Annotated in this window: 76 protein-coding genes and 2 pseudogenes (1 of these 78 cut by a window edge); 44 read left to right on the top strand and 34 right to left on the bottom strand. The window is 59.8% G+C overall.

Annotated elements, in window-relative coordinates:
- Nucleotides 1-180: 180 nt before the first annotated feature.
- Together FHW68_RS16655 and FHW68_RS16650 are read right to left on the bottom strand one after the other, a co-directional pair.
- Nucleotides 181-1,674: a CoA-acylating methylmalonate-semialdehyde dehydrogenase gene (locus FHW68_RS16655; protein WP_183681440.1), complete on the bottom strand. Its 1,494-nt coding sequence runs from the start codon at nt 1,672-1,674 to the stop codon at nt 181-183.
- 63 nt (nt 1,675-1,737) lie between these two features.
- Entirely contained in the window at nt 1,738-3,087 is a 1,350-nt protein-coding gene (locus FHW68_RS16650; protein ID WP_095632335.1) for an aspartate aminotransferase family protein, read from the bottom strand.
- A 139-nt stretch (nt 3,088-3,226) separates the two neighbouring features.
- Here FHW68_RS16650 and FHW68_RS16645 point away from each other — a divergent pair, with 139 nt between their 5' ends.
- The 6 genes from FHW68_RS16645 (at nt 3,227) to FHW68_RS16620 (ending at nt 9,813) form a co-directional block, all read left to right on the top strand.
- Complete coding sequence (locus FHW68_RS16645; RefSeq protein ID WP_095632334.1) at nt 3,227-4,147, top strand: LysR family transcriptional regulator; 921 nt, start codon at nt 3,227-3,229, stop codon at nt 4,145-4,147.
- A gap of 211 nt (nt 4,148-4,358) precedes the next feature.
- The gene (locus FHW68_RS16640) at nt 4,359-5,009 is read left to right on the top strand and encodes a TetR/AcrR family transcriptional regulator (protein ID WP_095632333.1); all 651 of its coding nucleotides are present in this window, start codon (nt 4,359-4,361) and stop codon (nt 5,007-5,009) included.
- Nucleotides 5,010-5,016: 7 nt separating this feature from the next.
- A complete protein-coding gene (locus FHW68_RS16635) occupies nt 5,017-5,598 on the top strand; it encodes a YigZ family protein (protein WP_095632332.1) in 582 nt (193 codons plus the stop codon).
- A 606-nt stretch (nt 5,599-6,204) separates the two neighbouring features.
- Nucleotides 6,205-7,761, top strand: a complete 1,557-nt coding sequence (locus tag FHW68_RS16630) for an ABC transporter ATP-binding protein (RefSeq protein ID WP_183681437.1) — start codon at nt 6,205-6,207, stop codon at nt 7,759-7,761.
- Nucleotides 7,762-7,780: 19 nt separating this feature from the next.
- Complete coding sequence (locus FHW68_RS16625) at nt 7,781-8,887, top strand: ABC transporter permease (RefSeq protein WP_183681434.1); 1,107 nt, start codon at nt 7,781-7,783, stop codon at nt 8,885-8,887.
- Nucleotides 8,887-9,813 carry an ABC transporter permease gene (locus FHW68_RS16620; RefSeq protein ID WP_183681431.1) on the top strand — a complete coding sequence of 309 codons (927 nt, stop codon included), beginning with the start codon at nt 8,887-8,889 and terminating at the stop codon, nt 9,811-9,813. Before FHW68_RS16625 ends, FHW68_RS16620 begins: the two co-directional genes overlap by 1 nt.
- A 74-nt stretch (nt 9,814-9,887) precedes the next feature.
- Here the strand turns inward: FHW68_RS16620 and FHW68_RS16615 are convergent, their stop codons facing one another.
- Nucleotides 9,888-10,319 (bottom strand): hypothetical protein, encoded by a 432-nt coding sequence (locus FHW68_RS16615; RefSeq protein WP_183681428.1) that lies wholly within the window; start codon nt 10,317-10,319, stop codon nt 9,888-9,890.
- 82 nt (nt 10,320-10,401) lie between these two features.
- Between FHW68_RS16615 and FHW68_RS16610 the strand changes: the two genes are divergently transcribed.
- The 6 genes from FHW68_RS16610 to FHW68_RS16585 all read left to right on the top strand — a co-directional run bounded on the left by FHW68_RS16610 (nt 10,402) and on the right by FHW68_RS16585 (nt 16,706).
- Entirely contained in the window at nt 10,402-10,752 is a 351-nt protein-coding gene (locus tag FHW68_RS16610) for a MerR family transcriptional regulator (RefSeq protein WP_183681425.1), read from the top strand.
- Nucleotides 10,753-10,777: 25 nt separating this feature from the next.
- Nucleotides 10,778-11,464 carry an SDR family oxidoreductase gene (locus tag FHW68_RS16605; protein WP_183681422.1) on the top strand — a complete coding sequence of 229 codons (687 nt, stop codon included), beginning with the start codon at nt 10,778-10,780 and terminating at the stop codon, nt 11,462-11,464.
- A gap of 303 nt (nt 11,465-11,767) precedes the next feature.
- A complete protein-coding gene (locus tag FHW68_RS16600) occupies nt 11,768-13,126 on the top strand; it encodes an 8-oxoguanine deaminase (RefSeq protein WP_183681419.1) in 1,359 nt (452 codons plus the stop codon).
- 340 nt (nt 13,127-13,466) lie between these two features.
- Nucleotides 13,467-14,549 carry a BMP family ABC transporter substrate-binding protein gene (locus FHW68_RS16595; protein ID WP_183681416.1) on the top strand — a complete coding sequence of 361 codons (1,083 nt, stop codon included), beginning with the start codon at nt 13,467-13,469 and terminating at the stop codon, nt 14,547-14,549.
- A 155-nt stretch (nt 14,550-14,704) separates the two neighbouring features.
- A complete protein-coding gene (locus FHW68_RS16590; RefSeq protein ID WP_183681413.1) occupies nt 14,705-15,670 on the top strand; it encodes a 2-oxoglutarate and iron-dependent oxygenase domain-containing protein in 966 nt (321 codons plus the stop codon).
- Nucleotides 15,671-15,752: 82 nt separating this feature from the next.
- Nucleotides 15,753-16,706 carry an adenosine deaminase gene (locus FHW68_RS16585; protein WP_183681410.1) on the top strand — a complete coding sequence of 318 codons (954 nt, stop codon included), beginning with the start codon at nt 15,753-15,755 and terminating at the stop codon, nt 16,704-16,706.
- Between the two features lie 115 nt (nt 16,707-16,821).
- On the opposite strand, the gene FHW68_RS16580 is transcribed toward FHW68_RS16585, so the two are convergent.
- From FHW68_RS16580 to FHW68_RS16570, 3 genes are all read right to left on the bottom strand, one after another.
- Nucleotides 16,822-18,204 (bottom strand): MFS transporter, encoded by a 1,383-nt coding sequence (locus FHW68_RS16580; protein ID WP_183681408.1) that lies wholly within the window; start codon nt 18,202-18,204, stop codon nt 16,822-16,824.
- Between the two features lie 134 nt (nt 18,205-18,338).
- Nucleotides 18,339-19,073, bottom strand: a complete 735-nt coding sequence (locus tag FHW68_RS16575; RefSeq protein ID WP_183681406.1) for a helix-turn-helix transcriptional regulator — start codon at nt 19,071-19,073, stop codon at nt 18,339-18,341.
- Nucleotides 19,074-19,389: 316 nt separating this feature from the next.
- Complete coding sequence (locus FHW68_RS16570) at nt 19,390-20,319, bottom strand: LysR family transcriptional regulator (protein WP_183681402.1); 930 nt, start codon at nt 20,317-20,319, stop codon at nt 19,390-19,392.
- Between the two features lie 117 nt (nt 20,320-20,436).
- Between FHW68_RS16570 and FHW68_RS16565 the strand changes: the two genes are divergently transcribed.
- Together FHW68_RS16565 and FHW68_RS16560 are read left to right on the top strand one after the other, a co-directional pair.
- The gene (locus FHW68_RS16565; protein ID WP_183681399.1) at nt 20,437-21,450 is read left to right on the top strand and encodes a zinc-binding alcohol dehydrogenase family protein; all 1,014 of its coding nucleotides are present in this window, start codon (nt 20,437-20,439) and stop codon (nt 21,448-21,450) included.
- Between the two features lie 168 nt (nt 21,451-21,618).
- A complete protein-coding gene (locus tag FHW68_RS16560; protein WP_168185126.1) occupies nt 21,619-21,789 on the top strand; it encodes a hypothetical protein in 171 nt (56 codons plus the stop codon).
- A gap of 8 nt (nt 21,790-21,797) precedes the next feature.
- Here the strand turns inward: FHW68_RS16560 and FHW68_RS16555 are convergent, their stop codons facing one another.
- Nucleotides 21,798-22,994, bottom strand: a complete 1,197-nt coding sequence (locus FHW68_RS16555) for a multidrug effflux MFS transporter (protein WP_183681396.1) — start codon at nt 22,992-22,994, stop codon at nt 21,798-21,800.
- Between the two features lie 110 nt (nt 22,995-23,104).
- Nucleotides 23,105-23,302: a heavy-metal-associated domain-containing protein gene (locus tag FHW68_RS16550; protein WP_008069687.1), complete on the bottom strand. Its 198-nt coding sequence runs from the start codon at nt 23,300-23,302 to the stop codon at nt 23,105-23,107.
- A 159-nt stretch (nt 23,303-23,461) separates the two neighbouring features.
- Between FHW68_RS16550 and FHW68_RS16545 the strand changes: the two genes are divergently transcribed.
- The 3 genes from FHW68_RS16545 to cueR all read left to right on the top strand — a co-directional run bounded on the left by FHW68_RS16545 (nt 23,462) and on the right by cueR (nt 26,819).
- The gene (locus FHW68_RS16545) at nt 23,462-23,845 is read left to right on the top strand and encodes a hypothetical protein (RefSeq protein ID WP_183681393.1); all 384 of its coding nucleotides are present in this window, start codon (nt 23,462-23,464) and stop codon (nt 23,843-23,845) included.
- A 170-nt stretch (nt 23,846-24,015) separates the two neighbouring features.
- A complete protein-coding gene (locus FHW68_RS16540; RefSeq protein ID WP_183681390.1) occupies nt 24,016-26,409 on the top strand; it encodes a heavy metal translocating P-type ATPase in 2,394 nt (797 codons plus the stop codon).
- Complete coding sequence (gene cueR / locus FHW68_RS16535) at nt 26,406-26,819, top strand: Cu(I)-responsive transcriptional regulator (protein WP_183681388.1); 414 nt, start codon at nt 26,406-26,408, stop codon at nt 26,817-26,819. Before FHW68_RS16540 ends, cueR begins: the two co-directional genes overlap by 4 nt.
- A 168-nt stretch (nt 26,820-26,987) precedes the next feature.
- On the opposite strand, the gene FHW68_RS16530 is transcribed toward cueR, so the two are convergent.
- Nucleotides 26,988-27,881 (bottom strand): PA4780 family RIO1-like protein kinase, encoded by an 894-nt coding sequence (locus FHW68_RS16530; RefSeq protein ID WP_007907116.1) that lies wholly within the window; start codon nt 27,879-27,881, stop codon nt 26,988-26,990.
- 444 nt (nt 27,882-28,325) lie between these two features.
- Here FHW68_RS16530 and FHW68_RS27550 point away from each other — a divergent pair.
- Nucleotides 28,326-29,414, top strand: a pseudogene (locus FHW68_RS27550) (cache domain-containing protein); the annotation flags it as partial.
- Nucleotides 29,415-29,504: 90 nt separating this feature from the next.
- Nucleotides 29,505-30,272 carry a methyl-accepting chemotaxis protein gene (locus FHW68_RS27545; protein WP_371916224.1) on the top strand — a complete coding sequence of 256 codons (768 nt, stop codon included), beginning with the start codon at nt 29,505-29,507 and terminating at the stop codon, nt 30,270-30,272.
- Nucleotides 30,273-30,442: 170 nt separating this feature from the next.
- On the opposite strand, the pseudogene FHW68_RS16520 reads toward FHW68_RS27545, so the two are convergent.
- A pseudogene (locus tag FHW68_RS16520) lies at nt 30,443-30,615 on the bottom strand (helix-turn-helix domain-containing protein); the annotation flags it as partial.
- 100 nt (nt 30,616-30,715) lie between these two features.
- Nucleotides 30,716-31,993 carry an acetyl-CoA C-acetyltransferase gene (locus tag FHW68_RS16515; RefSeq protein ID WP_183681382.1) on the bottom strand — a complete coding sequence of 426 codons (1,278 nt, stop codon included), beginning with the start codon at nt 31,991-31,993 and terminating at the stop codon, nt 30,716-30,718.
- A 179-nt stretch (nt 31,994-32,172) separates the two neighbouring features.
- Between FHW68_RS16515 and FHW68_RS16510 the strand changes: the two genes are divergently transcribed.
- The gene (locus FHW68_RS16510; protein WP_183681378.1) at nt 32,173-33,525 is read left to right on the top strand and encodes a 3-oxoacyl-ACP reductase; all 1,353 of its coding nucleotides are present in this window, start codon (nt 32,173-32,175) and stop codon (nt 33,523-33,525) included.
- 2 nt (nt 33,526-33,527) lie between these two features.
- Nucleotides 33,528-34,382: a MaoC/PaaZ C-terminal domain-containing protein gene (locus FHW68_RS16505; RefSeq protein ID WP_183681376.1), complete on the top strand. Its 855-nt coding sequence runs from the start codon at nt 33,528-33,530 to the stop codon at nt 34,380-34,382.
- A gap of 93 nt (nt 34,383-34,475) precedes the next feature.
- Here the strand turns inward: FHW68_RS16505 and FHW68_RS16500 are convergent, their stop codons facing one another.
- Together FHW68_RS16500 and FHW68_RS16495 are read right to left on the bottom strand one after the other, a co-directional pair.
- Nucleotides 34,476-34,886, bottom strand: a complete 411-nt coding sequence (locus FHW68_RS16500; protein WP_095634123.1) for a response regulator — start codon at nt 34,884-34,886, stop codon at nt 34,476-34,478.
- 69 nt (nt 34,887-34,955) lie between these two features.
- Nucleotides 34,956-35,180: a Flp family type IVb pilin gene (locus FHW68_RS16495; protein WP_095634122.1), complete on the bottom strand. Its 225-nt coding sequence runs from the start codon at nt 35,178-35,180 to the stop codon at nt 34,956-34,958.
- Between the two features lie 325 nt (nt 35,181-35,505).
- Between FHW68_RS16495 and cpaB the strand changes: the two genes are divergently transcribed.
- The 5 genes from cpaB to FHW68_RS16470 all read left to right on the top strand — a co-directional run bounded on the left by cpaB (nt 35,506) and on the right by FHW68_RS16470 (nt 40,790).
- Nucleotides 35,506-36,435 (top strand): Flp pilus assembly protein CpaB, encoded by a 930-nt coding sequence (gene cpaB / locus FHW68_RS16490; protein WP_183681373.1) that lies wholly within the window; start codon nt 35,506-35,508, stop codon nt 36,433-36,435.
- A gap of 89 nt (nt 36,436-36,524) precedes the next feature.
- On the top strand, nt 36,525-37,730 hold the full coding sequence (locus tag FHW68_RS16485) for a pilus assembly protein (protein ID WP_183681370.1): 1,206 nt from the start codon (nt 36,525-36,527) through the stop codon (nt 37,728-37,730).
- Nucleotides 37,727-39,007, top strand: a complete 1,281-nt coding sequence (locus FHW68_RS16480; protein ID WP_183681367.1) for a CpaF family protein — start codon at nt 37,727-37,729, stop codon at nt 39,005-39,007. The genes FHW68_RS16485 and FHW68_RS16480 overlap by 4 nt, the downstream gene beginning before the upstream one ends.
- Before the next feature lie 11 nt (nt 39,008-39,018).
- Nucleotides 39,019-39,903, top strand: a complete 885-nt coding sequence (locus tag FHW68_RS16475; RefSeq protein ID WP_183681363.1) for a type II secretion system F family protein — start codon at nt 39,019-39,021, stop codon at nt 39,901-39,903.
- Entirely contained in the window at nt 39,900-40,790 is an 891-nt protein-coding gene (locus FHW68_RS16470; protein ID WP_183681360.1) for a type II secretion system F family protein, read from the top strand. The genes FHW68_RS16475 and FHW68_RS16470 overlap by 4 nt, the downstream gene beginning before the upstream one ends.
- 149 nt (nt 40,791-40,939) lie before the next feature.
- Here FHW68_RS16470 and FHW68_RS16465 read toward each other — a convergent pair whose 3' ends face one another.
- From FHW68_RS16465 to FHW68_RS16455, 3 genes are all read right to left on the bottom strand, one after another.
- Entirely contained in the window at nt 40,940-41,317 is a 378-nt protein-coding gene (locus FHW68_RS16465) for a DUF6124 family protein (protein WP_183681357.1), read from the bottom strand.
- 758 nt (nt 41,318-42,075) lie between these two features.
- Nucleotides 42,076-42,864, bottom strand: coding sequence for a response regulator transcription factor (locus tag FHW68_RS16460; RefSeq protein WP_095634115.1), 789 nt, complete (start codon nt 42,862-42,864; stop codon nt 42,076-42,078).
- 112 nt (nt 42,865-42,976) lie between these two features.
- On the bottom strand, nt 42,977-43,447 hold the full coding sequence (locus FHW68_RS16455) for a prepilin peptidase (RefSeq protein WP_183681354.1): 471 nt from the start codon (nt 43,445-43,447) through the stop codon (nt 42,977-42,979).
- 75 nt (nt 43,448-43,522) lie between these two features.
- Between FHW68_RS16455 and FHW68_RS16450 the strand changes: the two genes are divergently transcribed.
- The gene (locus tag FHW68_RS16450; RefSeq protein WP_183681351.1) at nt 43,523-43,963 is read left to right on the top strand and encodes a TadE/TadG family type IV pilus assembly protein; all 441 of its coding nucleotides are present in this window, start codon (nt 43,523-43,525) and stop codon (nt 43,961-43,963) included.
- On the top strand, nt 43,960-46,737 hold the full coding sequence (locus FHW68_RS16445) for an ATP-binding protein (RefSeq protein ID WP_183681348.1): 2,778 nt from the start codon (nt 43,960-43,962) through the stop codon (nt 46,735-46,737). Before FHW68_RS16450 ends, FHW68_RS16445 begins: the two co-directional genes overlap by 4 nt.
- On the opposite strand, the gene FHW68_RS16440 is transcribed toward FHW68_RS16445, so the two are convergent.
- From FHW68_RS16440 to FHW68_RS16420, 5 genes are all read right to left on the bottom strand, one after another.
- Nucleotides 46,707-48,689 (bottom strand): pilus assembly protein TadG-related protein, encoded by a 1,983-nt coding sequence (locus FHW68_RS16440; RefSeq protein WP_183681345.1) that lies wholly within the window; start codon nt 48,687-48,689, stop codon nt 46,707-46,709. The genes FHW68_RS16445 and FHW68_RS16440 overlap by 31 nt on opposite strands.
- Before the next feature lie 275 nt (nt 48,690-48,964).
- Entirely contained in the window at nt 48,965-49,522 is a 558-nt protein-coding gene (locus tag FHW68_RS16435) for a DUF4136 domain-containing protein (RefSeq protein ID WP_183681342.1), read from the bottom strand.
- A 54-nt stretch (nt 49,523-49,576) separates the two neighbouring features.
- On the bottom strand, nt 49,577-50,203 hold the full coding sequence (locus FHW68_RS16430; protein ID WP_095634109.1) for a DUF4136 domain-containing protein: 627 nt from the start codon (nt 50,201-50,203) through the stop codon (nt 49,577-49,579).
- Nucleotides 50,204-50,215: 12 nt separating this feature from the next.
- Nucleotides 50,216-50,965, bottom strand: coding sequence for a methyltransferase domain-containing protein (locus tag FHW68_RS16425; protein ID WP_183681339.1), 750 nt, complete (start codon nt 50,963-50,965; stop codon nt 50,216-50,218).
- Complete coding sequence (locus FHW68_RS16420; RefSeq protein WP_095634107.1) at nt 50,965-51,267, bottom strand: MazG-like family protein; 303 nt, start codon at nt 51,265-51,267, stop codon at nt 50,965-50,967. The genes FHW68_RS16425 and FHW68_RS16420 overlap by 1 nt, the downstream gene beginning before the upstream one ends.
- Before the next feature lie 292 nt (nt 51,268-51,559).
- On the opposite strand from FHW68_RS16420, the gene FHW68_RS16415 reads away from it, so the two are divergent.
- Both FHW68_RS16415 and FHW68_RS16410 read left to right on the top strand, forming a co-directional pair.
- Complete coding sequence (locus tag FHW68_RS16415) at nt 51,560-51,853, top strand: hypothetical protein (protein WP_095634106.1); 294 nt, start codon at nt 51,560-51,562, stop codon at nt 51,851-51,853.
- A 182-nt stretch (nt 51,854-52,035) separates the two neighbouring features.
- Nucleotides 52,036-53,376 (top strand): MATE family efflux transporter, encoded by a 1,341-nt coding sequence (locus FHW68_RS16410; RefSeq protein ID WP_095634105.1) that lies wholly within the window; start codon nt 52,036-52,038, stop codon nt 53,374-53,376.
- A 19-nt stretch (nt 53,377-53,395) separates the two neighbouring features.
- Here the strand turns inward: FHW68_RS16410 and FHW68_RS16405 are convergent, their stop codons facing one another.
- The 10 genes from FHW68_RS16405 to FHW68_RS16360 all read right to left on the bottom strand — a co-directional run bounded on the left by FHW68_RS16405 (nt 53,396) and on the right by FHW68_RS16360 (nt 63,186).
- The gene (locus tag FHW68_RS16405; RefSeq protein WP_183681336.1) at nt 53,396-54,193 is read right to left on the bottom strand and encodes a DUF4123 domain-containing protein; all 798 of its coding nucleotides are present in this window, start codon (nt 54,191-54,193) and stop codon (nt 53,396-53,398) included.
- Entirely contained in the window at nt 54,190-55,518 is a 1,329-nt protein-coding gene (locus FHW68_RS16400; protein WP_183681333.1) for a type VI secretion system Vgr family protein, read from the bottom strand. The genes FHW68_RS16405 and FHW68_RS16400 overlap by 4 nt, the downstream gene beginning before the upstream one ends.
- Before the next feature lie 233 nt (nt 55,519-55,751).
- Nucleotides 55,752-57,665, bottom strand: coding sequence for an arginine decarboxylase (speA, locus tag FHW68_RS16395; RefSeq protein WP_095634102.1), 1,914 nt, complete (start codon nt 57,663-57,665; stop codon nt 55,752-55,754).
- 223 nt (nt 57,666-57,888) lie between these two features.
- A complete protein-coding gene (locus tag FHW68_RS16390) occupies nt 57,889-58,260 on the bottom strand; it encodes a translation initiation factor Sui1 (protein WP_063341676.1) in 372 nt (123 codons plus the stop codon).
- 307 nt (nt 58,261-58,567) lie between these two features.
- Nucleotides 58,568-59,137 carry an NUDIX hydrolase gene (locus FHW68_RS16385; protein WP_095634101.1) on the bottom strand — a complete coding sequence of 190 codons (570 nt, stop codon included), beginning with the start codon at nt 59,135-59,137 and terminating at the stop codon, nt 58,568-58,570.
- 3 nt (nt 59,138-59,140) lie between these two features.
- The gene (locus FHW68_RS16380) at nt 59,141-60,208 is read right to left on the bottom strand and encodes a DUF2333 family protein (protein WP_095634100.1); all 1,068 of its coding nucleotides are present in this window, start codon (nt 60,206-60,208) and stop codon (nt 59,141-59,143) included.
- 152 nt (nt 60,209-60,360) lie between these two features.
- Nucleotides 60,361-60,837, bottom strand: a complete 477-nt coding sequence (locus FHW68_RS16375; protein ID WP_183681331.1) for a hypothetical protein — start codon at nt 60,835-60,837, stop codon at nt 60,361-60,363.
- A complete protein-coding gene (locus FHW68_RS16370) occupies nt 60,834-61,340 on the bottom strand; it encodes an Hcp family type VI secretion system effector (protein ID WP_095634098.1) in 507 nt (168 codons plus the stop codon). The genes FHW68_RS16375 and FHW68_RS16370 overlap by 4 nt, the downstream gene beginning before the upstream one ends.
- Nucleotides 61,319-62,038: a hypothetical protein gene (locus FHW68_RS16365; protein ID WP_183681328.1), complete on the bottom strand. Its 720-nt coding sequence runs from the start codon at nt 62,036-62,038 to the stop codon at nt 61,319-61,321. Before FHW68_RS16365 ends, FHW68_RS16370 begins: the two co-directional genes overlap by 22 nt.
- Nucleotides 62,035-63,186 (bottom strand): DUF2515 family protein, encoded by a 1,152-nt coding sequence (locus FHW68_RS16360; protein ID WP_183681325.1) that lies wholly within the window; start codon nt 63,184-63,186, stop codon nt 62,035-62,037. Before FHW68_RS16360 ends, FHW68_RS16365 begins: the two co-directional genes overlap by 4 nt.
- A 326-nt stretch (nt 63,187-63,512) precedes the next feature.
- Here FHW68_RS16360 and gcbA point away from each other — a divergent pair, with 326 nt between their 5' ends.
- From gcbA to FHW68_RS16295, 13 genes are all read left to right on the top strand, one after another.
- Complete coding sequence (gene gcbA / locus FHW68_RS16355) at nt 63,513-65,177, top strand: diguanylate cyclase GcbA (RefSeq protein WP_183681322.1); 1,665 nt, start codon at nt 63,513-63,515, stop codon at nt 65,175-65,177.
- A gap of 48 nt (nt 65,178-65,225) precedes the next feature.
- Entirely contained in the window at nt 65,226-67,175 is a 1,950-nt protein-coding gene (locus FHW68_RS16350; protein WP_409258755.1) for a methyl-accepting chemotaxis protein, read from the top strand.
- A 188-nt stretch (nt 67,176-67,363) separates the two neighbouring features.
- Nucleotides 67,364-69,103, top strand: coding sequence for a protein-disulfide reductase DsbD (locus FHW68_RS16345; RefSeq protein ID WP_183681318.1), 1,740 nt, complete (start codon nt 67,364-67,366; stop codon nt 69,101-69,103).
- A 132-nt stretch (nt 69,104-69,235) separates the two neighbouring features.
- The gene (aroQ, locus tag FHW68_RS16340) at nt 69,236-69,688 is read left to right on the top strand and encodes a type II 3-dehydroquinate dehydratase (protein WP_095634092.1); all 453 of its coding nucleotides are present in this window, start codon (nt 69,236-69,238) and stop codon (nt 69,686-69,688) included.
- 49 nt (nt 69,689-69,737) lie between these two features.
- Nucleotides 69,738-70,211, top strand: coding sequence for an acetyl-CoA carboxylase biotin carboxyl carrier protein (gene accB, locus FHW68_RS16335; protein ID WP_095634091.1), 474 nt, complete (start codon nt 69,738-69,740; stop codon nt 70,209-70,211).
- 17 nt (nt 70,212-70,228) lie between these two features.
- A complete protein-coding gene (gene accC / locus FHW68_RS16330; RefSeq protein WP_095634090.1) occupies nt 70,229-71,587 on the top strand; it encodes an acetyl-CoA carboxylase biotin carboxylase subunit in 1,359 nt (452 codons plus the stop codon).
- 257 nt (nt 71,588-71,844) lie between these two features.
- Nucleotides 71,845-72,723, top strand: coding sequence for a 50S ribosomal protein L11 methyltransferase (prmA, locus tag FHW68_RS16325; protein WP_095634089.1), 879 nt, complete (start codon nt 71,845-71,847; stop codon nt 72,721-72,723).
- A 30-nt stretch (nt 72,724-72,753) separates the two neighbouring features.
- A complete protein-coding gene (locus tag FHW68_RS16320; RefSeq protein WP_183681314.1) occupies nt 72,754-73,974 on the top strand; it encodes a DUF3426 domain-containing protein in 1,221 nt (406 codons plus the stop codon).
- A gap of 183 nt (nt 73,975-74,157) precedes the next feature.
- Complete coding sequence (gene dusB, locus FHW68_RS16315) at nt 74,158-75,168, top strand: tRNA dihydrouridine synthase DusB (RefSeq protein WP_095634087.1); 1,011 nt, start codon at nt 74,158-74,160, stop codon at nt 75,166-75,168.
- Nucleotides 75,165-75,485, top strand: a complete 321-nt coding sequence (gene fis / locus FHW68_RS16310; RefSeq protein WP_007907419.1) for a DNA-binding transcriptional regulator Fis — start codon at nt 75,165-75,167, stop codon at nt 75,483-75,485. Before dusB ends, fis begins: the two co-directional genes overlap by 4 nt.
- A gap of 82 nt (nt 75,486-75,567) precedes the next feature.
- A complete protein-coding gene (gene purH / locus FHW68_RS16305) occupies nt 75,568-77,175 on the top strand; it encodes a bifunctional phosphoribosylaminoimidazolecarboxamide formyltransferase/IMP cyclohydrolase (protein ID WP_183681312.1) in 1,608 nt (535 codons plus the stop codon).
- Nucleotides 77,176-77,347: 172 nt separating this feature from the next.
- On the top strand, nt 77,348-78,643 hold the full coding sequence (gene purD, locus FHW68_RS16300; RefSeq protein ID WP_123500880.1) for a phosphoribosylamine--glycine ligase: 1,296 nt from the start codon (nt 77,348-77,350) through the stop codon (nt 78,641-78,643).
- A gap of 99 nt (nt 78,644-78,742) precedes the next feature.
- A complete protein-coding gene (locus tag FHW68_RS16295; RefSeq protein WP_183681308.1) occupies nt 78,743-81,517 on the top strand; it encodes a hybrid sensor histidine kinase/response regulator in 2,775 nt (924 codons plus the stop codon).
- A 10-nt stretch (nt 81,518-81,527) separates the two neighbouring features.
- On the opposite strand, the gene FHW68_RS16290 is transcribed toward FHW68_RS16295, so the two are convergent.
- Both FHW68_RS16290 and FHW68_RS16285 read right to left on the bottom strand, forming a co-directional pair.
- Nucleotides 81,528-82,217 (bottom strand): hypothetical protein, encoded by a 690-nt coding sequence (locus FHW68_RS16290; RefSeq protein WP_183681305.1) that lies wholly within the window; start codon nt 82,215-82,217, stop codon nt 81,528-81,530.
- A gap of 59 nt (nt 82,218-82,276) precedes the next feature.
- Nucleotides 82,277-83,062: a hypothetical protein gene (locus FHW68_RS16285; RefSeq protein WP_183681303.1), complete on the bottom strand. Its 786-nt coding sequence runs from the start codon at nt 83,060-83,062 to the stop codon at nt 82,277-82,279.
- Between the two features lie 232 nt (nt 83,063-83,294).
- On the opposite strand from FHW68_RS16285, the gene FHW68_RS16280 reads away from it, so the two are divergent.
- Nucleotides 83,295-83,906, top strand: a complete 612-nt coding sequence (locus FHW68_RS16280; RefSeq protein WP_183681300.1) for a MarC family protein — start codon at nt 83,295-83,297, stop codon at nt 83,904-83,906.
- A gap of 63 nt (nt 83,907-83,969) precedes the next feature.
- Here the strand turns inward: FHW68_RS16280 and FHW68_RS16275 are convergent, their stop codons facing one another.
- On the bottom strand, nt 83,970-84,133 hold the 3' portion of the coding sequence (locus FHW68_RS16275) for a TcdA/TcdB pore-forming domain-containing protein (RefSeq protein ID WP_260296620.1). 6,832 nt of this gene lie beyond the right edge of the window; the window shows 164 of its 6,996 coding nt (coding positions 6,833-6,996); the start codon falls outside the window, past its right edge; the stop codon is at nt 83,970-83,972.

The raw sequence follows: 84,133 nt of genomic DNA, 5'->3' as shown, positions 1-84,133 counted from the left end.
AAAACCGCGTAACTCATTGTTTACCAAGGAGTTTTCCGTTTCGACTGCGCCGGAAGTGGGGCGAATTATAGGCCTTCAAAATCTGCCGTCAACCCAAATCTTCACATTTCTGTCATATAGGCCAAAAAAGCCCGTAAACAAGAAGGCCGACCTCAAGAGGTCGGCCTTCTGCCCTTCTACTTACAAGCTAGGGAATGCGAATTGCGAAGCCTCATGGCTCGCCCGTTGCGGCCAACGCTGGGTAATCGCCTTGCGACGGGTATAGAACCGCACGCCATCCGGACCATACGCATGCAGATCGCCAAACAGCGAACGCTTCCAGCCGCCAAAGCTGTGATAAGCCACTGGCACCGGCAATGGCACGTTGACGCCAACCATACCCACTTCAATCTCATCGCAGAACAACCGCGCTGCTTCCCCATCACGCGTGAAGATACAGGTGCCGTTGCCATACTCGTGATCGTTGATCAGTTGCATTGCCTCTTCCAGGCTATTGACCCGGACGACGCACAGCACCGGTCCGAAGATCTCTTCTTTATAGATGCGCATTTCTGGCGTGACGTTATCGAACAGGCAGCCGCCCAGGAAGAACCCTCCCTCATGACCGGCAACGCCCAGGCCACGACCATCCACCACCAAGGTCGCCCCTGCTGATACACCGTCTTCTATATAGCCAGTGACTTTATCGCGAGCCTGTCCAGAAACCAGCGGCCCCATATCCAGACCGCAAGTGGTACCCGCACCGATTTTCAGCGCCTTGATCTGCGGCACCAGTTTGGCCACCAACGCATCCGCCACTTGATCGCCAACGCAAACGGCTACCGAAATCGCCATGCAGCGCTCACCGCACGACCCGTACGCCGCGCCCATCAGTGCGCTGACGGCGTTATCCAGATCCGCATCCGGCATCAATACCGCGTGGTTCTTCGCCCCGCCCAGCGCCTGGACGCGTTTGCCGCGCCTGGTGCCTTCGGCGTAAATGTATTCGGCAATCGGCGTCGAACCGACGAAACTCAGTGCTTTGACTTCCGGCGCTTCAATCAAGGCATCCACCGCAGCCTTGTCGCCATGCACCACACTCAGCACGCCTTTCGGCAGGCCGGCTTCCAACAGCAGCTGAGCAATCAATAACGTCGAGCTTGGATCGCGCTCGGAAGGCTTGAGAATAAAGCAGTTGCCGCAGACGATCGCCAGCGGGTACATCCACAGCGGCACCATGGCCGGGAAGTTGAACGGAGTAATACCGGCCACCACGCCCAATGGCTGGAAATCCGACCAAGCATCAATGTTCGGCCCAACGTTACGGCTGTACTCGCCCTTGAGAATTTCCGGTGCAGCACAGGCGAACTCGACGTTCTCGATCCCGCGCTTCAATTCACCCGCTGCATCTTCCAGCGTCTTGCCATGCTCTTCACTGATCAGTTGTGCAATGCGAGCTTCATTCTGTTCCAGCAATTGTTTGAAGCGGAACATCACCTGAGCGCGCTTGGCCGCCGGAGTGTTACGCCAGGCCGGGAACGCAGCTTTGGCCGCGTCGATGGCTTTTTGAATGGTTTCACGGCTGGCCAATGACAGCTTGTGGATCGCCTGACCGGTGGACGGGTTGAACACGTCGGCCGTACGACCGTCTTCGGTCACCAGTTCGCCATTGATCAAATGCGGGATAAGGCTCATGCAGGGCTCCTGAAAGTTGTCCACAGGCGCCCGCAGAAGGACGCCACTATAGAGAGAGAAAAATCAGTCGATTTTGTTCAGCACTTCGCCGACGGCGTCGAACAAGCGATCGAGGTCTTGCGGCTTGCTGTTGAAGGTTGGGCCGAACTGCAGGGTGTCGCCGCCGAAGCGCACGTAGAACCCGGCTTTCCACAAGGCCATGCCGGCCTCGAACGGCCGCACGATGGCATCACCGTCGCGAGGCGCAATCTGGATGGCGCCAGCCAACCCGTAGTTACGAATGTCGATGACGTTCTTGCTGCCCTTCAAACCGTGCAGGGCATTTTCGAAATGCGGTGCCACTTCCGCCACGCTCTGCACCAGGTTTTCCTTTTGCAGCAGGTCGAGTGCCGCCAGGCCCGCGGCGCAAGCCACCGGATGGGCGGAATAGGTGTAGCCGTGGGGGAATTCCACCGCGTACTCAGGCGTCGCCTGATTCATGAAGGTTTGGTAGATCTCGGAGCTGGCAATCACCGCGCCCATCGGGATCGCGCCGTTGGTGACTTGTTTGGCAATGCACATCAGGTCCGGCGTCACGCCAAAGCTGTCGGCGCCGAACATCGAACCGGTACGACCGAAACCGGTGATCACTTCATCAAACACCAACAGGATGTTGTGCTGATCGCAGATTTCGCGAAGACGCTTGAGGTAACCCTGCGGCGGAACCAGAACGCCAGCGGAACCGGCCATTGGTTCGACGAATACCGCTGCTATGTTCGATGCATCATGCAGTTCGATCAGCTTGAGCAGTTCATCGGCCAGGGCGATGCCACCTTGCTCCGGCATCCCACGGGAAAACGCATTGCTCGCCAGCAACGTGTGCGGCAGATGATCGACGTCCATCATCGCCTGACCGAACAGTTTGCGGTTGCCGTTCACGCCGCCAAGGCTGGTGCCGGCGATGTTCACGCCGTGATAGCCACGAGCGCGACCGATCATTTTGGTTTTGGTGGCCTGGCCTTTCAGGCGCCAGTAAGCACGCACCATTTTCACCGCCGTGTCTGCACACTCGGAACCCGAGTCGGTGAAGAACACGTGATTCAGATTGCCCGGGGTCAGGTCGGTGATTTTCTCAGCCAACTGGAACGACAGCGGGTGACCGTACTGGAAGCCTGGCGAGTAATCGAGCGTGCCCAACTGCCTGGCTACCGCGTCCTGGATTTCCTTGCGGGTGTGCCCGGCGCCGCAAGTCCACAGACCAGAGAGCGAATCGTAGACCTTGCGGCCCTTGTCATCTGTCAGCCAACTGCCCTCGGCAGCCACGATCAGTCGCGGGTCGCGCTGGAAATTGCGGTTCGCGGTGTAGGGCATCCAGTGAGCATCGAGCTTAAGCTGGCTGGCCAGGGAAGTCGGGGCGTTTTCAGGCACGTTCATGGGCAAAACCTCGCAGAGCAATAAGCGGCGTGAAGATGAAAAGCGTTCTTGCAGCTAAATTGCCACGGGGATAAAGTCGGTGAAATCCAACTTTTCTAACCTTCAGTCAGTCAACTACTAAACTTTGAGTAAATAAGGCATGAGCAGCCGGCGTCCCGATCCACTGGCGCAAGTCAGTGACTTTGATATCCGCCTGTTGCGGATTTTTCGCAGCGTCGTGGAATGCGGCGGCTTCTCTGCGGCGGAATCGGTGCTGGGTATCGGTCGCTCGGCAATCAGCCAGCAAATGAGCGATCTGGAACAGCGCCTCGGCTTGCGTCTGTGCCAACGCGGGCGCGCCGGTTTTTCCCTGACCGAAGAGGGCCGCGAGGTTTACCAATCGGCGTTGCAGCTATTAAGTGCGCTGGAAAGTTTCCGCACCGAGGTCAATGGCCTGCACCAGCATTTGCGCGGTGAATTGACCATCGGCCTGACCGACAACCTGGTCACCCTGCCCCACATGCGCATTACCCATGCCTTGGCACAATTGAAGGAACGCGGCCCGGACGTTCAGATCCAGATCCGCATGATCGCGCCCAATGAAGTCGAACAAGGCGTGCTCGACGGGCGCTTGCATGTCGGCGTAGTGCCGCAAGCCAGTGCACTGTCGGGGCTGGAATATCAGCCGCTCTACAGCGAACGTTCGCTGCTGTATTGCGCAGTCGGCCATCCATTGTTCTACGTCGACGACAAACAACTGGACGATGAGCGTCTCAATAGCCAGGACGCCATTGCCCCAACCTTCCGTTTGCCCGCCGAGATTCAGGCCCATTACCAGGCGCTTAATTGCACCGCCAGTGCGTCGGATCGCGAAGGCATGGCATTTCTGATTCTGACCGGGCGCTACATCGGTTACCTGCCGGATCATTACGCCAGCCTCTGGGTGCAACAAGGCCGTTTGCGTGCGCTGAAACCCATGGCACGTTTTTATGACCTGAGCCTGGCATCGGTCACACGCAAGGGACGTCGGCCCCATCTCGTGCTGGAAAGCTTCCTTGAGAGCCTGGCCGCAACGCGCTGAACAACTGAAGATTCTTGTGGGAGCCGAGCTTGCTCGCGATGGCTGCTTAACATTCAGCATCGATGGTGACTGACCTGGCGCCATCGCGAGCAAGCTCGGCTCCCACAGGGATTGCAGTGGTCAAGGTTTTATCGTGTCGGGACTTGTCTGCGACCTGCGGGTGCGCTATCAACGCATCTGGTTGCACCCATCTACCTGTTCGGAAGTGCCTATGACCTTTGAAGTCCCAGCCCACGGCGCAAAACCCGCCAGCCGCATTCGTCAGAAGAACGAAGAGACCATCATCAAAGCCGCCGAAGACGAATTCGCCCGTCACGGATTCAAAGGCACCAGCATGAACACCATCGCGCAGAAGGCCCGGTTGCCCAAAGCGAACCTGCATTACTACTTCACCAACAAACTGGGGTTGTATGTGGCGGTGCTGAGCAACATCCTTGAACTCTGGGACAGCACTTTCAATACCCTCACGGTCGAGGATGATCCGGCCGAAGCGTTGACGCGCTACATTCGCGCAAAAATGGAGTTCTCCCGGCGCCAGCCACAAGCTTCGAGGGTCTTCGCCATGGAGGTCATCAGCGGCGGTGAATGCCTGAGCGAGCATTTCAACCAGGACTACCGCACCTGGTTTCAGGGCCGGGCCGCAGTGTTTCAAACCTGGATCGACGCCGGCAAAATGGACCCGATCGACCCGGTGCATTTGATCTTCCTGCTGTGGGGCAGTACCCAGCATTACGCCGACTTTGCCACGCAGATCTGCCGTGTCACCGGGCGCAGCAAGTTGACCAAGCAAGACATGGACGATGCCGGCAACAACCTGATCCGCATCATTCTCAAAGGCTGCGGCCTGACGCCTCCTATCTAAGATTTCTATGCCTTTTACCCTCAGCGGTTTTTGCCAATACCGCGAAGAGATTCGCAAAAGCCGCTTCATCACCCTCGCCGCGCCGATTACCCGTGCAATTGAAGCTCAAGCGTTCATCGAGCAACACAGTGATTTGAACGCCTCGCACAATTGCTGGGCATGGAAACTCGGCAATCAATATCGCAGCAACGATGATGGCGAACCCGGCGGCACCGCTGGCCGACCGATTCTGGCAGCAATCGAGGCGCAGGATTGCGATCAGGTTGTGGTGCTGGTGATCCGCTGGTATGGCGGCATTCAACTGGGCACCGGTGGCCTTGCCCGGGCCTATGGCGGCGGTGCCAACAAATGCCTGCAAGGGGCGCCGAAGGTCGAGCTGATCAGCCGCGTGCCGGTCAGTTGTGCCTGTGCATTTGGCGAGTTGGCGCTGGTGAAGCTTCGGTTAGCGGAACTGGGCGGTTTGGTCGTGGAAGAAACCTTCACAGCCAATGGCGTGGACCTGCAATTGGCGATCGGCGAGGGACAGATAGAGGCCTTGCAAACGCAGCTGGCGGATTTGAGTCGTGGGCGCATTTTGTTGCGGCGTTAGAAGGTCAAAAGATCGCAGCCTTCAGCAGCCGACCATATACATCCGTAAAAACGCAATCCCGGAGCTGCCCAAGGCTGCGATCTTTTGGGGCGCCCCGGTTTTCTTTATTCTCGATACTTGCCCACATCTGCTGTGCACCCGGCTGTGGATAACCTGAGCACATTGTGCTGTAACCCTTCTGTCATGCGGCTTTGCGGGCTTTGCTCATTTTTCATCCAATTCTTCTGCGGCAACGTTTATTCCACGTGAAAACAATCAGTTAGAGCGGTTTATCGCCTTTAGAAGAAAGCCCCTCAACGCTTATGCCCCCGCGCTCGTGTTGCGCACAAATACTGTGGAACAACCTGTGGATAACCCGTTCATGGCTGGCGCAGCCCCATGTCCGACATAGCTTGCAGGTTACTGCTCGTTTTTTGATCAACTCACCACGGGCAAAACCGGAGCCTGATCAAAGAGCGTGCGCTCAAATGGTGCCTGATTCGCAATTGGAATAAGGCGAGTCAACGTCCACAGCCCCGATGCCAGCAAGGTTCTGCCTATTTCCTGACTCAATGGCCAGGAAATTGCTTTATCCCCAGGTATACCTTCTGTCGACCTGAGCCTGTCATGCCCAACCCCGTGCCGATCCCCGATCAAATACCGCGCCTGCAATTGCGCAGAATCAGCAAACGTTATCCCGGCTGCCTGGCCAACGACGCCATCGACTTGAGCATTGCCCCTGGTGAGATCCACGCCCTGCTCGGCGAAAACGGTGCGGGCAAAAGTACCCTGATGAAGATCATCTACGGCGTCACTCACGCCGACTCAGGGGAAATGATCTGGCAGGGCCAGCGGGTGAGCATGCGCAACCCGGCCCAGGCTCGCAGCTTGGGGATTGGCATGGTGTTCCAGCATTTCTCGCTGTTCGAAACCCTGAGCGTGGCGCAGAACATCGCGCTGGCGATGGGCGCGGCGACGGGTACGCCAAAGCAGCTCGAACCGAAGATTCGTGAAGTGTCCCAACGCTACGGCATGGCGCTGGAACCGGAGCGACTTGTCCACAGCCTGTCCATCGGCGAGCGTCAACGGGTAGAAATCATTCGCTGCCTGATGCAGGACATCCGCCTGTTGATTCTCGATGAGCCGACGTCGGTACTGACTCCGCAAGAAGCCGACGAGTTGTTTGTCACGTTGCGCCGACTGGCCGCCGAGGGCTGCAGCATTTTATTTATCAGCCACAAGCTGGGCGAAGTGCGCGCGTTGTGCCACAGCGCTACGGTGTTGCGCGGCGGTCGGGTGGCCGGGCATTGCGTGCCGGCGCAGTGCTCGGATCGGCAACTGGCGCAATTGATGGTTGGTGAAGCCGCCGAGCTGATCACCGAGTACCCGAAGGTCGTGGGTGCTGATGCGTTTTTGAGTGTGACGGGGTTGTCCTGGCATAACCCGGACCCGTTCGGCTGCTCGCTGAAGAATATTGATCTGGACGTGCGCAGCGGCGAAATCGTGGGCGTCGCCGGGGTGGCCGGCAATGGCCAGGATGAGTTGCTGGCCTTGCTCAGTGGTGAAGAACGGCTACCCCGCGATAACAGCGCGACGATCAGTTTCGGCGGGCAACCGATAGCCCATTTGCGGCCGGATGCGCGACGCAAGCTTGGCCTGGCGTTCGTCCCCGCCGAGCGTCTGGGCCATGGCGCAGTGCCTGAGCTGAGCCTGGCCGATAACGCCCTGCTCACCGCGTTTCAACAGGGACTGGTCAGCAACGGGCTGATCCAGCGCGGCAAGGTCGAAGCACTGGCCGAAGACATCATTCGCCGCTTCGGGGTCAAGACACCTGGTGCCCAGACGCCTGCCCGCAGTCTTTCCGGCGGCAACTTGCAAAAATTCATCCTCGGCCGGGAAATCCTCCAGCAGCCTGAATTGCTGGTCGCCGCGCACCCGACCTGGGGCGTGGACGTCGGCGCTGCCGCGACGATTCATCGAGCGCTGATTGCCTTGCGCGATGCTGGCGCAGCGATCCTGGTGATCTCTGAAGACCTCGACGAATTGTTCCAGATCAGCGACCGCCTCGGCGCCCTGTGCGGCGGTCGGCTGTCGCCATTGCAGGCCACTATCGACACTCATCTGAGCGACGTCGGCGGCTGGATGGCCGGCCAGTTCGATGCCTCTCAATCTCCCGCCCCGTAGCGCTTTAACGGAGTTTCACATGCTGCTTTCTCTCGAACCCCGTGGCCAGCAATCACGCCTGATGTTGTGGTGCTCGCCCTTGCTGGCGGCCGTGTTGACGCTGGGCTGTGGCTCATTGCTGTTTATCGCCCTGGGCCACGATCCGTTGCTGACCTTGCACACCTTGCTGATTGCACCGATCAGCGACTTGTACGGCGTCTCTGAATTGTTAGTCAAAGCGCTGCCGATTCTGCTCTGCGCATTGGGCCTGGCGGTGGCGTATCAGGCACGGATCTGGAACATCGGCGCCGAAGGTCAGTTGCTGCTCGGCGCCCTCGCGGGCAGTGCGTTGGCGGTGAACATCATTGGCTGGCAAAGCCGCTGGGCGCTGGTGTTGATCCTGCTCACAGGCACCCTGGCCGGCGCCGCATGGGCCGGGCTGACGGCGTGGTTGCGCACGCGCTTCAATGCCAATGAAATCCTCACCAGCATCATGCTCAATTACATCGCCCTGAACCTGCTGCTGTTTTGCGTCCACGGGCCGCTGAAGGACCCGGCCGGGTTCAACTTTCCGGAGTCGGCGATGTTCGGCGATGCCAGTCGACTGCCGCTGTTGATGGAGGACGGTCGGGTTCACGCCGGGGTCTATTTCGCCTTGCTCGCGCTGGTGGCGATATGGGTGTTGCTGCAGAAAAGCTTCGTCGGCTTCCAGATCAAAGTGCTCGGGCTGGATAAGCGCGCCGCCGGTTTCGTCGGCTTTCGCCAGAAGCGACTGATCTGGCTGGCGCTGTTGATCAGCGGCGGTTTGGCGGGGCTGGCCGGGGCCTGCGAAGTCACTGGGCCGATCGGTCAATTGGTGCCGCAAGTCTCGCCGGGTTATGGCTATGCGGCGATCACCGTGGCGTTTCTCGGGCGACTGAATCCCGTCGGCATTCTGTTTTCCAGCCTGTTGATGGCGCTGCTGTACATCGGTGGCGAGAGCGCACAGATGAGCATGAACCTGCCACAAGCGATCACCCAATTGTTCCAGGGGATGATGCTGTTTTTCCTGCTGGCCAGTGACGTGCTGATTCTCTACCGACCGCGTTTGAACCTGCGCAGGGCACGGCGCATTTCGACCAGCGCCGTACACGCAGGAGCCTTGTGATGGATATCGATCTGCTGAGCAATATTTTCTACGCCATGGTCCGTTGCGGTACGCCGTTGTTGCTGGTGGCGCTGGGCGAGCTGATTTGCGAGAAGAGTGGCGTCCTCAATCTGGGGCAGGAAGGCATGATGCTGTTTGGCGCGGTGATCGGTTTTGTCGTCGCGCTGAACAGCGGCAACCTCTGGCTTGGCGTGTTGCTGGCGATGCTCGCCGGGATGCTGCTGTCGTCGCTGTTTGCCCTGGTGGCGCTGGTGTTCAATGCCAATCAGGTGGCGACCGGCTTGGCGTTGACGATCTTTGGCGTGGGCCTGTCGACCTTTGTCGGCGCAGCGTGGGTCGGCAAACCGTTGGCGGGTTTCGAGCCGGTGGCTATTCCATTGTTGAGTGAAATCCCGCTGATCGGGCGGATGCTGTTTGCCCAGGACTTGCTGGTGTATTTGTCGTTCGCGCTATTCTCGTCAGTGGCTTGGGTGATTCTGAAAAGTCGCATCGGGTTGATCATTCAGGCCGTCGGCGAAAACCCGGACGCCGCCAGTGCCATGGGCTTGCCGGTGTTGCGTGTGCGCACGCTGGCAGTGCTGTTTGGCGGCGCGATGGCGGGGTTGGCCGGGGCTTATCTGTCCCTGGCCTACACACCGATGTGGGCGGAAAACATGAGCGCCGGTCGCGGCTGGATTGCCTTGGCGCTGGTGGTGTTTGCCAGTTGGCGAGTGTGGCGATTGCTGCTCGGGGCGTATCTGTTCGGTCTCGCCAGCATTCTGCATTTGGTGGCGCAGGGGTTGGGGCTGGCGATTGCGTCGAGCCTGCTGGCGATGCTGCCGTATGCCGCGACCATTGTGGTGTTGGTGCTGTTGTCCCGGGATGCCGTGCGCACACGGTTGTATGCGCCGGTGTCGTTGGGGCAGCCGTGGCAGGCCGGGCATTAGGTGTTGGCCGTTCGGGCCTTCTTCGCGGGCAAGCCTCGCTCCTACGAATTTGAGTCGTTCACATCCTCGGCGAACTACACAAAACCTGCAGGAGCGAGGCTTGCCCGCGAAGGCGCCCGAACAGGCAACGCTTGCGCCACGCCCCACGCCAATTCAAAGACCAGGAAAATAACCAGCAATGAGCTGGCGCCGTGGAGCAAGGCATACAGCTGCCAGGCCGAAAACAGAAACCGCCCCACCGCGTCATACCGCCCAAACACCTGCTGCGGGTCACGAATCCGCAGCACCGCCCACACGCACACAATCGAACCCAACAGATTCGCCATCAGCATGTGCATTGGCTCGAACGGCGGTAGCTCGCCAGACAAATTGAACGTCTGGCTCAGGCTCGAAAACAGGCCATGCAACGCCACAAAACTCCATGGCGTCACAAAAGCAGCGGTCACGATCAGGTCGTACCACGCACTGCCAAGCACCACTTGACGATATTGCGTTGAAGTCCACATCCGTTTTGCTCCATAAATTCAGGGAGCAACAAGGCTAAAGCCTGGAGTATGCTCCAGGGTCAAGCCCTTTCGAGACAGCAAGATGCGCATCGGTGAATTAGCCCAGGCCAGCGCCGTCAGCCGCGACACGTTACGTTTTTACGAGCAACGCGGATTGATCGCCGCGCAACGCAGCGCCAATGGCTACCGCGACTATCCGCAGGAGATGGTGCAACTGGTGCTGTACATCAAGACGGCTCAACGACTGGGCTTTACCCTTGGCGAAATCGGCAACAGTGTCGCTGCGCTACGTCAGGCGCCCGACCCAGCCGATGCCGTGACCCAGTTGCTGCAAGACAAACTGAACCTGATTGAAACCCGTATCGCCGAACTCGATGTCTTGCGTCAGGAATTGCAACATCGGCTCGGTCAACGTTGTCCATTAAATCCGTGATTCTCATCCATCAAGGAAGCCATTCATGTCCAAGGCAAAAACCGCACTCATCATCGGTGCCTCCCGAGGCTTGGGCCTCGGCCTGGTGAAAACCCTGCTGGCCGACGGCTGGCAAGTCACCGCCACCGTGCGCAACCCGCAGGGCGCCGAAGCCTTGCAGGCGCTGGGCAAGGTGCGGATCGAAAAACTCGACATGGACGATCAGCAAGCGGTCATCGCCCTGAGCCAAAAACTCAAGGACGAAGTGTTCGACCTATTGTTCGTGAACGCCGGGGTCAAGGGGCCAGAGGTCCAGACGCCGGGCGGCGCGACGTTGGCCGAGGTGGGTCAGCTGTTCTTCACCAACGCCGTGGCGCCGATCAATCTGGCCCAGCGCTTTGTCGGGCAGATTCGCGATGGCAGCGGCGTGCTGGCGTTCATGAGTTCGGTGCTGGGCAGCGTGACCATGCCCGATGCGCCGGAACTGGCGCTGTACAAAGCCAGCAAAGCGGCGCTGAACTCCATGACCAACAGTTTCGTCACGCAACTGGGCGAACAGAAACTCACCGTGCTGTCGCTGCATCCGGGTTGGGTGAAGACTGATATGGGCGGTGAAGGCGCGGACATTGATGTGGATACCAGCACCCGCGGGTTAATCGATCAGGTTAATGCGTATGCCGGCAAGGGCGGGCATCATTTTGTGAATTACAGGGGCGAGACCATTCCCTGGTGACACCACAGATCGAGTGTGGGAGCGGGCTGTGGCGAGGGGGCTTGCCCCCGTTGGGCTGCGAAGCAGTCCCCAAATCTCTGATGTACCAAAAATTTTGTGAGTGCTACGCACTCAAACGGGGGCAAGCCCCCTCGCCACAGCCCGCTCCCACAGGGGGTTTACGTTGTCCTGTCGGGCATGGCTTGCCCGCAAAGCTTTTTTGTTCGAAACTCCGCACCTCGCCCCCGCGGCGACCCTGGATCAGCAGACAGGGCAACACTGAGCTGGCAACCCTGAACCCAACTTTCAGAGGAGCCGGCCCCCATGCCTGCGACCCGTACCTGGTTAAAAAATCCCCTCGCCATTTTCACGGCCAACGCGCTCGATGCCCGTGGCGGTCTGGTTGTGCAAGACGGTTTGATCATCGAAGTGCTCAGCGCCGGCCAGCAACCGTCCGCGCCCTGTGACCACGTTTTCGACGCCCGCGAACACGTGATCCTGCCGGGGCTGATCAACACCCATCACCACTTCTATCAAACCCTGACCCGTGCCTGGGCGCCGGTGGTCAATCAACCGTTGTTCCCGTGGTTGAAAACCCTCTATCCGGTCTGGGCTCGTCTGACCCCTGAAAAACTTGCCCTCGCCACCAAAGTCGCGTTGGCCGAATTGCTGCTGTCCGGTTGCACCACCGCGGCTGATCACCATTACCTGTTTCCTGACGGCCTGGAATACGCGATCGATGTACAGGTCGAGAGTGTTCGCGAACTGGGCATGCGCGCCATGCTCACTCGCGGTTCCATGAGCCTTGGCGAAAAAGACGGCGGCCTGCCACCGCAGCAGACCGTCCAGGAAGGTGAAGTGATCCTCGCCGACAGCCAGCGCTTGATTGCCGCGTACCACGAACGCGGCGATGGGGCACAGATTCAAATCGCGTTGGCCCCCTGCTCACCGTTTTCCGTAACCCCGCACATCATGTCCGCCAGCGCTGAACTGGCGACCAAACTCGACGTGCGCCTGCACACGCACCTGGCAGAAACCCTCGATGAAGAAGACTTCTGCCTGCAACGCTTTGGCCTGCGCACTGTGGATTACCTGGACAGCGTCGGCTGGCTCGGCCCACGCACCTGGCTGGCTCACGGCATTCATTTCAACCCCGACGAAATCGCCCGTCTTGGCGCGGCCGGCACGGGCATTTGCCATTGCCCGAGTTCGAACATGCGCCTGGCTTCCGGCATTTGCCCGACGCTGGACCTGACCGCTGCGGGTGCGCTGCTGGGTCTGGGCGTGGACGGTTCGGCGTCCAACGATGCGTCGAACATGATCCTCGAAACCCGTCAGGCGTTGTACCTCCAGCGGCTGCGTTATGGCGCGGAAAAGATTACGCCGGAGTTGGTTCTGGGCTGGGCGACCAAGGGCTCGGCGAATTTGCTCGGGCGCACCGATATCGGTGAACTGGCGGTGGGCAAGCAAGCGGATCTGGCGCTGTTCAAACTGGATGAACTGCGCTTCTCCGGCAGCCATGATCCAGTGTCCGCGCTGCTGCTGTGCGGCGCCGATCGGGCGGACCGGGTGATGGTCGGCGGGAAGTGGCGGGTAATCGACGGGCAGGTTGAGGGGCTGGACCTCAAAGGATTGATTGCCGATCACAGCCAGGCGGCTCGGCAGTTGATCGCCGGTACCTGACACAACACTAAACAACTCTAGGAGCGAGCCTGCTCGCGATGAGGCCATGTCATTCAATATTGAGGTTGAATGTTGGTCCGCTATCGCGAGCTGGCTCACTTGTATGTTTAGTGCGCGCCCGCACCAGTGGATGGCGTGTATTCGAGACGGTGCACCGGGATGGTTCTGCGGGGGGCGTCAGGGACTCTTCGCGGGCAAGCCTCGCTCCTACGGGATTTGCGCAGGTCATGTGCGGGCTTGCCCGCGATGGCCGTTACGCGATTCTGATCCATTTGTTGTCCTGTTGGTCAGCAATTTGCATTGCCCTGACCTACCTCACAACAAAATGGAGTTCCCGTTCATGCATAAACGTCCGTTGAAGCAGCTGATCTGCGCTGTCGCCGCAGCCATCGGCCTGAGCGCCAGCCTGAGCGCCAGTGCCGCCGATCCGCTGAAAGTCGGCTTCGTCTATATCGGCCCGATCGGTGACCACGGCTGGACGTATCAGCATGAACAGGGACGCAAGGTGCTGGCAGAAAAATTCGGCGAGCAGATCACCACCCACTACGTGGAAAACGTCGCCGAGGGCGCCGATGCCGAGCGGGTGATCCGCAACATGGCCAAGGACAGGTACGACCTGATTTTCACCACATCCTTTGGCTACATGAACCCGACCCTGAAAGTCGCCAAACAATTTCCCAAGGTGACCTTCGAACACGCCACCGGCTACAAGCAGGACAAGAACCTCGGCACCTACCTCGCTCGCACTTATGAAGGCCGCTACGTCGGCGGTTTCCTCGCGGCGAAGATGACCAAGACCAAAAAAGTCGGCTACGTCGCCTCGTTCCCGATTCCTGAAGTGATCCGCGACATCAACGCCATTCAACTGGCCCTGAACAAGTACAACCCGGGCACCGAAATCAAAGTGGTGTGGGTCAATTCCTGGTTCGATCCGGGCAAGGAAGCCGACGCTGCCAATGCGCTGATCGATCAGGGCGTGGACGTGGTGTTCCAGCACACCGACAGCCCGGCACCGATCCAGGCGGCCGAACGGCGTGGTGTCTATGCCGTCGGTTATGCATCGGACATGGCGCACTTCGGGCCGAAAGCGGTGTTGACGTCTATCGTCAACGACTGGGGGCCGCACTACATTCAGGCGACTCAGAGCGTGCTCGGCCACACGTGGAAATCCCAGGATTACTGGGGCGGTCTGAAGGAAGGCACGGTTGAGCTGCCGATCAGCGACCTAGTGCCGGCCGCAGTGAAAACCGAAGCCGAGCAGATCATTGCCGACATCAAGAGCGGGACCTTGCAGCCGTTTACCGGGCCAATCAAGGACCAGGCTGGCGTGGAGAAGATCCCGGCGGGCGCGACGGCCACCAATGCGCAGCTGGCGTCGATGAACTACTACGTGGAAGGCATGAAGGCCGAGATGCCGAAGTAATTCCTTTAAGCCAAAACACAGTACCTGTGGGAGCGGGCTTGCCCGCGATAGCGGACTTTCAGTCAACAGAGATGTTGGAGACGTCATCGCGGGCAAGCCCGCTCCCACAGGGTTTTCGAGTGTTTTCCGGTCTGCGCACTCTTCAGGACAGCCGCATGAACAGCCTTCCCATCATCGACATCAACCCGCTCTACAGCGATGAAGCCCAAGCATGGCAATCGGTCGCCACACAAATCGACCATGCCTGCCGCGAATGGGGCTTTTTCTATATCAAGGGCCACCCGATCGCCCCGTCGCGTATCGCCGCCGTGCTCGACCACGCCCAACGTTTCTTCGCCCTGCCCACCGCCGAAAAACTCAAGATCGACATCACCCAGACCCGCCATCATCGCGGCTATGGCGCCATCGCCACCGAACAACTCGACCCGAGCAAACCCAGCGATCTGAAAGAAACTTTCGACATGGGCCTGCACCTGCCGGCGGATCATCCCGAGGTGATTGCAGAAAAACCTTTGCGTGGGCCCAATCGTCATCCGTCGTTGCCCGGTTGGGAATCGCTGATGGAGCAACACTACGTCGACATGCAGGCGCTCGCTCAAACCTTGCTGCGGGCCATGACGCTGGCGCTGGGCATCGAGCGCGATTTCTTCGACAGGCGTTTCAAAGAACCGGTCAGCGTGCTGCGGATGATCCATTACCCGCCGCGCCATACCGCCAGCACCTTCGATCAGCAAGGTGCCGGCGCTCACACCGATTACGGCTGCATCACCCTGCTTTATCAGGATGCCGCTGGCGGACTGCAAGTGCGCAATGTGCGGGGCGAATGGATCGATGCGCCGCCGATCGAAGGCACGTTCGTGGTCAACCTCGGCGACATGATGGCGCGCTGGAGCAACGACCGTTACTTGTCGACGCCGCACCGGGTGATCAGCCCGTCGGGAGTGGATCGTTACTCGATGCCGTTCTTTGCCGAGCCGCATCCCGACACCGCCATTGAATGCCTGCCCGGCTGTCAGGACGAAGGGCGTCCGGCGAAATATCCGGCCACCACCTGCGTCGAATTCCTGCTGTCGCGCTTCGCCGAGACCTATGCTTATCGACGGCAACAGCCAGCCGTGTAATGAACCGGCTGGTCAGGTTTTGCTCATTGTTTCTGCGGGCATCTGTAGAATGCCCCCCATTGCACCTGATGAGATTTCAAACATGTACGACTGGCTGAACGCTCTGCCCAAGGCAGAATTGCACTTGCACCTGGAAGGTTCGCTGGAGCCTGAGCTGCTGTTCGCCCTGGCCGAACGCAACAAGATCACCCTGCCGTGGAGCGACGTTGAAACGCTGCGCAAGGCTTACGCCTTCAATAACCTGCAAGAGTTTCTCGACCTGTATTACCAGGGCGCCGACGTGTTGCGCACCTCTCAGGATTTCTACGACCTGACCTGGGCCTACCTGTTGCGCTGCAAGGCGCAGAACGTGATTCACACCGAGCCGTTCTTTGACCCGCAAACCCATACCGACCGTGGCATCCCGTTCGAAGTCGTGCTCAACGGCATCGCCGCCGCACTGAAGGATGGCGAGCAGCAACTGGGCATCACCAGTGGTTTGATCCTCAGTTTCCTGCGTCACTTGAGCGAAGAACAAGCGCAGAAAACCCTCGACCAAGCGCTGCCGTTCCGCGATGCGTTTGTTGCCGTAGGCCTGGACAGTTCGGAGATGGGCCACCCACCGAGCAAGTTCCAGCGGGTGTTCGATCGTGCACGCAGCGAAGGTTTCCTGACCGTGGCACACGCCGGTGAAGAAGGCCCGCCGGAGTACATCTGGGAAGCCCTCGACCTGCTGAAAATCCAGCGCATCGACCATGGTGTGCGCGCCATCGAAGACGAGCGTTTGATGCAGCGGATCATCGACGAGCAGATCCCGCTGACCGTGTGCCCGTTGTCGAACACCAAACTCTGCGTGTTCGATCACATGTCCCAGCACAACATTCTCGACATGCTCGAACGCGGCGTGAAGGTCACAGTGAACTCCGATGACCCGGCCTACTTCGGCGGGTATGTCACCGAGAACTTCTACGCGCTGTACACCGATCTGGGCATGACCCAGGATCAGGCCAGGCGCCTGGCGCAGAACAGCCTGGATGCCAGATTGGTCAAACCTTAAAAGCCAACGAATAACCTGTGGCAGCGGGCTTGCCCGCGATAGCGGACTGTCAGCCAACTCAATGTTGAGGCAGTTGGCCTCATCGCGGGCAAGCCCGCTCCCACAGGTTCGGTGATTAACGGACGATCACTGGCTCACTCAACTCTTCCAGCGTCTTGCCCCGGGTCTCCATCCCGAATATCCACACCACCCCCGCCGCAATCGCAAAGCACATTGCCCCCAGCGCAAACACCCCGCCCTGCCCGGTCATCGGGAACACCAGTCCGGTCACCAACGGCCCGAGCAACGACCCCACGCGGCCGATGGCTGACGCGAACCCCGAGCCCGTGGCGCGTGCCGACGTCGGGTACAACTCAGGGGTGTAGGTGTAGAGCACCGCCCACATGCCGAACAGGAAAAACTGCATCAGCAACCCCGAGGTAATCAACAGACTGACGTTGCCGCCGAACACGGCACTCTGGCCATAAAGAAACGCCATGATGCCGCCGCCGAGCAATGTCACGACGCACACCGGTTTACGTCCCCAGCGTTCCACCAGCCAGGCGGCCATAAGGAAACCGGGAATTCCGCCAAGGGAGATCAATACCGTGTAATACACCGATTGAGTCACGGCGAAACCCGATTGCTGCAATAACGCACTGAGCCAGGACGTCAGGCCATAGAAACCCAGCAAAGCGAAAAACCACACGCTCCAGATCATCATCGTGCGCTGGCGATACGGCGCAGACCAGATCTCCGCTAGCGCAGAGAAGAACCTGCCCGGTTGACTCGCCACCCGGGGCAGACGAATCGGTTCAGGCAAATCCGCACGGCCCAATGAAACCCGGACCCGCTCTTCGATGCCGAGCAAAACCTTGTCCGCCGCGTCGTGATGTCCGGCCTGCTCCAGCCAGCGCGGTGACTCGGGGATAAAAAAACGAATCGCCAGGACGAACACCGCCGGCACCGCCAATACCAGAAAGATGTCGCGCCAGCCAATCACCGGTAACAGGAAGTACGACAGCACCCCGGCCGCCACGAAACCGAGCGGCCAAAAACCATCCATCAACGCGATGTAACGCCCACGCCGCTTTGCCGGAATCAGCTCCGACAGCATCGACTGAGCAATCGGAAACTCCATGCCCATGCCGATCCCCAGCAGTATTCGGAACAGCGTCAGCGTTTCAACGTTCTGCGCCGTGGAGCACAGGTAGCTGGCGATGCCCCACAGCACAATGCTCCACTGGAACACCGGTTTGCGCCCGAAGCGGTCGGCCAGCATGCCCGACAGCGATGCGCCAAGGACCATGCCGAAGAAACTCGAACTGGCCAGCAGCCCGGCCTGCGCCGTGCTCAAACCAAACTCGGTTTTGATCGAGCCGAGCAGAAAGGTCATCATCGCCAGGTCCATGGAGTCGAAAAAAAACGCCAGGGCGATGATGATGAAGATGAGACGGTGATAACCGCTGATGGGCAGCCGTTCCAATCGTTCTGCCGCGCTGAAGCTTCGTGTGTCCATGCCACATCCCCCCAATCCTGAAAGTCCCCGGATCGAGTGTGCGCGATAGCGGCTGGGGATTATTGCTGGATGCGACCTGTCCGCAACTATGAACGACGCCTGAAACAATTCCCGGACGTCGCACCTTGATGGCTTTAAAGCGCCATTTCCAATTCGGTTTCCTTGGCGAAGCGATGGATTTCCCGTTGCCCCGCCGCGGTGATCTGCAACGCTCGCGAATCGTTGGGCAGGCTCAACCAGCCCGATTGCATGAACAGCTGCAACAACGCCGCGCCCAAAGAACCGCCCATGTGCGGACGTCTTTCGCTCCAGTCCGGGCAAGCGCAGGCGACTCTGCTGTTGCGATGGGCCAATGCCTGGATGAACACACCGCGTGTTGCCAATTGTGTGGCGCCCTTGTGAGTGATCATGACCCGCTGATCGAATTGCTCGATCCAGCCCGCATCCAGCAGGCGCTGGTACAGATCGGCGGCCAGGGTGCCGCCCAGATGATCGTCACACAGCCTGGCCCGCAGCAGTGACGAAGGCGCCGCCTGAGGTTTGGCGATAGGGCTCGTGCGTTTGAAAACCTCCGGGATGTCCCGAGGCGTACTGGCCAGGGTGGCGCTGGCGAGGGCCTCTATCGCGACGCCGACTTCGGGCGCGGCAAGCCGGAAAAACCGTTTGCGGCCACGGGTTTCGACTTTCAACAGACCTCCGGTGGACAAGCGCCCTAAATGCGCACTGGCCGAAGACGGCGACAGGCCGGCCAGCAATGCCAACTCTTCGGTTTGCCGCGCCGAGCCATCCATCAAGGCCCACATCATTGCGCTGCGCTTGGGGTCAGCCAGCAATGTGGCGATCTGGCTGATGCAAGGTGCATGTTCCATGTATTCACTCCCTGTTGAATCGTTTCGTCTACTGCTCGGAGACATCTTGACCAGTAATGTGTCGTCGGCCAAGACGCGAAAACCGCCATGGACCGGGCAAAGCCACCCACTTACCCAAGCCATTGCTTCGTGGGTGCAACGAAGGTCTGGTGATGACCATCGGGTATGACCGAATCGAACCTGACCTCGCCATTGCGAGGTCGACGGTGCGTACATGAGGCGGGCGCTAGTATAAGCGGGTTAACCGCCGGTTCCTGCCCTTGGGAATCCATTGGTGGTGATAGTTCCTGACAGAAATTTCGCTATTTGCCTGCGACTAATGATCGACATCCGATTTCGTCGGAAATTGACTGCTTATGCGAGCGCATCGGCTGGCAAGCATTTCCCGCAAAAGGTTCACCGGCTTACTCAATTGTGCGCGATGGGCGCACAGCAAATTCAGCGGAGCGCGCTCACAGAGCAGCTCCGGCATCAGCACTTTCAACCGACCGGCCAGCACATCGGCCGCGACATCGAGCCAGGATTTATACGCAATTCCCGCCCCCGCCAGGGCCCACAAACGCACAACATCGGCATCGTCACTGAAGCGATCACCACTGACCGTCAGGCTCACTTCGCGTTTGCCATCGTGGAAACTCCAGTGATCGTGAACCCGACCACCGAGCATGAATAACAGGCAGTTGTGCTGAGCCAATTGCTCCAGATACCGAGGTTCGCCATGCCGGGCCAGATAATTCGGCGCCGCGCAGAGCACGCGACGGTTCTGCGCAGCGATGGGCAACGCCACCAGGCTCGAGTCTTCCGGCTCGCCATACCGCAGGGCAATGTCCACCGGTTGGCGAAACAGGTCGGCGATGCGATCGCCCAGCAGCAACCGTACCGTGAGCTTCGGATGCTCGCGCTGAAACTCGTCGAGCCACGGCAACAGCAGGTTGCGACCGAAATCCGAAGGCGCCGACAGCTGCAAAACCCCGCTGACCTGATCCTGCCCGCTGGCCAGCAAGCGGCGGCCTTCATCGAGATTGCTCAAGGCTGCCCGGGCGTATTCCAGAAAACCTTCGCCTTCCGCGGTCAGGCGCAAGCTGCGGGTGGAACGGGCGAGCAAGCGGGCGCCAAGCTGCTGTTCGATGCGCTTCAGTGCCGCACTCGCCACCGCCGCCGACATGTCCATCACCCGCGCCGCCGCCGACAGGCTGCCCAGGTCCGCAGCCCTAACGAACAACTGCAAGTCATCGAAACGCAGCATCGTCAGCCTCGATTATCAAAAAAACATTGAAAGAGACTGTTCTTTTAGCGGGTTTTATCTTGCCGGGAAATAACCAATCATCTGCCCCATCGAAATTATTCCCTCTCAGGAACGCACATGAAAGCCATCGCCTACTACGACTCCCTGCCCATCAGCGACGAAAAATCCCTGCAAGACGTCGAATTGCCAGAACCGGTCGCCGGCCCGCGTGACCTGTTGGTGGAGGTCAAAGCCATTTCGGTCAACCCGGTGGACACCAAGGTCCGCCAGAACGTCCAGCCGGAAGGTGGCGTGGCAAAGGTGCTGGGCTGGGACGTGGCCGGTGTGGTCAAGGCTGTCGGCAGCGAAGTGACCTTGTTCAAGGCCGGCGACAAGGTGTTCTACGCAGGCTCCATCGCCCGTGCCGGCGGCAATAGCGAGTTGCATGTGGTGGATGAGCGAATCGTCGGCCATATGCCGAAAACCCTCGGTTTCGCCGAAGCGGCCGCCCTGCCGCTGACCGCCATCACTGCATGGGAATTGCTGTTCGAGCGCCTGCAAGTGCGCGAAGGCAAAACCGATGAAGGCCAGAGCCTGCTGATTGTGGGTGCCGCTGGCGGTGTGGGTTCAATCCTCACGCAGTTGGCCAGCCAGCTCACCGCGCTGAAGGTCATCGGCACCGCTTCCCGTGCACAGACTCAAAGCTGGGTGCGCAACCTGGGTGCCGATCAGGTGATCGACCATAGCCAGCCGCTGAGTGAAGAACTCAAACGTGCCGGGGTCGGGCAGGTGACCCATGTCGCCAGCCTGACCCAGACCGATCAACATCTGGATCAATTGGTGGAAGCGTTGGCGCCGCAAGGCAAACTGGCGCTGATCGATGATCCGAAGTCCCTGGACGTGACCAAGCTCAAGCGCAAGAGCCTGTCGCTGCACTGGGAGTTCATGTACACCCGTTCGCTGTTCGAAACCGCAGACATGATCGAGCAGCACAAACTGCTCAACCGCGTCGCCGGGCTGATCGATGCAGGCACCCTGAAAACCACGCTCGGCGAGCATTTCGGGACCATCAACGCGGCCAACCTGCGGCGTGCCCATGCTCTGCTGGAGAGCGGCAAATCCAAGGGCAAAATTGTGCTTGAAGGGTTCTGATCGCGCCTTTGTAGGAGCCGGTGATTTTTTGCCGTCAGTCAGAGAATTGACCGTTGTCACAATTGCGATCGTATTCGGGTCTACAATCGAATCCGCTACGAATAATCGTTTATGTGATGTCATTTGAGACGTCTTTTACCAGACGTCTTTTACCAAAGGAGCTCAGCAATGAAGATCCTGATACAAGAAGTGGCAAAATCCCGCTGGCAGGTCCGTCTGGATCAACACGCTGTGACATTCCGCAGTGAAGCCGAAGCGCTGGCCTTCACTAAAACGCTTGAAGCGCGCTTGCACGCGCCCCATCAGATTCCCGACCGTCAGCATCGCGCTGCTGGCTGAGTCCGTCCTCAGGCCTGGGCTTGCATCAGCGCGCGGGCATTTTGCAAACGTCGGGTGAGCATCGCCGCGCTCACCACCAGAACCCCGCACAGGCTGATGACCATGGCCATCGGCATGGCGCTGCCATCATGTAAAACCCCCACCAATGCTGCGGCCCCGGCGGCAACGCTGAATTGCAGGCAACCGAGCATCGCCGAGGCACTGCCCGCGCGCGCACCCTGACCGTTCATGGCGCAGGCCGAGGCGTTGGGCACAATACAACCCAGGCTGGCAATGCAAAGGAAAAGCGGAATCAGCAACGGCCACAACTGCGCGGTGTGCAACGCGCTGACCGCCAACAGGGCCAGACCGCCCGCCAGATAAAGCCAGACGGTACGCGCCAGCAAAAAGGCCGGGCCGCGCTTGGCCAGCATTCGGGCGTTGACCTGGGCCACCAGAATGAAACCCGCCGCGTTAATGCCGAACAGCCAGCCGAAATGCTCGGCCGGCACGCCATAGAGTTTGATAAAGACGAACGGTGAACCGGCGATGTAGGCAAACATCCCGGCGATGGCGATGCCACCGGTCAGGGCATGGCCGAGGAAGATCGGGTCCGCCAGTAACCGACCGTACTGACGCAACGCGCCCGACAACGGTTGGCGCGGCACATGGGCCGGCAGACTTTCCGGCAGCCCCAAGGCCACTGCCAACCCTGCCAGCGCACTGAAACCGGTCAATACCAGAAAGATCGATTGCCAGCCCGTCGTGTTGACCAGCAACCCGCCCAGCATCGGCGCAAGAATCGGCGCCAGGCCCATCACCAGCATCAACTGTGAAAAGACCTTCGCCGACCCCACCGCATCGCATTTATCGCTGACCACCGCCCGCGAAATCACCATGCCCGCGCAACCGCCCAGCGCCTGGACGAAACGTGCGCCAATCAGCCATTCCAGCGTCGGCGCATAAGCACAGGCCAATGAAGCGGCGGTGAACAAGCCGACACCTGTCAGCAAGGGAATCCGTCGCCCGAAGCGATCGGCCACCGGGCCGTACGCCAGTTGACCAATGGACAGGCCCAGGAAATAGGCCGCCAGGGTCAGTTGAACGTGTTTTTCGTCGGTGCCGAAAGCGAGCGCCATCGCCGGGAAGGCCGGCAGGTAGAAATCGATCGCCAGCGGACCAAAAGCGCTCAAGGCGCCGAGAATCAGGATTGCGCGCAAGTTCATCAGGCGTCCAGGTTAGACAGACAGGTTGGCCATAAATCGGCAGGTCGACAGTCTAGCCGGGCGTGGACGCCTTGAACATTCCGTTAGGTCGCTAACTATCAAAAAAACTCTCAGGCCAGTTTGACGCCGTAGCCCTCTTCGCTGATCGCGGCGATCACCTGATCGGCCGTCAACGCACTTTCAACGCCGACTTCTTTTGCCGCCAGATCAATACGCACGCTGGCCGCGGGGTCCTTGGCTTGCAGCGCTTGGGTGATGGCCTTGACGCAATGACCGCAGGACATGCCTTCAACATTGAACACTTGCACGGGACGTCTCCTTGATGGTGCCTTTTAATAGGGTTGAGCGCAGTCTCGAGCTTGCCACCATGGCAAGGTCAAGTTCTCAAGCAAGCTGCCGGGCTGGCAATCGGCGTCATGCTCGGCCAAGCTGCGTCCAACTTTGACTCGACATCAGGAGATTCAGCCATGCGCTGGTCAGCTCTCAGCCTGTTTGGCTTCCTCAGCCTATTTGCCGCGACACCTTCGGCCCAAGCCGCCGGGGAGGATTACGGCGTGCTGATCATTTCCCGCGAGCGCCTTGAAGTGTCGACTTCCTGCGAGATCGGCGTGTACATCCACGATCAGCTATCGGCGCGACTGTTCCAGGAACAGAGTACCTCGTTCAACCTGGCGCCGGGCAATGTGTCCCTGCGCCTCAAACTGCTGCCGGGCCAGGCACCGGGTTGCAACCCGGGCATGCTCGCGCCGGGGTCGCAGAACATCACGCTCAAGGCCGGGGATGTGTTGAAGTTCCGGATTGCGATGACGCAGGAAGGGATGTACCTCAAGCCTGCGGCCCTCGAGTATTGAGTCGTCTGTAAAAAGATCGCAGCCTTCGGCAGCTCCTACATTGACCGCGTGTTAACCCGATCCCGTAGGAGCTGCCGAAGGCTGCGATCTTTTGATCTGAGACATGGCACTTGACCTTGCCCGCATGGCAAGGTTGATCCTGTAGGCAATTTCTACAGGGAGCGTGACCGATGTCCGAATCCACTACTTTCGATCTGCCAATTGCCGGTATGACCTGCGCCAGTTGCGCGGGCCGTGTCGAGCGGGCCTTGAGCAACGTCATCGGCGCCACGGCCGTCAGCGTCAACCTGGCCACCGAACAAGCCCGGGTTCAAGCGCCCAGCGACAGCCTGCCGGCCTTGGTGGACGCGGTGCAGCAGGCCGGTTACAGCGTGCCCCAGCAAACCCTGGAATTGAGCATCGACGGCATGACTTGCGCGTCCTGTGTCGGCCGCGTCGAACGGGCGCTGGTCAAGGTGCCGGGCGTGAAGAGTGTCAGCGTTAACCTGGCCAACGAACGGGCGCACCTCGAACTGCTCGGCCAGGTCGATCCGCAACCCCTGATCGACGCCGTGACCAAAGCCGGTTACTCCGCCAGCGTCTGGGAAGTCGAACACCCGCAAGCCGACGTTCAACAGCAACGCCTGCATCGCGAACGCTGGGCCTTGCTGGCGGCCATCGCCTTCGCTTTGCCGCTGGTGCTACCGATGGTGCTGCAACCTTTCGGTGTGCACTGGATGCTCCCGGCGTGGGTGCAGTTCGCGCTGGCCACCCCGGTGCAGTTCATCTTCGGCGCGCGCTTCTATGTCGCGGCGTGGAAAGCCGTGCGCGCAGGTGCCGGCAACATGGATTTATTGGTCGCCCTGGGCACCAGCGCCGGCTATGGCCTGAGTGTTTACGAGTGGGCCACCGCTGCCGGGCGCATGCCGCACCTGTATTTCGAAGCCTCGGCGGTGGTGATCGCGCTGGTGCTGTTGGGCAAATACCTGGAAAGCCGCGCCAAGCGTCAGACCGCCAGCGCCATCCGCGCCCTTGAAGCCTTGCGTCCGGAGCGAGCCATTCAGGTGATCGATGGTCGCGAGCGGGACGTTGCGATCAGCGCTTTGCGCCTCGACGATCTGGTCCTGGTCAAGCCCGGCGAACGCTTCCCGGTGGATGGCATCGTTGTGCAAGGCCAGAGCCACGCCGATGAAGCACTGATCAGCGGCGAGAGCCTGCCGGTGCCAAAACAACCGGGTGACAAGGTCACCGGCGGCGCCATCAATGGCGAAGGTCGGTTGTTGGTTCAAACCTTGGCGCTCGGCGCAGAAACCGTGCTGGCGCGGATCATCCGCCTGGTCGAAGACGCGCAGGCGGCGAAAGCACCAATCCAGAAACTGGTGGATAAAGTCAGCCAGGTGTTCGTGCCCGTGGTGCTGCTGATTGCGCTGGCGACCCTGATCGGTTGGTGGCTGTACGGCGCGCCACTGGAAACCGCACTGATCAATGCGGTCGCGGTGTTGGTGATCGCCTGCCCTTGTGCACTCGGGCTGGCCACGCCGACGGCCATCATGGCCGGCACCGGTGTGGCCGCCCGCTACGGGATTCTGATCAAGGACGCCGAAGCGTTGGAGCGCGCCCATGAAGTCAGCACGGTGGTGTTCGACAAGACCGGCACGCTGACGTCGGGTACGCCGCGCATTGCACATCTGAGCGCCCTCGAAGGTGACGAAGCCGCCGTGCTGCAAATGGCTGGTGCCCTGCAACGCGGCAGTGAACATCCGTTGGCCAAGGCAGTGCTGGATGCCTGCGCCGAACGCGGCCTGAACGTGGCGGATGTCAGCGACAGTCAATCGCTGACCGGGCGCGGCATTGCCGGCAATCTCGAGGGACGGCGATTGGCGTTGGGCAATCGGCGCCTGCTGGAAGAAAGCGGCCTGAGCGCCGGGCCATTGGCCGACTCTGCAACCGCCTGGGAAACCGAAGGCCGGACCCTGTCCTGGCTGATCGCACAAAGCCCTGAACCACGAGTGCTCGGCCTGTTCGCTTTCGGTGACACGCTCAAACCCGGCGCCCTGCAAGCGGTGCAACAACTGGGCGCACGGAACATCAGCAGCCACCTGCTGACCGGTGATAACCGCGGCAGCGCCAAAGTGGTCGCCGAGGCACTGGGCATCAGCGATGTCCACGCCGAAGTATTGCCGGCGGACAAAGCCGCCACCGTCGCGGCCCTGAAAAAAACCGGCGTGGTGGCAATGGTCGGCGACGGCATCAACGACGCACCGGCCCTCGCCGCGGCAGACATCGGCATCGCCATGGGCGGCGGCACCGACGTCGCCATGCACGCGGCCGGGATCACTCTGATGCGCGGCGACCCACGGCTGGTGCCGGCGGCGCTGGAGATCAGCCGCAAGACCTACGCGAAGATTCGCCAAAACCTGTTCTGGGCCTTCGTCTATAACCTTATTGGTCTGCCACTGGCGGCGTTCGGCTTCCTCAACCCGGTGCTGGCCGGCGCAGCCATGGCGCTGTCGAGCGTCAGCGTGGTGAGCAATGCGTTACTGTTGAAGACCTGGAAACCCAAAGACCTGGAGGACGACCAATGAACATTGGCCAAGCGGCCCGCCAGAGCGGTCTGAGCGCGAAGATGATCCGTTATTACGAATCCATCGGCCTGCTCAAGGCGGCCCATCGCACCGACAGTGGCTATCGGGTCTATGGCGACGACGATCTGCACACCCTGGCATTCATCAAGCGCTCTCGGGATTTGGGGTTTTCGCTGGAAGAGGTCGGCAAACTGCTGACCCTCTGGCAGGACCGCCAGCGCGCCAGCGCTGATGTGAAGGCGCTGGCCCGTCAGCACATCGACGAGCTGAACCAGAAGATTCGCGAACTCGGGCAATTGCGCGACACCCTGCAAGACCTGGTAGAACATTGCCACGGCGACCATCGCCCGGACTGCCCGATCCTCAAGGAGCTGGCATCGGGTTGTGGCGAGGGGGCTTGCCCCGTTTGAGTGCGTAGCGCTCACAAGATCTTTGGTACATCAGAGATTCTGGGGCTGCTTCGCAGCCGAACGGGGGCAAGCCCCCTCGCCACAGAGTATGTGGTTCCCAGCGTTTGAAGATTTCAGAGCCAGGCAACCACAAAAAACCGGCCGAAGCCGGTTTTTTTTGGTTGCCGATCACTGCATCCAGGGCGGAGGCGGTTCTTCGGCTTTGCTCGGTGGCGCGTCGTCCGCAGCGCGGATCGCTTGCTTACGCTCTTCATCGAGACGGGCCGCCTCGATTTCGCGCATGATTCCGCCGACGTCGGCCAGCTCTTCCGGCTCGTCGAACTCGCCGGTCAATACACTGGCCGGGTGCAAGGTGCCGGCTTCATACAACGCCCACATTTCCTTGGCGTACTTGGTGCGTTTCAACTCCGGTGCAAAGCGACCGAAGTACGACGCCATGTTGCCCACGTCACGTTCCAGCATGTTGAACGCGTGGTTGTTGCCCGCCGCATCCACTGCTTGCGGCAGGTCGATGATGACCGGGCCGGTTGGCGTCAGCAGCACGTTGAACTCGGACAGGTCACCGTGCACCAGACCGGTACACAACATCAGCACGATCTGGGAAATCAGAAACGCGTGATATTCGCGCGCCTGGTCCGGCTCCAGCACCACATCGTTCAGACGCGGCGCGGCATCGCCGTACTCGTCGGCCACCAGTTCCATCAGCAGCACGCCTTCGAGGAAGTCGTACGGCTTGGGGACGCGCACACCGGCACCGGCCAGGCGGAACAACGCCGCTACCTCGGCATTCTGCCAGGCGTCTTCGGTTTCTTTCTTGCCGAACTTGGAGCCCTTGGCCATCGCTCGAGCCTGCCGGCTGTTGCGCACCTTACGGCCTTCCTGATACTCGGCCGCCTGACGAAAACTGCGTTTATTCGCCTCCTTGTAGACCTTGGCACAACGCAGCTCGTTGCCGCAGCGCACCACATAAACAGCTGCTTCTTTACCACTCATGAGTGGGCGCAGCACCTCGTCGACCAGACCGTCCTCGATCAGGGGTTCAATGCGTTTTGGAGTCTTCATCAGCTTTTATTGTGGGTCCTTTATTACCAAACACGCGAAAGTCATTCGTTATACGGCAATCCTTGCATTCGCGGGAGGGGTTGCCGACCTATGAACGTTCCCATGAACATCGAGAAGCACACAATGTGCCGGATTAATCGTGCACCACTCATTGACCGCCCGGGATCATAGCTGAGCCTGCGTCGCTTGTTGACGAAGGGCTACAGGGGCATTTGCGACAGAATCTGACACGAATCCCCTACCCTTCGCCGGATTTTTCTCAACAGGCCTCAATTTCCCCGTTCCTCAGCCGAAGTCATTAGAGAGAAAAGGAATTGTCCGACAATCGCCCCGACAACGATAACAAGGGCGCACTCAAGGATCGGGGTATCTAACGTTTTCGGCTGCCAATAATCCGCGAGTCATCTGCACTGCGTGGGCCTACAAGAAAAAACTGGAGTGCGGATGAACATCAAACAGAAATTGACCTGGGCGTTTGCAATCATCGCCTGCTTGCCCGTGGTGCTGGTCGCCACCCTCGTGGTGCTGAATTTGCGCAGCGATGCCAAGGATACCTTTGTCGACGGCAGCGGCCGGGAGATTCGTCAGGTCAGCAATGCCATGCAGCTGTTTTTTGACGGCATCAGCCAGAACGTCGATTACCTGGCCACTCAACCGCTGATCAAGAACTCCGACGACAGCCTCAAGACCTACATGAGCGCCAACGCCGAGAGCATTCCCCAAGGCGAGCCGGACAAAAAGATCTTCGCCCTCCTCCAGGACCTGGGCAACAGCCACCCGGCCTACGCCTATGCCATCCTCGGTACGGCAGCGGGCGGTTACGTGTCCTGGCCGGACGATGCGAAGCTGAACAATTACGACCCACGCCAGCGCCCCTGGTATAAAGCCGCGCAGGCCAAACCCGGCAAGCCATTGCGTACCGAGGCCTATTACTGGGCTCAGGATGACGCGACCTACGTCAGCACCGTGCGTACCATCGATAACAAACTGGGCAGCAATGGCGGTGTGGTCAGCATCGACGTGACGCTCAAGCAGCTCACCGAAATCGTCAAACAGATCAAACTCGGCGAAACCGGCTACCTGATGCTGGTGGAAAACACCGGCAACATACTGGTCGATCCGAAGCAACCAGCAAACAACTTCAAAGCCCTGACCAGTCTGGGCGACGGTTACGCGCAACTCGCCAAGGCGGGTAAAGGGCTGGTGGAAGTCGAGCTCAACGGCGAGCGCTACATGGCCAACGTCTGGCCGTCGGAACAATTGGGCTGGACCTTTATCGGCTTGATCAAGCAGACCGAGGTGATGAGTTCAGCCACTCAACTGACCTGGCTGATCGCGATCATCGCGGCGGTACTGGCAGTGTTCTTTGCCATCGTCGGCGCCAGTTTCGCCAGCCTGATCGTGCGGCCGATCCGCAGCGTGGCCAGCGGCCTGGAAGGCATCGCCCAAGGTGAAGGCGATCTGACCCGGAACCTGCACATCCGTGGCAGTGATGAAACCGCGCAACTGGCCAACTGGTTCAACCAGTTTCTGGCGGCGATTCGCAACCTGATTCAAAGCATCGGCGGCGCCGCGACCAAGATCCTCGCCACCTCCCAGAGCTCGACGCAGGTCTCCAGCGACATGGCCGAAGCCGCCGGGCGCCAGCGTGAAGCGGTGGATATGGTGTCCACGGCGTTTCACCAAATGGTCGCCACCGCCAACGAAGTCGCACGCTCCTGCAGCCAGGCCGCCGAGTCGGCCGACAGCGGCCAGCGCCAGGCGCGCGAAGGTCAGCAGCAGATCGATGCCGCAGTGAGCAGTGTCGATCGCTTGAGCCAGGAAATCGAACAATCGGCGCAATCGATGCAACAGCTCGAGCGCGATAGCAATGACATTCAGTCGATCCTGGGGACCATTCGCTCCATTGCTGAACAGACCAACCTGCTGGCGCTGAACGCCGCCATCGAAGCGGCCCGGGCCGGTGAACAGGGTCGTGGTTTTGCGGTGGTGGCGGATGAAGTTCGCGCCCTGGCCAAACGCACTGCCGACTCCACGGCGGAAATCGACGGGCTGCTGGGCAACCTGGCCAAACGCACCAGCCAGGTGACCCAGCAAATGCATGCGAGCCTGGAAGTGTCGCAGCAATCGGTGACCCGCATCGGCGAAGCGCGCAGCAGCTTTGGGCAGATTCGTGAGTCGGTCGATGTGATTCGCGACATGAACACTCAAATCGCTACGGCGGCAGAGGAACAGCACCAAGTGGCAGAAGACATCAATCGCCACATCAGCCAGATTCACGGCGATGCGCAGTTGGTGGCAGAACTGGCGAACTCGGCGCGGCTCGATTCCCAGAGCCTGGCGGGGTTGTCGAATGAGTTGGATGGGTTGGTTCGGCGGTTCAGAACCTGATATCCAAGAACACCGCAGATCCAGTGTGGGAGCGGGCTTGCTCGCGAAGACAGATTGTCAGCCAACAGAGATGTTGAATGTGCTGGCCTCTTCGCGGGCAAGCCTCGCTCCTACAGGTTTTGTGTCGGATGCGATCCCTGTAGGAGCGAGGCTTGCCCGCGAAGGCGTCATCACTGCCTGAACAATTCCCCCGGGGTAAACCCGAACCCCCCTTGAACGCCGCAATAAACGCCGACGTCGAGTCGTACCCGCAAGACAGCGCAGCGCGGGTCACGCTGTTCTCATCCTCCAGCAAACTCAGCGACGACAGCAGCCGCATGCGCTGGCGCCAACCGCGGAAGCTCCGGGGCAGTGGCAGGGAAAACCCCACCTCCCGCGCGGCACTGCTAAACCCCCAGTAATCAGAAATCAGCAATCAGCAATCAGCAATCAGCAATCAGCAATCAGCGCTCGATAATCGCCGTCACGCCCTGCCCGCCGGCGGCGCAGATCGAGATCAAGCCTCGGCCCTTGCCCGCCGCATCCAGCAGCTTCGCCAGGTTGGCAACGATGCGCGCACCAGTGGCGGCAAACGGATGCCCGGCGGCCAGTGAGCTGCCCTTGACGTTGAGGCGGCTGCGGTCGATGGAGCCCAGTGGCGCGTTGAGGCCGAGACGGGTTTTGCAGAACTGCGGATCTTCCCAGGCCTTGAGTGTGCAGAGCACCTGCGCGGCGAACGCTTCGTGGATTTCGTAGTAATCGAAGTCCTGCAAGGTCAGGCCATTGCGCGCCAGTAACCGCGGCACGGCATATGCCGGCGCCATCAACAGGCCTTCGGCCCCGTTGACGAAATCCACCGCTGCCGCCTCGCCATCGCGCCAATAGGCGAGGATCGGCAAGCCGCGCTCGTTCGCCCATTCCTCACTGCCCAGCAATACCACCGACGCACCATCAGTGAGTGGCGTGGAATTGCCTGCGGTCAAGGTGCCCTTGGCGCTTTTCTCGAAGGCCGGTTTCAGTGAGGCGAGTTTTTCCAGGGTCAGGTCCGGGCGCAGATTGTTGTCCCGGGTCAGGCCGAGGAACGGCGTCATCAAATCGTTGTGCCAGCCTTCGGCGTAGGACGCGGCCAGTTTCTGATGGCTTTGCTGGGTCAACTGATCTTGTTCGTCACGGGGGATGCTCCAGGTCTGGGCCATCAATTCACAGTGTTCGCCCATCGACCGCCCGGTGCGTGGCTCGCCGATGCTTGGAAAATCGGGCATCAAATGGCGGGGGCGCAGTTGCAGGAAGGTTTTCAGTTTGTCGGCGGTGCTTTTGGCGCGGTTGGCCTGCAGGAGGAGCTTGCGCAGGCTTTCGTTGACCCCGATCGGCACGTCCGAGGCGGTGTCGACGCCACCGGCAATGCCACATTCGATCTGACCCAGGGCGATTTTATTCGCCACCAGCAACGTCGCCTCCAGCCCAGTGCCGCAGGCTTGCTGGATGTCGTAGGCCGGTGTCATCGGCGACAACCGCGAGCCGAGCACGCATTCGCGGGTCAGGCCGTAATCGCGCAAATACTTGAGCAGCGCACCCGCCGCCACTTCGCCCATGCGCACACCGTGCAGGTTATAGCGCTCGATCAGGCCTTCCAGCGCCGCGGTTAACATCGCCTGGTTACTGGCAGTGGCGTACGGCCCGTTGGACCGGGCAAAGGGAATACGGTTACCACCGATAATCGCGACGCGGCGCAGCTGAGTCATGAAAAAGCTCCTTTTAATCAACTATGAACACCAAACCCCGCGGGAGCGGGCCTGCGCTCCCCGAAAGTCCCATTACAAACTAACCTGCAATGATCAAGCGTAGGCCGTATCTCGTGGGTTGAGCGACTAATTGCCATTCATGGTCCACACTTTTAACCCCAACTACCGGAGCGTGATCCATGTCTGACCGCTATATCGACTTCGCCAATTCGTCCATCGGCCATCGTGTGGTCGGTGCCCTGGGTCTGCCGTCGCCGGTACGACTGGAACGCTGGCAAGCAGGCCGATTGCGGCCTATCGAGGGGGCGTTGTTGATTGGTGGCGGCCCGCTGACAGAAAAGGTCAGCAGCCTCGCCAACCGCCTGACCGACACGATTTACAGCTACGGTGCCGATCCGACCCTGGCCACCGCGTGGATTCCCGGCCACGGCCAGAAACTCAAAGCCGTGGTGTACGACGCCAGTGACCTGGTGCAGGTCGATCAGTTGAAACAGCTGCGCGAGTTCTTCCAGCCGCTGATGAAAAACCTCGATCACCATGCGCATCTGGTGATTCTTGGCCGGGCGCCAGAGACCTTGAGCGACCCGTTTGCCGCCAGCGCACAGCGTGCGTTGGAAGGTTTCAGCCGTTCGCTTGCCAAGGAACTGCGCAGCGGCGGCACGTTGCAGCTGATCTATGTCGGCGAAGGCGCCGAAGATCAACTGGAAGGCCCTCTGCGGTTTTTCCTCTCGCCCAAAAGCGCGTTCATTTCCGGACAAGTCATTCGCTTGAAGGCATGCGAGGCGCAGGTGATGGACTGGAGTCGCCCCCTGTCAGGGCGCAAGGCGCTGGTGACGGGCGCGGCGCGCGGCATCGGCGCTTCGATCGCCGAAACCCTGGCCCGCGACGGCGCCGAGGTGATCCTGCTCGACGTGCCACCGGCCAAGAACGATCTCGAGGCCCTGGCCGCACGTCTCGGCGGGCGAGGCATCACCCTGGACATTTGTGCCGAAGACGCCGCCGCACAATTGATCGAACACTTGCCCGACGGCATCGACATCGTGGTCCACAACGCAGGCATCACGCGGGACAAAACCCTGGCTAACATGACCCCGGAATTCTGGGACGCGGTGCTGGCGGTCAACCTCAACGCGCCGCAAGTGCTGACCAAGGCACTGCTCGACAGCGGCACCTTGCATGACAACGGCCGAGTGATTCTGCTGGCGTCCATCAGCGGCATCGCCGGCAATCGCGGGCAAACCAATTATGCCGCGAGCAAGGCCGGGCTGATCGGCCTGGCTCAGGCCTGGGCGCCGCTGCTGAGTGAGCGCGGCATCAGCATCAACGCCGTGGCGCCTGGGTTCATCGAAACCCAAATGACCGCGAAACTGCCCTTCGGCTTGCGTGAAGCGGGGCGACGCATGAGTTCGTTGGGTCAGGGCGGCCTGCCACAAGACGTCGCCGAAGCCGTGGCCTGGCTGGCACAACCAGGCACCGGAGCGTTTACCGGACAAGCGTTGCGCGTGTGCGGGCAAAGCGTTTTGGGAGCCTGACCATGACCACCCACTGGCAAACACTCGATAGCGAACCGGGCTTGCAAACGCTGTATGTGAAGGCGGCAACGCGCCGCAAAATCACCGGCACCACATTGCCCGACCTGGGTTATCACTGCTGGGTCAATGTCGATCCACAACGCCTGGAGGCGTATCGAAAAGTCTGTGGTTTCGCCGACAACGGGCTGCTACCACCGACGTATCCACATATCCTGGCGTTTGCCTTGCAAATGCAATTGCTCACGGCCAAAGCGTTTCCGTTTCCGCTGTTGGGGCTGATTCACTTGAGCAATCGCGTCCGTATCCTGCGCCCCATGGGCGGTGTGCACCGGGTACGGGTCAGCGTGAACGTGCAGAACCTGCAACCCCATGCCAAGGGTGCGACGTTCGACCTGGTGACGACGCTCGACGACCAGTTGGGCGTGCTGTGGGAGGCGCAAAGCCAGATGCTCTGTCGCGGCGTCAAACTGGAAGGCGAGCCGGTCGAGGACGCGTTGGCATCGACGCTGTCGCTGACCGAAGTGGCCCACTGGAAAGCACCCGCGGACATTGGCCGCCGATACGCCAAGGTCTCTGGAGACTACAACCCGATCCACCTGAGTGCGATCAGCGCGAAACTCTTCGGTTTCCCTTCCGCCATTGCCCATGGCCTGTGGAACAAGGCCCGCACGCTGGCAGCCCTGAGCGATCATTTGCCGACAGCAAACGTCGAAATTGCAGTGCAGTTCAGGAAACCGGTGCGCCTTCCCAGTGAAGTGACGCTGATGTCCAGCGAGGCGGGGTCCAGCGGGGATTTTCAGTTGATGGGCGCGGGAGAGCTGGAGCATATGGTGGGGCAGTGGCGACCCGTTGCCTGATGGTTCGGTCTGATCGCTCCCCTGCTTGGCGTAGAAATGCAGCCCGGGACGCTCCGCGTCCCAGGAGCCGAACGCAGAGCGTCCGCAGAGGAATCAGGAACTGACCAAATCGCGCGGCTGCGGAAACAAATTATTCAACGTCTCCAACAACCGCACGTGATAAATCGGCTTGCGAAACAAATCCAGCACCTGCAACCGCAACAGATCACTCACATCGTCCATATCCGCATGCCCCGACGTCACAATCACCGGCAAATGCTGACGGGCCGTATGCTCACGCAAGCGCTTGATCAATGACATGCCACTTTCCTCCGGCATCCGCAGATCAGTAATCACCAGCGCAATATCAGGATGACGCGTCAAATGCAGCAGAGCGTGTTTGACCGACGTTGCCGTAAAACAAGTAAAGCCCTCGCCCTCGAGCAACTCCGCCAGTTCCAGCAACGTATCCTCCTCATCGTCGACCAGAAGCAGCTGTTGGCGTGGCAGCGCGGGAGCATTCATAAATAAACACCTGCAATGGACCAAGCGTTGACGTTAGAACCGCCCTGGCAGGTTAGCAAGCTGTCGGCATCAAGGAGTAGGAGCAGGAGCAGGAGGCACCAGCGAATCCCGGAGCACGGTAAAAATATCGGTTACCGCTCCCGAAATAGGTTCCATGAACACCACCAATGCAACCGCTGCCATGCCCGCAATAATCGCGTATTCGATACCCGAGGCCCCCTCCGTATCTTTGGCCAGGTCTTTGAACAAATGGATTTCGGATTTGATCTTCTGAACCACTTTAGTAAAGGACATGACGTGTCTCCTATGACAGGAGAGTGTTGCACGGCCGCAACATGATTCCCCTATGCCAGCATCAGCATTGTCGGCAAACCCCGGACCAACAACTGTAAGAACCTATTAATACTTAAGTAGTAATCGGTTCACCGACGTCATAAAACAGGGCTTTTGGCTTCAACCCGTTACTTTGGGTCAGATATTTACCGACCAGTAATGGCTTTTTGCTTTACCTGCGCTACCGTCAAATAGCGAAATAGTTCCATGTTCATCGCTGCCTGATTGCGAAGTCATCTCATTAGAACTCTTGGGGGCGTTACGCAGCAGGAAAGGGAGAGCCGTCATGAACAGTCGCGTCACCATGGGCCTGGCCGGGCTGTTTCTGGTAGGCGCCATCATTGCCGGTTACTGGGGGCTGGCATTGAGTCGCCAACCGGCACCCGAATCCAGCGCGCAATCGGGCACTTTATCGCCCCCGATACTGGCGCCAGCAGACGACCCGACTCGCCAGCCAGTGGTTGTGCTGTTGCGTGACATCGCGCCGTTCGAGCAAATCAGCGCCGCCGACGTGACGCTGGAAAAACTCCGTACCGCCCCGGCCGGCAGCCTGTCCCGTCTCGATCAAGCCATTGGCCGTACGCCCTGGCGCGCACTGACTGCCGGCAGCTGGCTCAATGATGAAAGTTTCGAAGCCGGCGGTGCGCTGGCGCGAATGATCCGCCCCGATGAGCGTGCCCTCGCCGTGGCGGCGGATGACGTGGTCAATGTCGGTGGTCAACTGAGCCCCGGCGACTATGTCGACGTCTTGCTGTTTCTGCGCATGGACACCAACAACCTCCAGCAATCGGCCCAGGTGGTGATTCCGGCGTTGCGGGTGCTCGGTGTCGGTGATCAGTTGGGGCTGATGAACGATGGCCTGCCTGCCCACCCGGCGCGCAGCCACGAGGAGCGACTCAAGCAAGACCAACTGCGCGCCAACGCTCGCACCGTTTTGCTTGCCGTCCCTGAACCCCTCTTGAGTCGCCTGATGCTCGCGGCTCAGGTCGGGGTTTTGCGCCTGGCCGTGCGCAGCGCCGAAGAAAAACGCCTGAACCAATACTGGGCCGGCAACCGCGACTCAAAAGCGAGCCTGGCCAGTGCCCATCGCGAACTGGTGCAATTCAGTCAACTGGCCCTGGTCGGCACCCCCAAACCCGCCACGGGCGTTGCCGCACCGCGCAAGTCGAGCGTGGAAGTCATCCGCGGCAATGAAATCACCCAACAAACACCCTGAAACCAGCGAGGACGCTTCTCCATGCGCAGACGCTTCACGCGGTACTTTTTCGTCAACGGCGGCTTCGATACATGCGGTGGGTTATCGCTATGAGCCAACCCCAGAACCTGAGCCAGACGTTCCTCGCGATCACACGCAACAGCACCGACTTCGAGTGGCTGCAAGGTGCGCTTGCCCCTTTGGGCCGGGTGATCAGCGCCGGTGGCGGCAACCTCGATGAACTCTTGACGCTGGTGGACGTGACCTTCGCCAGCCTGGTGTTCGTGGGTCTGGACCGGGAGCATGTGGTGGCCCAGAGCGCGTTGATCGAAGGTGCCCTGCAAGCCAAACCGATGCTGGCGATCGTCGCCTTGGGCGACGGCATGGACAACCAACTCGTGCTCAATGCCATGCGTGCCGGCGCGCGGGATTTCGTTTCTTACGGCTCACGTTCCAGTGAGGTAGCCGGGCTGGTGCGACGCCTGAGCAAACGCCTGCCAGCCGTGGCGCCGAACACGCAACAGAGCCAACAAGGCGGCCTGACCGTGCTGTACGGCGCGCAGAGCAATGCCGACGGCGCGTTGCTCGCCAACCACTTGGCGCACGTAGTGCAAAAGAGCGGTCAGCAGACATTGTTGCTGGACCTGGGCCTGCCACGTGGCGACAGCCTTGCGTTGCTGGGGCTGGAGAGTTCGTTTCATTTCGGCGACGCGTTGCGCCATCTGCGGCGCCTGGACGCGACGCTGATCGACAGTGCCTTCACCACCTGTGACGCGGGGCTGCGAATTCTCGCCTACGCCAGCAACGACGAACCGCTGGAACAGACCAGTGCCGCCGAGCTGTACATGCTGCTCAGCGCCTTGCGCCAGCATTTCCAGCACGTTGTGGTGAACCTCACTGGCCAGTCGGACAGCGAAGCGTTGCGTACCTTCGTCAGTCATTGCGACAAGTTGCTGTGGTACACCGATCAGAATGTGCTCGACTGCCGACGCAACCTTGAAGTGCTCGGCCGCTGGCGCGAAAAAGGCCTCAAGCTCGACCACGCCAGGTTGCTGGTGGACCGCTATCTGCGCAACGTTGCGCCAGACTCCGATACCTTGAGCAAAAGCTTCGGCATGGAGGTCATGGCGGTCCTGGTCTACAGCCCCGAAGTGCGACTCAACGCCAAGAATCAAGGGCTGAGCCTGTTCGAACTGGCGCCGCGCGAAAACCTGACCCAAAGCCTGCGCGCCCTCGGCGAACGCCTGGCCAAACGCTCCGAAGACCTGGACAAACCCAAGGCCGGCTGGTTCGACCGTTTGAGGGGCGCGCCATGAGCGGCGAAAAACTCTTTGGCGCGCCCTCGCACAGGCCGGCCGGCAATACCGACCATGAAGGCCTGAAGCTGGTGCTGCACCGCTACATCATCGACGCCATCGAAGAGTCCGGGAAAAACCTGCTGGAAGGTTCGCGGCAAATGTTGTCGCAGTTCGTCATCGACAAAGTCGCCGAATACATCGCCCGTCTGCACCTGGCGATTTCCCGTTACGAGATGGAGCGACTGGCCGAAGAACTTGTCGACGAGCTCACCGGTTTCGGTCCGCTGGAGGTGTTGCTGCGTGATTCAACGGTGACCGAAATTCTGGTCAACGGCCCGCACCGGGTGTTCGTCGAACGCGAGGGGGTGCTGCACCTCAGTGACCTGCGCTTCATCGACGACCACCACGTCGAGCGGGTGATGCAACGGATTCTCGCGCCCCTGGGTCGACGGCTCGACGAGTCTTCACCGATGGTCGATGCGCGCCTGCCCGATGGCAGCCGGGTCAATGCGATCATTCCGCCCATTGCCCTCGATGGCCCGTGCCTGTCGATTCGAAAATTCCGCAAGGACATGCTCAAGAGCTCCGATCTGATGGCGATGCAAACCATCGATCAGGCGATCTATGAGTTTATTCAGGAGGCCGTGGGCAAGCGCTGCAACATCCTTGTCAGCGGCGGTACCGGCACCGGCAAGACCACGTTGCTGAACATACTCAGCCAGTTGATCGCCCCTCACGAACGCCTGGTCACCATTGAAGACGTGGCCGAACTGCAACTGGGCCATCCTCACGTGGTGCGCCTGGAAACCCGACCGCCAAATGCCGAAGGCCACGGCGAAGTGAAGGCCAGCGACCTGATTCGCAACGCACTGCGGATGCGCCCGGACCGGATAATCCTCGGCGAAATTCGCGGTGTCGAAGTGGTCGACGTGCTCACGGCGATGAACACCGGGCACGACGGTTCCATGAGCACCCTGCACGCCAACAACGCCCAGGATGCGTTGTTGCGCCTGGAGACCCTGGTGGGCCTGACCGGCCGCACCATCGCCGAACGCACCCTGCGGCAAATGATCTGTGCCGCGCTGGACGTGGTGATTCAGTTGACGCGCCTGCCCGATGGCCGCCGCTGCGTCAGCGAAGTGGTGGAGGTCGTGGGTATTCGGGATGACGTGTATGTGACCAATACGCTGTTCCGCTTCGACCGACGCACCGGTTTCGGTTTTCTGCGTGAGGCGGCCAACCCCGCCGGCGACAAGCTGCGTCGCGAATCGGCGCTTTCTCCCTTATCGCACTAAAGGATCACGGCATGCTCAAACCGGCGCTGCTCATCCTGATTTGCCTGACATTGCTGGGCGTGTCGATCCGTTTGTTCTACAACGGCCTGCGCCAGACCGGCATCGATCGAACCCTCGGTCGCTTGATGCAGGGGCAACCGCAACGGATGGTGGCGACATCATCTTGGGCTGGCCTGGAACGGGCCTTTCTACGCGCCGGCCTCGGCCGTCCCACCGAGCGCCTGAGGTTGTGGCTGTTGCTCTGGGCCGTGGGCATTTTGCTCGGGTTTGCCCTCGCCAGCTGGATCGGTTTACTGGTGTTTTTGCTGGCACCGCCCCTGGCGCTGCGGCTGTACATCAGTTGGTGCTACCGGCGCCGGCTCAAGCGCATGATCGAACAGCTGCCGCCCATGCTCGATCACACGGTGCGCAGTCTGAAGTCTGGACGCACCCTGGCCGATGCAGTGCTGGTCGCCATCGACGCCGCCGAAGACCCACTGAAAAACGCCATGGGCCGGGTTCAGCGCAACGTGCACCTGGGCGTGAGCCTGCCTGACGCCGTCACGGACTTTGCCGAACTGTACGAGAAAGACGAGTTTCGCTTGTTCGCGCTGGGCCTGAAGGTCAATCACCGCTACGGCGGTAATGCCAGTGAGCTGTTTGAGAACCTGATCAAAATGGTCCGCGAACGCGACCTGGCGGCCCGCCAACTGCGCGCCATGACGGGCGAAACGCGCATCACGGCGATGGTGCTGGCCCTGATGCCTGTGGGGCTGGCCGGCTACTTCTTGATGTCCAATCCGAAATACCTGCTCGCCATGTGGAACAGCAGCTCGGGGCAAATGATGCTCGCGACCGCGTTTGGCCTGCAGGTGGTGGGTTGCCTGGCGCTGTGGCGCATGTTGCGTAGCGTATGAAAATAGCCCTGCTGATCAGCGCACTGTTGTTTCTCGGGGCTACGCTGTTGCTGCTCAGTGGGCTGCTGGACCAACATCGACGCGCTCGCCAAGTGGCTCAACGCCTTGACGGCAAACCGCTGAGCGACCATCGCGTCAGTCACTGGTTGCAAGCGCTGGGCAACAGCCGCATCGGTCAGCGCTCGGTCAAACTGGACAACGAAACCCAAATATTGCTCAACCGCCTCGGCTGGCGCAGCGCTCGGCAACGCTCGCTGTTCGCCGCCTGCCAGATCGGCATACCGGTGCTTGCGTTGATCCTGAGTGTATTTATTCAGAGCGTGTTCTTTACGCAGGTGAACAACCCTTGGGTCACCCCGGCCTTCGCCACCGCCCTCGGTTATTTGCTGCCCAAACGCTTGCTGGCCATTGCCGCACACCGTCGACAAAAACAACTGGCGATCGAGATTTCGACCTTCATTCCACTGCTGCGCATCCTGTTCGAATCCGGCATGGCGGTGGAGCAGTCGTTGCGAGTGCTAAGCATCGAAGGCAAACAATTACTGCCGGCCCTGACCCATGAACTGCGCCTGATATTGACCCGGGTCGATTCCGGCCTGGAACTGGGCGAAGAACTGAACAAGGCCACCCAGTTACTGGCGGTGGACGAGTTCACCGACACCTGCGTGATTCTTCAGCAATTGATCCACCAGGGCGGCGGCGCCATGAAATCGCTGCTGGGGCTCAAAATGCTGCTCGATGACCGGCGCCTGACACGCTTGCAGGAATACATCTCCAAAATGTCCGCGAAAATGTCCGTGGTGATGATGTTGTTTCTGTTCCCGGCATTGCTGATCGTACTGGCGGGCCCCAGCTTCAGCGCATTGGCCCGGGCTTTTGGTCGTTGAAAGGCACCGCGGCGATCCCTTGTGGCGAGGGGGCTTGCCCCCGTTTGAGTGCGTAGCACTCACAAGATCTTTGGTACATCAGAGATTTTGGGGCTGCTTCGCAGCCCAACGGGGGCAAGCCCCCTCGCCACAGTCGCTTCTACAGGGGATCAGCTGTGTGGCGCAGGTTTTGGTATGGCAACGTTATCCAGCATCCGGTTCACCGCCAGTTCAGCCAGCATGACGATCTGTTGAATCGCCATCGCGGTGTGCCGGTGCGGCCCTTCCAGATACCCCGCAAAATCACCCGCCATCACACTGGCCTGGGCCAACGATTCGCAGGTGTGGGCCAACAGGTCTTCGTCTTTGATATCTGGTGCAACCATGTACATCGTGCTCGGTTTGCGGGCCACGGGGGATTTGAGGGCGGAGGGGTTGAGGTAGTGATCGAGCGCGCGGTTAGCGGCGTCGTGGAGTTTTTTCGAATCGAGGGATTCGTAGGGGGAAACGTTGTCGGTTTCTGGGGGATTCGGGGTTGCTTTGAACATGATTACACCTCTGGGATGAAATGGAGCCACTTCCAAAATTGCCGCGATGCAATTTGGGGTGGCAGCTGTACGCGGGTTCGCGGACCGATCCCAGAGGCATATCTCGGCATACCCGAAGGTATCCCGCGCACAGTCGCCATGACACGAAACGACAGACACCCAAAAGTGTTGTTGTTCGGTGGAGCGATTATGCCTCAAGAATCGAGCCGCGACGCCCGGACGCTGAATTGTCAGCGACGGACAAAGGCTAGAGACGCAGCGTCCGACGGGCAACCTGAAAAGCATGTGGGAAGGTTCTGATGTTTTTACTGATCGATAAACATCATTGCCTGTGAGGCAGCCATCGCGGGCAAGCCCGCTCCCACAGTGGAGCGGCGTACCCCCGCCCCTCACCACTCAACAGGCCGAGCGTTAGCTCGCCTGCAGCTTTTGATCTGGCTTTTGATCTTGATCCACCCGCCCCTTCGGGAGGCTGAGCGCAGGTGTTCATCTGGGGATTGGCGCGCAGCGCCGTTCGACGCAGTCGAACCCATCGCATGTAGGTCGTAGCGAAGCAGACCGTAGGGCGATGCCCCCAGATGGATACCGGAGCGAAGGAACGCCGAGCCTTAGCGAGGGGCCGGACGCTTGGGGCGAGACCTTTTGGTTCCTTTTGGGGCGTCTGCCAAAAGGGACTCGCCGTAAGGGCGAAACCCTAAGCGGCCGTTACCGCAGAAATGGATATGTACACCGATGAAACAGCGTACACCCGAAAAAACTCAGTGCGCAGTAAGCCGCCGCACACCCGCATTCCCCGGCGACAACGCCAACGCCACCTGCGTGCGGTTATGCATGTGCGTCAACCGCAACACCTGCGACACATAAAGCTTCACCGTGTTTTCGGTAATCCCCAACTCACAGGCAATCTGATAATTGGTCTGCCCCTTGCCCACCAACCGCGCCACCTCCAGCTGCCGTGGCGACAGCTGATTGAAAACCGCCGGCATCTGCACCCGCTCCGCCTCACTGAATGCACCCTCAGCCGAATCCGGCAAAGGCACAGAGGACGGGCCCCGACGAACCTTGTCCAGATCCTGATACAACTCGTCGATCGATTCGCAAAGGTACTGCAGCTTCTGACTCAAATGCCCCAACTGCAGGTTTTTCTGCCGCTCCTGCAAGACCACTTCCTGGCGCTGCAAACCTTCGAGCAATTCATCCAGATTAATCGGTTTTTGATAGTAGTCAGCGAACCCGGCGCGCAAGGCCTTGATCACATCCTGCTTGTCGGCGTGACCGGTGAGCATGATCGCCTCGAATGCCCGGTGTTTGCCGGACAACTGTTGCAGTGCCTGGACGAGTTGAATGCCATCCATGTCAGGCATCTGTAAATCACAGAGCACCAGACCGATATCCTCGTACTCGGTGAAACGCTCGATCGCCTGCTTGCCGCGATGACAAGGAACACAGCGATAACCATTGCGCTCAATGAACTCGCACAGTTCTTCGACAACCAATGGCTCGTCATCCACCACAAGGACTTTTATTGCCGAGATAAGCTTGTTCACGTGTCACTCCAGGCTGACCGTTGCCGTACCCACTTCCAAAGGTTGTACAGCAACTGTTTTGAAAGTAGACGCACTTTTGAGCGGTGTACATAGAACGAGTATTGCCCGGTAACTAATGCAGCCAGACCAAAGTCAACAACATGCCCACCAATACGAACGGCGCAAAGGGCTGCTTTTTTGACGTTCCAGGCCCCAGGTAACGAAGACGCTGCCTAAGCCCTTGCCCCATATACAGCCAGAGTCTTGGCGCCAACAGCACCCACAATGCACTGGCCAATCCGGCGCCGATGAAGCCGCCGAGCAGGTGCATACCGTCCGTCGCAAGCCCCAGCGCCGCCATCAGTTTCACGTCGCCCGCCCCCAGGCGTTTCAATGCATAACCGGGCAAGGTGAAGGCCAGTGCCAACAACAAAGCCCAGCCGCCCTGCACCGCCTCGGCCCCCAGCCACGTGGTGCCCGTCCCTAACAGATAGGTCAGCGCCAACGTACCTGCGCCAAGGGTCAGGCCATTGGCGATGTACCGCTCCCGAACATCCTGTGCTGCGCAAAGCGTCAGCCAGATAAGTAGGACAACGTTCTGCATCCGGTAAAAAACGTCCGTTTTGGCTGAATGATTCTATGCTGATACTACGTCGTGATGGTCAGGGTAGACGCACTCATGAAAACAGGCCTCCCCCGCAAACAAAAAGGTGCCGTGGCGATTGAGTTCGCCTTGGTGTTCATTATCTTTTTCGCCGTGTTTTATGGTCTGGTCAGTTACAGCCTGCCGCTATTGCTGATGCAATCATTTAATCAATCGACAGCCGAAGCGGTGCGACGCAGTGTGGCGCTGGACCCGAGCACCGCCAATTACGACACCGCCGTCACCAACATAGCCACCACTGAACTAACCCGGCAGCTGGCCTGGATTCCCGCCGCGCTGAACTTCAATGTGGCCACCGATGCCAGTGCCACCTACATCGGTGGCGTGTTGACGGTCACCATCAATTACCCCACCAGCAAATTGAACCAGGTGCTGCCGTTCCTGGTACTGCCGGGGATCGGTTCGGTGCCCGATCTGCCCGCGACCCTCACCGCCCGATCGAGCCTGCAATTTTGAGTTCCGGGGACAAGCTCTTCGGGCGCCTGCTCAACCGCCAACCGCCACAGACTTCGCACAGCGCCGACACTGCGGACATCGCCAACGTACAACGTGTCGGTTTGCAGTTGCATCTGAATGAAGAGGGGCGAGTGGTTCAGCTGACCGGTCCGCTGCGGCATCTGTTGGCGCAACAAGTACCTGGCGCGCAGGCACCGCATCTGCTCGATTACCTCATGCCCCATAGCGGCCTGTCGGTCGAAGGCGCGCCTGCCGAATGGCAGGGACAGAGCCTGGACCTGGATTTTTTCAGCCTCGGCGAACAACCACTGCACCTGCGTGGCTGGGTGCAGCCGTTGGGCGAAAACTGGCTGTTGCAGTTGATCGACATCGGCGACTTGTTGCTCGAACGCCGACAAGCGCGCAGCCGCGAACAGTGCCAGTTAATCGCGGCGCAGATCAGCGAACAGTTGCGTTTGTGCAGCCTGACGCGTTTGTCTGGCGTGCTGGCGGAGCAACTGCAAGGCCTGGCCCAGCGCTTTCAGATTCCGTGCATCGCCATGGCCTTGCTCGACGAACAGGCGGAAGGCTGGCTGATCCACCAGCATTACGCGGCCTTCGATGCGCCCCTATTGTGGGAAATCGATCAACGCTTGGGCACCAGTCTCGACAGTTTGAATGGCTCCGCCCCTCAGCCACTGATCCCCAGCGAACACCCACGCCTGCAAGTCATCTTCGGCAATGCCGAAGGGTTCGCGGTGCCTTACCACAACGCCTTGGGCGTGGTGGCCTGGTTGCTCTGTGGTTTCTACCCGGTGCAACAGCGTGCCCCGGATCTGAGCGATCGCGACTGGTTGCAACTCACTGCCGCTTTGGCCGGCCCGCTGCTTGAGCGCTTGCGCGAGCATCAGCACCATCTGCAACTGGAGCGGCTGGAGTCTTTGCAAGCCTTGCTCGGCACCGGCTGGTGGGAGGTCTTCAGCGACACTGGCGAGGTGCAATTGGCGCCGTCACTGGCCAATACCCTGAACCTTGCGAGCACGCGTTTACCGCTGCATGACTGGCTCGAACAGATCCACCCCGCCGACCGTGAAGAGCTGACGATTCGCCTGCAAACCTTGCAGGACGAAGGCGCGCCGTTGCTGCTGTGCGTGCGCCTGCATCGCCCCGACACGGCACAAACGCCGATCTGGTATCGACTGCAAGGCCAGGCCCTGGGCAGCAGCCGAACCCGGCGGCTGGTGGGTTTCATGCTCGACATCAGTGACATCAAGAATCAGGAGCAGAACGCCGCTGCCGCCCATGCCCGGCTGGACAACCTGATCGCCAGTTCGCCGGCGGTGATCTACGTGCAGCGCTATGTCGACGGTGCCCTGCAACCGACATTTTTCAGCGACAGCCTGTTGCCGCTGCTCGGTTGGTCACTCGCCGATTGTGCCGCCGGCGCGCTGGTGGAACGGGTTCATCCCGAGGACCGCGACGGCTATTTCGAACGCACCCGACAATTGCTGCGCGAAGGTTCAGTGCGTGCCCGTTATCGGCTGCGCGACAATCGCGGCGATTACCACTGGCTGCTCGACGAAGCCAAACTGCTGCGCGACGACCTCGGGCTGCCGGTGGAAGCCGTGGGATTGTGGCTGGATGTCACCGAAGCGACCTTGGCCGCCGAGAAAGTGAAACAGAGCGAAGAGCGCTATCGGATCCTGGTGGAAGACTCCCCGGCGATGATCTGCCGCTACCTTCCAGACCTGACGCTGACCTTTGGCAACAGCCCGCTGGCGACCTATCTGGAATGCCAGCCCGAGCAACTGCCGGGGGTGAACCTGGGCAGCTGGATGTCGCCGGGACAGCGCGAAGCGTTCCTCCAGCGGCTCAGTCGACTGAGCCCGGAGTTCCCGGTCAGTACTGCAGAAATCAACCTGCAATTGCCGGGACGGGAACATGCATGGTGGGTCTGGTCGGATCGCGGGGTGTTCGACGAGCAGGGTCGTTTGCTGGAGATTCAAGCCGTGGGCCGTGACAACACCGAAGTCCGGCGCGCCCAACAACAGCTCACCCAGAGCGCGAAAATGGCCACCCTCGGCGAAATGGCCACCGGGCTGGCCCATGAATTCAATCAGCCGCTGAACGTGATACGCATGGCCATCGTCAATGTGCTCAAGCGCCTGAACAATGGTGATGCGCAAATCGATTACCTGACAGACAAGCTCAACCGCATCGACGCACAAGTCCAGCGAGCGGCGCGGGTGGTGGATCACATGCGGGTATTCGGCCGGCGTTCGGAGATCGAACAACACCCTTTCAATCCGGCGCAAGCCATCGAGGGCACGCTGGCGCTGCTGTCCGAAGGCATGCGTGGCAAAGGGGTCGAGCTGCGGGTCAGCCAGACCGGGTTCGACGTGCAGGTGCGCGGTTACGTCGATCAGCTGGAGCAGGTGTTGATCAACCTGATGGTCAATGCGCGGGATGCGCTGCTGAACAAACGTGAGGCCGACCGGGCGTTCAAACCGTGGATTTCGGTGTACGCCGAACGCGATGAAGCGTCGGTGCGATTGTGGGTCGAGGACAACGGCGGCGGTATCGATCCGCGGCTGCTGGAGCGGATTTTCGAACCCTTCTTCACCACCAAACCGGTGGGTGTCGGCACCGGGCTCGGGTTGTCGGTGAGTAACGGCATCATCGCAAACATGGGCGGTAAGCTGACCGTAAGAAACTCGACCGAGGGCGCGCGGTTTTGTATTGAGTTGCCGATTGCCACCGACGATCAGATCACCAGCGTCGCGCGCCCCGAATGACAACTGAGATTGGCGCCGACGTCGACCTTGTTCAAATCGATCCCCAGGCTTAACAGCAACGTGTTGATCAAACTGTCGAGCAACGGGTTCAGCACGCTGTCGATCGCACTGACCAGCAAGGTGGCCACGCTGCTCAGGATCGTCCCCAGTCCGCTGACGAGACTGCCTGACGGGCCATACATGTCCACGTGAATGTTAAGCGGGGTGTTGAGCAGGTTGCTGACAATACTGCTGGTGGTGAACGAATAGTAGAACGGTGGCTGGCTGATTTCTGGCAGGCTGCTGGCGGGTGGCGCGGAATAGACGTGGGCCATATTGGCGTTCGCCGCCACGCTGGTGTCGGCCACAATATCGATGCCGCCACCCACGCCGGGCACACGGGGATCGCAGGTGATGGGCAAGAACAAAAGCCTGCGACAGGTTTTGATCCCGATGTCGATTACCTTCAACGGCTGCACCGTGACTGTCGGCGGTGCGGTGTTGCTGCCGAACATGCTGACCGCATCGATCCGGCCGATTTTCAGGTCCACCAGTGATGTACGGGTGCGGGTGGTCAGGGTTTTGTTGGTGTTATTGACGCAGCTGTAGGCCGTGACGTAACTGCTGGCGCTGGCGACGTCCAGCGCCACATCGAGCCGTATCGGCCCCGGCAACACGATGACATCGGGTGTCTGGCAGGGCACGCCCAAGGCACAGGTCAGTGAGTCGAGCACCTCCACCAGGTCGAGATTGAGCAAGGCGTTGAGGGTGTTGGTCAGCGGTCCTGCCAGATCGGTCACCGCATTGACCAGCGCCGCAATGGCGTCGAGCGCCGGCAAGTCGATCGACAGCAAGGTGCGTACCTGCGCGGTTCTCACGTAAATCCGGTCAGGTCCCAATGGGTTCAGGGCTGCCTTTTTCGGATTGCCGATCGCTGAGAGTTGCGGTGGTTCCAGCACCTGCACCCGAGCCGTGATGTGTGCCAGCCCCGCCAGATCGATCGGCAGCGTTGCCACCAGACCGTTTTCCTTGTTGGCCAGTTGCACGATGCCCTCGATCAGGTCGAACACGCTCACGTTCGTCGCCAACGCCGACAGGTTGCTGCCATTCTCGACGTGCAACAAATTGCCCAGCACCACGGTCGTTGAACCCGCGGCAACCTTGAGTGCTTGCAGACCGACGATGGTCGCCGTCGCACCAAGCGTGCCATTGGGGTCCAGCACATTGACGGCCGTCTGGATCAACTGGCTGACGGCCACCGAAGTGCCCAACACCTGGCTATAACCGGCGGCGTTGACGCCGAGGTCAACCTTCAGTCGATCGAGGTAACCGAGCAGGCTGATATGGCTGTTCAGCAACCCCTCCCACCCTGCCACGGAGAGGTTCAGATGGCCGCCCAATAAACCACCGAACAGCGCATTGAGGGTATCCGACTTGCTGGAGTCGACACTCAGCACCGTAGTGCGCAGGGTCAGCGATGCCAGCGGTGGCGGCAACGCTGCGACGGCGGTCGCGGTCAGGTTGAAGGTCGCCCCGGCCGAAGCGCCGCCGAACAGCGCGCCAATACCGCCGGCGATACTTTGCAGGACTGAATGACTGGCGCTCACCCGAATGGCTTCGCTGCTGCTCGGATCAGCCGTAAAAACCCGGAGATTATTGGCGTCCAGACTCAAGGTGCCGCAGGCTACCGCCAGGCTGCGGGAGGAGTCGGGAAGGGAGAAGTCGTTGCGGTTGGCACTGGCAGTGGCATAGGCGGTAGCGGTGGCACCCACGGCGCAATCACCGTTGCGCGTGGCAGCCTCCAGCGCGGCCATATCCGCCACTCGTTGCAAGCTGCGTTTTTCCAGGTACAGGCGGCCGCTATCGACCACGACCAGCAAGAATACCAAGGCCATGCCCAGTGTCAGCACCGCCATCAATCCGATCGCTCCCCGTTGCCGGGCCGGGTTACGAAACTGCGAGCAGGGAGACATGGCGCACTCCTTTGCCGGCGCATCGCCGAGGGTTACCTCCATTGGTGAAAAGCAGTGTAGACAAGGGTCTGCGAGATTGCTGGCAACTCGCCACCCCAGACAACAAAACCCAATGTGGGAATGGGCTTATTGTGGGCTTGTGTGACGACAAAGAGCCTGTAGGAGCGAGGCTTGTCCGCGAAGAAAACACCGCGGTTTTTCAGTCACTACGCGTTATCGTTCTTCGCGGGCAAGCCTCGCTCCTACAGGGGCTATGGCGTTGGATCGTTCAGGGTTTAGCGCGGTGGATAGTTGGCCAATATCCGCCCGACTGTCTCGTGGATTCTATTGCTCCGATCCTGCGGGTTCGGTGTGCGACTAAGCGTCTGTTCGTCGCTGCCGCGCCACACCAGTTTGTCGTCCTTGCCATCGAGCAGGTCGATCTGAATGGTCGCCACCTTGTAGCTGATGTTGCGCGTTTCGTTGTACATCGGTCCGCCCCAGTAGCCGTACCATGGGCCACCATAACCGCCACCATAGTAGGTGGTCACTTGTTGCTGGCGATCTTCGACGATCAAATAGGCCTGTACCTTCAGATCCGGACTGGCACCGGCGGCGGCCGGCCGCAAACCGCGCTGATCCAGCTGATCGGCAACGGACTGGCGGATGCGTTGTTCGGTCAGGTCACTCTTGATCCGGGGGTCATCGGGACGGTATTGCACAGCGGGCTCTTTCCAGCTCCAGCTACGATAAGCCGCAAAGTCGCGGCTGGCATCGAAGTCATGATTGACCTGGTTGGCGGCGCAGGCAGTGAGCAGCGCGGCCATGGCCAGTAAAGCGAGACGGCGGAACATGATTTTTCTCCGATAGAAGACATGCGCCTGCGGGATTGCTTTCCGTAAAGGAAGCTAATTAGGAGGATACGCCGACATGGCCTTTTCGACAGCTTCGCGTAAGGCATCGGCACGCGCTCTCTGGCTGCCCTGGCTGTCGGTTTCGGCACTGGCACTCCATACCGGCTGACCAGTGCTCGCGTCGAACAGATCGATGCGCACCACAACCACTTGTACCTGATAAGTGCGGATGACCGGGACCGTGTTGTACAGGCCGTAACCGCTGCCGTAGCGGTTGTAACCGCCATAACCACCGCCGTAGTAGCCCCCGCCGTAACCATAATCGTCCCGGACCTGACGCAAGCGGGTCTCCAGATGCAAATCGACGCTGACCAACAGGTCCGCCGGGCGATTGTCCTGCAAAGGGCGCAAGCCGCGTTGATCGAGGGCATTGCTGACCGCTTCGGCCACCTGCGCCGAGTCAGCCCAGGCGGTGTCCGGTGGCAGACGCCCATTGAGCCAGGCCCAACTGCGATAGCGCCCGTAATCGCGGGGCGCTGCCGGGTAGGCGCTGCGGTCGACGGTGGTGGTGGCCTGGGTCGGTGCCGGCGGCAGCGGGTTGGACGTCGCGACATAAGGGTTGCTGCCTTGGCAGGCTGCCAACCCGAGACAGATCACCAGTAACCCTGAACGACTGTACATTTCGCGCTCCGCTCAGATCGGCCGACAGATCCAGTGCAGGTAGCGCCCAAGCCCGGCGAAACCTGGGTGACGGCGGTGAGCCAGTTCCATTTCCAGCAAATCCGGCAGTTCGACGCGGGCCTGGAATTCCACCGGCATGTAGTCGTAAAAAACCCGCACCCCACTCTGGGTTTCGACCTGCCACATGCTCTCAAGTTGCGCCGCCAGTTCCCGTGGATCCAGTGGCTGCTGCGGCGTCAGGCTCTGCTTTTCGCCGGCCATGGCATTCTTGCGCATCTTGCGGAAATGACCTTTGAGCAGGTTGCGGTAGATCAATGCATCGCGGTTGTAGAACGCCAGGGACAACCAGCCGTCCGGCTTCGTCAACTGATGCAGTACCGGCAAAATCGCATGGGGTTCGGCCAGCCATTCCAGCACGGCGTGGCACAGCACCAGGTCGTAGGGTTCAGTGAGCTGACCGAGCAGATCCTGCCAAGGCGCCTGGATGAATGTAGCCGTCTGCCCGGCTTCGGCGAAGCGCTGGCGGGCGCCTTCAAGCATCGGTTCGGCGGGTTCGGCGAGGGTCACCTGATGACCGCGCTGGGCCAGCCACAACGACATGTGGCCCAGGCCGGCGCCGATATCCAGCACGCGCAACGGGCGCTCCGGCAGGGTTTCGGCCAGGTCGGCTTGCAACACCGCGAGCCGGATCGCACCTTTGGCGCCACCGTAGATTTTTTCGGCGAAACGGGTCGCCAGTTGATCGAAATGACGGTCGCTCATCAGCTGAACCGCCGTTCGCTGTCCGCGAGTTTGCTGCGCACCACTTCATTCATGTCCAACCCCAACTCGCTGCATAGCAGCAATAGATACAGCACGATGTCGCCGACTTCCTGCCCGACATGGGCGAGCTTGTCCGCCGGCAACTGGCGTGACTGGTCTTCGGTCAGCCACTGGAAAATCTCCACCAGCTCGGACATTTCCACGCTCGCGGCCATGGCCAGGTTTTTCGGGCTGTGAAATTGCCGCCAGTCATTGCGGTCGCGAATGGCGTGCAGGCGTTCGGTCAGTTCAACAAGGTTCATCGGGCTCTCCTGAAGGCGTATAGCTTCAAGGGGATGGCGGGTGAAGGCAAGGTCTATGTAGCCGCTGCCCAAGGCTGCGTTCGGCTGCGCAGCCGTCGTGAATATGGCTGACGCGTTCTGCCTGATGTACCGCAATTTCCGGTTTGACGACTGCTTCGCAGCCGAACGCAGCCTTCGCCAGCTGCTACAGAGATGTTTGCGCCATACTTGGACGGTTGGGAACCCGGCAGCACGATCCATGGCCCAACGCTCGGATCCGGCAACCACGCCACCACTTCATCAGGACGTACACATGCAGGTAGAAAGTTTTTTCGAATGGCTCGGCCAGGTCATCGGTTCAGCCATTCGGTTCATCATCGATGCCCTCAGCGGTCTGTTCGACCTGTTGAGCAACGCTGGCAGCAATTTTGTCGAAGGGTTGGCCCAGGCGCTGGGCATGGACACTTCGATCATCAGCATCATCACGCTGATCATCGGGCTCATGCTGCTGTGGGCAGCGATCCGCGCCTTCATGAACGCGTCGATCATCATGGGGATTATCTGGTTGTTGCTGGGGTTATGGTTGTTGAGCTGGATTGTTCACTAACCCCCTCTTTTCTGCCCTGATCGCTCCCACGCTCTGCGTGGGGAATGCAGCCCGGGAGCTCCGCGTCCCTGACAACGTGACGCAGAGCGTCACAGGAGTCATTCCCACGCAGAGCATGGGAACGATCATGCATGCGGATTCCAAGTTCATCGCTACAATGCAGGCGCCCCCAAGGAGCCTGCATGTCCAATCTGATTGCCGACTGGCGCGACCGTCCAACCCATCGTCGAGTCTGGGCGCTCGCCGCCCCGATGATTCTCTCCAATATTTCCGTACCGCTGGTAGCGCTGGTCGACAGTACCGTCGTCGGCCACCTGCCCCATGCTCATCAACTCGGCGCTGTCGCGGTGGGCGCCAGTCTGTATACCTTTCTTGCCTGGGCCATGGGCTTTCTGCGCATGGGCTCCACCGGGTTCGCCGCCCAGGCTGCCGGGCGCGGAGATGGCGCAGCATTGCGGCAGATTTTGCTCCAGGGTCTGTTGTTGGCCATGGGCCTGGCCATCGTGTTGGGCGCAGTGGGCGTGCCGTTGAGCGGGGTCGCGTTGCACTTCATGCAACCGTCGGCGGAGCTGGACCAGCTCACCCGCGAGTTCTTCCACACGCGGCTGTTTGGCTTGCCGGCGGCACTGGCCAGCTACGCGCTGGTGGGCTGGTTCCTCGGCACCCAGAACGCTCGAGCCCCGCTGGCGATTTTGCTGAGTACCAATCTGGTGAACATCGCGCTGAACCTCTGGTTCGTCCTCGGCCTGGAGTGGGGCGTGGTCGGCGCGGCCCGGGCCTCGGTGATTGCCGAATGGACCGGCGCGCTGATCGGCCTGCTCATGACCCGCCAGGCTCTGCGCGCCTATCCCGGCCATATCGCTTGGGCCGCGCTGGCGCTGTGGCAGAGCTGGCGCCCATTGCTGGCGGTCAATCGCGACATTTTCATTCGCAGCCTGGCCTTGCAGTCAGTGTTTTTCCTGATCACCGTGCAAGGCGCGCGGCTGGGTGATGCCACGGTTGCGGCCAACGCGTTGCTGCTCAACGGTCTGCTGCTGACCGCCCACGCGCTGGACGGCCTGGCTCATGCCGTAGAAGCCCTGTGCGGGCACGCCATCGGTGCTCGCGACCGAGAAGCCCTGCGTCGCTCATTGGTGGTGGCGTGCGGTTGGTCATTGCTGGCGAGTGTGGGGTTTGCCTTGCTGTTTCTGTTCGCCGGGCACCTGTTCATCCAGATGCAGACCGACATTCAGAACGTGCGCGACACCGCCTTCCTTTACCTGCCTTACCTCGCGATGCTGCCGCTGATCGCCGTCTGGAGCTACCTGCTCGACGGCCTGTTCATCGGCGCCACCCGCGCCCGGGAAATGCGCAACGGTATGCTGCTGACGGTGATCCTGGTGGTGCCCTTCGCCTGGGCGCTGCAAGGCTTGGGCAACCATGGATTGTGGATAACCTTCCTGCTGTTCATGTTGCTGCGCAGCCTGACCCTTGGCGCATTCGCCTGGTACTTGCGCAAGCACGACAGCTGGTTCAAAGGTTGACGAGGGCCGGCCTTCACCTTCAAGGCTGATTGTTTTGCCACAGGTTGCGCAGGCTATCGAGACGCTCCTGCTGGCTGCCTCCCGACAATGGCTGCCTGGCCACTGCTTCGGGATGCAGCAAGCGCAGCCATAACCAGTCATCGAGCACCGCACGTTCGCTGAAACCCAGCGCCCGCCCTTCCTGCAGGTAAGCCCACAAGCTGTTGTAGCCAATACCAGTGGATCGGCTCCAGCGCCAGGTATGTTGTTCCAGCAGGCAGGTCTGCAAGGTGTCTCGCTGACGCAGGCTGAGGTTTTCCTCAACGGCCAGCGGTCGGACGGCAAGCCGCGGATTGAACAACTGCTGCCAGCCCTGACAGCCAATCGCCCGATCGGCCCAGGTGCCACCGAACCAGCGCAACTGATCGATCGGACCGAGCCAGCGACTCAACTCCTGCGCATCGCAGGCATCGAAAAAATAACTCGCCGTGTGTGGGTTGTAGTAACTCAACAAAGCCCGGTGATGCAGCCCCAGGGTGACCGTGAGCATCCGCCGCAAATGCTCCAGCAACTGCGAGGGCGTTGCTTCGCTGGTTAGCAGTAATCCGCTCCACAGGTGTGGCGCACTGAGGCATGACTCGGTCAGCGCCGGGCATTCGCGAAGGTCGACCAATACCGGGCCGTACTCACGCAACGGGTGAAACTCAGTGCCTTCGAACAGGCGGAACCATCGGGTATGAGCAAACTGTTGCCGCACATTCGCACCAGCCTGAGGCTCGCCCGGAACATCGAGCAAGAGCCATTGCGCAGCCAGATCGGGCGCCAGAGCGGCGATCATGCCGCACCGCTCTGGCCGAACTGCGTCGCCGCCCGACAGGTGCAGAAAGACTGCGCGCAATGACTGAAACTGCCACCGCCGGGCAGCAGACACAGGAGCACCAGGGGCTCGCCGGATTGCAACAGGCCCAGCAAGCCGTCGGACGCCAGGTTCGCATCGGTTATCAAGGAAGGTGGCAGGTCGGGTATGACCGGCGCTGTGCTCGACGCTGTGCCGGGAAGAAATCCGCTGATCAAAGGCTGGTCCGGATCGCCTTCGACAAAGCTCACCAGCACCTGCGCCCCTTCATTCAGCGGCAAGCTGTCCGCGTCTCCCAGCTCGGGCGCCAATGGCAACCAGCAGTGGCTGGGCGCTGCGCCCTCCCCCTGATAAAGCCAGTCAAACTGCACGGCAACCGGTCTGGACAGATCCGGTCGAGGCTCATCGACCTCGACCACCCACGCCCGCTGCAAGCTGAGCATCCTGGGTTGTTTGATCACCGAATGATCTGCCACGAAAGGCACTTGCTGCACAACGGCGCGCAGTTGATTGCTATAGGGAAGCCCTGGCTCCTGTCCCCCTTGATGCTCGACGTGGGTCAGTAGCCACAGACGATTGCAGTCCGCACACGGGTGGCCGGACAGCGGCATCAGTTGACCGCTGCGCAGCGTCGCCAGATTCGTCTGGCCTTCGGCGATCTGCCCGCAGCCGTGAAGCTTGAACCGATGCACGCCTGGCCGTTCGTTCTCACTCTCAAAGACGCCCTCTTCGCCACGGCTGAACTGTCCCGGGCCATCACCGAAAACCAGACAATGCCCTGCGCGTGCACAGTGTTCGAAGTAGTAATGAAGCCGTTCCTGGGTACACAGACGCTGGAGAAACTGCAGGTCTGATTCCCGATACTGCGTGCAGAAATCACGGGGTGGGTAATCGCCGCTCAGGTCGAAACGACGCTCCTTACCGGCAATGCCGTGTTCCTTGAGTACTTGAGCGAGAATCTCCGGCACCGAGCGCTGGCTGAAGATTCGCTGATTGAAGCGCTGGCCCAGACACGCCAGCCTGGGGCCCAGACGCACTCGACATAGCCCGGGCTCACCGCCATGGCCAAGCTGAACGAGGCTAAGCAACTGGCCATGAATACCCTGCCCCGGGGGCCCGAAATGCAAAAAGGCCGAACGATACAGCAGGCTCGCAAGGTCCAGCGTCGGGTCATCGTTCAGCAGCTCCACGTCGAACACAAAGGGCTCGTTGATGGCTTCACTACCGGTAAAGGCCAAGACCTCAAAGGGGTCGGGAAGACCCGCTATATCCAGACGAAATGACGGCTCGTTGACTGGATCGAACATCGGCGATTCTCTACAGGAGGGGCGGCCGGGGATTCTCGCTGAGAGACATGGCCGAGTAGAGTGCCGAAATACAACTTAGGAAATGACCTACGTGAAAAGAAGACCATATCCCTTGGATAGCCCGGTCTGTGGGTAATTTCGCTTGATAAAAGAGAAGCTCCGCACCAGATCATCTGAAATTTCCCCAGCGCATGGAGAATTTTCAGACAACCCGATGGGAACGGAGCCTTACCTCAAGAAGACAGGTAAGACGAACGGGTCAAGCCCAGACGCAAGGCGTCGAGGAACTGGGTGCGCTCGGCGGCGCTGATGCGGGCACTGGCGCATTTGTCGCGATAGTGGGTCATCAACTCTTCCGGCGACAAGTGCACGTAACGCAGCATGTCTTCGATGGTGTCGTGGGTTTCAATACCGGCGTGGTACACGCTGCCATCGGCGTTCTGGTAGATGTTCACCGAGTCGGTGTCACCAAACAGGTTATGCATATCACCGAGAATTTCCTGGTAGGCACCCACCAGGAAGATTCCCAGCAGATAGTCTTCACCTTCGTTCAGACCGTGTACCGGCAAGCTGGTCTCGATGCTCTGCTCATCGACGTATTGCTTGATCTTGCCGTCGGAGTCGCAGGTCAGGTCTTGCAGCACTGCACGGCGCAGCGGCTCTTCGTCCAGACGGTGCAACGGCAGAATCGGCAGGACCTGGCCGATGGCCCAGGTATCCGGCAGGCTCTGGAATACCGAGAAGTTGCAGATGTACTTGTCGGCCAGCTTGTCATTGAGTTCGTCGAGCACCTGACGGTGGGAACGCTGACGGGCCTTCAACGAGTTGTGCAGGCGACGGCAAACGGCGAAGTAGCATTGCTCGGCCAGGGCTTTTTGCGCCAGGGTCAGCTTGCCATCGGCGTATTGCGTGGCGACGTCGCTCATGTAGTGCGTGGCGCGCCAGTACGTTTCGGTGACCATCTCGATGTCGGTCGGGCCGAGCAGGTCGACCAGCCACTGTACGGTTTCCGGCAGTTCTTCCTTGTTATCGATCCTCGGCACGTCGTCGTTGTGTTTCTCGACGTCGGTGACCTGAACCACCAGCATGGCGTGGTGAGCGGTCAGGGAGCGGCCGCTTTCAGAAAAGATGTTCGGGTGCGGTAGGCTCTGCGCATCGCAGAACTCCTTGAGCATCCCGACCACGACACCGGCGTAATCGTCCATGTCGTAGTTGATCGAACTGGCGTTACGCGAGTGCGTACCGTCGTAGTCCACGCCCAAACCACCACCGACGTCGATGTGATCCACCGGCAGGCCAAGGTTGCGCAGTTCGCCGTAGTAACGGATCGCTTCCTTGAAACCGTGTTGGTAGTCCGCCAGGTTGGCGATCTGCGAACCCATATGAAAGTGCAGCAGGCGAATGCCCTGGTCCAGGCCGGCGGCGCGGAAACGCTCGACCACCGACAGCAATTGCGCCGCCGACAGGCCGAACTTGGATTTTTCACCACCGGTGTCTGCCCACTTGCTCGATGCCAGGGACGACAGGCGCACGCGCAGGCCGACCTGCGGCTTGACCTTGAGCGAGGCGGCTTCTTCGATGACCAGACCGACTTCGGATTCTTTCTCGATCACGATGAACACGTTGTGACCCAGTTTCTGGCCCATCAGCGCCAGTCGGATGAACTCGCGGTCCTTGTAACCGTTGCAGACGATGGTCCCGCCTTTCGGCGCCAGCGCCAGTACCGCCAGCAGCTCAGGCTTGGAGCCGGCTTCCAGACCGATGGAAACGTTCTGGGTGGCGATGATGTTTTCGATCACCGCTTCCTGCTGGTTGACTTTGATCGGGTACAGCGCGGTGTACTTGCTCTGGTATTCCAGGCGCTCGATATTGGCGTCGAAAGCGCCAGTCAGCTGGCGCACGCGGTCTTGCAGGATGTCAGGGAAACGCACCAGCAACGGCAAGGACAAACCGCTTTTGCGCAGTTGGTCGACTTGCTCGAACAGGTCGATAGGCGAACTGGTCGGACCGTTCGGACGAACTTCGACGCGACCGGCGTCATTGATCGCGAAATACCCGGCCCCCCAATGGCGAATCCCGTAAACACTGCGGCTGTCCACAACTGTCCATTGGCTGCCATCGTCTTTGCGTGTGCGTCGTACGGACATTGAAGTCCCCTATAAAGAAGTCATAGAGCGTCGCCTGGGTTCAGGCCGGCGCAGTCTAAAGAATGAAAATGACGATTAGCCTGCATGCAAGTGGCATAGACCTCGCATTCAGCGCTGAGTTTAGAAACCGGTCAGAACAGGCTCTGTGAAAACCATGTAGACGACGCCAGACCAGAATTGAATCGGGGCCGGATCAAGCCGAGGGTGGTTTTCACAGAGGCTGCTAGCCGCCGGACTTCTTCGCTTTGAAACCGTGCTTGATCAATTCGGCCAAGAGTAGCTCGACATGATCGCCCTGGATTTCGATGATTCCGTCTTTCAACGCCCCACCGGTCCCGCAACGTTTTTTCAACGTCGTGGCCAGCTCCTTGAGCGCGTCTTCGGCCAACGGCACGCCGGTGATAGTGGTCACCGTCTTGCCGCCACGGCCCTTGCTTTCGCGACGCACGCGGGCAATGCCGTCGCCGGCCGGGATAACGGTCTGTTTGCAGATGCAGGCATCCACCGGTTTACTGCAATCCGGGCAATGACGACCTGCGTCGGTGGAAAATACCAGGCCACCAAGGGCGGCGAAGGATGCGGCTTTTTTGGCCACCGGCAATCCTCTTGGGAGGACAAAGACTGGTCGCGGCAACCCGGGAGGGAGCCATCGACCGCGAAGCCCCACTCAGGCAGGGGCAGCGCTACTGGACCGTAATACATCGGTGTATGAGCGTAGGAGCTGTCGAGTGCAACGAGGCTGCGATCTTTTGATCTTGATTCAAAAGAAAAATCAAAAGATCGCAGCCTCGTTGCACTCGACAGCTCCTACATTTCTACAACAAGCATTACCGGTTCAGTTTGAAAAGGTCGCGCAGTGTAACGGCAAAAACGCCGATTGCTAAGAGCCAATCGGCGCCAATTTATACCTTCTTTGCGACGTCGGTTTGCCGGGCCTTCAGATAACGCTGCAAAGCTGCCAGAGAGTCCGGGCAATAAGGCTTCTGCGTGATTTCCAGCATGACCTGGTCGATCGGGATAAAGCACGCTTCCAGCACTTCCTCCGGTTGCAGGATCAACGGGCCGTCCCATACCGCCGAAAACGCCGAGCACCAGAGTCGGTTACCGGTGTCTTCGAAGAAAAAGTGATCATGAGCCGTCAGTTCCACACCGCTCACGCCCAGCTCTTCTTCCAGCTCTCGGGCCGCCGATTCGGCGTAAGTTTCGGTGGCCAATACCATGCCACCGGCCGCCACGTCCCAGTAACCGGGGTAGATCGCTTTGCTCAATGTGCGCCGGTGTACGCACAACTCACCGGCGGAGTTGAACAACATGATGTAGGTGCCACGCCCGATCAGCCCGCGTTCGCGCAGGTCTGAGCGCACCAGAGCACCGAGCAGGTTGTCCTGCTCGTCGACCCAGGCGATCTGTTCGGCATCGGAGGCCGCACGATGGGCGGCCTCCCGCATGCCATCGATGGAGTTATCAACCATGACTCAGCCCTGATTGAGCAGTTGACGCAAATCGATCACCGCGGCATTGGCCCGGGAGATGTAATTGGCCATGACCAGCGAGTGGTTGGCCAACACACCGAAGCCGCTGCCGTTGAGGATCATCGGGCTCCAGACCGGTTCTTGCGAGGCTTCCAGCTCACGAATGATCTGGCGCACGCTGACCGTGGCGTTTTTCTTCGCCAGCACATCGGCAAAATCGACTTCGATGGCACGCAGCAGGTGGGACAACGCCCAGGCCTGACCGCGGGCTTCGTAGAACACGTTATCGATCTGTAGCCATGGGGTCTCGACGACTTCTTCGTCCACCTGCGGCACTTGACCGAGCGCCGGTACTTCAGTTTTCAGCGCGGTATTGAGCTTGACCCGGCCAACACTGGCCGACAGCCGTTGCGACAGCGAACCCAGACGGGTTCCGACATCACCCAGCCAGTTGTTCAGGTTGTCGGCGCGGGCATAGAACAGCGCACTTTTCTGGTCAGGCCCCGACAGACGTGCCTGATAACGGCTCAGGGAGTTGATGCCTTCCAGGTACTCCGATTCACTGGATGGCAGCACCCAGCTTTTGTTGTCGAAGTTGAAGCGCGGCTCGGCCTTGGCCAGGTCGGCGTCTTCGGCGGACTGTGACTGGGAGCGGGCGAAGTCTTTACGCAGCGCACGACTCAGGTCACGGACCTGGACCAACACGCCATATTCCCAGCTCGGCATGTTGTCCATCCACAGACCCGGCGGGAAACGGTCGTTGGAAATATAGCCACCCGGCTTGGTCAGCAAGGTATTGGCAACGGTCTTGAGGGTTTCCACCGTGGTGTAGCCGACCACCATCTGCTTGCCTTCTTTCTCGGCCGCCACCTGGGCATTCTGCTGAACCGGGAACAGCGCCGGCTCCTGGCTCCAGTACCAGCCCAGCGCGATCGCTACCAACAGGTAAAGAACAATCAGAGTAGCCAGCGCCCGGCTGAACAACAGGCCGCCAAAATAACTGCGGGTGGCCGATTTCGGTTCAGCGGCACGCTCAGGCGCGCTGCCTGTGCGGTTCTTCCAGTCCAGCATGGCGGTATCCTTTCAATCACTTGGGTTCATCGGTTCGACCACAACCATACAACAACGTGCCTTTTACCGGCACCTGCCGTTACGTCTATCCGCAAAATATTGCCCTGAGCTGCGACAGCCGTTGCCAATAAACTCAAGTAACCATGCCAGCGCTAAACGCCGATGATCTTCATTGAAATCTGCTGCACCCCGGCCGGCGCAAAAAGATGGGCGATGCCCTCGCTATCGGTTCGACGCTGCACAGACTGCCCATCTATCGTGGCCAGGTACGACAACTGCGCCAGCGGCTCGGCCGTGACGCTGTCAACGAGGCGAAAGATCCTTGGCGATCGCGAAGGTTGAACCGGTGGATTTTTCATCAATTCGATCACCGCCTGATCGAATGCAGGCCTCGGCATTACCCAGTCGCCCAAGTCGACCTCCGTGCGGATCAGCCACCACTGGCCACCCTCGACCTGCTCCAGCACCTCGCTGTCGATATTGATCAGTAACGCCGCACGCAATTCATCAAGGCCGTCGATGGATTGCCGATCGAGCAACGCCTGGCGCACGTGCTCCAGTGCTTGCTCGCTGGGATAAGCATGTTGGCGCTCCCACGCGGACAGATGCATTTCATTGACCAGCCTCATTCCTGCGCCTCGGCACGCCATTCGTCGGAACCCATGGTCCGGCTGACCTCATGCCGCCAATAGATCCGCCGATAGCTGAAGTGGACCTTTTCCAGTTGAGTCAGGTGAGCGGTGCCAGGGTCCTGACAATGAGGCATGAGCACTTCGGCGCCGACGATTACCGCGTCTTCAAGCTCCATGGTGTAGAAATGTTCCTGCGTTCCGTGAGCCGAGGTGCGATACCACTCGACACGGCACTGGCTGAGCAACTCCCCGGAACACAGAGCGATGTTAATCAACGGCGACGCTTTGTCGATGGCCTTGGTGATGATCAAGGGCTTGTGCATCCGACGTCCCGCTCCCGCCCCTTTGGGCACGAAAATGCCATGGCTCAGGGCCTGAATCATGATCTGGTCTTCGCGGCCCAACTGATAGACGTTGCCCACTGACGCTTCGGTGAAGGCGCCTGCGCTGATCAGGCCTTGTCTTTCACCCTTGAGGGTCATGAAGGCGGGAGTTGGCATGGTGGGGCTCCTTTTTGTTCGGGTTGCGGGGCGGGGAAGTGACTGGGTTCGTCATATCGGTCTTCGATTTCGGCGAAGGGGATCCAGGGTTTGGCAAGTGCGAGGGTGATGAGGTAGCGCTCTTCGGTCGGATTTCGGTAATCCTCGAAGCGAGCCAGTACCAGCATGACCTGATACTTATCGTCGGCTTGCCAGTAGGTTATCCCTGCGAGAATTCCTTTGCGCAGGTAGGCCCGCCACTCAGGTGTATCGACGATCGTGGGATTGTTTCGCAGCCCCTTCGCCACCCAACCTTTAGCGCGCCATTGGTCTTGCAGGTCGAGAACAACTTTAAGCGCGTCATCAATCAGGAGCGGTTCGATCTGGGGGGACATGCGGAGGCTGTAAATGACATTGTCGTCAAAGTCGACAGTAAAAAAGCGCGCTGCAGGCGTGGTAAACCCGAACTGCGGGTCGGCGAATCGCAATTTTGCATCGACCTTGGGAATGCCAAACCAGATGTGCCCTCGTATCTCCGGACTAAACGGGGCTGAAGAGTTCCTGCGTAAATCGTCATAGGTACCACCCATTTTCAGGACGATTTCCGGCTCATCCCAGAGAGGTTGCGTTAGCTGATGTATGGCGGCCCAAGCTACAACAGCCAGAAGCAGAAGGTTGGCGCAGCGGCGCCTGCCCAATAACCGTGGTCGCAGATTCATAGCCCGCTGCCGCCCGATGCGATCTCGTTGATCGATTGCTCTAATGCACTACGGTTGTGATCGCTGAGCATCTGATCAAAGCGCGTCGCCGCCCGGAGTACGAATGCCATTCGTTGCTTGAGGTCCGACAAGTCCGCCAGCGGGTTGTCGCCAAAAACGATAGTTCGCCCGTCCTCGACGCGCTGGCATTGGCTGGTAAGGGTCAGCTCAATTGCCTGGGCAACGCCTGAAGGAAACCCCGTGACGTAGGAAGCGTGGTTGCCACGCAGCAAAGCCACCAATCGACGATCTTGGTAAATTGTCGGCTGGAGAATATTTTTCTGCTCATGCAGCGCCAAATACTCCACGCTTCTGAAAATGTCCCCTGCCTCTATCGCCTCAAAAGCTGGCAAAATTTCGGGATAATCCATTCCGAACTGGAGCTTTTCCTGCCTCACCGGCCAAAGCACCGGAAACTTTGAATGCCCATAGATGCCCGCCCGCGCCTTCAGACACTGCTTCAACTCCCCCAACCCACGCTTCGCACAAAACTCATGCAGCGGATAAACATCCAGAAACAGCGTGGTATTGCCCAGCGCCATCATGTCGTGCACATGCCGGAATTGCTGTTGCACCAACGACAAGTCTTCCCCCGCTGAACGAAAATCCACAGATGGCACAGGATTGCGCGCATCGGCTTCTCTATAGTTACGCAACGCATCTGTCTGCTCGGCCATCTTGCCCGTCGTCAATAATCCGGATTCGCGGCGGCTGTCTCGTAATACCTGCCTCGTCTCACGCTCATCACTGATGCGTTCGACGCTGTCCGCCGCATGCAACAATCCGCAACCGACCTGCTTGGAAGCAAACGCCGCCAACCCGGCCCACTGAAACCGCGAGTCGTGCAACCAAAGTCGAGCGTACGCAGCATTGATAGCGCGGTTGCGCTCAACGGGGTCCGCAATCAATACGCCTTTAGGTGCGACGATTTCTTCCGCCTCGCGCTGGAAGGTACGCCAGAGGCATGCGCAAGTCAGAATCGGCACGTCCGTAACGAGGGTCTTGCTGCCATAAAGCCGCACCTCTTTGCATTCACAGTCAGCAACGGGCGTGCTGTTGTGGTTCAGGCGCTGATCATCTATGGGGTGTTGTTTGAAACACTGGGTCATGGTTTGCAGACGAGCGACTAAGGGAATCCCTGAACCCTATCAGCCGCAATTCCCGACCGGATCGTTTGGCCGAAAAATCAGAAATACCTGACAGACGAGGCTCGCCGAGACATGGGAAGTTGCCTTGAAATGACCAGGAGATGTCCTCAAACACCTGATTCATCAGGCTCTATCGGCCAGTGACGCCCTGATCGAAACTCATGAGTCAGAAACTGAATAACATCGCTTCGCAGATTATTGACCTGCGACACTCATGCAATCGAAAAGAGGTGCTAGCATAGAGCCACCAGTCGATCTCAGCATGCACCCTACCTAGTAGTCAGGATATGACCGAGCCAGAAGACCCCAGCCGTGAGCGCCTCAAGCACCATTTTGCCCAGCGGGTAATTCATCAGGCACGTCAGATTCTTGAGATATGGCAACGCCTGCAGCGCAACGAATGGTCCACTAGCGACTTGTCGGAGCTGAGTGAAGCCAATCTGCGCCTGCTGCGTTTTGCCGAACGTTTCGAACAACCGGAACACACTCAACTGGCGCGCCACATCGGCCAGTCGCTGGAAGCGGTCGATGCCAATCGCGGACGCCTGAGCAGCGGACTGATCACTGAACTCAATCGTCTGATGCAGCGCCTGTCCCGCACCGGCCTGCGTCATGGCGATCAGCTCGAACAAACCTTCCTGCCGCCACTGCGCAAGCCGATCTACGTGATGCTGCAAGATCACGACCGGGCCGAACGGCTGGCCAAACAACTTGAATTTTTCGGGCTGAGTGCCCAATCCCTCGACAGTGTCGCCGCGTTCCGCTCCTCGTTGGTCGAACGCTTGCCGGCGGCGATTGTCATGGACGTCGACTTCAGCGGCGCCGGCATCGGCCTGAAACTGGCGGCCGAAGCCCAGGAAGGCCTTGATCAGCCCTTGCCGCTGTTGTTTTTCAGCCTGCACGAAACCGATACCCCGACCCGCCTCGCCGCCGTGCGTGCCGGAGGCCAGGAATTTCTCACCGGCACGCTCGAAGCCTCGAGCCTGCTGGAAAAAATCGAAGTCCTGACCTGCGTCGCCCAGTACGAACCCTATAAAGTGCTGATCATCGATGACTCCCGCGCCCAAGCCTTGCACACCGAGCGCTTGCTCAACAGTGCCGGGATCGTGACGCGGACCTTGATCGAACCGATCCAGGCCATGGCCGAACTGGCGGATTTCCAGCCGGACCTGATCATCCTCGACATGTACATGCCGGCCTGCACCGGTACCGAACTGGCCAAGGTGATCCGCCATAACGACCGCTATGTCAGCGTGCCGATCATTTATCTGTCGGCCGAAGACGATCTGGACAAACAACTCGACGCCATGAGCGAAGGCGGCGACGACTTTCTGACCAAACCGATCAAACCACGACACCTGATCACCACCGTGCGCAACCGCGCGGCGCGGGCGCGCAATCTGAAAGCGCGGATGGTGCGCGACAGCCTGACCGGTTTGTATAACCACACTCACATTCTGCAATTGCTCGAAGACTGTTCATTCCGCGCCCGCCGCGAAAGCAAGCCGCTGAGCTTTGCGATGCTCGACATCGACCACTTCAAACGGGTCAACGACAGTCATGGCCATCCCATGGGCGACCGAGTGATCAAGAGCCTGGCGCTGTTCCTCAAGCAGCGGTTGCGCAAGACCGACTTCATTGGCCGTTATGGCGGCGAAGAGTTCGCCATCGTCATGCCGGACACTGATATCGAATCGGCCTGCAAGGTGCTCGATGAAATCCGTCAGCGCTTTGCCGAAATTCACTACCCCGCTCAGCCGCAGGATCTGTGGTGCACGTTCAGTGCCGGCGTCGTCGAAATGCGCGAAAATTCTGACAGTCTGCTGATGGCCAGCCAGGCCGACGAGGCGCTGTACCGCGCGAAGAACGAGGGACGTAACCGGGTACAAGCCGCGCGAGAGCAAAGTGCCACTTTTTCATCGGAATCGACCCATTCGGTCATAACTCTGTAATAGAAACGCAATAACTTCAGGCACTTACCATTCTGCCGTTGGTAGACCATGATGCGCTTGAAGCTGTTGACCAACCTCAATACCCTCCTTCTGGTCGCCGTGTGCGTGGCCCTTGGCGCCACGCTCTGGTGGTCGCAAAAAGCCCTGGAGCGCCCCTATCTGTTGATGGAGCGTTATCTGGGCCTTTCTCAGCAGTTTCAAAATGAAGTAGCGCGCAACGTCGAGGATTACCTGGCCAGCGGCGATGCCCTGCGCCTGAGCAGCGCCAGCCAGGCCATCGACGCCTTGCAAGCGGAACTCGCTGAGTTGCCACCGGCATTGGCCGATACCTTGCGCCCCAGCCTGTCGAATCTGGCTGAATTCGGCAAAACCGACCTGCTGGCCGCCGGCAAACTCGCCGGCGACCCGCAAGCACTGCTGCTGCAGGCCGAACGCGAACTCAGCGCCAGCCTCGATCAACTCAGCCAATACGCCAGCGGCAACGCGGCCTATCTGACGCCCTTACTCGTCGCTTCCCAGCATTTGGGTAAATTGTCACTGGCCCGGGACAAACTGGTCAGCAGTGGTCGTAGCGAACTGGCCGCCGATGTCGAGCGGGAAGTCGCTAACATCCGCACTCAAGCCGCGCAACTGGACGCTTTACCGCTACTTGGCGTGACCGCCAGCACCGAATCGAATACCGATGATTTCGCCGCGATGATGGGGTTGGACAACACCGAGAAAACCGTCGCCGAAGAGGTTGGCGTCGGCCTTAAGCGGGAACTCAACAGCCTGCTCAGCCGCTACCCTTCGGAACTGGCGCGCACCCGCGAACAGATCCAGAAACGCGCCGACCTCAGCGCTGCGACGCACGTGAAAATCACCGCTGTGCAGCAGTCCATCGCCGGACTGGAACCGGTGGTGCGCGTCCAGCACGGGCAGATCCAGAGCGAAGTGCGGCTGATGCAAGGGGTGATGATCGGGCTGATTCTGCTGATCGCATTGCTCATCGATACCTTGCAGCGACGCCTGGCCCGAACCCTGACCAACCTTGCCCCGGCGCTGTCGACCTGGGCCGAAGGTGACTTCAGCCGCGACATTCAACTGGGCGCGACCAACCGCGAGCTGCATGACATTCAAGCCTCGCTCAATCGCTTGCGCGCCTATCTGGTCGACCTGGTCGGCACCATTCGCCTCAATGCCGAGCAAGTCGCCGGCAGCAGCCGAACGTTGGCCGAATTAAGCAATGACCTGCACAGTGGCGCCGAGCATCAGGCCGGCGACACCGCGTTGATCCGCGACTCTTTGGGTGAGCTTGAAGCGACGATTCAACAAGTCGCCGGTGACGCCAGCCAGGCCGCCGATGCCAGCCGCCATGCCGGACTTGCGGTGGAACACGGGCAGAAAGTGATCGGCCTGAGCCTCACCGGCCTGCATGCGTTGGTGGGTGAAGTGCAAGGCAACGCACAAATGATCGAGCATCTGGCCGAGGAGTCAGCGACCATCGGCGGTGTACTGACGGTGATCCGCTCGATTGCCGACCAGACCAATCTGCTGGCCCTGAACGCCGCCATCGAAGCGGCCCGTGCCGGAGAAATGGGCCGGGGGTTTGCCGTGGTGGCCGAGGAAGTTCGCTCACTGGCGCAACGCACCGCCGGGGCGACGGCCGAGATCCAGACACTGATCGCCGGCCTGCAAACCGCCGCGCGGCAATCGGTCGATGGCATGCGTGCCCAGGTCGAACACGCCGAAGCCACGGCCAATCAGGCCCAGGCAGCCGACGGGGCACTGGATAAAATCGTCGGGGCGATCCAGACCATTGCCGACACCGCCGTGCGCATCGCCGATGTCACCGCCCAACAGAGCGGCGCTGTCAGCGAAATCCGCGATCACAGTGAGCGGATTCACCAATTGGGTGGGGATAATCTGCTGCGCATCGGCGAGGGGCGTGAACAAGGGGAGAATTTGTTGGTGCTGGGCGGGCGATTGCATACAGCCGTTCAGGCCTTTCGCGTCTGACAGTTTCTCTTCCCAATGATCGTTCCCACGCTCTGCGTGGGAACGCCTCAATGGACGCTCTGCGTCCACTGTTGGGACGCAGAGCGTCCCGGGCTGCATTCCCACGCAGAGCGCGGGAACGATCATGCTTCCTGCATACCCTTCCGACGTCCGCTATCATGCCCACACTTTCGATACGCGAGATTGTCATGCGCCGTTTGCTTTGCCTGCTGTTCTTAGTACTCGCCCTGCCGGCCTCCGCCGCCGGGTTGCTGGACAGTCGGCCCAGTTCCACCCTGGGTTCAGTCAACAACAGCGCCGACTTCCTGCCGGTGCGCGAAGCGTTCAAGTTGAGCCTGGTAGAAAGTACGCCGCAATCGATCAAACTGCGTTTCGTCGCTACCGAGGGTTACTACCTCTACCGCCATCGCTTCCAGTTTCGCGCCGACCCGGCCGACATTGGCCTGGGCGCGGCGCAATTGCCCAAAGGCGAACAAAAGCACGATGAGTTCTTCGGCGATGTCGAGGTTTACCACGGCATTCTCGATGTAGAACTGCCACGCACCGACTCACGCGCCTTTACGCTGGTCGTGACCTATCAGGGCTGTGCCGACAAAGGCCTGTGTTATCCGCCTGAGACCGAACGCCTGAGTATTGATGGCGACGGTGCCGCGACCACAGCCTGGAGCTGGCGCGAACTGGCGCTGTTTTTTCTTGCAGGAGTGGGCCTGACCTTCACCCCCTGCGTGCTGCCGATGCTGCCGATCCTCTCCGGGGTGGTCCTGCGCGGACAGGTTGGCGGGTTACGCGGTTTCACCCTGTCGCTGGCTTACGTATTGCCGATGGCCCTCTGTTTCGCCCTGCTCGGCGCCTTGATGGGAATGTTCGGCGCACAGCTCAATCTTCAGGCGCGCTTGCAGTCGGCTTGGGTGCTGGTGCCGTTCGCGATGTTTTTCGTTGTATTTGCCCTGGCCATGTTTGGTGTATTCGAACTGAAGCTCCCCCATGCCATCAGCAGCCGCCTGGACCGGATCGCCGGACGTACCGAAGGCGGCTCATTGTGGGGCGCGGCCGTGCTGGGCGTGGTGTCGAGCCTGCTGGTTTCGCCGTGTGTATCGGCACCGCTGGCCGGCGCGCTGCTATACATCAGCGCCAGCGGCGATGCGCTGGGCGGCGGCTTGAAATTGTTCATGCTCGGCCTGGGCATGGGTGCACCGCTGTTGCTGGTAGCAACCGGCGGCGCGGCCTGGCTGCCGAGAAGCGGACCATGGCTGATCTACGTGAAAAATGCGATTGGGGTGCTGTTGCTCGGGCTGGCGATTGCCTTGCTCAGCCGGGTACTGCCGGGCCAGATCACCTTGCTGTTGATCGGCTTGCTCGCCGGTGGCGTCGGGTTGTTTATGGGCGCACTGGAATTTGTCTATAAACCGCCCAGAAAACGCCTGGGGCAATTGCTGGGGATGTTCTTGCTGTTTTATGCCCTGGCTTGCTGGTACGGCGCCTTCAGTGGCCAGACCGATCCGTTCAACCCCATTGGCCAACCGCGCAATGTCGCCAGCAACGGTCAACCGCCAATCGCCGGCAATTGGCAAACCATCACCACGCCAGCCGAACTGGACCGCGTTCTTGCCGAAGCCAAAGCCGATGGCACACCGCTGCTGCTCGATTGGTACGCCGACTGGTGCATCAGCTGCAAAGTCATCGAACACGAGGTGCTCACCGATGCCAATGTCGTCGAACGCCTCAAAGGTTATCGATTGATTCGTTTCGACATCACTGCCAGCAACGCCGAACAACGCGCCCTGCTCGACCGCTACCAACTATTCGGTCCTCCGGCGCTGATGTTTTTCGGCAAGGACGGCGTCGAACGTGTCGATGTGCGGGTGATTGGCGAAATCAGCGCGAAAAACTTCGCCGAACGTGTTGCGAAAGCAAATGACCAGATTTAATTGCCCGGTCATATATTTCGCGTAAACATCGGCCATCGTGCTGGCTATTGCATAGAACTGGACAGTCACAAAGGCTTTGCGGCATAGTCGCCGGGTTCTGACAATTGCACACAGATGACAAAGGAGCGGCAGATGGCGACCTTATTGGTGTTACACGGCCCCAACCTGAACCTGCTCGGCACTCGGGAACCGGGCGTCTACGGTGCAACGACACTGGCGCAGATCAATCAGGATCTGGAACAGCGGGCACGCAATGCCGGCCACCATTTGCTCTATCTGCAAAGCAACGCCGAGTACGAATTGATCGATCGCATCCACGCTGCCCGCAGCGAAGGTGTGGACTTCATCCTGATCAATCCAGCAGCTTTTACGCATACAAGTGTCGCATTACGTGACGCGCTGCTGGCAGTGAGCATCCCATTCATCGAAGTGCATTTATCTAACGTGCACAAACGCGAACCTTTCCGCCATCACTCTTACTTCTCCGACGTTGCGGTGGGAGTGATCTGCGGCCTTGGCGCCAGCGGTTATCGACTGGCCCTGGAGGCCGCCCTAGAGCAGCTTGAAACACAGGCAACAGCTTGAACAACAAGCGTTAAACGCCCCCTGACCGACCCTTGGGAGTTGATGATTCATGGATATCCGTAAAGTTAAGAAACTGATCGAGTTGCTGGAAGAGTCCGGTATCGACGAACTCGAGATCAAGGAAGGCGAAGAGTCCGTACGCATCAGCCGTCACAGCAAGACGCCGGCTCAGCAGTACTACGCTCCCGCTCCTATGCATGCTCCGGCACCGGCGCCAGCGCCAGCACCTGTCGCTGCCGCTCCGGTTGCCGCCGCTGCTCCTGCAGCCCCGGCTGCGCCTGCGCTGAACGGCAACGTTGCGCGCTCGCCGATGGTCGGTACTTTCTATCGCAAATCCTCGCCGTCCTCGCCCTCCTTCGTTGAAGTCGGCCAGACCGTGAAGAAAGGCGACACCCTGTGCATCGTCGAAGCCATGAAGATGATGAACCACATCGAAGCTGAAGCCAGCGGTGTGATCGAATCCATCCTCGTCGAAGACGGCCAGCCGGTTGAGTACGACCAACCGCTGTTCACCATCGTTTGAACCGCGGAGAAACTTTGATGACTGCGAAGTTGGAAAAAGTTCTGATCGCCAACCGCGGTGAGATCGCCCTGCGGATCCTGCGTGCCTGCAAAGAGATGGGCATCAAGACTGTTGCCGTTTACTCCAAGGCCGACAAAGAGCTGATGCACCTGGGCCTGGCAGACGAATCCGTCTGCATCGGCCCGGCCTCGGCCGCGCACTCTTACCTGCACATTCCGGCCATCATCGCCGCCGCTGAAGTGACTGGCGCTACCGCTATCCACCCAGGCTACGGCTTTCTAGCGGAAAACGCCGACTTTGCCGAACAGGTCGAGAATTCCGGCTTCGCGTTCATTGGCCCGAAAGCCGAGACCATTCGCCTGATGGGCGACAAGGTATCGGCCAAGCACGCCATGATCGCCGCCGGCGTTCCAACCGTTCCGGGTTCCGACGGCCCGTTGCCGGAAGACGAAGAAACCGCTCTGGGCATCGGCCGCGAAGTCGGTTATCCGGTGATCATCAAAGCCGCTGGCGGCGGTGGTGGTCGTGGTATGCGCGTGGTGTACAAAGAGGAAGACCTGATCTCCTCGGCGAAACTGACCCGCTCCGAAGCGGGCGCAGCGTTCGGCAACCCGATGGTCTACCTGGAAAAATTCCTGACCAACCCACGCCACGTGGAAGTTCAGGTTCTTTCCGACGGCCAGGGCCACGCTATCCATCTGGGCGACCGCGATTGCTCGCTGCAACGTCGCCACCAGAAGGTTCTCGAAGAAGCGCCGGCACCGGGCATCGACGAGAAAGCACGCGCTGAAGTCCTCGCTCGCTGCGTCAAGGCTTGCATCGACATCGGCTACCGTGGCGCCGGCACGTTCGAGTTCCTGTACGAGAACGGCCACTTCTACTTCATCGAGATGAACACTCGTGTCCAGGTAGAGCACCCGGTATCGGAAATGGTCACCGGCATCGACATCGTCAAGGAGATGCTCAGCATCGCCGCTGGCAACAAGCTGTCGTATACCCAGGATGACGTCGTTATCCGCGGTCACGCGCTGGAATGCCGGATCAACGCCGAAGACCCGAAAACCTTCATGCCTAGCCCAGGCACGGTCAAGCATTTCCACGCGCCAGGCGGCAACGGCGTTCGCGTCGATTCGCACCTGTACAGTGGCTATGCCGTTCCGCCGAACTACGATTCGTTGATCGGCAAGCTGATCACCTACGGCGCCACCCGTGACGAAGCCATGGCGCGCATGCGCAATGCGCTGGACGAAATCGTGGTCGACGGGATCAAGACCAACATCCCGCTGCACCGCGACCTGGTCCGCGATGCTGGCTTCTGCGAAGGCGGAGTCAACATCCACTACCTGGAACACAAGCTGGCTGGCGAAAAGCACTAAGCTGTGATCCATACCAACAAAGCCGCTTTCGAGCGGCTTTGTTGTTTCTGCGCTCTTTGTAGGAACGAGGCTTGCCCGCGAACCAGGCACCACGGTGTTTCAGACTTACCGCGTCATCGTTCTTCGCGGGCAAGCCTCGCGCCTACGAAGAGCACGCATATATCGGTCTTGTCGTCTTCTGCCTCGCGCTCGCGTAAACTTGCGCGTTTCTGGCAACCCGCCAGGCTGCAATCCATATTTTTTCAAAGGTGCCCGCCATGCCTTGGCTGCAAGTCCGTCTCGCCATCAGCCCAGAACAAGCCGAAACCTACGAAGACGCTTTCCTTGAAGTGGGCGCCGTGTCGGTGACCTTCATGGACGCCGAAGATCAGCCGATTTTCGAACCGGAACTCAATACCACGCCGCTGTGGTCGCACACTCACTTGCTGGCCTTGTTCGAAGGTGGCACCGAGCCTGGTCCGGTGCTGGCCCATCTTGAGTTGCTGACTGGCAGTCCGCTGCCCGAACACCACAGCGAAGTGATCGAAGACCAGGACTGGGAACGCAGCTGGATGGACGGTTTCCAGCCGATGCGCTTCGGTCAGCGCCTGTGGATCGTCCCGAGCTGGCATGCCGCGCCGGAACCCGACGCAGTGAACTTGCTGCTGGACCCGGGCCTGGCGTTCGGTACCGGCACTCACCCGACCACAGCTCTGTGCCTGGAATGGCTCGACGGTCAGGACCTGAAAGGTTGCAACGTGCTCGACTTCGGTTGCGGCTCGGGGATTCTGGCGATTGCCGCCCTGTTGCTGGGCGCCAAGCAAGCCGTCGGCACCGACATCGATGTGCAGGCGCTGGAAGCCTCACGCGACAATGCCGGGCGCAACAACATTGCCGACGAACTCTTCGCATTGTATCTGCCCCAAGACCTGCCCCAGGTTCAGGCCGACGTGCTGGTCGCCAACATTCTGGCCGGCCCGCTGGTTTCGCTGGCTCCGCAACTGTCCAGCCTGGTCAAGCCGGGCGGTCGTTTGGCACTGTCGGGCATCCTCGCCGAACAAGGTGAAGAAGTCGCCGCCGCGTACGCTCAGGACTTCGATCTGGATCCGATTGCCAATCGCGACGGCTGGGTACGCATTACTGGCCGTCGGCGCTAGAATGAGCGCCTGCATAAACCGGATTTCCGCATGACCGATAGCTTCGTCACCCAGTGCCCGCATTGCCAAACCAGCTTCCGCGTCAGCCATGCTCAGTTGAGCGTGGCCCGTGGAGTAGTTCGTTGCGGCTCGTGTTTGCAGGTGTTCAACGCCGCCAGGCAGTTACTCGAGCAACGGGCCGGCAAGGAAACGGTCAAACCGGTTGCACCGACGCCCACCGAACCGCCCGTGCAGCGCGCCATCAGCCAAAAGCAATGGACCGCTGCAGAAATGGATCTGGACAGCCTGGATCTGGACGAAGAGCTCGCCCGGCTCGAACAGCGGGAAATCCAGCCAACCATGGAATTCACTCGGCCGCGCGAAGACAGCCTCAGCGCTCGCCGCGATACCACCGAGCATGACCAGGAGCCCTGGTCCGACAGTCTCTTCAGTGAGTCGGCCGCCGACCGTGCAAAAACCGCCGACGCGCCCACGCCAGAACCTGCGATCGAACCGAGCAAACATTCGCGCACCGAACCTTCACTGTCGCTGGAGCCCACGTATCCGGACGACGAACCCGAGATCCAGCAGCTGCGCCTGCACGACCCGCTCGACGCCCCGATCCCCTTTGCCAGCCTGTCGGCGACTGCCGATGAAGTCGACAATGACCGGCCCTCTGCCGAACCCCTGCGCAAGCGACGTGAACGCAGCGAACCGGCGCTGCGCGCGGAAGTATTGGAGGATCTGACCGACGATCCGTTGCAACTGGATTGGCAAAAACGTCGTTCTCCCTGGGGCCGGCGCTTTTTCTGGCTGCTGCTGATTTTGCTCGGCGCCGCTGGCCTCGCCGGCCAATACGTCGCTTATCATTTCGACGAACTGGCACGCCAGGACCAGTACCGTCCATGGTTCCAGCAACTGTGCCCGCACATCGGCTGCACCGTGCCGTCCAAAGTCGACATCGCAAAAGTCAAAAGCAGCAACCTGGTGGTCCGCAGCCACCCGGACTTCAATGGTGCACTGGTGGTCGACGCGATCATCTACAATCGCGCGCCCTTCTCACAACCCTTCCCGCTGCTGGAGCTGCGCTTTGCCGACCTCAACGGCCACCTGATCGCCAGCCGTCGCTTCAAACCTGGCGAGTACCTCAGCGGTGATCTCGAAGGGATGGCGGAGATGCCGCCGCAAACGCCAATCCACATCGCGCTGGATATTCTTGATCCAGGCGCCAAAGCGGTGAATTACAGCCTGAGCTTCCATTCCCCTGAGTAAAACGCTCGAGTGTTACAGCCTGACAGCTGTTTTCCGGCTTTGCTTGCGCTACCAAACCGCTGGCAATAACAAAATTACTGTTCAGATTTTGTTCAATTCAGCCTTTATCCAGTCATCGAGAGCGGGTATCATGCCAACCCTTTTTCGAACTCTCATGATCCGGCCCCACAACAGGGAAGTCCTATGTCGGCGGTACGCATCGGTCCATATACATTGCACAACGGCTTGATTCTCGCCCCCATGGCGGGTGTCACCGATCAGCCCTTTCGTCAGCTGTGCAAGCGACTGGGCGCCGGCCTTGTAGTCTCGGAAATGGTCACCAGCGACATGAGCTTGTGGAATACCCGCAAATCGCGGATGCGCATGATCCACGAAGGTGATCCCGAGCCCCGCTCGGTACAGATCGCCGGTGGCGATGCGCAGATGCTGGCGGATGCGGCCCGGGCCAATGTCGAACTGGGCGCGCAGATTATTGATATCAACATGGGCTGTCCGGCGAAGAAGGTCTGCAACAAGGCCGCCGGTTCCGCCCTGTTGAAAGATGAAGCATTGGTGACCGAGATCCTGCAGGCCGTCGTGGCCGCGGTCGATGTGCCGGTTACCCTGAAGATCCGCACCGGCTGGGACCGGGCGAACAAGAATGGCCTGACCGTGGCGAAGATCGCCGAACAGGCAGGCATCACGGCGTTGGCGGTACACGGCCGCACCCGTGCCGATCTGTATACCGGGGAAGCCGAGTACGACACCATTGCCGCGATCAAGCAGGCGGTGTCGATTCCGGTCTTCGCCAATGGCGATATCGATTCGCCCGAGAAGGCCCGGTACGTGCTCGACGCGACCGGTGCCGATGGCCTGTTGGTAGGTCGGGCTGCCCAGGGGCAGCCATGGATTTTTCGTGAGATCGATCATTATCTGCGTACCGGCGAAAAACTCCCGGCACCGGAACTGATCGAGGTGGAACGTATTCTGCTTGAGCATCTGGCTGCGCTGCATGCCTTCTATGGCGACGTCATGGGCGTGCGCATAGCTCGCAAGCATGTGGGCTGGTATCTCGCAACCTTGCCGGGCGCCAGGGAGTTCCGCGCCCACTTCAATCGTTTGGAAGATACGGAAGCACAATGCGCCTACGTTCGGGGCTTTTTCGCCGAACGTTACAAGAGCCTGACAGGGGACGGAGAAGGGGTGGCCGCATGACGATGATGACCGAGACTTTAGTGAGTGGAACAACACCCGTGAGCGACAACGTGAATTTGAAACAGCACCTCAATACGCCGAGCGAAGAAGGTCAGACCCTTCGCGGGAGTGTCGAGAAGGCGCTGCACAATTATTTCGCCCACCTTGAGGGCGCTGCCGTCACGGATGTGTATAACCTGGTGCTTTCCGAAGTCGAGGCTCCCCTGCTCGAATGCGTGATGAACTACGTCAAGGGCAACCAGACCAAGGCCAGTGAGCTGCTCGGGCTGAACCGGGGCACCCTGCGCAAGAAACTCAAGCAGTACGATTTGCTGTAAGCATTCAATCAAACCAGAAAGGCGCCCGCGTAGAACCGGTCGCCTTTTTTGCTGACTTCCCTTGCTTTCGATGGAAATTGAAATGACCGACCAGACTACCCGCCTGCCGATCCGCCGCGCCTTGATCAGCGTTTCCGACAAGACCGGGATCCTTGAATTCGCCAAGGAGCTTGAAGCCCTGGGCGTCGAGATCCTCTCCACCGGCGGAACGTTCAAGCTGCTGCGCGACAACGGTGTTGCCGCAGTGGAAGTCGCGGATTACACCGGTTTCGCAGAAATGATGGACGGTCGGGTTAAAACCCTGCACCCGAAAATCCACGGCGGGATCCTCGGTCGTCGCGGTATCGACGACGCCATCATGAATGAGCACGGCATCAAGCCGATCGACCTGGTTGCGGTCAACCTGTACCCGTTCGAAGCCACCATCAACAAGCCAGGCTGCGACCTGCCGACCGCCATCGAAAACATCGACATCGGCGGCCCGACCATGGTCCGTTCGGCAGCCAAGAACCACAAAGACGTGGCCATTGTGGTGAATGCCAGCGATTACGCCAACGTCCTGGAAAACCTCAAGGCCGGCGGCCTGACCTACGCTCAGCGTTTCGACCTGATGCTCAAGGCCTTCGAACACACCGCCGCCTATGACGGCATGATCGCCAACTACATGGGCACCGTGAACCAGGCGGCTGAAACCCTCTCCACTGAAGGTCGCAGCGAATTCCCGCGCACCTTCAACAGCCAGTTCATCAAGGCCCAGGAAATGCGCTACGGCGAGAACCCGCACCAGAGCGCGGCGTTCTACGTTGAAGCCAAGCCAGCCGAAGTGGGCATCGCTACTGCAACCCAACTGCAAGGCAAAGAGCTGTCGTTCAACAACGTGGCCGACACCGACGCCGCGCTGGAATGCGTGAAGAGCTTCGTCAAACCGGCCTGCGTGATCGTCAAGCACGCCAACCCGTGCGGCGTGGCCGTGAGCCCGGACGCTGAAGGCGGTATCCGTCAGGCCTACGAACTGGCCTACGCCACCGACACTGAATCGGCGTTCGGCGGCATTATCGCGTTCAACCGCGAACTGGATGCAGAAACCGCCAAAGCCATCGTCGAGCGTCAGTTCGTCGAAGTGATCATCGCCCCGTCCGTCAGTGACGAAGCTCGCGCTATCGTGGCAGCCAAAGCCAACGTGCGCTTGTTGGCCTGCGGTGAGTGGTCGGCTGATCGCGCCGCTGCGTGGGACTACAAACGCGTCAACGGTGGTCTGCTGGTGCAGAGCCGCGACATCGGCATGATCGGTGCCGACGACTTGAAAGTCGTGTCCAAACGCGCCCCGACCGAGCAAGAGATCCACGACCTGATCTTCGCCTGGAAAGTTGCCAAGTACGTTAAATCCAACGCCATCGTCTACGCCAAGAACCGTCAGACCATCGGTGTCGGTGCCGGCCAGATGAGCCGTGTGAACTCCGCGCGTATCGCCGCGATCAAGGCTGAGCACGCCGGGTTGCAGGTAGCAGGCTCGGTGATGGCCTCCGACGCCTTTTTCCCGTTCCGCGATGGTCTGGACAATGCGGCCAAGGTCGGCATCACTGCGGTGATCCAGCCGGGCGGCTCGATGCGTGATAACGAAGTGATTGCTGCTGCTGATGAAGCGGGCATCGCCATGGTCTTTACTGGCATGCGCCACTTCCGTCACTGATACACGGCAGCTACAAGCCTCAAGCTGCAAGCTGCAAGAAAGAGCAGACTGGTGTCGCTCCTTCTTGCAGCTGCAGCCTTATTAATTCAGAGCCATAAGCTGTAACTGAGAGCCAAACATTCGCTCTTGCTTGCTGCTTGTAGCTTGCAGCTTTCTCCGAAGGAGTCTCTCTTTGAACGTTTTGATCATTGGCAGCGGTGGCCGTGAACACGCCCTGGCCTGGAAAGTGGCTCAGGATCCGCGCGTGCAAAAAGTTTTCGTTGCCCCGGGCAACGCCGGCACCGCCATTGAAGCCAAGTGCGAGAACGTCGCCATCGACGTACTGGCCCTGGAGCAACTGGCTGACTTTGCCGAGAAGAACGTTTCCCTGACCATCGTCGGCCCGGAAGTGCCGCTGGTAGCCGGTGTTGTCGATCTGTTCCGCTCCCGTGGCCTGGATTGCTTCGGCCCGACCGCGGGCGCGGCGCAACTGGAAGGTTCGAAAGCCTTTACCAAAGACTTCCTGGCGCGCCACAAGATCCCGACCGCCGACTATCAGAACTTCACCGAGATCGAGCCAGCCCTGGCTTATCTGCGTGAAAAAGGCGCACCGATCGTGATCAAGGCCGATGGCCTGGCCGCGGGTAAAGGCGTGATCGTGGCCATGACCCTGGGCGAAGCCGAAGACGCGGTACGCGACATGCTGGCAGGCAACGCATTTGGCGACGCCGGGTCTCGTGTGGTGATCGAAGAATTCCTGGACGGCGAGGAAGCCAGCTTCATCGTCATGGTCGACGGCAAGAACGTATTGCCGATGGCCACCAGCCAGGACCACAAACGCGTCGGCGACGGCGATACCGGCCCGAATACCGGTGGCATGGGTGCTTACTCCCCGGCCCCGGTCGTCACGGCCGAAGTCCATCAGCGGGTCATGGACCTGGTGATCTGGCCGACCGTGCGCGGCATGGCCGAGGAAGGGAACGTCTACACCGGCTTCCTCTATGCTGGCCTGATGATCGACAAGGCTGGCAACCCAAAAGTTATCGAGTTCAACTGCCGTTTCGGCGATCCTGAGACCCAACCGGTGATGCTGCGCTTGCAGTCGAGCCTGGTGTTGCTGGTCGAAGCGGCGCTGGCACAAGCCCTGGACAAGGTCGAAGCACAATGGGATCCACGTCCGAGCGTCGGTATTGTATTGGCCGCTGGCGGTTACCCGGGTGACTATGCCAAAGGCGTTGCCATCAACGGCCTGGATGCAGCGGCGACACTGGAAGGCAAAGTCTTCCATGCCGGTACTGCGCTCAAGGACGGTCAAGTGGTGACCGCCGGGGGTCGGGTACTGTGCGCTACCGCCATGGGCACCAGCGTCGATGCAGCTCAACAGCAGGCTTACAAACTGGCGGCTAAAATCGACTGGGAAGGCTGCTTCTACCGTAAGGACATTGGCTACCGCGCCATTGCCCGCGAGCGTGGCGAGAATCAGGAATAAGCCATCCATCCGGCCAGGCAAGGGCTTGCGGCCCTTGCCTGACTATTCCGGCGCCGCGCATAGTTATACTTTGGCATTAACCTACGAAGGGATTTCGCCGTGCGCTGGCTCAGGATCGCCATAGGCTTGACCGTCACTCTGCTGACCTTGCTCTGCATGCTCCCGGCCCAGGCCACGCAAGGCAGTGGATGGGCGGTATTGCTCGACGAACAGGGCGATCTGCAACTGAGCGATATCCGCTCCAGCCGCTACACCAATCAATTCAGCCCCACCGAACTCGATCGCCTCACCGCGGCCGCGCCCGATGGCGCCCTGTGGCTGCGTTTCAAGCTCGCCCCCGGCAAGCATGAACAGTTGCTCAGAGTGTTCGCACCTGACGTCGCCCATCTCAATCTGTATGTGCTCGACGGCGATCAGCTGATCGATCAATTGAATACCGGTACCACGCAGTTCCAGGTCAAGCCTCCCCTTCCCAGCAGCGACTTCATGTTGCCGCTGCCGCAAAGTGACAAAACCCTCGACGTGTACCTGCGGCTGGTCTCCGAACACCAGTTTCGGCCTTACATCACCCTGCAATCGGCGGTCATGACCGCGGCCACTCAGTACCAGACGCTGATCTACGGCTTGCTTTTCGGCTGCCTCGGGATGTTGATCCTGCACAACCTGACCCGTTACATCTACACCCGTTCGCGCAGCAGCCTCTGGCTGGCAGCGTGCGAAGGGCTGCTGATGCTCAGTCTGGTGTTGCTGCTGAACCTGGCCCGACCATGGTTACCGAACTGGTCCGTCGTACAAACACCCGGGGCCTACCTCGCCTTGCTGATGACCGCGCCTTGCGGCCTGATGTTCGCCTACCGCTTCTTCGCCCCGCTCGGCCCTCACCCGTTAAACAGGCTGCTGCTGGGGGACATCCTGTTCATCATGGTCTGTGGCCTGCTGTTGTTGTTCGTCAACACACTGCCGCTGAACCTGATCACGTATGGGCTGGTTGCCCTGGCCGGTCTGAGCATGCTGTTCGTCAGCGCCCATCACTGGCAAAAAGGTTATCGCCCGGCGCGCCTGTTCGTGGCGGCCATGGTGGTGTTCAACCTCGGCACATTGATTATTCTGCCGGCCCTGCAGGGGCTGACCCTGGTCGCTCCACAAAACCTGATCATTATTCTGCTGGTGTTTATCTGTATCAGTGGCCTGTTGATGAGTATTGCCTTGGGCGAGCGACAGCGCAGCATCACCGAAGACCGTTTCAGCGTCAGTCGCGACCTGGCCGCCAGCAACGCCGAAATCAACGCCAAAGCCGAATTTCTGGCGAAGATCAGCCACGAGATCCGCACCCCGATGAATGGGGTGCTGGGCATGACCGAATTGCTACTGGGCACACCGCTGTCGGTCAAGCAACGTGACTACGTGCAGACCATCCATAGCGCCGGCAACGAGCTGCTGACACTGATCAACGAAATTCTCGACATCTCCAAACTCGAGTCCGGACAGATCGAACTGGACGACGTGCAGTTCGACCTCAACGCACTGATCGAAGATTGCCTGAGCATCTTCCGCGCCAAAGCCGAACAGCAAAACGTCGAATTGATCAGCTTTATCCAGCCGCAGGTACCCCGCGTCATCAGCGGAGATCCGACGCGCCTGCGTCAGACCCTGCTGAGCCTGCTGGAAAACGCCCTGAAGAAAACCGATGAAGGCGAGATCCTGATCGTTGTCGCCCTGGACGAACGCAGTGCCAAACCGCGACTGCGCATCGCTGTGCAAGACAGCGGCCAGCCCATGGAGGCGCAAGAGCGCGACGCATTGATGCATGCCGAACTGCACAGCAAACACTTCCTCTCGGCCACCAGCCTGGGGGGCAATCTCGGGTTGGTCATCGCCCGTCAGCTGATCCGCTTGATGCAGGGCGAGTTCGGCATCAAGAGCGGCGCCAACCAGGGCAGCACTTTGTGGCTGACCCTGCCATTGGACCCAGACCGTCTCGAACATCCGACCTCAGACCTGGACGGCCCGCTGCAAGGTGCACGGGTACTGGTGGTGGACGATAACGACACCTGTCGCAAGGTGCTGGTGCAGCAGTGCAGCGCCTGGGGCCTGAATGTCAGTGCCGTGCCGTCCGGCAAGGAGGCCTTGGCGCTGCTGCGCACCAAGGCTCATCTGCGCGACTACTTTGACGTGGTCCTGCTGGACCAGAACATGCCTGGCATGACCGGCATGCAGCTCGCGGCCAAGATCAAGGAAGACCCGAGCCTGAACCATGACATTCTGCTCATCATGCTCACCGGCATCAGCAACGCCCCGAGCAAAATCATCGCGCGCAACTGCGGGATCAAGCGAATTCTCGCTAAACCGGTGGCGGGCTATACACTCAAGACCACGCTGGCGGACGAGCTGAACCAACGCAACAAAGGCCTCTCCGTTTCGCAGCAGTTGCCCACCGGCCCGACACTTCCGGTCAAGGTGCCCAGCGATTTCCGCATTCTGGTGGCCGAAGACAACACCATCTCGACCAAGGTCATACGCGGCATGCTGGGCAAGCTCAATCTGCAACCGGACACCGCCAGCAATGGCGAAGAAGCCCTGGTGGCGATGAAAGCCCAGCGCTACGACCTGGTGCTGATGGACTGTGAAATGCCAATCCTCGACGGTTTCTCCGCCACCCAGCAACTGCGTGCCTGGGAAGTCGGCAACCAGCGGATTCGCACCCCCGTGGTGGCGTTGACCGCACATATCCTCGCTGAACACAAAGAGCGCGCGCGCCAGGCGGGCATGGACGGGCACATGGCCAAACCGGTGGAACTGTCGCAACTGCGCGACCTGATCGAGCATTGGGTTGCCCAACGTGATCAGCAGAATCGTACGGCTTCGACGCTCTGATGCCGACGTATCACGCCCCCATATCGGCCTTCTCAACCAGTAGCGCCACGTTGTCCGCCAATCGATCCCTGAGCTTGTGGGTAATCGCCTCACGGGATAACGCGTAGAGGGTTTCGGACAGATTCGCCCGTGCGTATCGCACGCACACCTGACCTTCTACTTCATCGGCCTCAAAATGCTGCGACCACGGATTCAGGGCCAACACCTGCCGGGTTTTGAATTCGAGATAAATGCTGCTGATCGAGGTCGGGCTTTGTCCCACAATCGCCAGCAGGCGCACAACCTTGAGCGGTGAACGAGGTGCTTGCATCTCATCTTCACAACGCTGCTCAGGCCATATCTGGATGGCAGGGACATAACACGGCAATCGCGCCGCATACGCTAAAAAGCCGCCAAGCGCATGATCTTCACTACCGCTGTTTGCCATTGCAGCCCAGATCCACTCAAGCGCTGTGGACGCCTTCAGCCCGTTGAGAGAAAAGTCCTGGCGAAACTTCAAATTGCGGATCCAGAAATCATCCAGCACCGCCACATAGGTGTCATACCAGTCTTGAACTTTCATGCTCTCGATTTTTTTGTTGGCAACCAATTGCGCCAGCAGACTTGAATGTACGACATCCTCATAAGCCGATATTTTTTCGACATCCGACAAAGCAACAACGGCGTTACCCACCGTCAACAAACCATATGACTGAGCCATAGCAAACCCTCAATGAAAAAAGGGCGACCGAGAAGCCGCCGCCCTTTTAAAACATTCGATCAGATCTCGTAGTCTTCGATCTTGGTTTTTGCATTCAAGCCAAGTTTTGTACGAATCGTGTCGCGGGTCTGCTCGACAATGGAAGGCACTTTCCTGAAGACCGAATCACCGCGGTACAGTTTTACGTCGCGGGAGTCCCAATCCATAAACAGCACTTGCGTTGCAGTGTTCTTGCGGATGAAGCGAACGGTACCCAATGCCATGGTGACTTCACCATTGACTTCGGTGCAGGTGCCGGCCGCCATACCACCCACACCGTGCTCCAGCATATTGCGCTCATACAGGGTCAATGCGGTTTCACGCTTTTTCAATGCGGTGATTGCATCGCCCGCCACCTTCAGCATCAGGACCGAGGCCGAGCCAGGCACGGCAAGCCCGGCAACGACACTGCCAAGGATCTCCAGCACCAATTGATCCATCCGTACGGTATTACCGCTGATGTTCAAATCGTTGTAGTACTTGCTGGTCGGCAGCCAGCCTGCATGGGTCATGACTTCCAGGAACTGGTAATACCACTCCTTGCCCTGATACTCATGCGAAAACTTTTTATTTGCGACCAGCGTCGCGAACAGGAAGGCATGCTGAACATCTTCCCGATTTTGCTCACTCAGGTTACCGGTAAAGGACAAGATGCCCTCACCGACGATCGAACCTTTACCGGGCTCATCGACAACCGGCACCGAAAAACTGCGAGGACGGATAACTTCAGCGCCGTCCACTTCATAAGTGTTCAAACGATGAATACATTCGGCTATAGAAATATCTTCGACACTATTAATATTCACAACTTATTCCCTTATTAATTAAAACAGGCTCCTCTTGAACCCGCAAACAACAATAACCAAAGAAAGAAAAAACAACAAACAAGAACATGTAACTTATTAATATCAACACTCTACAACTAACAACTTCCTCACCCACAACTTACCTTCACCCCCCCTTTCACACATCATCCCCCCAAACATTAAACCGACTGATAGACTCCGCTCTGCCCATCTGCCGCCGCGAGCCGAAATCATGCTCCACGTATTATTCAGCGTTTACTTGAAGATGCTGGTGCTCTACAGCCCGTTCTTCGTGTTGTCCTGCTTCATCAGCCTGACCCGCGGTTACTCGCGCAAGGAACAGCGACGCCTGGCCTGGAAGGTGGCCGTCGCCACGTTGGTATCCAGCGTTTTGCTGTACCTGTTCGGGCGGGTGATTTTCAATGTTTTCGGCATCACCGTGGACGCGTTCCGCATCGGTGCCGGCAGTGTGTTATTCATCTCGGCACTGGGCATGGCCCAGGGTAAATCTGCGGTGCAGACCGACAATGTGCAGCAGGATGTGACCATCGTCCCGCTGACCATTCCGCTGACCGTCGGCCCGGGCACCATCGGTGCTCTGCTGGTGATGGGGGTGAGCCAGCCGCACTGGGATGACAAGCTCACCGCCATCCTGAGTATCGCCTTGGCCAGTTTCACGGTTGGCGTGGTGCTTTATCTGTCGAGCCGGATTGAACGCATTCTTGGCGATCAGGGCCTGCAGATTGTCAGCCGGTTGATGGGCTTGTTTGTCTGCGCATTGGCGGCGCAAATCATTTTCACCGGGGTGAAGGGTTATTTGGTGCCCGGCGTCACGGCCCCCTGAAAAAGGCTGCGAAAATCGCAGCCTCGCTTGATACACCCGGAGGCAGATTACCTGTTGCCGGGTCTACGCCTCGACGATCAGCAGTTCCAGCAGATCAAGACTCATACCCTCCTTCAAGTCCACCATCAGCTCATCAAGGGTAACGAACAGCTGATCGCCGGAAACATTGACCAGCAGTTCAAACATGTTCCGTGATTGCGCTCCGGCGGATTCGATATTTCGGAAAA

It is taken from the genome of Pseudomonas sp. Tn43 (genome assembly GCF_014192635.1).
Taxonomy (GTDB): Bacteria; Pseudomonadota; Gammaproteobacteria; order Pseudomonadales; family Pseudomonadaceae; genus Aquipseudomonas.
Note: the sequence above shows the minus strand (reverse complement) of the source record. Positions and strands in the feature narration are given on the sequence as shown.

Excerpts from the sequence above, each read along its gene's own strand:
- FHW68_RS16560 (WP_168185126.1), top strand. The coding sequence starts at position 21,619 with ATGAAGATCCTGATACAAGAAGTGGCAAAATCCCGCTGGCAGGTCCGT.
- FHW68_RS16555 (WP_183681396.1), bottom strand. The coding sequence starts at position 22,994 with ATGAACTTGCGCGCAATCCTGATTCTCGGCGCCTTGAGCGCTTTTGGT.
- FHW68_RS16650 (WP_095632335.1), bottom strand. The coding sequence starts at position 3,087 with ATGAACGTGCCTGAAAACGCCCCGACTTCCCTGGCCAGCCAGCTTAAG.
- FHW68_RS16415 (WP_095634106.1), top strand. The coding sequence starts at position 51,560 with ATGCAGGTAGAAAGTTTTTTCGAATGGCTCGGCCAGGTCATCGGTTCA.
- FHW68_RS16480 (WP_183681367.1), top strand. The coding sequence starts at position 37,727 with ATGAGCGGCGAAAAACTCTTTGGCGCGCCCTCGCACAGGCCGGCCGGC.
- FHW68_RS16605 (WP_183681422.1), top strand. The coding sequence starts at position 10,778 with ATGTCCAAGGCAAAAACCGCACTCATCATCGGTGCCTCCCGAGGCTTG.
- FHW68_RS16610 (WP_183681425.1), top strand. The coding sequence starts at position 10,402 with ATGCGCATCGGTGAATTAGCCCAGGCCAGCGCCGTCAGCCGCGACACG.
- FHW68_RS16435 (WP_183681342.1), bottom strand. The coding sequence starts at position 49,522 with ATGTTCCGCCGTCTCGCTTTACTGGCCATGGCCGCGCTGCTCACTGCC.
- FHW68_RS16375 (WP_183681331.1), bottom strand. The coding sequence starts at position 60,837 with ATGAGGCTGGTCAATGAAATGCATCTGTCCGCGTGGGAGCGCCAACAT.
- cpaB (WP_183681373.1), top strand. The coding sequence starts at position 35,506 with ATGAACAGTCGCGTCACCATGGGCCTGGCCGGGCTGTTTCTGGTAGGC.
- FHW68_RS16620 (WP_183681431.1), top strand. The coding sequence starts at position 8,887 with ATGGATATCGATCTGCTGAGCAATATTTTCTACGCCATGGTCCGTTGC.
- FHW68_RS16615 (WP_183681428.1), bottom strand. The coding sequence starts at position 10,319 with ATGTGGACTTCAACGCAATATCGTCAAGTGGTGCTTGGCAGTGCGTGG.
- FHW68_RS16385 (WP_095634101.1), bottom strand. The coding sequence starts at position 59,137 with ATGGTTGATAACTCCATCGATGGCATGCGGGAGGCCGCCCATCGTGCG.
- FHW68_RS16585 (WP_183681410.1), top strand. The coding sequence starts at position 15,753 with ATGTACGACTGGCTGAACGCTCTGCCCAAGGCAGAATTGCACTTGCAC.
- FHW68_RS16470 (WP_183681360.1), top strand. The coding sequence starts at position 39,900 with ATGAAAATAGCCCTGCTGATCAGCGCACTGTTGTTTCTCGGGGCTACG.
- FHW68_RS16590 (WP_183681413.1), top strand. The coding sequence starts at position 14,705 with ATGAACAGCCTTCCCATCATCGACATCAACCCGCTCTACAGCGATGAA.
- FHW68_RS16475 (WP_183681363.1), top strand. The coding sequence starts at position 39,019 with ATGCTCAAACCGGCGCTGCTCATCCTGATTTGCCTGACATTGCTGGGC.
- FHW68_RS16320 (WP_183681314.1), top strand. The coding sequence starts at position 72,754 with ATGACCGATAGCTTCGTCACCCAGTGCCCGCATTGCCAAACCAGCTTC.
- FHW68_RS16345 (WP_183681318.1), top strand. The coding sequence starts at position 67,364 with ATGCGCCGTTTGCTTTGCCTGCTGTTCTTAGTACTCGCCCTGCCGGCC.
- accB (WP_095634091.1), top strand. The coding sequence starts at position 69,738 with ATGGATATCCGTAAAGTTAAGAAACTGATCGAGTTGCTGGAAGAGTCC.
- FHW68_RS16595 (WP_183681416.1), top strand. The coding sequence starts at position 13,467 with ATGCATAAACGTCCGTTGAAGCAGCTGATCTGCGCTGTCGCCGCAGCC.
- FHW68_RS27545 (WP_371916224.1), top strand. The coding sequence starts at position 29,505 with ATGGCCGAAGCCGCCGGGCGCCAGCGTGAAGCGGTGGATATGGTGTCC.
- FHW68_RS16545 (WP_183681393.1), top strand. The coding sequence starts at position 23,462 with ATGCGCTGGTCAGCTCTCAGCCTGTTTGGCTTCCTCAGCCTATTTGCC.
- fis (WP_007907419.1), top strand. The coding sequence starts at position 75,165 with ATGACGATGATGACCGAGACTTTAGTGAGTGGAACAACACCCGTGAGC.
- FHW68_RS16580 (WP_183681408.1), bottom strand. The coding sequence starts at position 18,204 with ATGGACACACGAAGCTTCAGCGCGGCAGAACGATTGGAACGGCTGCCC.
- cueR (WP_183681388.1), top strand. The coding sequence starts at position 26,406 with ATGAACATTGGCCAAGCGGCCCGCCAGAGCGGTCTGAGCGCGAAGATG.
- FHW68_RS16600 (WP_183681419.1), top strand. The coding sequence starts at position 11,768 with ATGCCTGCGACCCGTACCTGGTTAAAAAATCCCCTCGCCATTTTCACG.
- FHW68_RS16365 (WP_183681328.1), bottom strand. The coding sequence starts at position 62,038 with ATGAATCTGCGACCACGGTTATTGGGCAGGCGCCGCTGCGCCAACCTT.
- purH (WP_183681312.1), top strand. The coding sequence starts at position 75,568 with ATGACCGACCAGACTACCCGCCTGCCGATCCGCCGCGCCTTGATCAGC.
- FHW68_RS16380 (WP_095634100.1), bottom strand. The coding sequence starts at position 60,208 with ATGCTGGACTGGAAGAACCGCACAGGCAGCGCGCCTGAGCGTGCCGCT.
- aroQ (WP_095634092.1), top strand. The coding sequence starts at position 69,236 with ATGGCGACCTTATTGGTGTTACACGGCCCCAACCTGAACCTGCTCGGC.
- FHW68_RS16635 (WP_095632332.1), top strand. The coding sequence starts at position 5,017 with ATGCCTTTTACCCTCAGCGGTTTTTGCCAATACCGCGAAGAGATTCGC.
- FHW68_RS16570 (WP_183681402.1), bottom strand. The coding sequence starts at position 20,319 with ATGCTGCGTTTCGATGACTTGCAGTTGTTCGTTAGGGCTGCGGACCTG.
- FHW68_RS16280 (WP_183681300.1), top strand. The coding sequence starts at position 83,295 with ATGCTCCACGTATTATTCAGCGTTTACTTGAAGATGCTGGTGCTCTAC.
- FHW68_RS16630 (WP_183681437.1), top strand. The coding sequence starts at position 6,205 with ATGCCCAACCCCGTGCCGATCCCCGATCAAATACCGCGCCTGCAATTG.
- dusB (WP_095634087.1), top strand. The coding sequence starts at position 74,158 with ATGTCGGCGGTACGCATCGGTCCATATACATTGCACAACGGCTTGATT.
- FHW68_RS16360 (WP_183681325.1), bottom strand. The coding sequence starts at position 63,186 with ATGACCCAGTGTTTCAAACAACACCCCATAGATGATCAGCGCCTGAAC.
- FHW68_RS16450 (WP_183681351.1), top strand. The coding sequence starts at position 43,523 with ATGAAAACAGGCCTCCCCCGCAAACAAAAAGGTGCCGTGGCGATTGAG.
- FHW68_RS16430 (WP_095634109.1), bottom strand. The coding sequence starts at position 50,203 with ATGTACAGTCGTTCAGGGTTACTGGTGATCTGTCTCGGGTTGGCAGCC.
- speA (WP_095634102.1), bottom strand. The coding sequence starts at position 57,665 with ATGTCCGTACGACGCACACGCAAAGACGATGGCAGCCAATGGACAGTT.
- FHW68_RS16425 (WP_183681339.1), bottom strand. The coding sequence starts at position 50,965 with ATGAGCGACCGTCATTTCGATCAACTGGCGACCCGTTTCGCCGAAAAA.
- FHW68_RS16515 (WP_183681382.1), bottom strand. The coding sequence starts at position 31,993 with ATGACTCAGCTGCGCCGCGTCGCGATTATCGGTGGTAACCGTATTCCC.
- FHW68_RS16505 (WP_183681376.1), top strand. The coding sequence starts at position 33,528 with ATGACCACCCACTGGCAAACACTCGATAGCGAACCGGGCTTGCAAACG.
- FHW68_RS16655 (WP_183681440.1), bottom strand. The coding sequence starts at position 1,674 with ATGAGCCTTATCCCGCATTTGATCAATGGCGAACTGGTGACCGAAGAC.
- FHW68_RS16645 (WP_095632334.1), top strand. The coding sequence starts at position 3,227 with ATGAGCAGCCGGCGTCCCGATCCACTGGCGCAAGTCAGTGACTTTGAT.
- FHW68_RS16625 (WP_183681434.1), top strand. The coding sequence starts at position 7,781 with ATGCTGCTTTCTCTCGAACCCCGTGGCCAGCAATCACGCCTGATGTTG.
- FHW68_RS16350 (WP_409258755.1), top strand. The coding sequence starts at position 65,226 with ATGATGCGCTTGAAGCTGTTGACCAACCTCAATACCCTCCTTCTGGTC.
- FHW68_RS16400 (WP_183681333.1), bottom strand. The coding sequence starts at position 55,518 with ATGTTCGATCCAGTCAACGAGCCGTCATTTCGTCTGGATATAGCGGGT.
- FHW68_RS16500 (WP_095634123.1), bottom strand. The coding sequence starts at position 34,886 with ATGAATGCTCCCGCGCTGCCACGCCAACAGCTGCTTCTGGTCGACGAT.
- FHW68_RS16530 (WP_007907116.1), bottom strand. The coding sequence starts at position 27,881 with ATGAAGACTCCAAAACGCATTGAACCCCTGATCGAGGACGGTCTGGTC.
- FHW68_RS16565 (WP_183681399.1), top strand. The coding sequence starts at position 20,437 with ATGAAAGCCATCGCCTACTACGACTCCCTGCCCATCAGCGACGAAAAA.
- FHW68_RS16455 (WP_183681354.1), bottom strand. The coding sequence starts at position 43,447 with ATGCAGAACGTTGTCCTACTTATCTGGCTGACGCTTTGCGCAGCACAG.
- FHW68_RS16640 (WP_095632333.1), top strand. The coding sequence starts at position 4,359 with ATGACCTTTGAAGTCCCAGCCCACGGCGCAAAACCCGCCAGCCGCATT.
- FHW68_RS16465 (WP_183681357.1), bottom strand. The coding sequence starts at position 41,317 with ATGTTCAAAGCAACCCCGAATCCCCCAGAAACCGACAACGTTTCCCCC.
- FHW68_RS16420 (WP_095634107.1), bottom strand. The coding sequence starts at position 51,267 with ATGAACCTTGTTGAACTGACCGAACGCCTGCACGCCATTCGCGACCGC.
- FHW68_RS16485 (WP_183681370.1), top strand. The coding sequence starts at position 36,525 with ATGAGCCAACCCCAGAACCTGAGCCAGACGTTCCTCGCGATCACACGC.
- FHW68_RS16510 (WP_183681378.1), top strand. The coding sequence starts at position 32,173 with ATGTCTGACCGCTATATCGACTTCGCCAATTCGTCCATCGGCCATCGT.
- FHW68_RS16410 (WP_095634105.1), top strand. The coding sequence starts at position 52,036 with ATGTCCAATCTGATTGCCGACTGGCGCGACCGTCCAACCCATCGTCGA.
- FHW68_RS16575 (WP_183681406.1), bottom strand. The coding sequence starts at position 19,073 with ATGGAACATGCACCTTGCATCAGCCAGATCGCCACATTGCTGGCTGAC.
- prmA (WP_095634089.1), top strand. The coding sequence starts at position 71,845 with ATGCCTTGGCTGCAAGTCCGTCTCGCCATCAGCCCAGAACAAGCCGAA.
- gcbA (WP_183681322.1), top strand. The coding sequence starts at position 63,513 with ATGACCGAGCCAGAAGACCCCAGCCGTGAGCGCCTCAAGCACCATTTT.
- FHW68_RS16290 (WP_183681305.1), bottom strand. The coding sequence starts at position 82,217 with ATGGCTCAGTCATATGGTTTGTTGACGGTGGGTAACGCCGTTGTTGCT.
- FHW68_RS16440 (WP_183681345.1), bottom strand. The coding sequence starts at position 48,689 with ATGTCTCCCTGCTCGCAGTTTCGTAACCCGGCCCGGCAACGGGGAGCG.
- accC (WP_095634090.1), top strand. The coding sequence starts at position 70,229 with ATGACTGCGAAGTTGGAAAAAGTTCTGATCGCCAACCGCGGTGAGATC.
- FHW68_RS16540 (WP_183681390.1), top strand. The coding sequence starts at position 24,016 with ATGTCCGAATCCACTACTTTCGATCTGCCAATTGCCGGTATGACCTGC.
- FHW68_RS16405 (WP_183681336.1), bottom strand. The coding sequence starts at position 54,193 with ATGATCGCCGCTCTGGCGCCCGATCTGGCTGCGCAATGGCTCTTGCTC.
- FHW68_RS16370 (WP_095634098.1), bottom strand. The coding sequence starts at position 61,340 with ATGCCAACTCCCGCCTTCATGACCCTCAAGGGTGAAAGACAAGGCCTG.
- FHW68_RS16495 (WP_095634122.1), bottom strand. The coding sequence starts at position 35,180 with ATGTCCTTTACTAAAGTGGTTCAGAAGATCAAATCCGAAATCCATTTG.